The organism is Aestuariibacter sp. A3R04 (genome assembly GCF_018860805.1).
Taxonomy (GTDB): domain Bacteria; phylum Pseudomonadota; class Gammaproteobacteria; order Enterobacterales; family Alteromonadaceae; genus Alteromonas.
Genome location: NZ_JAHKQR010000011.1, coordinates 1031052 through 1146394, shown reverse-complemented (window position 1 = coordinate 1146394; position 115343 = coordinate 1031052). Strand labels below are relative to the sequence as shown.

General features: G+C 46.3%; 98 protein-coding genes and 1 pseudogene (2 of these 99 cut by a window edge). 69 read left to right on the top strand and 30 right to left on the bottom strand.

Annotation, left to right across the window (positions count from 1 at the left end):
- Positions 1–171, bottom strand: the 5' end (the start) of a protein-coding gene (locus KO518_RS14510; RefSeq protein ID WP_216026514.1) for a hypothetical protein. The gene continues 381 nt to the left of window position 1, outside the view; the window shows 171 of its 552 coding nt (coding positions 1–171); its start codon is at positions 169–171; its stop codon lies beyond the left edge, outside the window.
- 379 nt (positions 172–550) lie between these two features.
- Between KO518_RS14510 and KO518_RS14505 the strand changes: the two genes are divergently transcribed.
- The 5 genes from KO518_RS14505 to KO518_RS14485 all read left to right on the top strand — a co-directional run bounded on the left by KO518_RS14505 (position 551) and on the right by KO518_RS14485 (position 6624).
- On the top strand, positions 551–1072 hold the full coding sequence (locus KO518_RS14505) for a hypothetical protein (RefSeq protein ID WP_216026513.1): 522 nt from the start codon (positions 551–553) through the stop codon (positions 1070–1072).
- 684 nt (positions 1073–1756) lie between these two features.
- On the top strand, positions 1757–3256 hold the full coding sequence (gene putP / locus KO518_RS14500; RefSeq protein WP_216026512.1) for a sodium/proline symporter PutP: 1500 nt from the start codon (positions 1757–1759) through the stop codon (positions 3254–3256).
- Positions 3257–3269: 13 nt separating this feature from the next.
- Entirely contained in the window at positions 3270–4379 is a 1110-nt protein-coding gene (gene proB, locus KO518_RS14495; RefSeq protein ID WP_216026511.1) for a glutamate 5-kinase, read from the top strand.
- A complete protein-coding gene (locus tag KO518_RS14490) occupies positions 4376–5623 on the top strand; it encodes a glutamate-5-semialdehyde dehydrogenase (RefSeq protein WP_216026510.1) in 1248 nt (415 codons plus the stop codon). The genes proB and KO518_RS14490 overlap by 4 nt, the downstream gene beginning before the upstream one ends.
- 110 nt (positions 5624–5733) lie before the next feature.
- Positions 5734–6624, top strand: a complete 891-nt coding sequence (locus KO518_RS14485) for a mechanosensitive ion channel family protein (RefSeq protein ID WP_216026509.1) — start codon at positions 5734–5736, stop codon at positions 6622–6624.
- On the opposite strand, the gene KO518_RS14480 is transcribed toward KO518_RS14485, so the two are convergent.
- Positions 6621–7178, bottom strand: coding sequence for an HNH endonuclease (locus KO518_RS14480; protein WP_216026508.1), 558 nt, complete (start codon positions 7176–7178; stop codon positions 6621–6623). The two genes, KO518_RS14485 and KO518_RS14480, sit on opposite strands and share 4 nt — an antisense overlap.
- A gap of 330 nt (positions 7179–7508) precedes the next feature.
- On the opposite strand from KO518_RS14480, the gene pnp reads away from it, so the two are divergent.
- Complete coding sequence (pnp, locus tag KO518_RS14475) at positions 7509–9632, top strand: polyribonucleotide nucleotidyltransferase (protein WP_216026507.1); 2124 nt, start codon at positions 7509–7511, stop codon at positions 9630–9632.
- A 75-nt stretch (positions 9633–9707) separates the two neighbouring features.
- A complete protein-coding gene (locus KO518_RS14470) occupies positions 9708–10001 on the top strand; it encodes a DUF1244 domain-containing protein (protein WP_216026506.1) in 294 nt (97 codons plus the stop codon).
- A gap of 28 nt (positions 10002–10029) precedes the next feature.
- Here KO518_RS14470 and cdd read toward each other — a convergent pair whose 3' ends face one another.
- Positions 10030–10446, bottom strand: a complete 417-nt coding sequence (gene cdd / locus KO518_RS14465) for a cytidine deaminase (protein ID WP_252736131.1) — start codon at positions 10444–10446, stop codon at positions 10030–10032.
- Between the two features lie 170 nt (positions 10447–10616).
- Here cdd and nlpI point away from each other — a divergent pair, with 170 nt between their 5' ends.
- Both nlpI and KO518_RS14455 read left to right on the top strand, forming a co-directional pair.
- Positions 10617–11510: a lipoprotein NlpI gene (gene nlpI / locus KO518_RS14460; protein ID WP_216026504.1), complete on the top strand. Its 894-nt coding sequence runs from the start codon at positions 10617–10619 to the stop codon at positions 11508–11510.
- 7 nt (positions 11511–11517) lie between these two features.
- Positions 11518–13008, top strand: a complete 1491-nt coding sequence (locus tag KO518_RS14455; protein WP_252736130.1) for a tetratricopeptide repeat protein — start codon at positions 11518–11520, stop codon at positions 13006–13008.
- 21 nt (positions 13009–13029) lie between these two features.
- On the opposite strand, the gene cysZ is transcribed toward KO518_RS14455, so the two are convergent.
- Positions 13030–13773, bottom strand: a complete 744-nt coding sequence (cysZ, locus tag KO518_RS14450; protein WP_216026503.1) for a sulfate transporter CysZ — start codon at positions 13771–13773, stop codon at positions 13030–13032.
- Between the two features lie 258 nt (positions 13774–14031).
- On the opposite strand from cysZ, the gene smc reads away from it, so the two are divergent.
- Genes smc through ligA form a run of 3 tightly spaced genes read left to right on the top strand, consistent with a single transcriptional unit; the run spans position 14032 to position 20823 of the window.
- The gene (gene smc, locus KO518_RS14445) at positions 14032–17502 is read left to right on the top strand and encodes a chromosome segregation protein SMC (RefSeq protein ID WP_216026502.1); all 3471 of its coding nucleotides are present in this window, start codon (positions 14032–14034) and stop codon (positions 17500–17502) included.
- Positions 17503–17521: 19 nt separating this feature from the next.
- Complete coding sequence (gene zipA, locus KO518_RS14440; protein ID WP_216026501.1) at positions 17522–18727, top strand: cell division protein ZipA; 1206 nt, start codon at positions 17522–17524, stop codon at positions 18725–18727.
- Between the two features lie 50 nt (positions 18728–18777).
- The gene (ligA, locus tag KO518_RS14435) at positions 18778–20823 is read left to right on the top strand and encodes an NAD-dependent DNA ligase LigA (RefSeq protein WP_216026500.1); all 2046 of its coding nucleotides are present in this window, start codon (positions 18778–18780) and stop codon (positions 20821–20823) included.
- Between the two features lies 1 nt (position 20824).
- Here ligA and KO518_RS14430 read toward each other — a convergent pair whose 3' ends face one another.
- Positions 20825–21361 carry a DUF2062 domain-containing protein gene (locus tag KO518_RS14430; RefSeq protein WP_216026499.1) on the bottom strand — a complete coding sequence of 179 codons (537 nt, stop codon included), beginning with the start codon at positions 21359–21361 and terminating at the stop codon, positions 20825–20827.
- Positions 21354–21518 (bottom strand): hypothetical protein, encoded by a 165-nt coding sequence (locus tag KO518_RS14425; RefSeq protein ID WP_216026498.1) that lies wholly within the window; start codon positions 21516–21518, stop codon positions 21354–21356. The genes KO518_RS14430 and KO518_RS14425 overlap by 8 nt, the downstream gene beginning before the upstream one ends.
- A 148-nt stretch (positions 21519–21666) precedes the next feature.
- On the opposite strand from KO518_RS14425, the gene KO518_RS14420 reads away from it, so the two are divergent.
- From KO518_RS14420 to KO518_RS14390, 7 genes are all read left to right on the top strand, one after another.
- The gene (locus tag KO518_RS14420; RefSeq protein ID WP_216026497.1) at positions 21667–23769 is read left to right on the top strand and encodes a DNA internalization-related competence protein ComEC/Rec2; all 2103 of its coding nucleotides are present in this window, start codon (positions 21667–21669) and stop codon (positions 23767–23769) included.
- A 109-nt stretch (positions 23770–23878) separates the two neighbouring features.
- A complete protein-coding gene (gene msbA, locus KO518_RS14415) occupies positions 23879–25627 on the top strand; it encodes a lipid A export permease/ATP-binding protein MsbA (RefSeq protein WP_216026496.1) in 1749 nt (582 codons plus the stop codon).
- Between the two features lie 2 nt (positions 25628–25629).
- Positions 25630–26631, top strand: coding sequence for a tetraacyldisaccharide 4'-kinase (lpxK, locus tag KO518_RS14410; RefSeq protein ID WP_216026495.1), 1002 nt, complete (start codon positions 25630–25632; stop codon positions 26629–26631).
- 2 nt (positions 26632–26633) lie between these two features.
- On the top strand, positions 26634–26831 hold the full coding sequence (locus KO518_RS14405; protein WP_216026494.1) for a Trm112 family protein: 198 nt from the start codon (positions 26634–26636) through the stop codon (positions 26829–26831).
- Positions 26828–27586, top strand: a complete 759-nt coding sequence (gene kdsB / locus KO518_RS14400; RefSeq protein ID WP_216026493.1) for a 3-deoxy-manno-octulosonate cytidylyltransferase — start codon at positions 26828–26830, stop codon at positions 27584–27586. The genes KO518_RS14405 and kdsB overlap by 4 nt, the downstream gene beginning before the upstream one ends.
- A gap of 31 nt (positions 27587–27617) precedes the next feature.
- The gene (locus tag KO518_RS14395) at positions 27618–28277 is read left to right on the top strand and encodes an SDR family oxidoreductase (RefSeq protein ID WP_216026492.1); all 660 of its coding nucleotides are present in this window, start codon (positions 27618–27620) and stop codon (positions 28275–28277) included.
- 35 nt (positions 28278–28312) lie between these two features.
- Positions 28313–29302 (top strand): kelch repeat-containing protein, encoded by a 990-nt coding sequence (locus KO518_RS14390; RefSeq protein WP_216026491.1) that lies wholly within the window; start codon positions 28313–28315, stop codon positions 29300–29302.
- A gap of 45 nt (positions 29303–29347) precedes the next feature.
- On the opposite strand, the gene rimO is transcribed toward KO518_RS14390, so the two are convergent.
- Complete coding sequence (gene rimO / locus KO518_RS14385; RefSeq protein WP_216026490.1) at positions 29348–30781, bottom strand: 30S ribosomal protein S12 methylthiotransferase RimO; 1434 nt, start codon at positions 30779–30781, stop codon at positions 29348–29350.
- A 205-nt stretch (positions 30782–30986) separates the two neighbouring features.
- Here rimO and KO518_RS14380 point away from each other — a divergent pair, with 205 nt between their 5' ends.
- Entirely contained in the window at positions 30987–31409 is a 423-nt protein-coding gene (locus tag KO518_RS14380; RefSeq protein WP_252736128.1) for a GNAT family N-acetyltransferase, read from the top strand.
- A complete protein-coding gene (locus KO518_RS14375; protein ID WP_216026489.1) occupies positions 31409–31930 on the top strand; it encodes a DUF2919 family protein in 522 nt (173 codons plus the stop codon). The genes KO518_RS14380 and KO518_RS14375 overlap by 1 nt, the downstream gene beginning before the upstream one ends.
- Here the strand turns inward: KO518_RS14375 and KO518_RS14370 are convergent.
- Positions 31899–32306, bottom strand: a complete 408-nt coding sequence (locus KO518_RS14370; protein ID WP_216026488.1) for a hypothetical protein — start codon at positions 32304–32306, stop codon at positions 31899–31901. The genes KO518_RS14375 and KO518_RS14370 overlap by 32 nt on opposite strands.
- Before the next feature lie 63 nt (positions 32307–32369).
- Positions 32370–33152 carry a tRNA cyclic N6-threonylcarbamoyladenosine(37) synthase TcdA gene (gene tcdA, locus KO518_RS14365; RefSeq protein ID WP_216026487.1) on the bottom strand — a complete coding sequence of 261 codons (783 nt, stop codon included), beginning with the start codon at positions 33150–33152 and terminating at the stop codon, positions 32370–32372.
- Positions 33153–33629: 477 nt separating this feature from the next.
- Here tcdA and KO518_RS14360 point away from each other — a divergent pair, with 477 nt between their 5' ends.
- Complete coding sequence (locus KO518_RS14360; RefSeq protein ID WP_216026486.1) at positions 33630–35045, top strand: mannose-1-phosphate guanylyltransferase/mannose-6-phosphate isomerase; 1416 nt, start codon at positions 33630–33632, stop codon at positions 35043–35045.
- Position 35046: 1 nt separating this feature from the next.
- On the top strand, positions 35047–36507 hold the full coding sequence (locus tag KO518_RS14355) for a phosphomannomutase CpsG (RefSeq protein ID WP_216026485.1): 1461 nt from the start codon (positions 35047–35049) through the stop codon (positions 36505–36507).
- A gap of 74 nt (positions 36508–36581) precedes the next feature.
- On the opposite strand, the gene KO518_RS14350 is transcribed toward KO518_RS14355, so the two are convergent.
- The gene (locus tag KO518_RS14350; protein WP_216026484.1) at positions 36582–37004 is read right to left on the bottom strand and encodes a DUF3429 domain-containing protein; all 423 of its coding nucleotides are present in this window, start codon (positions 37002–37004) and stop codon (positions 36582–36584) included.
- A 52-nt stretch (positions 37005–37056) separates the two neighbouring features.
- Positions 37057–38337 (bottom strand): citrate synthase, encoded by a 1281-nt coding sequence (locus KO518_RS14345; RefSeq protein ID WP_216026483.1) that lies wholly within the window; start codon positions 38335–38337, stop codon positions 37057–37059.
- A 665-nt stretch (positions 38338–39002) separates the two neighbouring features.
- On the opposite strand from KO518_RS14345, the gene sdhC reads away from it, so the two are divergent.
- The 12 genes from sdhC to KO518_RS14285 all read left to right on the top strand — a co-directional run bounded on the left by sdhC (position 39003) and on the right by KO518_RS14285 (position 54859).
- Entirely contained in the window at positions 39003–39377 is a 375-nt protein-coding gene (sdhC, locus tag KO518_RS14340) for a succinate dehydrogenase, cytochrome b556 subunit (protein WP_216026482.1), read from the top strand.
- Positions 39371–39718, top strand: a complete 348-nt coding sequence (gene sdhD / locus KO518_RS14335; RefSeq protein ID WP_216026481.1) for a succinate dehydrogenase, hydrophobic membrane anchor protein — start codon at positions 39371–39373, stop codon at positions 39716–39718. Before sdhC ends, sdhD begins: the two co-directional genes overlap by 7 nt.
- 1 nt (position 39719) lies before the next feature.
- Positions 39720–41492: a succinate dehydrogenase flavoprotein subunit gene (gene sdhA, locus KO518_RS14330; protein WP_216026480.1), complete on the top strand. Its 1773-nt coding sequence runs from the start codon at positions 39720–39722 to the stop codon at positions 41490–41492.
- A gap of 14 nt (positions 41493–41506) precedes the next feature.
- A complete protein-coding gene (locus tag KO518_RS14325; protein ID WP_216026479.1) occupies positions 41507–42217 on the top strand; it encodes a succinate dehydrogenase iron-sulfur subunit in 711 nt (236 codons plus the stop codon).
- Between the two features lie 173 nt (positions 42218–42390).
- Positions 42391–45213, top strand: a complete 2823-nt coding sequence (locus KO518_RS14320) for a 2-oxoglutarate dehydrogenase E1 component (RefSeq protein ID WP_216026478.1) — start codon at positions 42391–42393, stop codon at positions 45211–45213.
- Between the two features lie 10 nt (positions 45214–45223).
- Positions 45224–46720, top strand: coding sequence for a 2-oxoglutarate dehydrogenase complex dihydrolipoyllysine-residue succinyltransferase (gene odhB, locus KO518_RS14315; RefSeq protein ID WP_216026477.1), 1497 nt, complete (start codon positions 45224–45226; stop codon positions 46718–46720).
- Between the two features lie 142 nt (positions 46721–46862).
- Positions 46863–48029, top strand: a complete 1167-nt coding sequence (gene sucC, locus KO518_RS14310; RefSeq protein WP_216026476.1) for an ADP-forming succinate--CoA ligase subunit beta — start codon at positions 46863–46865, stop codon at positions 48027–48029.
- A complete protein-coding gene (gene sucD / locus KO518_RS14305; RefSeq protein WP_216026475.1) occupies positions 48029–48901 on the top strand; it encodes a succinate--CoA ligase subunit alpha in 873 nt (290 codons plus the stop codon). The genes sucC and sucD overlap by 1 nt, the downstream gene beginning before the upstream one ends.
- Positions 48902–49027: 126 nt before the next feature.
- The gene (locus KO518_RS14300; RefSeq protein WP_371742334.1) at positions 49028–49534 is read left to right on the top strand and encodes an RNA methyltransferase; all 507 of its coding nucleotides are present in this window, start codon (positions 49028–49030) and stop codon (positions 49532–49534) included.
- Between the two features lie 661 nt (positions 49535–50195).
- Entirely contained in the window at positions 50196–51026 is an 831-nt protein-coding gene (locus KO518_RS14295; protein WP_216026473.1) for a PEP-CTERM/exosortase system-associated acyltransferase, read from the top strand.
- Between the two features lie 669 nt (positions 51027–51695).
- On the top strand, positions 51696–53156 hold the full coding sequence (locus tag KO518_RS14290) for an MFS transporter (RefSeq protein WP_216026472.1): 1461 nt from the start codon (positions 51696–51698) through the stop codon (positions 53154–53156).
- Positions 53156–54859: an alpha-amylase family glycosyl hydrolase gene (locus KO518_RS14285; RefSeq protein WP_252736127.1), complete on the top strand. Its 1704-nt coding sequence runs from the start codon at positions 53156–53158 to the stop codon at positions 54857–54859. The genes KO518_RS14290 and KO518_RS14285 overlap by 1 nt, the downstream gene beginning before the upstream one ends.
- A 32-nt stretch (positions 54860–54891) precedes the next feature.
- Here the strand turns inward: KO518_RS14285 and KO518_RS14280 are convergent, their stop codons facing one another.
- The gene (locus KO518_RS14280; protein ID WP_216026471.1) at positions 54892–55932 is read right to left on the bottom strand and encodes a LacI family DNA-binding transcriptional regulator; all 1041 of its coding nucleotides are present in this window, start codon (positions 55930–55932) and stop codon (positions 54892–54894) included.
- 216 nt (positions 55933–56148) lie between these two features.
- Here KO518_RS14280 and glnS point away from each other — a divergent pair, with 216 nt between their 5' ends.
- Together glnS and KO518_RS14270 are read left to right on the top strand one after the other, a co-directional pair.
- On the top strand, positions 56149–57816 hold the full coding sequence (gene glnS / locus KO518_RS14275) for a glutamine--tRNA ligase (protein ID WP_216026470.1): 1668 nt from the start codon (positions 56149–56151) through the stop codon (positions 57814–57816).
- Between the two features lie 131 nt (positions 57817–57947).
- The gene (locus KO518_RS14270) at positions 57948–58868 is read left to right on the top strand and encodes a sialate O-acetylesterase (protein WP_216026469.1); all 921 of its coding nucleotides are present in this window, start codon (positions 57948–57950) and stop codon (positions 58866–58868) included.
- Positions 58869–58890: 22 nt separating this feature from the next.
- On the opposite strand, the gene KO518_RS14265 is transcribed toward KO518_RS14270, so the two are convergent.
- The gene (locus KO518_RS14265; RefSeq protein WP_216026468.1) at positions 58891–59637 is read right to left on the bottom strand and encodes a YciK family oxidoreductase; all 747 of its coding nucleotides are present in this window, start codon (positions 59635–59637) and stop codon (positions 58891–58893) included.
- Between the two features lie 292 nt (positions 59638–59929).
- Between KO518_RS14265 and KO518_RS14260 the strand changes: the two genes are divergently transcribed.
- The 5 genes from KO518_RS14260 (at position 59930) to KO518_RS14240 (ending at position 65941) form a co-directional block, all read left to right on the top strand.
- A complete protein-coding gene (locus KO518_RS14260) occupies positions 59930–62530 on the top strand; it encodes a VolA/Pla-1 family phospholipase (protein WP_216026467.1) in 2601 nt (866 codons plus the stop codon).
- Positions 62531–62719: 189 nt separating this feature from the next.
- The gene (gene sohB, locus KO518_RS14255; RefSeq protein ID WP_216026466.1) at positions 62720–63748 is read left to right on the top strand and encodes a protease SohB; all 1029 of its coding nucleotides are present in this window, start codon (positions 62720–62722) and stop codon (positions 63746–63748) included.
- A gap of 13 nt (positions 63749–63761) precedes the next feature.
- Positions 63762–64388, top strand: a complete 627-nt coding sequence (locus KO518_RS14250) for a TetR/AcrR family transcriptional regulator (protein ID WP_216026465.1) — start codon at positions 63762–63764, stop codon at positions 64386–64388.
- Between the two features lie 30 nt (positions 64389–64418).
- Complete coding sequence (locus KO518_RS14245) at positions 64419–65183, top strand: Nif3-like dinuclear metal center hexameric protein (RefSeq protein WP_216026464.1); 765 nt, start codon at positions 64419–64421, stop codon at positions 65181–65183.
- Positions 65184–65188: 5 nt separating this feature from the next.
- Positions 65189–65941: a methyltransferase domain-containing protein gene (locus tag KO518_RS14240; RefSeq protein WP_216026463.1), complete on the top strand. Its 753-nt coding sequence runs from the start codon at positions 65189–65191 to the stop codon at positions 65939–65941.
- A gap of 12 nt (positions 65942–65953) precedes the next feature.
- Here the strand turns inward: KO518_RS14240 and KO518_RS14235 are convergent, their stop codons facing one another.
- On the bottom strand, positions 65954–66967 hold the full coding sequence (locus KO518_RS14235; protein ID WP_216026916.1) for a 2-hydroxyacid dehydrogenase: 1014 nt from the start codon (positions 66965–66967) through the stop codon (positions 65954–65956).
- Between the two features lie 138 nt (positions 66968–67105).
- On the opposite strand from KO518_RS14235, the gene KO518_RS14230 reads away from it, so the two are divergent.
- On the top strand, positions 67106–67966 hold the full coding sequence (locus tag KO518_RS14230) for an NAD(P)-dependent oxidoreductase (protein WP_216026462.1): 861 nt from the start codon (positions 67106–67108) through the stop codon (positions 67964–67966).
- Here the strand turns inward: KO518_RS14230 and KO518_RS14225 are convergent.
- Positions 67946–69637: a response regulator gene (locus KO518_RS14225; RefSeq protein ID WP_216026461.1), complete on the bottom strand. Its 1692-nt coding sequence runs from the start codon at positions 69635–69637 to the stop codon at positions 67946–67948. The genes KO518_RS14230 and KO518_RS14225 overlap by 21 nt on opposite strands.
- Positions 69638–69873: 236 nt before the next feature.
- Here KO518_RS14225 and KO518_RS14220 point away from each other — a divergent pair, with 236 nt between their 5' ends.
- From KO518_RS14220 to KO518_RS14215, 3 genes and pseudogenes are all read left to right on the top strand, one after another.
- Positions 69874–70995, top strand: coding sequence for an enoyl-CoA hydratase/isomerase family protein (locus KO518_RS14220; RefSeq protein ID WP_216026460.1), 1122 nt, complete (start codon positions 69874–69876; stop codon positions 70993–70995).
- Positions 70996–71007: 12 nt separating this feature from the next.
- Positions 71008–71178: pseudogene (locus KO518_RS20260) on the top strand (putative RNA methyltransferase); the annotation flags it as partial.
- 84 nt (positions 71179–71262) lie between these two features.
- A complete protein-coding gene (locus KO518_RS14215; RefSeq protein WP_216026459.1) occupies positions 71263–71877 on the top strand; it encodes a methyltransferase domain-containing protein in 615 nt (204 codons plus the stop codon).
- A 47-nt stretch (positions 71878–71924) separates the two neighbouring features.
- Here KO518_RS14215 and KO518_RS14210 read toward each other — a convergent pair whose 3' ends face one another.
- Together KO518_RS14210 and KO518_RS14205 are read right to left on the bottom strand one after the other, a co-directional pair.
- Complete coding sequence (locus KO518_RS14210) at positions 71925–73448, bottom strand: DUF3413 domain-containing protein (RefSeq protein WP_216026458.1); 1524 nt, start codon at positions 73446–73448, stop codon at positions 71925–71927.
- Between the two features lie 9 nt (positions 73449–73457).
- Positions 73458–73673, bottom strand: a complete 216-nt coding sequence (locus tag KO518_RS14205) for a DUF1414 domain-containing protein (protein WP_216026457.1) — start codon at positions 73671–73673, stop codon at positions 73458–73460.
- Positions 73674–73825: 152 nt separating this feature from the next.
- Here KO518_RS14205 and yejK point away from each other — a divergent pair, with 152 nt between their 5' ends.
- From yejK to KO518_RS14190, 3 genes are all read left to right on the top strand, one after another.
- A complete protein-coding gene (gene yejK, locus KO518_RS14200) occupies positions 73826–74896 on the top strand; it encodes a nucleoid-associated protein YejK (protein WP_216026456.1) in 1071 nt (356 codons plus the stop codon).
- Positions 74897–75037: 141 nt separating this feature from the next.
- Complete coding sequence (locus tag KO518_RS14195; protein WP_216026455.1) at positions 75038–75913, top strand: 6-carboxytetrahydropterin synthase; 876 nt, start codon at positions 75038–75040, stop codon at positions 75911–75913.
- The gene (locus tag KO518_RS14190; RefSeq protein ID WP_371742333.1) at positions 75904–76725 is read left to right on the top strand and encodes a M23 family metallopeptidase; all 822 of its coding nucleotides are present in this window, start codon (positions 75904–75906) and stop codon (positions 76723–76725) included. The genes KO518_RS14195 and KO518_RS14190 overlap by 10 nt, the downstream gene beginning before the upstream one ends.
- 33 nt (positions 76726–76758) lie before the next feature.
- On the opposite strand, the gene KO518_RS14185 is transcribed toward KO518_RS14190, so the two are convergent.
- Complete coding sequence (locus KO518_RS14185; protein WP_216026454.1) at positions 76759–78522, bottom strand: M61 family metallopeptidase; 1764 nt, start codon at positions 78520–78522, stop codon at positions 76759–76761.
- A gap of 117 nt (positions 78523–78639) precedes the next feature.
- Here KO518_RS14185 and KO518_RS14180 point away from each other — a divergent pair, with 117 nt between their 5' ends.
- From KO518_RS14180 to KO518_RS14165, 4 genes are all read left to right on the top strand, one after another.
- Positions 78640–79314 carry a PilZ domain-containing protein gene (locus KO518_RS14180; RefSeq protein WP_216026453.1) on the top strand — a complete coding sequence of 225 codons (675 nt, stop codon included), beginning with the start codon at positions 78640–78642 and terminating at the stop codon, positions 79312–79314.
- A 24-nt stretch (positions 79315–79338) separates the two neighbouring features.
- Positions 79339–79800 (top strand): DUF962 domain-containing protein, encoded by a 462-nt coding sequence (locus KO518_RS14175; protein WP_216026452.1) that lies wholly within the window; start codon positions 79339–79341, stop codon positions 79798–79800.
- A 156-nt stretch (positions 79801–79956) separates the two neighbouring features.
- On the top strand, positions 79957–81030 hold the full coding sequence (locus tag KO518_RS14170; RefSeq protein ID WP_216026451.1) for a histidine kinase: 1074 nt from the start codon (positions 79957–79959) through the stop codon (positions 81028–81030).
- A 235-nt stretch (positions 81031–81265) separates the two neighbouring features.
- Positions 81266–82093: a LytTR family DNA-binding domain-containing protein gene (locus KO518_RS14165; protein WP_216026450.1), complete on the top strand. Its 828-nt coding sequence runs from the start codon at positions 81266–81268 to the stop codon at positions 82091–82093.
- Positions 82094–82144: 51 nt separating this feature from the next.
- On the opposite strand, the gene KO518_RS14160 is transcribed toward KO518_RS14165, so the two are convergent.
- On the bottom strand, positions 82145–83143 hold the full coding sequence (locus tag KO518_RS14160) for an ATP-dependent 6-phosphofructokinase (protein WP_216026449.1): 999 nt from the start codon (positions 83141–83143) through the stop codon (positions 82145–82147).
- Between the two features lie 148 nt (positions 83144–83291).
- Between KO518_RS14160 and KO518_RS14155 the strand changes: the two genes are divergently transcribed.
- Entirely contained in the window at positions 83292–84143 is an 852-nt protein-coding gene (locus tag KO518_RS14155) for a DUF6279 family lipoprotein (RefSeq protein ID WP_216026448.1), read from the top strand.
- A gap of 12 nt (positions 84144–84155) precedes the next feature.
- On the opposite strand, the gene KO518_RS14150 is transcribed toward KO518_RS14155, so the two are convergent.
- Positions 84156–85802, bottom strand: coding sequence for a response regulator (locus KO518_RS14150; protein ID WP_216026447.1), 1647 nt, complete (start codon positions 85800–85802; stop codon positions 84156–84158).
- Positions 85803–85897: 95 nt separating this feature from the next.
- On the opposite strand from KO518_RS14150, the gene KO518_RS14145 reads away from it, so the two are divergent.
- The 3 genes from KO518_RS14145 to KO518_RS14135 all read left to right on the top strand — a co-directional run bounded on the left by KO518_RS14145 (position 85898) and on the right by KO518_RS14135 (position 87814).
- Positions 85898–86428 (top strand): VC2046/SO_2500 family protein, encoded by a 531-nt coding sequence (locus KO518_RS14145; RefSeq protein ID WP_216026446.1) that lies wholly within the window; start codon positions 85898–85900, stop codon positions 86426–86428.
- An 84-nt stretch (positions 86429–86512) separates the two neighbouring features.
- Complete coding sequence (locus tag KO518_RS14140) at positions 86513–87535, top strand: rhodanese-related sulfurtransferase (protein ID WP_216026445.1); 1023 nt, start codon at positions 86513–86515, stop codon at positions 87533–87535.
- Between the two features lie 36 nt (positions 87536–87571).
- On the top strand, positions 87572–87814 hold the full coding sequence (locus tag KO518_RS14135) for an EF-hand domain-containing protein (RefSeq protein WP_216026444.1): 243 nt from the start codon (positions 87572–87574) through the stop codon (positions 87812–87814).
- A gap of 34 nt (positions 87815–87848) precedes the next feature.
- On the opposite strand, the gene KO518_RS14130 is transcribed toward KO518_RS14135, so the two are convergent.
- From KO518_RS14130 to KO518_RS14120, 3 genes are all read right to left on the bottom strand, one after another.
- Positions 87849–89180, bottom strand: coding sequence for a DEAD/DEAH box helicase (locus KO518_RS14130; protein ID WP_216026443.1), 1332 nt, complete (start codon positions 89178–89180; stop codon positions 87849–87851).
- A gap of 85 nt (positions 89181–89265) precedes the next feature.
- A complete protein-coding gene (locus KO518_RS14125) occupies positions 89266–89931 on the bottom strand; it encodes a CoA transferase subunit B (RefSeq protein ID WP_216026442.1) in 666 nt (221 codons plus the stop codon).
- Between the two features lie 2 nt (positions 89932–89933).
- Entirely contained in the window at positions 89934–90641 is a 708-nt protein-coding gene (locus KO518_RS14120) for a CoA transferase subunit A (protein ID WP_216026441.1), read from the bottom strand.
- A 105-nt stretch (positions 90642–90746) separates the two neighbouring features.
- On the opposite strand from KO518_RS14120, the gene KO518_RS14115 reads away from it, so the two are divergent.
- A complete protein-coding gene (locus KO518_RS14115) occupies positions 90747–91631 on the top strand; it encodes a LysR family transcriptional regulator (protein WP_216026440.1) in 885 nt (294 codons plus the stop codon).
- Between the two features lie 53 nt (positions 91632–91684).
- Here the strand turns inward: KO518_RS14115 and KO518_RS14110 are convergent, their stop codons facing one another.
- Entirely contained in the window at positions 91685–92446 is a 762-nt protein-coding gene (locus KO518_RS14110) for a hypothetical protein (RefSeq protein ID WP_216026439.1), read from the bottom strand.
- A gap of 79 nt (positions 92447–92525) precedes the next feature.
- Positions 92526–93224, bottom strand: a complete 699-nt coding sequence (locus KO518_RS14105; RefSeq protein WP_216026438.1) for a sensor histidine kinase KdpD — start codon at positions 93222–93224, stop codon at positions 92526–92528.
- Between the two features lie 223 nt (positions 93225–93447).
- Between KO518_RS14105 and cysB the strand changes: the two genes are divergently transcribed.
- Complete coding sequence (gene cysB / locus KO518_RS14100) at positions 93448–94422, top strand: HTH-type transcriptional regulator CysB (RefSeq protein ID WP_216026437.1); 975 nt, start codon at positions 93448–93450, stop codon at positions 94420–94422.
- Between the two features lie 20 nt (positions 94423–94442).
- On the opposite strand, the gene KO518_RS14095 is transcribed toward cysB, so the two are convergent.
- The 3 genes from KO518_RS14095 to pabB all read right to left on the bottom strand — a co-directional run bounded on the left by KO518_RS14095 (position 94443) and on the right by pabB (position 97923).
- A complete protein-coding gene (locus tag KO518_RS14095) occupies positions 94443–95816 on the bottom strand; it encodes an L-serine ammonia-lyase (protein ID WP_216026436.1) in 1374 nt (457 codons plus the stop codon).
- A 150-nt stretch (positions 95817–95966) separates the two neighbouring features.
- On the bottom strand, positions 95967–96539 hold the full coding sequence (locus KO518_RS14090) for a CoA pyrophosphatase (RefSeq protein ID WP_216026435.1): 573 nt from the start codon (positions 96537–96539) through the stop codon (positions 95967–95969).
- Positions 96532–97923 (bottom strand): aminodeoxychorismate synthase component I, encoded by a 1392-nt coding sequence (pabB, locus tag KO518_RS14085; RefSeq protein ID WP_216026434.1) that lies wholly within the window; start codon positions 97921–97923, stop codon positions 96532–96534. The genes KO518_RS14090 and pabB overlap by 8 nt, the downstream gene beginning before the upstream one ends.
- A gap of 145 nt (positions 97924–98068) precedes the next feature.
- Between pabB and KO518_RS14080 the strand changes: the two genes are divergently transcribed.
- Together KO518_RS14080 and rmuC are read left to right on the top strand one after the other, a co-directional pair.
- Positions 98069–99598: a fumarate hydratase gene (locus tag KO518_RS14080; protein ID WP_216026433.1), complete on the top strand. Its 1530-nt coding sequence runs from the start codon at positions 98069–98071 to the stop codon at positions 99596–99598.
- Between the two features lie 101 nt (positions 99599–99699).
- Positions 99700–101154, top strand: coding sequence for a DNA recombination protein RmuC (gene rmuC, locus KO518_RS14075; RefSeq protein ID WP_216026432.1), 1455 nt, complete (start codon positions 99700–99702; stop codon positions 101152–101154).
- 39 nt (positions 101155–101193) lie between these two features.
- Here rmuC and KO518_RS14070 read toward each other — a convergent pair whose 3' ends face one another.
- Entirely contained in the window at positions 101194–102384 is a 1191-nt protein-coding gene (locus KO518_RS14070; protein ID WP_252736125.1) for an NRAMP family divalent metal transporter, read from the bottom strand.
- A gap of 52 nt (positions 102385–102436) precedes the next feature.
- Here KO518_RS14070 and KO518_RS14065 point away from each other — a divergent pair, with 52 nt between their 5' ends.
- Positions 102437–102604 carry a hypothetical protein gene (locus KO518_RS14065; protein WP_216026941.1) on the top strand — a complete coding sequence of 56 codons (168 nt, stop codon included), beginning with the start codon at positions 102437–102439 and terminating at the stop codon, positions 102602–102604.
- 10 nt (positions 102605–102614) lie between these two features.
- Here KO518_RS14065 and KO518_RS20145 read toward each other — a convergent pair whose 3' ends face one another.
- On the bottom strand, positions 102615–106697 hold the full coding sequence (locus KO518_RS20145) for a S8 family serine peptidase (protein ID WP_216026430.1): 4083 nt from the start codon (positions 106695–106697) through the stop codon (positions 102615–102617).
- Positions 106698–107106: 409 nt separating this feature from the next.
- Here KO518_RS20145 and KO518_RS14055 point away from each other — a divergent pair, with 409 nt between their 5' ends.
- From KO518_RS14055 to KO518_RS14025, 7 genes are all read left to right on the top strand, one after another.
- Positions 107107–108294 (top strand): thiamine pyrophosphate-dependent dehydrogenase E1 component subunit alpha, encoded by a 1188-nt coding sequence (locus tag KO518_RS14055; RefSeq protein WP_216026429.1) that lies wholly within the window; start codon positions 107107–107109, stop codon positions 108292–108294.
- Positions 108294–109271, top strand: a complete 978-nt coding sequence (locus tag KO518_RS14050) for an alpha-ketoacid dehydrogenase subunit beta (protein ID WP_216026428.1) — start codon at positions 108294–108296, stop codon at positions 109269–109271. Before KO518_RS14055 ends, KO518_RS14050 begins: the two co-directional genes overlap by 1 nt.
- A gap of 11 nt (positions 109272–109282) precedes the next feature.
- Complete coding sequence (locus tag KO518_RS14045; protein ID WP_216026427.1) at positions 109283–110917, top strand: dihydrolipoyllysine-residue acetyltransferase; 1635 nt, start codon at positions 109283–109285, stop codon at positions 110915–110917.
- 53 nt (positions 110918–110970) lie between these two features.
- Positions 110971–111864, top strand: a complete 894-nt coding sequence (locus tag KO518_RS14040; protein ID WP_252736124.1) for a 23S rRNA (adenine(2030)-N(6))-methyltransferase RlmJ — start codon at positions 110971–110973, stop codon at positions 111862–111864.
- On the top strand, positions 111861–113708 hold the full coding sequence (locus KO518_RS14035) for a serine/threonine protein kinase (RefSeq protein ID WP_216026426.1): 1848 nt from the start codon (positions 111861–111863) through the stop codon (positions 113706–113708). Before KO518_RS14040 ends, KO518_RS14035 begins: the two co-directional genes overlap by 4 nt.
- The gene (locus KO518_RS14030) at positions 113708–114562 is read left to right on the top strand and encodes an acyl-CoA thioesterase II (RefSeq protein ID WP_216026913.1); all 855 of its coding nucleotides are present in this window, start codon (positions 113708–113710) and stop codon (positions 114560–114562) included. The genes KO518_RS14035 and KO518_RS14030 overlap by 1 nt, the downstream gene beginning before the upstream one ends.
- Positions 114563–115005: 443 nt before the next feature.
- Positions 115006–115343, top strand: the beginning of a protein-coding gene (locus KO518_RS14025; RefSeq protein WP_216026912.1) for an alanine--glyoxylate aminotransferase family protein. The gene runs 742 nt beyond the window's last position; the window shows 338 of its 1080 coding nt (coding positions 1–338); it begins with the start codon at positions 115006–115008; its stop codon lies off the right edge, out of view.

Here is a 115343-nt window from a genome sequence, read left to right as displayed (position 1 = left end):
GTCGTCCAAAGGCTTTATTAAGGCGTATTGGCTTTCGGACATGCCAATGCGTTGCACCAGTGTGTCAATAGTTGTCAGTGCATCACGCTCTGATTCGAATACCGCTGCAACCTGGGTATTCGACGCGCCCACCAATCTGTGGATGTCTTTCAAGGTTGCTCTGTTACTCATGTCATTCTCCATTTGTGTTTCTTGCAATTGATAGCGCGCGAAATTATTCGGGCAATCAGTTGTACCTCACTGTTTCGATAACTATTTTCGATAACTATTCAAAGATTATTCCTGCTATAAAAAGATGTTGTATTTCAGTGGGGTAATGATGCAGACAGTCACACGGTAAGAAGATACACACAGTGTAATCCTATGAAGTGTGAAGATTTTTCTTTGTCAGTGAAAAATATTCTCAACACTAGATAGGGCAACGAGGCTGAAAATGACGTTGTTAGCGGTATTTTCTCAAACATAGCTAGAATTACGGGAAACAAACAATTATGGCTTTTTCATTGCATTAAATGACGATGAATGAGCAAAACGGAATACGGACGGTGTTGTGAACGCACAATCAGAAGACCAACATTGCGTTGCTGAAAATGGCGACTGGGAAAACAGTAATATTGGGAGCAGAGCACCGCGGGTAATAATTTTATCCGACAGGCCACTGAGGAATTTGTGCGGTCGATTCAGTGATCAAGGGATGCAGGCCAAACTTATCGATGCAGATTATGCCCTTCGCAATTTGGCTGAGTTTGATGATGTCAGTGCGGTGGTATTCTGTATAGGTGATGAACAACGCACAACTCGAATGTTGGTATTACGCAATTTGCTGAAAAAGTTGGGCGTTATTTTCTACGGCCATCCCCCTGTTGCTAGCGCATATTTAATGCAGCCAGTAACGCGAGCAGATATGCTGTTTGACGTGATTCAATTGTCGCGGTGGTGTAGTTGCAACAACATGCTATGGCTACCTCCCGTTAATCTTGAGTGCCCGACGGTAGGCACAGATGCAGATAACTATGTGTCGCATATTTACCACGCAGTTTTGCGTTGGAATGAGCACACCACGCCTTATTAGCCGTGAGTGATACATGCTTAACAATAGCAAGATGCAAGTGCGGTGTGGAGCAGATTAACAATAAGCGCAACAAAGCTCGTAATGAAAAGTCATCGACTCGGCACTCGCGGATCTGGTTGGTGACAGCTTTTGCAGCAACGATTCTCGCGCATGGGCGTGGGCCCAATATTACCTTCACCCGAAGCTATTCTCAAAGCAGGATCTCAAAACGACCAGATCTGATGTGGTGAATGAAATTCATGGCATTCTAACGCGAGATTGTTCATCTTAATGTGAATCGCTGAGGTTTTAAGCGCTAATTAAGCAAATAATTCTGTCATAAAATAGTAATGTATTAAATCGACATGAAAGGTATTTGACTGACACAAAAACGACCATAAACCTTAATCACTGCGCCTGTATATTAACTTTCCACTGAAGTTTAATAATATAATTGTATGAATAATATGGTTTTATTTTTATTTTAAATCTTTTATTGTATTTTCGGATTCTATTTAACCAGAAAGGGACTAAATGCCAATTAGTTTGAGTATTAATTATTTCATCTTGAATTAAATGGTGGTTTTTGGTTATAATTAGAGCTCAAACTAATTTGTTGATGTTTATCGATTAACGTAGACGTCAATCATATAAAGCGCTTCGAGCGCTTTTTATTTTAACTGAGCAAGGGGTACGCGCAGACGTATGCAAATTGAAAGTTATCTGTCACTGGGCATTTATTTTCTCGCGATGCTGGGTATAGGGTTATTTGCTTACCGGCATTCAACCAGTGATATTTCCGGATACATTTTAGGTGGGCGAAAAGTAAGCCCGCAGGTTACGGCGCTGTCAGCAGGTGCCTCAGATATGAGTGGCTGGATGCTGATGGGGCTACCTGGTGCGATGTTTGTTTCGGGGTTTGACGCCTTGTACATTGCCATTGGTTTGCTGGTTGGTGCATTAGCCAATTACTGGCTTGTGGCGCCAAAGCTTCGGGTGTACACAGAAGTCGCTGATGATTCCCTTACGGTACCGGAGTTCTTCGCCAAGCGATTCGGTAATCCCAATGCACACATTCGCATGGTGTCTGCTGCAATAATTGTGCTCTTTTTTACCTTGTATACATCGGCCGGTCTTGTCGCTGGCGGTAAGTTGTTCGAAAGCGCTTTTGGTGTGCAATACCAATGGGGCCTGGTCATTACGCTGAGTGTGGTCGTTGCTTACACTTTGTTGGGTGGTTTTTTAGCTGTGAGCATGACCGATTTCGTGCAGGGCTGCATTATGTTTGTGGCCTTAGTGTTGGTGCCCGTAGTTGCAATATCCCAATTCCAAAGTACCGGTGAAATGACAGCTGCGGCTTATGAGTCTATTCCCAGTCTCAGTGAGTCGTGGGGAGCGGTGACAACAATTGGATTATTTTCCAGCCTGGCATGGGGGCTCGGTTATTTCGGGCAACCTCATATCATCGTGCGTTTTATGGCGATTCGCTCAGTTAAATCTGTGGCAGTAGCCAGAAACATCGGTATGTCGTGGATGTTCGTCACAATTGTCGGAGCCTTGGGGACAGGCTTTGTCGGGATTGCTTATGCCAACGAATTCGGGTTGGCAGTAGACGATCCCGAAACAATATTTATTATTTTCTCTGAACTGCTGTTTCATCCGTTCATTAGTGGTTTTCTAATGGCCGCTATTTTGGCTGCCATCATGAGCACGATATCGTCACAGTTGCTGGTGTCTGCCAGTTCTCTGACCGAAGATATCTATCGGGTAGTTTCAAAAAAAACGCTGGATGAATCCTCGACCGTGCGAATCGGGCGTTACGGTGTTGCTGGTGTTGCAATTGCTGCTATGGTTCTGGCACTCGATGCCTCAAACACAATTCTATCATTGGTCAGCAATGCGTGGGCTGGTTTCGGTGCCGCATTTGGCCCTCTTGTCCTGTTTTGTCTGTACAAGAAAGATCTTACCGCTAATGCTGCGATGGCGGGCATTGTTAGCGGAGCGGCAACGGTGCTGTTCTGGATATATGCACCGATCCTAGAAAACGGTGCAACGCTGAGCAGCGTTATTTATGAAATTATTCCAGGGTTTGCAGTTAGTACACTAACGCTGTGGCTGGTCTCTGCATTCGGCGAGGCGCCGTCGACTGAAGTTCAGGCGATGTTCAGCGAAGCAAGCCGGGAACTGGCGAATCAACAATCTTAAGGTGAATGTGAATATGAAACGCAAAAATTGGAAACGCATCGTGGTTAAAGTAGGGAGTGCGCTAATATCGCCCAACCGAAAAGGATGCAGCAGCCATTACCTGCTCAGTATTGCACAATTTATTGTTAAGTGTCGTGCAATGGGGACTCAGGTCGTGTTGGTGTCTTCGGGGTCAGTAGCTGCAGGCGCTCATCAGTTTCCCGATGGAGAGCGCTCAGACATTACTATAAAAAAAGCTATGGCGGCGGCCGGACAGACTGAAATGATTGCAACCTGGGACCGACTCTTTGACTTTCCTTCCGCGCAGATTTTGCTAACCCATGCTGACTTGCGGGATAGAGAGCGATACGTCAGCATCAGAGATACTATTTTTAGTCTGCTTGACCATAATATTCTGCCTATCATCAATGAGAATGATACGGTAACCACTGACAAGTTAAAAGTGGGAGACAACGATAACCTTTCTGCCATGGTGGCAGCGGCGGCAGATGCTGATGCACTCATCATCTGTTCGGATGTTGACGGGTTATACGACAAAAACCCGCATACTCACGACGATGCAATTTTGTTGTCATCAGTGGCGAATATTGATCAGTCCATCTACGCGATGGCAGGAGGCGCTGCGAAAGGTGGCGTGGGGACCGGCGGAATGCGCACGAAAATAGAGGCTGCGGAAAAGGCTGTTTCTCATGGCATAGATACATATATTATTAACGGGTTTACCGAACTGTCGTTTAATATGTTACTGAACGGCAAGAATCCGGGAACACATTTTGAAGCCCATGAAAAGCCAATGGCGGAGAATGAGCATTGGATGCGCCATACCACTCGCGCCCAGGGCGAAGTTATCGTGGAAAGCGAGTTTGCGCCAAATTTATCGGATAATGCAGAGTCGTTAACGAGTAAAGAAATTATAGATGTAAAAGGCGAGTTTTCAGTGGGCGATACCATCATAGTGCGGAAGGATGATGGTACCAAACTGGTAAAAGCCCGCTCGAACTATAGCAGTTGTCTGCTTAATTTTATCGCCAATCAGGAGAACGAAGAATTTGCCTCCGAGTTTGAAGAGCAAACTGGGCCGATTATTTCGAAAAAGAATTTAGCAAATTTGGAGAAAGAATGAGTTTAATTACTACCTTAGCAAACGACGCCAAAAAAGCTTCTCAGCGCTTGGCGGTATTGGACACGCAGACAAAAAATGCGGTGCTTAAGGATATGGCTGCGGCTATTCGTAGCAATAAAGAGACAATTAAACAGGTCAATGAAAAAGAGGTTGCTCGGGCAAGAGAAGGGAATCTCGATGCGGCTATGATTGACCGTCTGATCCTGGACGACGCTCGTATAGAAGCCATGGCAGAAGGTATTGAGGTTATCATCAACCTCGACGATCCCGTGGGGCAGGAACGGGTTATCGGAACGCGGCCCAACGGCATTGAAATTAAGAAAATGCGGATACCTTTAGGGGTAGTTTGCATGATTTATGAAGCGCGCCCTAATGTAACTGCTGATGCCGGTGCACTGTGTTTTAAATCCGGCAACGCTGTTATATTGCGAGGTGGTAAAGAAGCGCTCGATTCAAGCTTGGCAATTGCGGGTTTATTACAAAGTGTATTAGAGCAACACGGCCTGCCGAAGGCGCTCATCACTGTGGTGCCAGATCCGGATCGCGCACTAATGCAAGAACTAATGGAACAACGGAAGTTCATTGATGTGATCATTCCCCGTGGTGGTGAGGGACTCATCAATTACGTCACTGAAAATTCAAAAGTTCCCGTTATTCAGCATTTTAAAGGTGTATGTCATTTGTATGTCGACAAAGATGCTGACCTCACCAAAGCAATGAACATATTGTTGAATGGCAAAACTCAACGCACTGGCGTATGTAATGCTTTAGAAGGGCTGATTGTGCATGAAGCTGTTGCAGGAGACTTCATGCCCAAGGTTGCCAGTGCGCTTAAGCAGCACAATGTAACTGTTCATGTAAATGAAAAAGGCGCTGCGTATTTTGTCGATGCCGATGTCATTACAGAAGATGCTTACGGTGAAGAATACCTTGACCTCGAAATTGCCATTCGCGTTGTTGATGATTTCGACGGTGCTATTAGACATATCGCTGACTTTGGGAGCAATCACACAGAAGTCATTTGTACGGAAAATGCTGAAACAGCAGCCCGTTTCCAGCGAGCCGTTGATGCCTCGGTGGTTATGGTTAATGCATCTTCCCGATTTTCTGACGGTAGTCAGCTGGGGCTGGGCGCGGAAATTGGCATTGCCACTACTAAGTTACATGCTTATGGACCAATGGGACTCGAGTCATTGACCGCCGAGAAGTATTTGGTGAATGGTTCAGGCCAAGTCAGAGACTAAAAAACTAATTACTGGTCGGCATTGTGTAAACCATGCTGAATTGAGATACTTAAATGCCGGGCTTTGCCCGGTATTTTTTTTGCAGTAACAGGTACTAAGGTAACTCAGCAATGGCAGACGTAAGCATTGATTTTCAAATGTGGTGGCAATACGGGGTGGATTTTGTTCAAACTCACAAATTGCCTGCTTCAGCGATTGTAGTCGTACTTTTTCTTGCCTTAAAGCGCTTAATTCTGCGAGTACTAAAGAAACGGAGTAAACGCACAGGTGAGGACAGACGCCATTCTATCAATATCATAGAGCAACTGGGTAATGCGATATTGCTTATTCTGCTTATGATGCTATGGGCGTCGGAAATTCAAAGTCTGGCCATTTCAATCGCAGCATTTATGGTTGCAATTGTACTTGCTACTCGGGAGTTCATTCAGTGTTTCATGGGGTTTATTTACTATTTAGGTGCTCGGCCTTTTCGCGTAGGCGACTGGATTCAGATGAACAGTATTCAGGGTGAAGTTGTAGAAATGGATTGGGCGAAGACCGCGTTGCTTGAAGTGGATCCAGAATCGTACAACTATACGGGTAAACACCTGTACATACCGAACAGCCAGTTGGTCACGCAAACGGTGCGAAACCTTAATTTTTTGCGTCGCTATACGTTGCATAGTTTTACCCTTGTTTTGGAACCTGAAGCCAATCCTTATGCATTGTTGGCCCAATTCCGGCAGAAGACTCTGTCACATTGTGAACATTTCCGAGACGTTGCCGATCGCTATAAAAGCCTCATTGAACGGCACATGGACGCAGAATTCATCGATATCGACCCCGATATTGCTATTGAGACCAATCAGTTTGCAAAATTGAAAGTCACCGTTTCCTTGTTTTGTCCCATTGAAGAGGCTCACAGTTTGCAACAGAAAATTTCAGAAGATTGGATGGCCTTGTGGCACGAGGCTATTGCCCTAAACGAATCACGGCGGGGTAAATCACGCATTGAAGATTAACGATTGAGGGGAAGCCATTGTCGTTGTTGGGAGAAATGGCTACTGAGAAAGGCCATTTGGTCTGCCAGGATACGTCGGTTCATGAGATAAAAGCGCTCGTAAATATTGGGTTTGAACGGCACCGCAAGCAGTGGCATTGATGCCTCTTCAGGGGTTCGTGCACCTTTTGCATGATTACATCGGGCACAGGCCGTCGCCACATTTGTCCAGCAATCTCTCCCGCCTCTGGAACGGGGTGTAATATGGTCGCGAGTAAGTTGTGACGGCGAAAACTGATTGCCACAATACAGGCATATATGGTTGTCACGACGAAAGAGAAAACGGTTGTTTAATGCAATTTTTCCCGTCAGGTCGGCCACTTTTCCATCACATGCTATAATGCTGGATAGCGTCAGCGTACTTTGTTTTCCTTGCCGGTTCCAACCACCGTGCAAAACACAGTCAGATTCCCCCAATTCAAACAGTACTTTATTCTGGCAATATAGTTTCGCCGCGCTTTCAGGGTGAATCCATTCCTGAGGCATACCCGCTTTATTCAGCCTTAGCACAAGCATCGCTCTTACCTCCTGAGGGGGACCGTTTCACGGCACACCTGTTGTATCCAATAACAGCAAGCCATCGAGTATCATCTGCTAGTAATCTTGTTTGCTTACACCGTAACCTCAACGCGCTAACTTAAGCATACAACTTTTTGTTGCAAAATGATGAAAAAATCCGCAATTACAAAGTTTTTTCATTGTAAAACAGACATAACAGCAGTGCGTGCATGCGAATTTTATCCCGTACCAGCGTCCATTTGACAATGGCATTAGCCGGCATTCACAGCTATACTAAGCGCCGCGTTTAAAAGCGAAATAAATATCAAAGAACATAAAGGACAAATAGTGACTCCTATTACTCATTCTTTTCAGTATGGTCAGCATACTGTAACACTGGAAACTGGCGTAATTGCCCGTCAGGCTACGGCAGCAGTTATCGCCAGTATGGACGATACCTCTGTGATGGTAACTGTGGTTGGTAAAAAAGAAGCCAAAGCAGACCAGGATTTCTTCCCGTTAACAGTGAATTATCAGGAAAAAACTTATGCGGCTGGTAAAATACCAGGCGGTTTTTTCAAGCGTGAAGGTCGTCCTTCGGAAGGTGAAACACTGATTGCGCGTCTTATCGATCGTCCAATCCGCCCATTATTTCCCGAAGGCTTCTTCAACGAGGTACAGGTTGTTGTAACCGTATTGTCTGCTAACCCAGATATCCCAACTGATGTCATTTCCCTGATTGGTACCTCTGCTGCACTGGCAATTTCAGGTATTCCTTTCAACGGCCCCGTTGGTGCAGCCCGCGTAGGTTATGCAAATGGCGAGTACATTCTCAATACGCGTAATTCCGAGCAAGAAAGCAGTGACTTGGATTTGGTTGTCGCCGGTACGGAAAGTGCGGTATTGATGGTTGAATCTGAAGCAAATATTTTGCCGGAAGATGTGATGTTAGGTGCTGTGATGTTCGGTCATGAGCAGTCACAGACGGTTGTCAGTGCCGTAAAGGCATTCGCTGCTGAAGTCAATACACCAGCGTGGGATTGGGCACCTAAAGCCGAAAATACCGAACTCAAAGCAAAAGTTAAGCAGCTGGCGGAAGCGGGTATGACAGCTGCTTATCAGATTTCTGATAAGCTCGAGCGCAAAGATGCTGTAACGAAAGTAACAGAGGAAGCGTTGGCGAAAATCCTGGAAGATAACCCCGAACAAGATGCCAAAGAAGCGTCAGATCTTCTGCATGATTTGGAAAGCGACGTAGTACGCTCGCGTATTCTGGCGGGTGAACCACGCATTGATGGCCGTGACCCAGCAATGGTGCGCGCATTACACGTTTCAACTGGTATATTGCCAAGGACACACGGTTCAGCTGTTTTTACACGTGGTGAAACGCAGGCATTGGTTGTTGCTACTCTGGGTACCGAACGTGATGCTCAGATGATTGACGAACTTCAGGGCAAGCGTGACAGCAAATTCATGTTGCACTATAACTTCCCTCCGTATTGCGTCGGCGAAACAGGGATGATTGGCTCACCTAAGCGTCGTGAAATTGGTCACGGTCGTTTGGCTAAACGCGGCATTCAGGCTGTTATGCCGTCTGATGAAGAGTTCCCGTATGTCGTACGTGTGGTTTCTGAAATCACAGAATCGAATGGATCTTCATCAATGGCGTCTGTTTGTGGTACGTCTTTGGCATTGATGGATGCTGGTGTTCCCATTAAAGCGTCAGTTGCTGGTATTGCAATGGGTCTAGTAAAGAGTGATGAGAACTTTGTTGTTCTGTCGGATATTCTCGGAGACGAAGATCACCTTGGTGACATGGACTTTAAGGTAGCCGGAACGACTGAAGGTATCACTGCACTGCAGATGGATATCAAAATTGAGGGTATCACCAAAGAAATCATGCAGATTGCGTTGAAGCAGGCTAAAGAAGCTCGTTTGCACATTTTGAGCGTGATGGATCAGGCAATTACCGGTCACCGTGAAGAGTTGAGTGAATTTGCACCGCGTATTTATACAATGAAGATCGATCAGGATAAGATCCGCGATGTAATTGGTAAGGGTGGCGCAATGATTCGTCAAATTACTGAAGAATCTGATACCAATATCGAAATTGAGGATGATGGTACCATAAAGATTTTTGCGACCGAGCGTGCCAAAGCGGATATCGCAATCAGCAAAATCGAAAGTGTTACAGCGGAAATTGAAGTAGGTAAAACTTATCACGGCAAAATCACCCGTATCGTTGACTTCGGTGCGTTTGTGGAAGTACTACCAGGAAAAGAAGGCTTGGTTCACATTTCTCAAATTGCTCACGAGCGCGTTAACAAGGTGTCTGACTACCTTAAAGAAGGTGAAATGGTTGATGTTAAAGTTATGGAAATTGACCGCCAGAACCGCGTACGTTTAAGCATTAAAGAACTGCTTGAAAAGCCTGCTCCGGCAGCAAAAGACGACAGTAAAGACGCGGAGTAATAGCGCAGCAGACATCGTCTGCTACAGGTACTAGTAAAAAGGCGCTTGGCGCCTTTTTTTGTTGGAGAATCACATATGACCGAAGAACAACAAACCAAAATAGAAGCAGCCACGTTCAGACGTTTACTGACGCACTTGGACGAAAACAAAGATGTGCAAAACATCGATCTCATGATCCTGGCGGATTTTTGTCGCAACTGTCTGGCAAAGTGGTATGTCAGCGCGGCAAAGAAAGAAGGCATTGAAATAGATTACGACACTGCGCGCGAAGTCGTGTATAAAATGCCCTACAGTGAGTGGAAAGATAAGCATCAAACGCCGGCAAGTGATGAGCAACTGGCCGCACTTGAGGCCAGAAAGAAAATATGACGCTACTCGGTTCCGCTTGTCCTTGTGGTTATTTAATATTGTCGCTGTTGGGCAGAAATCGAAATGCATGTGGTAGTAAATCACCCACGGTATAAGATTGTATATGCCCTTGTGTGTTCACGAGAATAACAGGGGTGTTGTCTTCGGCAAATTCAGCAATTTTTTGGCGACATCCGCCGCATGGGAAACAGTATTCTTCGGTGGGGCTGGCGATTACCACAGCCGTAATCGTTTTGTGCCCACCGGCTACCATGGCACCTATGGCCGTTGCTTCAGCACATTGGCCCAGGGGATATGCTGCGTTTTCCACGTTACATCCACAAAATATGCTATCATTTTCAGTAAGCACTGCAGCGCCAACCTGAAACCCAGAATAGGGGGCGTGAGCGTTGTACTGGGCTCGTTGGGCCGCTTGCGTTAATTCAGATATTTTTTTAATGTCCATGACGTCTCTTGTGTGATTGGGGGGCTTTACTTTCTTCACTAAATCGGCGAAGGTGACAGCCATATTTGGCTGTGTTTAATGACAGTGTAAAACTCAACCCTAAGCTTAATGTATATTTCCAAGCAGTATTTCGTTGCGACAGTTTCATTGCGAGAGAGTTTATTTTTAACATGCGTATTCTTTTTAGTCTCACCTTTTTTTCCCTTTTTGCCCTTACGTTGTCCGGTTGTGCAAATACTCAGCAAGCCACCAGGAAAGCAGAGATGGGTAATCTGTTGTTGGCAGAGCCCGCACCGGTTAATCCCCGTTCTCAAATGGCGATAGCGCGCTACAATCAAGTTTTGGCAAACACGGCCATACCGGACGAAGACAGAGCAGAATTGTTGTACCAGCGGGGTATGCTCTATGATAGCGTCGGTTTAGCCGGTCTGGCGCAATTCGATTACAGCCAGGCATTGCAACTAAAGCCAAATATGGCTGAAGCCTACAATTCAATGGGCATTCATTTCGTTCAGCAATTGGATTTTATTCAGGCCTACGAAGCGTTTGATTCCACGCTGGATATTGATCCTGAGTATGACTTTGCATTTTTAAATCGCGGCATTGCACTTTATTACGGCGGACGTGCGGACCTTGCCGTGTCCGATCTGGCCGAGTTTCAAGCAAAAGACGAGAGTGACCCTTTCCGAGTCCTATGGGCGTATTTCGCAAAAGCAGAAATAGACGATGTTGAAGCCAAGGCTTACTTGCTGACTGTTAGGCCACAACTGAATGATCAGCACTGGGCGGTGAAATTAGTTGATTTGTTCATGGGCGCAGCCACGGAAACAGAGTTGCTGAACTCTCTTATTGAAGGTATTTCAAGTCAAAAAGCCTTGACCGATAGATTGTGTGAGGCGTACTTTTATTTGGGTAAATATCACAGTGCGAAGGGGAATAAGGGTATTGCCTCCAACTATTTTAAACTGGCTTTGAGTACTAATGTTTATGAATACGTTGAGCATCGTTACGCCCGAATTGAGCTAAACCGCTTGAGACATCCCTCACAAAGCGATAGCGACTGATTATCGTATGCGCGGACTCATTGTGGCGCTGTTAGCCATTTTGCTGATAGGTGCCGATTCGGGGCGTGATACGTCACAATTGCTGAGAAACGCGGAAGAAGCACAGGTTCCAGCACCATTGTTGTGGCTTGCGGCGAAGAATGGCAGTACTCGTGCACAATCTAGGCTTGTTGCTTACGCTAGTCGCGTAGAGTCAGTGTACTGGCTCAATAAATTGGTTACCTTGGACAATGCGGAAGCTGCCTGGGCGCTGTATCACCTCATTGGAGATGATTCAAAAAGCGATCGGCTCATGCAGTTGGCAGCCGTTGGTAATGTGCCTGAAGCACAAATGGAATATGCATTTACCACTGAAGACCCAGAAAAAAGGGAAACGTGGTTACAACGTGCGGCAAATCAGGGGTACTTGCCCGGGCAGGCCGCATTGGCTGATTGGTACCTTCTCAAGGGCGAGCCCGATAAAGCCTTACCCTGGTTTCGGGTTACCGCTAACGATTATCCGCAAAGCGCTTTCCAATATGGTCGTATGTTGTGGGATCGGGGAAAGCGTGACGCCGCCATCAACTGGATAAACAAATCAGCATCACAAGGCCACGTTATGGCTGACAAGGTGAAACGGGTCCTTGCTAAATATCAGCCTACAAGCCCAGATCGCGTGAGTAAAATGTCTCTCCAAAGCAGTCGGTGTTTGCAGCGAATAGGCGTCTTTGCAACGTCTTTGTCAACTATTGTAAAAGCCGACAGCCTGGTGCAGGCCTACAAGAACGATCGCCGTTTGCAATCTATTCCACTGTGCATCGACAAGCCCATTTGGCTCAAACAAAACACGTTGTCGTGTGCCCCTGACTGGCAGGGAGCAGAGCGGCTCGGCTGTGATGTTCGCCCTTTGGCAAAAGCCGTCGAGCGACGCAATTATACTCACGCTGTGATTGTGGCTGAACAGGGAAAAGCCAATGTAAATAACGGTGTTATGTTTCTTGATCTCACCGACGCATATTCAGTGTTTGTACATGAACTTGCGCATTTTGCCGGCTTTGTCGATGAATATGCTCTTGGCGCGCAGGCCGCTGAACGAAATTGTAAAGACACGTCGGTACCGAATTTGATTTTCGATGGTAAGATAACGTATGCGCCCTTGTCTACTTACGATAACTGGCAACAACTCCAGCCTGGTGTTGGAATTTGGCCCGCTCAAACCTGTGCTCGGAGCGATATCACCGCGTATAAGCCTTCCGGTCGTGTTACTTTCTTGGAACACCATGACAGCGGCGAAATTCCACCTATTTACCTCGCCTTGTGGCGACAACAGCTCAGGAGGCCTGAAGCACAACGACCGGTGTATATGAATTTGTTCCAGCGCTTTCAAAAAGCAGGGCAAACCGAGCAGGCAGGTAAGTGGTTAGCAAAGTATGAGACTTTCTTAGCGCCTTCTGGCGCAGTGAAGAGAGAAGAGGATATTTCAAATAGTCTGCCGGCGAATATCAAGGTGGCTCATTGATATTCGCTGGCATTTGTAATATTACTGTTTGCGCAAATCCGGCTTTAGCTGTTCAACCCACATTGCAGTAGCACCACAAATTGCCACGGGCATAACGATAAAGTTAACCAGTGGAATTAACGAAAAAAGACTAACACCTATACCAAAAGAGAGGCTTTTACCTTTGTGAGCTCTTAAATGCTCGCGCATAGTTTTAAACGGTACTTTGTGGTTGTCATAAGGGTAATCACAATACTGAATTGCCATCATCCAAGCGTTAAATAAAAACCACAAAACTTGACCAAATACAGGGATCAGGAAAAACAAAATAAGAAATAACAGTGCCCTGGGCAAGTACCAAGTTAACTTGGCCAACTCACGTCCCAGCATTCGCGGTACATCCTTTACCTGGTCCATTAGACCGTCATCGCCAAGTGCCTGCCCAGTGAGATGCCGTTCCACTTTTTCTGCCAATATACCGTTGAAGGGAGCGGCTATCCAATTTGCCAAGGTACCAAATATAAGTGCAAAAACCAGTAATACGGAGATAACTGCCAAGGGCCAAAGGAAAAAGCTAATAACCCCTCTTAACCAGTCGAGCCAATCGGGGATTAGTTCAATTATCCAGGTAATACCAACGGCAATTTCGCCATAGAGAAAATAGAATGCCACAGAAAACAGCAATAAGTTGACAAGTAAAGGAATAAAAACAAATCGTTTTAACCCTTTTGTAGTAATTAGCTGAAAGCCAGCTAGAAAATAACTAAAACCACTTTTACCAGCCATATATACTCCTGTTGGACCCGGGAAATAGCAACGGGCATAGCCTACCATATTCAAAAGCTTTGAAATAAGTATACTGAGCGGAAAACCCCAGGCGAAATGGCAATTGTTACAACCTGTGAGTTTTGATAGAGTCGTGGGATAACAATAACTTGTCTACAGCGCTTGCGTTTTGGTGAACAACATTATTCACGCCATCGGTTTCTATTTGCATGTCATCGAACAAGCTCAGCGGGTGTTTTTATGCTGGGGGCATAAACTGTGCGACTGAAAAAAATTAAGCTTGCTGGCTTTAAGTCTTTTGTCGACCCTACCACTATTCCGTTCCCGGGAGACATGACAGCCATTGTAGGTCCAAATGGGTGTGGGAAATCCAATGTCATTGACGCCGTGCGTTGGGTGCTAGGCGAAAGTTCAGCCAAAAACCTTCGCGGTGACGCTATGACTGACGTTATTTTCAACGGGTCTTCTGCCAGAAAGCCAGTTGGACAGTGTAGTGTTGAGTTGGTGTTTGACAACGAGTCGAACCGTATTGGCGGCGAGTACGCCATGTACAATGAATTATCAGTAAAGCGATTGGTGACGCGTGACGCACAATCTCATTATTTTCTCAACGGTACTAAATGTCGCAGACGAGATGTAACAGACCTTTTCCTGGGTACTGGGTTGGGCCCGCGTAGTTACGCCATTATTGAACAAGGCATGATTTCACGCCTGATTGAGTCTAAGCCTCAGGAATTAAGGGTCTTTATAGAAGAAGCCGCGGGTATATCGAAATACAAGGAGCGAAGAAGAGAAACCGAAAACCGCATTCGCCACACTCAGGACAACCTCGAACGCTTGGAAGACGTTCGTGGTGAATTGGGCAGACAGTTAGAAAAGCTCCAACGTCAGGCAGCAGCAGCACAGCGCTATAAAGCGCTAAAGGCAACGGAGAGACAGCTTAAAAACGAGTTATCAGCCTTGCGATGGCGTCATCACACTGACCACATTGAAAGTCTCGAAAAAGAACAACGTCAACATCAAAATGAACTGGATGCGCTGTTGGCAAAACAGCGAGGCGATGAAGCTGGTATTGAAGCCTATCGCACAGAGTCCGAGTCTGTTAAAGCTGTTATAGATGATTTGCAGCAGCAGCGATTCACCGTTTCAACACAAATCACGAGACTCGAACAAAATGCGCTTCACAGTCAACAACGGGCAACCCAAATTGACAGTGAACTCGCAGCACTGCATGACAAATCAACCACATTGATAAACGCCATGCGCGAAGGGCAGCAAGCATTGAATAGCGCGGAGCAAAAACTTCGCGTAGCGGAGCCAGAACTCGCGTTACTGGAAGCCTCCATAGAGCAAGCGGTGGATCATGCTGACGCTGCGGAACAAACACTGAGAGAGTTTAGTCTCCACCGGCGGGAGCGCGAGCAGCAGTTGCACAACTTGAAACATCAGGTGCAACGCCTACACGGCGAGATTCAAACCGTTACCAGTATGCAAATGCGGACTACGCAACGCATCGCAGAACTAGATGATGATCTAAACGATGATCAGTACGCAGGTTTAGTGGAACAACACGAGCATCAGCGTGCCGTGGCGTCCATAGCTGCTGAAAAAACACACATAGCAGAGACAGACGTCACCCTCACAGACACATTATTACGAGAAAAACGTCAACTTTTGGAGGAAAAAAATTCTCAGTTAAAAAATAGTGAGAATGATCTGCAGGAGCAACGCTCTTCACTGGCAGCTTTGGTGGCGTTACAAGAATTGGCAGAGGCAGATGCATCCCAATTGCCCGACGGGATCTTAGCATTGTGGCAAGCCATTGAGGTGAAACCTGGCTATGAAACACTAATGGAAAATATGGTTACATGGCTCAATGATCCGGCGGTTGCAAATGAATACACCATTGAAACATTACTTGCCTCGGCTCCCCATCTTCCTTCGGGCCGCAGATTGTTTCCCATGGTTCAGCAATGCAACCCAATAAAGGGAACGTTAGCGGATTGTGTTAAGGGAAGTTATGTTCCTCATTTCTTTAATTTCATCGAAGTAGTCAGTACTTTGAGTGAGGCGGAAGCCCGCTTACCCGACCTGGCCGATGGCGTATCTGTGGCTACCCTTAGCGGAGAATGGCTAAGCCGTGACTGGTTTATTCGGGGGACTGAAGAGGCAGAGGTGCAGGGCGCCATTGCCAGAAAGGCTAAGATAGTGTCGTTAGAAGGGAGTATTGAAATCTTGTCGGAACGGGTATATACCGATTTGCAAGATAGAAATTTTGCCGCAGCTGCGGTTGAACAGGTGGAACGGCAGCTAGAAGAAAAACGGCAGGCTTACGTAAATGCTATTGCCGATAAGCGGGAGCAGGAAAATAAACTTTCGGTATTAGTTTCCCAAATGAACCAGTATCGTCAACGACAACAAAAGTTGGCTGAAGAAAAGCGAAAACAGTGTGAACAACTGGAACGCGAAGAAATACAACTGGCCAGTACCGCTGAACAACTGGAAGTACTCGAAGCTGAGTTAGCAGAAGTACAAGAAGAAGACATTGTCTCTCATCACAAGCGAGAACAACTTGAACGAGAGGCAAGTGAAGCTCGTCAACGTGTGGATCAGGAAAAATCACGCCTTCACCAACTGGCTTTGACGGTTCAACAGCAGCAGAGTCAACGGGAAATGTACCAACAACAGGTAACGCGTAACCAGCAGCAGGCTGCCGAATACGCTGCACGAAAAACAGAATTAGAAAAAGAAAAACAATTACTTAGTCAGCCTTTGGCTATAAATGAAGCGCAACTTCAAGCACTACTGCTTCAACGGGAAGATATTGAGACGAGGCGGATAGAAAAGCAAGACAAGTTAAATGAACTGGAGGCGCTATTGCGTGAGGCTGAGCAAGGTCAGCAAGGCTTACAGACGCAAATCCAGCAACGACAGGCCGTAATTGACGGTATCAAAATCGATATTGAAGGCGCTCGAGTTAGAGCGATGTCCGTGTTAGAGCAGTTGCAGGAGTCGGGCGAATCTCTGAAGGAATTGCTGCCGACACTAGATGAACAGGCCAATGAAAATGAGTGGCAGGCGCAGTTGGATAAAACCTCTGCAGCTATAGCCAGACTCGGCGCAGTAAACCTTGCTGCAGTGGAGGAATACGAGCAACAAGCAGAACGGAAGCAGCACCTGGATATCCAGTTTGAAGACCTTGTTACAGCTCTTGAGACGCTGCAGTCGGCAATTCGAAAAATAGACAAAGAGACGCGCATGCGGTTTTCTTCAACTTTTGACCAGGTAAATGACGGACTTAAACAACTTTTCCCAAAAGTGTTTGGTGGGGGCGCAGCGTACCTTGCACTAACGGATGATGATTTATTGGAAACCGGTGTGACCATCATGGCCCGCCCCCCTGGTAAGAAAAATAGTACAATTCATCTTTTAAGCGGTGGAGAAAAAGCACTAACCGCTTTATCATTGGTATTTGCGATTTTCAGGCTGAATCCCGCGCCATTTTGTCTGTTAGATGAAGTGGATGCGCCGCTGGATGACGCCAACGTCGGAAGATTCTGTAAATTAGTCTCGGAAATGTCTAAGACGGTACAGTTTATATATATCACCCACAATAAGATTGCGATGGAAATGGCAACACATCTTACCGGTGTTACGATGGCAGAGCCAGGCGTATCCAGAATGGTTGCGGTGGATGTGGATGAAGCGATGACCTTCGTAGAATCATAACAAAGGGCGAACCAATTAAATGGATGAATTACGTTTATCACTCCTTATTCTGGGGACTTGTTTTATCGTTGCCGTGCTGGCTCACGGGATCTGGAAAATCAGGAAATCAAAGTCTGCGCCTCAGCGGGAACGAATTGAACCCCGTCAGTGGGACGACAATGACGATGTTTCCGAAGCAGAAAAAACACCATCAGAAGAGCATGACGCGGACAGTGATGGTATGCCAAATTACGACGATCTCGGCTTAGGTCAGGTTCGCGTTGTGTCGACTCCGGCGGTTGAATCCGTCGACAAAATTAATGAGCCCGGAGATGCCCAGTCCGCTCATACCGACAATAATGGTAATAGCGAATTTTCTTCATCAGCGGCGGCGGACGCCGAAGTGGCCCGGACAGAATTATCTGCAGCTAAGCCGGAAAAGCTTTATGGTGCAGTTGTGTCGAACCCAAAACCGCATCTGAAGCCCGCGCATGGGTCTGCCCAAAGTACAGAAATCGCCCAGGATATTCCAGCGCCACCTGAATTCTTGATAAAAAAAGAACGTGATGAAGCCGAAGTGCAGGACACAGAAAGCTTTAGCCTGGATGCCCCCATAAGTGCTCAAGAAATACCGTCACAAACAGAAGAAGGCAAGCGGGCAGGCACAAAGCGAAAATCATCTCAAAGGCGCCGACAGGAGCCAAAGTTTGGCGATGATCAAATGCATATTGACTTTGATACATCTGGAGGCTCTGATGGTCAGGCGACGACAGACGCGCAGACAACCACATCTGCAGGCAGTAATGAAAGCGCTGAACAAGAAGTACTGGTCATTAATGTTCGAGCCGCTGATGATGAGCCGATCTCAGGTGCGGCTTTACTGCCATTGCTATTAACCCTGGGTTTTAAATTTGGCGATCAGGATATATTCCATCGGCATGTGAACGCCAACGGCAAGGGGCCAGTATTATTTAGCTTAGCCAATATGTTCAAACCCGGTGTATTTGATATCGACAACCTGGAAAATTTTTCAACCCAGGGAGTGTCACTATTTATGATCCTGCCCATCGAAGGCGATGCCCATCAGGTATTCAACATGATGCATAACGCTGCGCGGAAAATAGCAGACGAATTCGGCGGGCAGATCCTTGACGGCCGGCGCAGTGTACTAACTAAACAAGGCTTGCAACAGTATATGGAGAAAATCCGCGAATTCGAACGCAAGCGTATGATATCCCGCCGCTGACTACCAGGCTGTGGTATTACCACAGCCGTGCTGACATCTAAGAGTATATTATGTCCACAGAGAATACGTCTCTAGAAACCCGCGTGGCATTGCTTCGCGACACCCTCAATGAGTATAACTATCAATATTACGTAGAAGACGCGCCTACAGTCCCAGATGCGGAATACGATCGTTTGTTTCAGGAATTAAAGCAACTAGAAGCTGCCAATCCTGGTCTTCAGTCACCGGACTCGCCCACTCAAAAGGTGGGCGGTACGCCCTTGTTGTCGTTCGCGCAGGTGGCACACGAAGTGCCTATGTTGTCTTTGGATAACGCCTTTGATGAAGCATCGTTGTACGCTTTCGAAAAGCGTATCAAAGACCGATTGAAGTCTTCTCAGACCCTGACCTTTAGTTGCGAGCCTAAACTCGATGGTCTGGCAGTGAGCATTTTGTACGAAGATGGCATATTGGTGCAGGCGGCTACCCGTGGCGATGGCCAAGTTGGCGAGAATATCACGCAGAATGTAAAAACTATTGGAAACGTGCCACTCAAACTTCGAGGTGACAATATCCCGTCCCGAGTGGAAGTGCGCGGAGAGGTATTCATGCCCAAAGCGGGATTTGAAACGCTCAACGAGCGTCAGCGGGCAAGAGGTGGCAAGGTTTTCGCCAATCCCCGCAATGCCGCTGCTGGCAGTCTGCGTCAGCTGGACAGCCGGATTACCGCCAAAAGGCCGTTAATGTTTTACGCGTATTCCCTCGGGGTTGTGTCACCAGAAAGTTTCCCATTAGCTGGCGCGCACAGTGAAAGGTTGCGTTCGTTAACACGTTGGGGATTGCCTTTGTGCCCAGAAGTGTCCGTGGCCACGGGAGCAGAGGGCTGCCTTGCCTATTACGATCACATTTTGTCGATAAGACAGGATTTGCCTTATGATATTGATGGTGTCGTGTTTAAAGTCGATCCGATTGATTTACAGGATACGTTGGGGTTTGTTGCTCGTGCGCCTCGATGGGCAATAGCACAAAAGTTTCCTGCTCAGGAAGAAATAACCCGCTTAGTTGATGTGGAGTTTCAGGTTGGACGCACAGGGGCTATCACACCCGTGGCAAGACTTGAGCCGGTTTTTGTCGGTGGTGTAACTGTGTCAAACGCCACATTGCACAATCAGGATGAGATCAACCGTTTGGGTGTGCGCATTGGTGACTATGTTACAATACGCCGCGCAGGCGATGTTATTCCTCAGGTTGTGTCCGTTGTTATGGCCAAAAGGCCGGATGATACCCGTGATGTTATTTTCCCCGCATATTGCCCCATATGTGGTTCACACATTGAGAAATCAGAAGCTGAAGCCGTAGCCAGATGTACTGGCGGTTTAGTGTGCGGAGCCCAGCGAAAACAAGCGCTAAAACACTTTGCCTCGCGCAAGGCACTGGATATTGATGGCTTGGGCGATAAACTGGTGGACCAACTCGTGGATGCCGAAATGGTGAAGAGCCCGGCAGATTTTTTCCATTTGAAAGTAAGTGATCTGATTGGCTTAGAGCGAATGGCGGAGAAATCCGCGTCCAATCTGGTAGCGTCGCTGGAGGCGGCGAAGAAGACAACCTTATCGCGGTTTCTCTATGCGCTGGGCATCCGGGAAGTTGGGGAGGCCACCGCAGGTAATCTTGCCAATCACTTTGGTAGCCTGGAAAAATTGCTGACAGCTACCCCTGAAGTACTTCAAAAAGTCGATGATGTTGGTGACGTCGTGGCAAACCACATTTATCATTTCATCAATGAAGCTCACAACCGGGATATTATCACTGCGCTCATTGATGCTGGCGTTCATTGGCCGGATGTGGTGGTGCCTGACAGCGCAGAACTACCTTACGGTGGCCTGACATGCGTATTGACAGGCACTTTGTCTGTAATGTCTCGTAGTGATGCAAAAGCCTTGCTACAACAACTAGGAGCGAAGGTTGCGGGCTCAGTATCAGCAAAAACTGACTTTTTGGTTGCCGGTGAGAAGGCCGGTTCAAAGCTCACTAAAGCGCAGCAGTTAAATATAGAGGTATGGGACGAAGAGAAGTTAATTGCAGAGCTGACCACGCACGGCGTATATAAGCCTTAAATTATCTCCGCTGGGTCGCTCGATTTTCACGGGCGGCCTTGCGCTTATTCCAGGATTTCCTCACTGAAAAACGCCACAGCCAATTTAGGCCGAAATAACCCGCTAGGCCGAAGAACACTGAGCAAATTGCACAGCCGACTAAAAATGCAGGCCCAATAGTACTGATACTTTCAATGATCCATTTCCAACTGAATTGTAGTTCGAAGTGCCGGGTTTCTGTGCCCATAACAGTGGTACCAACTTTATAAGCCGCATAAAAAATGGGTGGCATCGTAAAGGGGTTAGTGATCCACACAGTGGCAACAGAAAGTGGCAGGTTCGCTCTAAATGGAATGGCCGTTGCCGCAGAAAGCCACATTTGAAAGGGAACTGGCCAAAACGCGAAAAATAACCCAATACCAAACGCATTCGATGCCGAACGCCTGTTCAGATGCCAAAGATTCGGTTCATGCAAAACCGTGCCGAAGATCCGTAGTGCTTTATTGCGTTTGATCGTCTCATGGTCGGGTAGAAAGCGTCTGATGAATTTTTTAGGCATATACAGGTTTCACATCAATAAGGCAGAAGCAAAGCGTGTGGCAACATTTACCGGTATTTTTGGCAGCTTTTTGTACAACTGCAATATCGTCCACCTTGTGGCCGGTGTTACCGGAAAGGCGGGAGATGGCGTTTATGGCCGTGGCTACTTTAATCATTTTTTGCCTGTTCTTTTGCCGTCGAAATCACAGTTTTGTACTGAAAATCGGCAAGTTTAGATTTCCTTTCTTCACACCTGATGACCAACTCGGGCTTTCCTTAAAAGGTTGGTGTTTTTTCAGTGGAATACTGGTTGGCATATTATGGATGGCAAGTTTAGGTCATTGGCACTTCGGTTGGCAACCACCGGAAGATAAAATTCAACAAGATGTCATAGTTACGGGGCGAGTAACGGAACTGCAACGCTATGATGATTACCAAATACTCAGTATTAATGTTGACACAATGAACAGCCAGCCCTTTTCCGGGGGGGTCGTTGCACGAGTGAACAATGCCTTTGGTCAATTTACAGTGCATCAACGGCTACGTCTGACACTTGTTGTTAAACCTGCCTCCAGTCTTGTTAATCCCGGTTATGACCGTCGTGCTGTGCTGGTGGCAAAGAAAACCTCACTTAGCGGTTATGTCCCGGCAGACGGTGGGGTGAAAGTATTGTCACCGGCCAGAACGTTGCACCACAAGTTATCTAGCATTTTACATAACGCCGGGTATTCTCGCTGGATGCAGGCGCTGTTTACCGGAAACAGAAATGGGTTAACCAGAGAAGACTGGACATTGTTACAACAGACTGGTACTGCTCACCTGTTCTCTATTTCTGGGTTACACGTGGCTATGGTGTCACTGTGGGCCGCTGTAGTAAGCGCACCAGTAATGGCGTTAATAATTGGGGTTTTGCCTGTAAACTACAACAAGGTAAACCTGTCAGTGACGGTTGCTGTTAGTGTGCTAGTTGCCACAACGCTGTACGCATCTGTTGCCAATTGGCAAATTCCGGTTTTTAGAGCCTGGCTTTGTATTGGCTTGCTTTATGTGTTGGTTATTTTCAAAAAATACTGGACGTGGTATCAGCGCTTTCTTGTTATGCTGGCATGCTGCATAGTTGTTTTTCCCCGATCGGTATATAGCAGCAGTTTGTATTTAAGTGCTGGGGCGGTAATGCTGATTTTGTTAATCCAATGGCGTTTCCCGTTACAGCGTGGCTTATGGTGGGTAAAGGCAATCGGTGTGATGCGCTTACAATGCTTACTTAGTTTGTTGCTCATCCCTTTTACAATTTTATTTTTCGAGCAGGCATCGTGGTTAACATTTCCGGTAAATTTGTTAGCGATTCCCTGGATCTCGGTTGTAGTGCCCATTGGCTTGGCAGGCATGGTTTTGGCGTACTGTGGGCAAAATGCGAACTTGTTTCTCGATATCGCTGATACGGGCCTTATGACGTTAATGTTATGGCTTGAGAACTGTCAGCGATTTATGGTGGTAACCCCGCTTCCGTCGTTGTCATCTACAAGCATTTTTTGTGCTCTGCTGATGCTGCTGTGCTGGTTGTGTCCTGCAGTACCATATCGTTTAGTGTGTTCGCTGATACTCGTTATCCCACTTTTTTCCCATCTGTTACCTCCAAGCGAGAATCGCTGGGTAGTACACGTGTTTGACGTAGGTCACGGTACGGCTACGGTCGTTACACGGGGAGGTCGCGGAGTGGTTATTGACACAGGGCCCTCCTATCTCTATGGCAATGCCTTCGAGCGTGTTGTGTGGCCATCATTGAAAAAAATTGGGGTACGTTACATTGATAAACTTATCATTACCCATGGTGATGATGACCACGCCGGAGGTGCGCAAACGGTGGCATCCATGTTGGTAAACAATAAAAGCAAAAACAATATCATCCGCAATACCAACGGATGTATGAAGGGGGAAACTTTTCACTGGCAAGGGTTGGAATTTGAATTTCTTTGGCCGGATAAACCTGATGTCGCAGACACGAATCACTATTCTTGTGTTGTGCGTGTTACTGATGGTCGACAAAGTGCTTTGTTTACTGGCGACATTGATACCAGTGCAGAATATGCGTTGCTTTATCATCGAGTACCGCTAAATAGCGATGTTTTAATCGTGCCACATCACGGAAGCCGCACCTCGTCTTCACCGGCTTTTATAGATGCAGTGGCACCCAGATATGCCGTATTCACCACCGGATATCGCCATCGATGGGCGTTGCCCCATTCGGAAGTAGAAAGTCGTTATTTACGTCGGGGTATTCAAACGATGCGTTCCGCAGTTCACGGTTATATCAGGTTTAGTTTTTCTCCGCATCAGTTGGAAGTTAGCGATTATGGCACCCGCGAAAAACGCAGGTGGTATGATCCCCGGGTTTTTGGCAAAGCCAATATTGTAGATAGTACTTGAAAGCGGGGGGGTTAACCCATAGCTTACTGAACATGATTCGGTAAGCCGGTGTGTTTTTACTGAATTCCAAGTACAATAGACGAGATCTGTAAATAAGTGACTTTTATACATGCAACAGTCTGACCCATCGGCCAGTAACCAGCGCCGTTTTTTTAGCTACCTTCGGCAATACAAGCTTGTCTTTTTTTTCGCCATATTGGGAATGATTGGCTATTCAGCCTTAGACACCTTTGTTATTTCCAATTTGAAGCCCCTGATTGACGACTCTCTGGGAAACGGCAATAGCGATTTTCTGCGCGTCGCTGCATTGGCCATTGTTCCGCTGTTTATTCTGCGAGGTATATTTAATTTTATGGGGACCTATTCACTTAATTGGATTGGTTCTCAAGTGGTAATGACTATGCGTCAGCAATTGTTCGACAAGTACATTCATTTACCTGTTACCTTTCACGATCAGCAAGCTGTCGGTGCACTTATCAGTAAAGTGACGTACGACACAGAGCAAGTGTCCAAAGCAGCCAGTAAAGCCTTGCTTACTCTGGTCAGGGAAGGGGCGTTTGTGATTGGGCTGCTTGTGGTCATGTTGTACCAGTCGTGGCAATTATCGCTGATTTTTCTCATTATTGGCCCCCTGGTTGCAATTATTGTCTCTTTTGTAAGTAAGCGTTTTAGAAAAGTCAGTCGCAACATTCAGCAGTCTATGGGCAGTGTCACTGCGGCGGTGGAGCAAGCTGTTAAGGGACATAAAGTCATTCTGATGTTCGGCGGTCAGGATTTTGAACGGACGCGCTTTGCAGAAAAAAACAACTTAAACCGACAACAAACCATGAAACTGGCAGTGACGCAAATACTCAGTGTGTCATCTATTCAGGTTATCGCGTCAGTCGCTCTAGCAGTGGTGCTGTTTATGGCGAGTTTACCGTCAGTCATGGAAAACCTTACTGCGGGAACATTCATTAGTGTGGTGTTTTATTTAGTTATGTTGTTAAAACCACTTAAACAACTGACCACGGTAAATAATGAATATCAAAGGGGCATGGCGGCCTGCAGCAGTATTTTTGAAGTGCTGGACGAAGAAATTGAAGTGAATACCGGTACGCGCAAAATACAACGGGCTACAGGGCATATTGCTTTTAATGATGTTACTTTTACGTACCCGGGCAAGGAAAAGCCAGCTCTGCACAATATATCTTTTGAGGCGAAGCCAGGTGAGACTATTGCATTAGTAGGTAAATCCGGCAGTGGCAAGTCAACGATTTCGTCATTGCTCACCCGTTTTTACCTTCCTCAACAGGGTGAAGTAACGTTGGACGGTATTAATATCAATGAGATTGAGCTTCGAGCGTTGCGCAAACAGTTTGCCACCGTTTCTCAGCACGTCACGCTGTTTAATGACACCATTGCGAATAACATAGCCTATGGTGTAACCGCGAAAATATCGCGTGATGAAATCATTGAGGCCGCGTCGATGGCTCACGTGATGGAATTCGTCGATCAGTTGGAAAATGGTCTGGATACTGTTATCGGTGAAAACGGCTTAATGCTCTCGGGTGGTCAGCGCCAACGCATCGCTATCGCCAGGGCCATTCTCGCCAAGGCACCTATTTTGATCCTCGATGAAGCGACATCTGCACTCGATACCGAGTCAGAAAAGCTCATTCAGGATGCCCTTGAAAATCTGCAGGCCTCTTGTACATCGTTGGTGGTGGCTCATCGGCTGTCAACAATCGAAAAGGCAGACCAAATTATCGTTGTGGATCAAGGGCGTATTCTCGAACAAGGGCGTCATGATGCGTTGCTTGCTAAGAAGGGCTATTACGCACAGCTTCATGCGCTTCAGTTTCCTGAACAGGTTTAGTCATGAGTTTGCACAACCTTTGGTATAAGCGCAATCTCCTCGCTTTTTTGCTATGGCCATTGGCGTTGTTGTTTGCTCTCATCAGCGCTGGACGAAGATGGGGCTTTCGCTGCGGTGCACTCAAGACATCGAAACCTGAGGCTGTGGTTATTGTCGTGGGCAATATTTCGGTAGGCGGAAACGGTAAAACACCGGTAGTTATTGCTATTGTCGACTATTTAAAACAAAAAGGGCTGGCGGTAGGTGTTCTGAGTCGTGGTTATGGTGGTAGTCAGCAACATTTTCCCCACCAGGTTAACAGTGAAGACACTGCAGCAGAAGTGGGAGATGAACCGTTTCTCATTGCAAATCGCACGGCTGTGCCCGTGGTCATTGATCCAAAACGGGTACGTGGGGCGAGTTATTTGGCTGACTGTCTCGGGTGTCAGATTATAGTTTGTGATGATGGGCTGCAACACTATGCATTGCGGCGGGATGTCGAACTGGTGGTTATGGATGGTCGCGGTCTGGGCAATGGGCACTTACTTCCCATGGGGCCTTTGCGGGAAGGAAGCTGGCGGCTGCACAAGGTGGATGGCATTGTTACCAATGGTGATGTTACATTTACCTCGTTAACTCGTGCGCCACTGAAGACACCACAATTTCCGATGACACTAGCGGGGGATGTATTGGTCAACGTACAGGACTGCCGCGAAACTCAGCCTGTCTCAAGCATAAATAAAGCCGTCACTGCCATTGCCGGCATTGGTCACCCCCGACGTTTTTTTCAGGCACTAACCCGTATGGGCTTGACACTGAGCAATACCCATAGCTTTGATGATCACCATCGTTTTACCGAGGAGGACATTCCTTCCGGAATGGTGGTTATGACGGAAAAAGACGCCGTAAAGGTTAAGCCATTTGCTCACTCAGATTGCTGGTATCTGCCGGTTTCTGCTGCGCTACCTCAGCGCTTTTACGATTTGATTGACGCGGCGTGCAGCGACGCCCCTGATAAGGAATGACAATGAGTTTAGATGTGAAATTACTGGACGTACTGGCTTGTCCTGTATGTAAAGGAAAACTGACGGTATCAAGAGACAAATCACAATTGTTGTGCCGGTTCGACCGTTTGAGCTTTGCCGTTGAAGCCGGTATTCCTGTGTTAATTGAAGCCCATGCGAAACAGCTTACCTTAGATGAAATGGATGAGTTGCAGCGATGAGATTCACGGTAATTATCCCAGCCAGGTATGGTTCGTCACGCTTTCCCGGTAAACCCTTAGCGGATATTCAGGGTAAACCCATGATCCAGCACACGGTTGAACGCGCTATGGAAGCCGGTGCGGACAATATTATTGTCGCCACCGATGACGATCGCATCGCCAGAGTGGCCACTGCGTTTAGCCGCGTAGTCATGACCAGTGATAAGCACGAATCCGGTACAGAGCGATTGTCTGAAGTTATCCAACGTTGCGAACTGAGTGACGACACATTAGTGGTAAATGTGCAGGGCGATGAACCCTTCGTACCGGCGAACAACATTCGTCAAGTGGCGCAAAATTTAGCAGCCAGAGAGGATGTTGCTATTGCCACTTTGGCAACACCGGTTACTTCGTCCGATGACGTACTAAACCCGAATATTGTCAAGGTAGTGAGAAATGCGCGTAAAGAAGCCTTGTATTTCTCCCGGTCTCCAGTGCCGTTTGAACGGGCAACCATGATGAAAAATCCCGAACACGCTGATCCTAGTTTGTTCCTGCGACATATTGGACTATATGCGTACAACGCGGGGTATGTTACACAATACGTTGCTTATGCTCCCACGGTATTAGAGCGTACAGAGTCGTTAGAGCAATTGCGTGCTCTGTGGTACGGTGACAAAATTCACGTCGATATTGCATCGTCACCACCTCCTGCAGGCGTCGATACGCCCGATGACTTAGCGCGTCTAATAGCGTCGATGCACGTAAATGTATAGTCAACAGCTATTTTTTTAACGGAGGCGATGGATGAATATTGTAGTTACGGGTGGAAATCGCGGTATTGGACTGGCTTTGGTAAAACGCCTTTGTGAGCGAGGAGACAATGTGTATGTGGCGTGTCGCAATAGTGCTGATGAATTGAACGATACGCCAGCAACTGTGATTACCGGTGTGGATGTTTCAAACCCTGACTCGCTTGCTAGTGCCCTTGCGCCTTTGGCGGAAGTAAGAATTGACTGGTTGATTAACAACGCAGGTGTCTTGGGCCAGGAAAGCATTCAGGATTGGGATCCAGCTACCATTGATTATCAGTTCCGCGTGAATGCTCTAGGCCCTTTACTCGTCACTCAGATATTATTGCCTAACATGCAGACAGGCGGAAAGATTGGATTGATAACTAGCAGAATGGGCTCTATGACAGATAATACGTCGGGCGGTTACTATGGCTATCGCATGTCCAAGGCGGCCCTAAACGCCGCTGGTGTTTCTCTCGCTAATGACCTGAAAAATAGAAATATTTTTGTTGCATTATTGCATCCCGGTTTTGTGAAAACTGAAATGGTAAACAACGCAGGTGATGTGGAACCCGACGAGGCCGCTGAAGGCATAATTAAACAATTAGATAAACTCGGCCCGGATACTTCCGGGGGTTTCTACCATGCCAATGGATCAGTCCTGCCGTGGTAAGATCGCTATTACTGTGCATGTGGGCGATTTTCTTCGTGACAGGTTGTGATGCCGAGCGTACGACTTTTAGTGGTGATAAAACATATTACTGGAGTGCAGGTCCGGCATTGCCGGAGCCAGTCCAGGAGATTTACCCAGCAGTTTACGGCGATGCTATATACGTGGTTGGAGGTTTACGGGAAACAGCCCAGGGGTTTACCGTGTCTGATCGGGTATATCGGCTCACTTCACAAAGCGATGAATGGGAGCGGCTTTCTGACTTTCCTGTACCAGTGCATCACGCTATGCTTGTGTCAGCAGAGGGAACGCTTTGGGCATTTGGTGGGTTTACGGGGTCAATTGACGGGCAGTGGAATAATTCGTCGACCGTGTACGCCTACGATCAGAATGCCGACCGTTGGACTAAAGTAGGCTCCATGCCTGTCAAATTGTCAGAGAGTATTTCTGCTGTTATTAACGGCAATGTACATCTGGCAGGCGGCAGAACGACTGATGCCGATAATTATGCCTGGCAGCATCATCTAGACTCGGGTTGGCACGGTGTTTATGATGCAGAAGGCGGCGTGTGGAAAAGTGCAGCAGCGTTACCAACTCCCCGCAACAGTGCTTGTAGTGTGGTTGTTAAGGGGAAATGGCACGTTATTGGCGGACGGGATGTGGAGAATGGCAATACCGGTGCGCACGAGGTGTTTGACCCGGAAACCGACACCTGGCAAGTGGCGAAACCTATGCCCGAAGCACAAGCGGGAATAGGGTGTGTGGTATACCACAATAACATTTACGTGTTTGGCGGCGAGTTTTTTGACAGTGCTCGAGGTGGCGTGTATTACAAGGTGTGGCGCTATGAGATAAACCGCGAGCGATGGCAGGATGTATCTGTGATGCCAGTACCACGTCACGGGCTGGGTGTTGTCACTATGGATGATGCCATTTGGCTTATCGGTGGGGCATCGAAAGCAGGGGCTAAGGAAACCCGTAATACGGTGAGCTTATTTCGTCAGGCCGAACAGCCCGCACGACAGTAAAAAAAGGCTAAAGCGTCGTTGCACCAGTAGCCTTTTTTATCCCGGTCAGGTCGTTTCGTTTTCCTCTGGTTCATCGTCAGCGTGAACGACACCCCATACATCATGTTCGTCTGCATGAATAATTTCAGCCCAAACCCGATCGCCGGGTTTAACATCATAGACACCATTGAGGTGAACGACGCCATCAACTTCCGGTGCATCTGCGTAGGTGCGGCCTACCGCGCCTTCGCTGTCGATACTGTCGATTACAACCAGATACTCTTTGCCAATTCTATTTTTGAGTCGTTGAGCACTAATTTCGCTTTGTACCGCCATAAATCGGGTAAGTCGGTTTTGTTTTACCGCTTCAGGAACGGGGTCGGGTAAGTCGTTTGCTTTTGCGCCTTCAACAGGGCTGTAAGCAAAACAGCCAACGCGATCAAGTTGTGCTTCGCGAATAAACGTCAGCAGCTCTTCAAACTCGTCTTCTGTTTCTCCGGGAAAGCCAACAATAAAAGTAGAGCGAATAATGAGTTCGGGGCAAGCTTTACGCCATGCTTTCACGCGCTCAATTACTCGTTCTGCACTACCTGGGCGTTTCATCAGTTTTAATATGCGTTTGCTGGCATGTTGGAACGGAATATCGAGGTACGGCAATAGTCTGCCTTCATTCATCAGCGGTATGAGATTGTCAACATGGGGGTAGGGATAGACGTAGTGTAACCGCACCCACATATCCATTTCACCCAGCTTCTCACATAATTGCTGCATGTGTGCCTTTACCGGCATCCCGTTCCAGAACCCTGTCCGGTGTTTTATGTCCACACCGTACGCACTGGTATCCTGAGAGATGACTAACAGTTCCTTGACGCCCGCCGCCTGCAGTCGCTTTGCTTCATCCAGAATTTCGCCCACCGGGCGACTGACCAAATCGCCACGCATAGAGGGAATGATGCAGAAAGTACAACGGTGATTACAGCCTTCGGATATTTTTAAATATGCGTAGTGGCGGGGAGTTAATTTTACCCCGTGATCCGGCACTAAATGCTCAAAAGGGTTGTATACCGGTTTTGGAAGGTGGTTGTGAACTTGTTCCACTACGGTTTCGTAAGCATGAGGCCCGGTGATTGCCAGTACGTTGGGATGTACTTCACGTATATCGTCTTCTTTAATACCCAGGCAACCCGTCACGATTACTTTGCCGTTTTCTGCTAGGGCTTCGCCAATGGTGTCGAGGGATTCCTCAACGGCGGAGTCAATAAATCCACAGGTATTTACAATAACCAAGTCCGCATCGTCATAAGTAGGAACAACATCATAACCTTCTGTGCGCAATTGAGTTAAAATACGTTCCGAGTCAACCAGGTTTTTTGGGCAGCCTAAACTGACGAAGCCAATACGGTTTCCAGTAGAAGGCGCATGGTTACGATTATCGTTGAGAGTTTTGACCGGCGTTTCCAGTGTTGTCGTCTGTTTCGGAGTAAAGGTCTTTACCGTCATAGCAATAGGCCGATTATCTGTTTAAAAAAATGGACGCGGATTATACAGTAACTCCACGCACAGCGCAGCAGTAAGTTCCGGTTTTTTGCTTGCTTTAACCAGGTGCATTGGTCGTCTGCCACAATATGGGTTGAAATTATTACTGCGTGAATGCAATAGTAGGCGCCGTCAAGAACGCATACTTGGAAATAATAAGGGACAGAATATGAATTTGTATATAGTAGGCGACACGGGGTTGCCAGTGGAATCTATTTTACCAGTCATCGCAGAATTACGAACAGAGATGTCCGGAGTTTCGCTGGCTGCACAAATTCGTCGTCAGATGGCTTCCGGGTACGAAATGATTGCTGCGCTGGATGATGGTCAGGCGGTGGCTGTTTGCGGATTTACTACCGGGGAAAAGCTGGCTTGGGGGAAACATATTTACATTGATGATTTAGTGACTGTTTCGCATTATCAGGGGCAGGGAGCGGGAAAGTTGCTGCTGGATACGGTGATAGATTTGGCAAAAGAAAGGGGGTGTCAGTCGGTACATCTGGATTCTGGTGTGCAGCGGTTTGACGCGCACCGCTTCTACTTAAGAAATGGGTTCTTTATATCGAGCCATCATTTTGCTTTGACGTTGTAATGGTCAAATTGCTACTCCCCCTTCATTGCTATGATGAGGCAGGCCGAATAAAACCGCCAAGGTGGCTATTGGTATTATTGGTGTTGTTGTGTAGTGATTGGATTATCCTGATTTTTTCTTTGGCGAGCATGGGGCAAACCTCTCAATTGCTGGGTATATTGTATCCGGATAAAAGTCAATTTGGGTTGCGTCTGGTCGCGACCATTCCCTTGCTGTTAGCAGTGTTAATGCTCTCAAACAGAGAGCGGTTTTGGAAGCGTCATTGGTATAGCTGGCGATTTTTGTGTTGTGGGTGTATTCTGACAGGCATAGCGCTTAGCGCAATAATTCAGATTGTGGCGCTAGAACACGACGATTGGGCGTTTCATTTCACACCGGGGTGCTTTCTGTTGCTCAATCTCTTGACCATCGTATGCATTTTCAACAGTCGCCATTTGCGTCTCATGCTCAATGACTGGCGGCGACCTACCGACGCCAGTGATGGAGTTGCTACTGCTGACGTTGCTTCAAAGCCTGATTAAAATATTCGGCAACGCTGATATTGCTGTCATTAACCAGCCTTTCATAGCAGATCCCCGCAAACGCATATGAACGCTCGCCCACATCCAGGACCACGAAAGGTGCATCTGGGTTAGATTCATCATATCGCCACTGGCCTCCAGCAATATTGCGATAACACTCGCCAATGTATGCACCGTAAACATTACAGATCGTAAATACGGCAGAATCTTCCAACGCACTGTCGTGGTACTTATCCAAAAACGACAGAAGTATATCGTCGATTAATGGAACGCTGTTGGCTTCTCCATTTAACTCAATATTGAACTCTTCCTGTGCAGTCTTGATAGCGTCGGCCGCACATTCTGTCATCAGTGTAGCCAATTCAGATTGTTGCATGCATTTCTCCTTTTCGGGGTATTGTGCGCGTTATTCATCGCCGTGTCTATGTGGGTCCGCTATTTAAGTGGGTCTCGACGTGATACGATTGATAACACCCGCAGCGGCATACATGCCAAAGGTTGCGGTTACGGTAACGACTGCCCCAAAGCCGCCTGCACAGTCAAGCCGTGTACCGCCTTCAAGGGCCGATTTATTAAAGCTTACGCTGCCATTGGGCTGAGGGTAGCGAAGTTGTTCTGTTGAATACACACATTCCACACCAAAGCGGCGTTTGGGATTCTTACTAAATCCGTAAAATCGTCGTAAATCACTGCGTACTTTTGCCGCCAGAGGATCTTGAATCGTTTTGGCTAGATCGCCTTTTTTGATACATGTTGGATCAATTTGTCCGCCTGCACCACCCAACGTAATTACGTGTATTTTATTGCGTTTACAATGGGCAATAATCGCTGCTTTTGCCTTTACACTGTCAGTTGCTTCAATGACGCTGTGCATGTCAGTGGTAAGTAGATCCCGCACATTGTCTGAAGTAATAAAATCTTCAATAGCATTGACTTTACACTCGGGATTGATCAAGTTGATGCGTTCTGCCAGTACTGCTACTTTTGGTTTGCCTACAGTGTTGTCTAAGGCGTGAATTTGTCGGTTGATATTGGTGGTACACACATCATCCAAATCAATAAGCGTAATGTTACCTACTCCCGAGCGAGCAAGTGCTTCTGCGCTCCAGGAGCCCACGCCGCCGACACCGATTACGCAAACGTGACTGTTGGCAAGAACCGCTAAACCGGCTTCGCCGTAAAGGCGTTCAATTCCCCCAAAACGTTGCTTTTTATTCGTCATGCTCTGTCGTTTACCTCATATACTCTGGGGCTATGGCTAGAAATCGTTTATTCTACCCCATTCGATACAGACTTGTAGTGCAGGGCAGACGATTTTATTCACATATCTTTCTTTTAATCATCAAACTGATACACGTTAATGTACATTTCTTTGTCACTGCGGAAAGCTGTTTTGACCATGAAGGAGGACACACGAATATGGGTATTGGTATGGTGACTGGCAGACTAATATTGCCATGATAAACCCAACGCAACTTGTTCCCGTGGATTCAGCGCAGGATTAAGACAGTCCTCACAAAAGAAAACAGGTGTTGCTTGGGTTTCATTTTCACACGCGCTTTACTTCTTTGTTTTATTTTGATGAAAACAGTGCTCAATTGCTTTATTTATCACTTTTGCGATTGAACCTGTAACCCGGCTTTTATACTATTGAAAGAAGTAGGGATAAATAAACGTCACCACACAAACAGGAATGTAAATGAAACCAGTTATTTTAGCAGGTGGTTCTGGAAGTCGGCTGTGGCCAAAGTCCAGAGCTGCACTTCCAAAACAGTTTCTCGCTCTCACTTCTGAGCAAACCATGTTGCAGGAAACTGTGGCCCGGCTAAAAGGGACTGATTCAGAAGGGCCCATATTCATCTGTAACGATGCACACCGTTTCTTGGTGGCAGAGCAATTGCGTGTACAACATATTAATCACGACGGTATTTTACTTGAGCCTGTAGGGCGGAACACAGCTCCGGCGATTGCTTTGGCTGCATTGCATGCGACAAAAAATGGCGAAGATCCCGTCTTACTGGTTCTGGCTGCAGACCACCTCATCAAGGATACAGTCTCGTTCCATCAAGCAATTGAGAAGGCTGAGGTACTGGCTAGATCCGGTGCATTGGTGACCTTCGGGATTGTTCCTGACCAACCGCACACCGGGTACGGATATATTAAGGCGGGAGAAACCAAAGGAGACGGTTTTGACGTCGCGGAGTTTGTAGAAAAGCCCGATTACACCACCGCGGAAGGGTATGTTGCTTCAGGAAAATATTTCTGGAATAGCGGTATGTTCATGTTTAGAGCGAGTCGTTATCTTGAAGAGTTGGAAAAATTCAATCCAGAGATTTTGTCAGTGTGCCGTAGTGCAATTGAAACGGAATCTAATGATTTGGATTTTATTCGTGTTGATGCTGACATATTTGCGACTTGCCCGAATGATTCCATTGACTACGCGGTAATGGAAAAGACTCAGAATGCCGCAATGGTGCCTCTTGACGCCGGTTGGTCAGATGTTGGAAGCTGGTCATCTCTTTGGGAAACAGCAGAGAAAGATACACGTGGCAATGTGATCATTGGCGATGCTATTCTGGAAGGTGTTAACAACAGTTATGTCAATGCCGAAGAGCGATTGATATCGGTGATCGGTTTAGACAATGTTGTTGTGGTGGAAACCAAAGATGCAATTATGGTTGCTCACAAAGACAAAGTGCAAGATATCAAAAATGTCGTAAACCGGCTTAAAGCTGAAAAACGTCCAGAGTTTGAATACCATCGAGAAGTTTTCCGCCCTTGGGGCAGCTACGATGCGATTGATTCGGGTCATCGTTTTCAGGTTAAGCGCATAAAAGTAAAACCTGGTGAGCAGTTGTCGGTTCAAATGCACCACCATCGCGCAGAGCACTGGGTTGTGGTTGCAGGTACGGCTAAAGTGACCATTGGAACAGACACGTTACTGGTTACTGAAAACGAATCAACTTACATACCAATCGGCCAAGTTCACTCACTGGAGAATCCGGGAAAAATTCCCCTTGAACTCATTGAAGTGCAATCAGGTACGTATTTAGGTGAAGACGACATTGTCCGTTTTTCAGATCGCTACGGAAGAACTAAGAGCGCAGATAAATAATATGACACAACCGATTACTTGTTTTAAAGCGTATGACATTCGCGGTGAATTGAACAGCCAGTTATCTGAATCTGTGGCCTATCGTATTGGGCGAGCGTTTGCCCAAGAACTTGCGGCAAAAACAGTGGTAGTGGGTGGTGATGTTCGTTTAACATCTGCCCCTTTAAAACTGGCGTTGAGTGCGGGGTTAATTGACGGTGGAGCTAAGGTCATAGATTTGGGTATGACCGGCACCGAAGAAATTTATTTTGCTACCAAGCACTTGGGCGTAGATGGTGGGATAGAGGTAACAGCCAGTCACAACCCGATCAACTACAATGGCATGAAGCTGGTAAAAGCGGGCTCAGTACCCATAAGTGGTGATACAGGATTAAATGCAATAAAAGTCGCTGCAGAAGCTTTGCCTGAAAATGAAGTTTCGGCTCGTCTGGCGTTTTATTGTGAAGGTGCAAGTATTGAAGATGAGGCGTTTTTCAACGGACACGCACATGTGTCTGAATTGGTTTTGAAAGCGTCTGAACGGTATGTTAAAAAAGATTGTCTTGCCGACTATGTCGAACACATTGTTTCATACATTGATCTGGCAAAGCTAAAGCCCATGAAGCTGGTGGTAAATGCCGGAAATGGCGCAGCCGGGAAAGTCCTTGATGCTATCGAGAAACTGTTTGTCGAGCGCGGTGTGCCGGTGGAATTCGTTAAGATAAACCATCATCCGGATGGCACTTTTCCCAATGGCATACCGAACCCGTTGTTGCCCGAAAATCGCGCCGATACAGCTAATGCAGTGGTAGAAAATGGCGCTGATTTCGGTATTGCGTGGGATGGGGATTTCGACCGTTGCTTCTTGTTTGACGCTAATGGTGAGTTCATTGAAGGGTACTACATTGTTGGTCTGCTGGCGCAGGCTTTTATTGAGAAAGAAGCAAAAGCTAAGATTATCTACGATCCACGTGTGTACTGGAATACAGAAGATATTGTTGCTCGGGCGGATGGCATTCCAGTAAAGAGCAAAACGGGTCATGCATTTATTAAAGAGCGTATGCGAAAAGAAGACGCTGTTTACGGTGGTGAAATGAGTGCTCATCATTATTTCCGTGATTTTGCTTATTGTGATTCTGGGATGATCCCTTGGTTATTGGTCGCAGAACTGCTTTGTGTTCAAGGGAAGTCTCTGGCAGAAATGGTACATGCCCGCATTCAGGCGTTTCCTTCTTCAGGGGAAATAAACAGCCTGTTGAAAGATGCTGACGCGGCTCTGGCGAGAATTCAGGCGAACTATGAGTCTCAGGCAAAGGTAATAGACGATACCGACGGTATTGGCTATGAATTTGATAACTGGCGATTTAATCTTAGAAAATCGAATACAGAACCAGTTATTCGCCTCAATGTGGAGTCGAGAGGCGATATCGCGTTGATGGAAGCTAAAACTGAAGAGTTACTCAGTATTATACGTGCCGAATAGCGGTGAATAAGTTATGTGAGCTAAACAAAACCCCGTCAATAAAACGGGGTTTTCTATTGCATAATAAAGTGCGGTTAATCCAACAGAAATATTAGCCAAGCGTGACACAACACGACAATAGTAGTAAGTCCCATCCTGAGCGTGATGTATGAGACAATCGCTTCTTTGGATAGCACCAGGCTTTTTTTGTCGTATACCAACACGGCAAGGTAGCTTAGAGATAGCACGCCCAGTACTCTGTAATCGCCAGAGAATACCAGACAAAGCCAGCCCACTATTGTGGGTAACATAGCAATGTAAATCTGTTTGTCGAATGCGTTTTTTTGTAAAGCGTCCCACCAGTAGATCCCACCAAAAAATGACAGTAAGACCGCAGAGTATTGAATGAAATAGCGGGCACTTTCTCCGATAGAAAGCAAACCTAGTGATGCCAGCAAAGGCAGTGCGAAAAACGGAAATAATCCGAAAACACCGAGTAGAACGACAGAGTAGGGCATGATGATCTCCAAAAAAATAGCGCCCTGAGGCGCTATTTTATGATGTTTCAGGTTATTTTTCGAGTGGTGAAAATTTTCTCTTATTATACCCTGTATACATTTGACGTGGACGGCCGATCTTCTGTTTTGGATCACTCATCATTTCATGCCAGTGAGAAATCCAGCCCACAGTGCGGGATAAGGCAAAGATACAGGTAAACATATTTGTGGGAATACCAATTGCCTTAAGAATGATGCCAGAGTAGAAGTCAACGTTTGGAAATAGTTTCTTCTCTGCAAAGTAGGGGTCATTCAGAGCAATTTTTTCGAGTTCCATTGCGACATCAAGTAATGGATCCTGAACGTTTAGCTCTGCAAGTACTTCGTGGCAACTTTCTCGCATAACGGTTGCTCGTGGGTCATAGTTTTTGTAAACACGGTGACCGAAACCCATCAGTCGGAATGGATCGCTTTTGTCTTTAGCACGCTCAATGAATTCGGGAATGCGATCGACACTGCCGATTTCTTCAAGCATGTTAAGACACGCTTCATTAGCGCCGCCGTGAGCAGGCCCCCATAGCGATGCGACACCTGCAGCTATGCAAGCATAGGGGTTCGCCCCTGAAGAACCAGCCAATCTTACGGTAGACGTAGAGGCGTTTTGTTCGTGATCTGCGTGCAACGTGAAGATACGATCCATCGCCCGCTCAACCGCCGGACTGATTTTGTAATTTTCTGCAGGAACAGAGAACATCATATTTAAGAAGTTACCCGCGTAACTCAAATCGTTACGGGGATATACAAACGGTTGACCAACGTTGTATTTATAGCACATAGCAACCAGTGTAGGCATCTTCGCAATTAAGCGATGTGCACTGCGCTTACGCGCTTCAGGATCAGTAACATCCAAATCGCTGTGGTAGAAGGATGACATTGCACCAACAGTACCACACAACATTGCCATTGGGTGAGCATCGTTGCGGAAACCGTGGAAGAACATGTTGATCTGTTCGTGAACCATTGTGTGACGAGTAATAGTCGCGCTAAACTCTTTATATTCGTCTTTGTTAGGTGCTTCACCGTTGAGAAGCATGTAACAAACTTCTAGGTAGGAGGCGTCGCGTGCAAGCTCTTCTATTGGGTAACCGCGATGTAACAAAACACCTTTTGTGCCGTCGATATAGGTAATGGCTGACTCACAAGAACCCGTAGCCATAAAACCTGGGTCGAAAGTAAAATAGCCGTGAGCTCCTAATGAACGTACATCAATTACATCTTGACCCTCGGTTCCGGATAAAATCGGTAGTTCGATTTCTTTGTCTCCGGCTTTCAGAATGGCCTTCTGATCTGCCATAAATGCTCTCCTCAGAATGTTTCTTTGGCAACATGCCCAACGTAGAAACGTCTTCGATGTTAGAAAAAAGTGGCGTAGTTTTACTTTAAAATGCAGTGAAAAGTCAATTTAATTGCAAAATTGTATAATTCTTATTCCAACATATTAAAAAGATAATTCAATACCTATTACAACTACTCCAGTGTGATATTTAAAACGCAAATAGTCTATTACAACTATTGTTAGTTAACTTTAATAAAATTTATAGACTAGAAAATCGTACTTAAATCAGGATATAAACCACGTATTACAATCGTTTCATCTGCCTTTCGAAAAAAGCGGTGTTGGTGTAATATCAGTGGTGTGTAGTGTTCTGCGCAGTTCAGTGTAGCAAAGCCGCGGGCGCATTTTGTATTCTGGGTATTACTATGTGAAACAATGTTGAAAAGGTATACGACTAAAGTCTTAATACAGTACAAAAAATTGTAATTGTACAATGCGCTGGATATACTCAGTGCGCTTAATAAAACTCGATGATACTCTTGTAAATTAGGCGTTAAATTACTTCACAAATTGTTAACAACTCAGTGGATGAGGCTATTAACAGGTAAAACAACTGAATTACTATGTCAGGACATAAAAACAACAAGTAATTCTAATCCCTACGGATCAAACAGGCATTAATTGTGAAAAAGCAAAGACCAGTAAATTTAGACCTCCAAACTATTAAATTTCCCCCTTCTGCTGTTTCTTCAATTCTCCATCGCGTAACCGGCGTCGCCATGTTTTTTGCACTTCTTTTCGTGATATGGGCGTGGGCAGTTTCTGTCTCTTCAGCTCAGGGTTTCGCAGATGTGCAGGTAATCATGGATGGAGTAATTGGAAAGTTGGTTGCCCTTGGCACCGCTTCAGCACTGACTTATCACATTCTAGGCGGCATTCGCCATGTAATTATGGACATGGGTCATTGGGAAGAACTTGAGTCTGGCAATAACAGTGCAAAAGCTATCATCGCATTGTGGGTTGTGCTGACTATCGTTATTGGAGTCGCGTTATGGTAACAAATCAAGCGAGTATAAAACGCAATGGCGTACAAGACTTTGTCACGCTGCGCACCACAGCAGCTGTAATCACAGCATTTTCTTTTTTCATGGCATGGTTTTTTATAACAACTGATGAGCTTACATTTGTCGTATGGCGCGGGTTGTTTGCTGGTCTTGGCATGAAAGTTTTCACCTTTGCTACTTTGGTATCCATCATGTTTCATGTGCGTGTGGGATTATGGCAAGTACTGACAGACTACGTTAAATCAGCGGGTCTGCGTTCAGTTATTCAGTTTGTGCTGAACATAACTGCGTTCGTTTACGTTGCCGTTGGTCTGTTTGTTTTGTGGAGTATTTGATATGAGTCTACCAGTACATGAATTTGACGCTGTAGTTATTGGCGCCGGCGGTGCAGGTATGCGTGCTGCACTACAAATATCTCAGTCGGGCAAGTCCTGCGCGCTGTTATCCAAAGTATTTCCTACACGCTCTCATACTGTGTCAGCACAGGGCGGTATTACTGTGGCACTGGGCAATTCCCATGAAGATAACTGGGAATGGCATATGTATGACACTGTGAAGGGTTCTGATTACATTGGCGATCAGGATGCTATCGAATATATGTGTAAAACCGGCCCTGAAGCCATCATTGAAATGGAAAACATGGGGTTGCCTTTTTCTCGGTTTGAGAACGGTAAAATTTACCAACGTCCATTTGGTGGACAGTCCAGAAACTTCGGTGGAGAGCAGGGGGCACGCACAGCTGCAGCTGCAGACCGAACGGGTCACGCGTTGTTGCACCTGCTCTATCAGCAAAATGTAAAAAATAAAACCAAAGTGTTCTCAGAGTGGTACGCACTGGATTTAGTGAAAAACCAGGATGGCGATGTTGTGGGTTGTACAGCCATTGATATCGAAACTGGTGAAGTAGTTTATTTCAAATCCCGTGCTGTGGTTTTGGCGACGGGTGGAGCAGGACGTATTTTTGCTTCTACCACCAATGCACACATCAACACTGGTGACGGTGTTGGCATGGCACTGCGAGCAGGTGTGGCGGTTCAAGATATGGAAATGTGGCAGTTCCACCCAACGGGTATCGCAGGAGCGGGTACGTTGGTCACAGAAGGCTGTCGTGGTGAAGGGGGTTACCTCCTGAACAAAGACGGTGAACGTTTTATGGAACGGTACGCCCCCAATGCTAAAGATTTAGCCGGTCGTGATGTCGTCGCCCGTTCGATGATGACGGAGATTCGCGAAGGCAGAGGATGTGAAGGCCCCTGGGGTACACACATTAAGTTGAAGCTCGATCACTTAGGTAAAGAAGTACTAGAATCTCGTTTACCTGGTATTCTGGAGCTTTCCCGTACATTTGCTCACGTTGATCCGGTCAAAGAACCGATTCCGGTTATTCCGACTTGCCATTACATGATGGGCGGTATTCCTACGAATGTGGATGGTCAGTGTCTAACCGTTGATGAAAACGGTAATGACAAAGTGGTTAACGGATTATTCGCCTGCGGTGAAATCGCCTGCGTATCTGTGCACGGCGCGAATCGTCTTGGCGGTAACTCATTGCTTGACCTGGTGGTATTTGGTCGTGCTACAGGGCTTCATCTCGGCGAAAAACTGTCTGAGGTTGCGCCGACAAGAGACGCGTCTGAATCAGACCTCGATGCAGCAATGTCGCGCTTTAATCGCTGGGAGAGTTCAGAGAAAGGCAAGGGTGAAGACCCGGTTCAAATTAAGAAAGATTTGCAAGAATGCATGCAGCTTAACTTCTCGGTATTCCGTGAAGGCGATGCTATGGCTGAAGGCCTTGAGCAACTTAAAGAAATCAGAGAGCGTCTCAAACATGCTCGCCTCGATGACAAGAGTGCTGACTTCAACACCCAACGCATTGAGTGCTTGGAGCTGGACAACCTTATGGAGACCGCTTTCAGTACAGCAGTGGCTGCGAATTTCCGTACTGAAAGCCGTGGTGCGCACAGTCGTTTCGACTTCCCTGATCGCGATGATGAGAACTGGTTATGTCACAGTATCTACAATCCGGCCACAGAAAGTATGTTGAAACGCGACGTCAATATGGCGCCGAAGTTACGGGAAGCATTCCCGCCTAAAGTGCGTTCGTATTAAGAGAGGCAAGTATCATGCAATTAAATTTTTCAGTATATCGTTACAACCCCGAGGTTGATGACGCGCCTAAAATGCAAGACTATACGCTGGAAGTAGAAGAAGGGCGGGATATGATGGTGCTGGATGCATTGCTCCAGTTGAAAGAGCAGGACCCGACCTTGTCTTTCCGTCGTTCTTGCCGGGAAGGGGTATGTGGCTCTGACGGTATGAACATGAACGGCAAAAACGGTTTGGCGTGTATTACGCCGCTGTCTGCACTGGGCAAAGGTAAAATTGTTATTAGACCGCTGCCCGGTTTACCGGTAGTGCGCGATCTAGTCGTAGACATGACGCAGTTCTACAACCAGTATGAAAAAATCAAGCCGTTTCTCATCAATGACAGTAAGCAACCGCCAGCTCGTGAACACTTGCAGTCACCAGAAGATCGCGCCAAGTTGGATGGTCTTTACGAATGTATATTGTGCGCGTGTTGTTCAACGTCTTGTCCATCGTTCTGGTGGAATCCTGATAAGTTCATTGGACCTGCGGGTCTGTTACACGCCTATCGCTTTCTTATCGATAGCCGTGATACAGCAACCGAAGAGCGACTTAACGACCTTGATGATGCATTCAGCGTCTTCCGCTGCCACGGTATCATGAACTGTGTCAGTGTTTGTCCTAAGGGACTAAACCCAACAAAAGCGATTGGACAGATTAAGTCTATGCTTTTACAACGGGCTGTTTAGTACAAATTTCTGACTCTTTTTAAGAGGCATAGATTGTATTTCACTGAATGGCCATCCGTTAGGGGTGGCTATTTTTTTATATATACGGCATAAACGGTTGGTTCTTATGAAAATAACCGCCATAATATAACTCCGTATTTAAAAGTTTTTCCTAAACGTAGCAAGGCACAATAATGCAAGAAAGCGTGATGAAAGCGTGGTGGGATTCCTCGCATATGGCGGGCGCCAACGCTGCCTATGTGGAAGAGCTGTACGAAATGTACATCGACGATCCACAAAGCGTTTCTGATTCTTGGCGACAGGTCTTCGACACCCTACCGAAGGTCGATGGCGTTGAATTGGAAACAAACCATACGTCAATTAAGAACCAATTCAGGCAGTTAGCGGCTCTTGGTCCAACTGCAAGGATGGCGTCAGGTGTATCAAAAGAGGGCGGTTCGCCGTCTGATGAGCGCCAGGTAAAGGTATTGCAACTCATTAATGCTTACCGTTTCCGTGGCCACCAGAATGCCAATCTTGATCCTCTTGGCTTGTGGAAGCAGCCAAAGGCACGGGATTTGGATCTTTCACACCACAGCTTGACTGATGCTGACCTCGATGTGAACTTTAACGTGGGCTCATATGCCATCGGTAAAGATACTATGTCACTGGGAGAGCTCTACAAGTCACTAAATCGCACATATTGTGGTTCAGTGGGTGCAGAATATATGCATATCACTGACACGGAGCAAAAGCGCTGGCTGCAACAGCGCATTGAATCCGTAGAAGCACGGCCTCAGATCTCGAAAGAGCAGAAAATTGCCATTCTCAAAGGCCTTACTGCTGCTGATGGCATGGAGAAATACCTGGGCGCCAAGTTCCCGGGTGCAAAGCGATTTTCTCTTGAAGGTGGTGACGCACTAATTCCAATGCTAAAAGGTTTAATCACCGAAGCGGGTACTGCAGGCACCAAAGAAGTTGTTATTGGTATGGCACACCGTGGTCGTCTTAATGTGCTTGTTAATGTTTTGGGAAAAAATCCGTCAGTGCTGTTTGATGAGTTTTCCGGTAAGCACGACAATTCACTGGGATCCGGTGACGTAAAATATCACGCGGGCTTTTCTTCCGATTTTGCTACTCCGGGTGGCAATGTTCACTTGGCGCTTGCGTTTAACCCTTCCCACCTTGAGATTGTTAATCCAGTAGTCATGGGCTCCGTACGCGCGCGTATTGACCGCCGTAACGATGATTTTGGAAAAGTGTTACCCATTACTATTCACGGCGATTCTGCCATTGCGGGTCAGGGTGTAGTTCAAGAAACGTTTAACATGTCCCAAACCCGTGGTTTCGCTGTGGGTGGTACGGTGCGTATTGTGATTAACAACCAGGTTGGTTTTACGACCTCCAAAACTGAAGATACCCGTTCTACGCAATACTGTACTGATATTGCGAAGATGGTTCAGGCACCTATCTTCCACGTTAATTCCGATGACCCGGAAGCCGTCTTGTTTGTTACCAACCTTGCCCTTGAGTATCGCAATAAGTTTAAAAAAGATGTTGTGATTGACCTGGTGTGTTATCGCCGTCATGGTCACAATGAATCTGACGAACCAAATGCAACTCAGCCTTTGATGTATCAAAAAATTAAAAAGCACCCAGTTCCGCGTCAGATTTATGCAGACCAATTAGTTGCCGAAGGGTCAATTGAACAACGCGACGCTGACAAGATGCTTGAAGAGTATCGGTCGGCTCTTGATCACGGCGCTTGTGTGGTGGAAGAATGGCGTCCAATGACTGAGCACTCCGTTGACTGGACTCCATACATTGGCCACGATTGGGATGTGCCTTACGACGGTAGTATCTCGGTTGAAAAGCTCAAGGCGCTGGGTGAAGCAATAAGCAGCTACCCGGAAGAGTTCAAATTGCACTCCCGTGTGAATAAGGTCTATCAGGATCGCAAAGCCATGGCCGCCGGTGAAAAACCGCTGGATTGGGGTATGGCTGAAAACCTTGCCTATGCGTCTATTGTCGACGGCGGTCACAATATTCGAATGACTGGGCAGGACTCTGGTCGTGGTACTTTTTTCCACCGTCACGCGGTATTGCACAACCAAACTGACGCCAATACCTTTATGCCGTTGCAAAATATTCGTGACGGACAAGGTGAAATAGAAATATACGATTCCGTTTTGTCAGAAGAAGCTGTGATGGCATTTGAATATGGCTTCGCTACCGCGGAGCCAAGTTGTCTGACAATTTGGGAAGCGCAGTTTGGTGATTTTGCCAACGGAGCACAGGTAGTATTCGACCAGTTCCTCAGTTCTGGTGAAGCAAAATGGGGTCGCCTGTGTGGCCTTACTGTGTTGTTGCCGCACGGATATGAAGGTCAAGGCCCTGAGCACAGTTCAGCTCGTCTTGAACGCTTCTTGCAAATGTGTGCTGACCACAACTGGCAAGTGTGCGTACCGTCAACACCTGCACAGGTATTCAACATGATTCGCCGTCAGGTGATTCGCCCCATGCGCAAACCCTTGATCGTGATGTCACCGAAATCACTTCTGCGTCACCCGCTAGCGGTTTCTTCGCTGGAAGATCTGTCTGAAGGTGTGTTTAAGAATGTGATTGGTGAAATCGACGATTTAGATGCAGCTAAAGTGAAGCGTGTAGTGATGTGTTCCGGCAAGGTATACTACGACTTGCTCGACCAACGCCGTAAGAATGAACAGGATGACGTTGCTATTATCCGCCTCGAACAACTGTATCCCTTCCCACAGGAAGAATGTGCCAAAATTGTAGCGCAATACAGCCACGTGAAGGATTGGGTATGGTGCCAGGAAGAGCCACAAAACCAAGGCGCTTGGTACAACAGTCAGCATCACTTTTGGCAAGCCATTCCCGATGGCGCAAAATTATCATATGCGGGGCGTGAAGCGTCGGCTTCTCCTGCTGTAGGCTATTTATCCGTACACAACCAGCAACAGAAAGCACTGGTTGAAGACGCACTCACGATTAAATAAAGGAACAGAGATGACCATTGAGATAAAAGTTCCGGTTCTGCCCGAATCAGTTGCCGATGCCACTATTGCAACTTGGCATGTTAAGGCCGGTGACACTGTAAAACGCGATCAAAACCTTGTAGATATTGAAACTGACAAGGTTGTACTTGAAGTTGTCGCACCTGCAGATGGTGTAATCGGTGAGATTCTAAATGAAGAAGGCGCCACCGTACTGGGTGAACAGGTTATTGCAAAATTGAACGATGGCGATGTCGCGCCAGCAGCGGGAAAACCTGCGGACAAACCCGCTGAATCAAAAGCAGATGCTCCTGCCGCCGCGTCTGGCAAAATCAGCGAAGTAAAAGTGCCGGTATTACCAGAATCTGTTGCTGATGCAACAATTGCTACATGGCATGTTGCTGTGGGTGAGGCGGTAAGTCGCGATCAAAACCTTGTCGATATCGAAACAGATAAAGTTGTGCTTGAAGTTGTGGCTCCTGCAGATGGCTCTCTGTCCGAAATCCTGGCTGAAGAAGGTGCCACTGTCACCGCAGAAGAAGTCATTGCAAAATTCGTCGAAGGCGCGTCAAGCTCTGCATCTGCCGCGCCAGCCACGGTGTCTGAAGACAGCGATGACAGCGATGCACTTAGCCCTTCTGTACGTCGCCTGCTGGCAGAAAAAGGTGTAGATGCATCTAAAGTGAAAGGTTCAGGTAAAAACGGTCGCATAACCAAAGAAGACGTTGAGCAATATCTCAAGAGTGGTAGTGACGCCAAGCCGGCTTCAGCTGCGAAGCCCCAGGCAGACGCTAACCTGCCTGCAGGTGAGCGTACTGAAAAACGCGTTCCTATGACACGCCTGCGCAAAACCATCGCAAACCGCCTGCTTGAAGCTAAAAATTCAACCGCCATGTTGACCACGTTTAACGAAGTTAACATGAAGCCAATCATGGATCTGCGCAAGCAATATCAGGACAGTTTTGAAAAACGTCACGGTATTCGTCTTGGCTTCATGTCTTTTTACGTGAAGGCCGTTACTGAAGCATTGAAACGCTTCCCAGAAGTGAACGCTTCTATTGATGGTGATGACATTTGTTATCACAACTATTTCGACATCTCTATTGCAGTATCTACCCCTCGTGGTTTGGTTACTCCAGTTCTTAAAGATACGGATAACCTGGGCATGGCAGGTATCGAAAAAGGCATTAAAGAACTCGCACTCAAGGGGCGTGATGGCAAATTGTCCATGGCGGAACTTCAGGGTGGGAACTTCACTATCACCAACGGTGGTGTGTTTGGTTCATTGATGTCTACGCCTATCATCAACCCACCACAAAGTGCTATTCTCGGCATGCACAAAATCCAGGATCGGCCTATGGCGGTAAATGGAAAAGTAGAAATTCTTCCTATGATGTACCTAGCCCTCTCCTATGACCATCGGATTGTTGATGGCAAAGAATCAGTTGGCTTCTTGGTGACCGTGAAGGAAATGTTGGAAGACCCAACACGTCTGTTATTGGACGTTTAAGCTTTTTTGTAATTGTGTGCAGGTAAACACTCATTGCGACTGTTTACCTGTGCACCTGGTCAGTCTTTAAGTAAACAAGGCTGATATATTAATCAAGTCGCGTGTGCGGCTTTTGTCTTACTAAAAATCGGATAGAAACACCATGAATTTGCATGAATACCAAGGTAAGCAGCTATTCAAAGAATACGGCTTGCCAGTTTCTGAAGGATACGCATCAGATACACCCGAAGGTGCAGTAGAAGCAGCCGATCGCATCGGCGGTGATGAGTGGGTAGTAAAATGTCAGGTACATGCTGGCGGTCGCGGTAAAGCGGGCGGCGTTAAGCTTGTAAAAGACAAAGAAGACATTCGTGCTTTTGCTGAAAAATGGCTGGGCAAAAATTTGGTGACTTTCCAGACTGACGAAAAAGGTCAGCCTGTTAGCAAGATCTTGGTTGAATCTTGCACTGATATCGCGAATGAATTGTACTTAGGTGCAGTTGTTGATCGCGGTACCCGTCGCGTTGTTTTCATGGCATCTACAGAAGGTGGTGTTGAAATTGAAACTGTCGCTGAGGAAACGCCTGAAAAAATCCTGAAAGCTGAAATTGACCCTATTGTTGGTCCTCAGCCTTATCAAGCTCGTGAAATGGCATTTAAACTGGGTCTGGAAGGTGTTCAAGTTAAGCAGTTCACTCAGATTTTCCTCGGTTTAGCGAAGATGTTTGAAGACTTGGATCTCGCGCTTATTGAAATTAACCCGCTGGTTATCAAAACAGATGGCAACCTGCACTGCCTTGACGCCAAATTAGGCGTAGACGGCAACGCACTGTATCGTCAGAAGAAAGTTAAAGAGATGCACGATCCTTCGCAGGAAGATGCCCGTGAAGCACACGCTGCCTCTTTCGAGCTAAACTACGTTGCTCTTGACGGTAACGTTGGCTGTATGGTTAACGGTGCAGGTCTGGCTATGGGTACCATGGACATTGTAAACCTGCATGGCGGTAAACCTGCAAACTTCCTCGATGTTGGTGGTGGTGCGACTAAAGAGCGCGTTGCAGAAGCGTTCAAAATCATTCTGTCTGACAGTAATGTAAAAGCAGTATTGGTTAATATCTTTGGCGGTATCGTACGCTGTGACATGATCGCAGAAGGTATTATCGGCGCGGTTAAGGAAGTGGGTGTAGAAGTGCCAGTGGTTGTTCGCCTTGAAGGTACAAATGCTGGGCTGGGCCGCGAAGTACTCGCTAATTCTGGTCTGGATATCATTGCTGCTGAATCTCTGACTGATGCAGCGCAGAAAGTGGTTGCTGCTGCGGAGGGCAAATAATGTCAGTTTTAATCAATAAAGACACAAAAGTTATCTGCCAGGGTTTCACTGGTGGTCAGGGTACCTTTCACTCTGAACAAGCGATTGCCTACGGTACTCAAATGGTTGGCGGTGTAACGCCAGGCAAAGGCGGTACAGAACACCTTGGTTTACCCGTTTTTAACACCGTTCGCGAAGCCGTAGAAACAACAGGCGCTACTGCCTCTGTAATCTATGTTCCTGCTCCGTTCTGTAAAGATTCTATCGTTGAAGCAGTCGATGCTGGCATTGAACTCGTTGTTTGTATCACCGAAGGTATTCCTACATTGGATATGCTTTACGTGAAAGAATACGTGAACGCCAAAGGCGCCCGTATGATTGGCCCTAACTGCCCGGGTGTGATTACGCCTGGAGAGTGTAAAATTGGTATTATGCCTGGCCACATTCACAAGCCGGGTAAAGTTGGTATTGTGTCACGTTCTGGTACGCTTACATACGAAGCGGTTAAACAAACCACTGACGAAGGTTTCGGCCAGTCTACTTGTGTTGGTATTGGTGGTGATCCTATCCCAGGTTCTAACTTTATTGACATCCTGAAAATGTTCCAGGACGACCCTCAAACTGAAGCCATCGTAATGATTGGTGAAATAGGTGGTACTGCCGAAGAAGAAGCGGCTGCGTTCATCAAAGAAAACGTAACCAAGCCTGTTGTTTCTTACATTGCAGGTGTTACAGCACCTCCTGGTAAGCGTATGGGTCACGCCGGTGCAATTATCGCAGGTGGTAAAGGTACTGCTGACGATAAATTTGCTGCGCTGGAAGCCGCAGGTGTTAAAACAGTGCGTTCTCTGGCTGATATCGGCAAAGCACTGCGCGAACAAACAGGTTGGTAATTTCTCCTGATTAATAAAAAGCCCGCATTGATGCGGGCTTTTTTTTGCTTATAGCCTTTGTATCCAAGTGTATTGGCGACACAACGCTAATTTGCCATAATGTCCGTTTTTTATAAGGGGCCTTGTGTGAAAGAACGGGTGAGTGTTGGGTTAGTAAACCCAAAAAACGCGGGTAACGTGGCGAGTGTATTGCGCGCAGTAGGGTGTTTTAATGCGTCAAGTGTGTTCTATACCGGTCAACGGTATAATCATGCAAAAGATTTCCATGCCGACACCAAAGCCATGCATAAAATCATTCCAACGGTAAGTGTAGAAAATTTGCGCCATGTGCGACCACAAGGTGCTCGTGTGGTGGTGGTTGAACTTGTTGAAAATGCTATTCCATTACCTGATTACACTCATTGTGAAAATTCCTTTTACATTTTCGGCCCCGAAGACGGTTCGGTGCCCGCAGATGTACTGTCTTGGGCTGATGATGTCATATACATACCAACTAAAGGTTGTTTAAATTTAGCCGCTACGGTGAATGTTGTTTTGTATGATCGCCTGTCAAAGGGTGAATTCGAGCGGGGTAATGCACTGATAAAAGGTTCGAGAGACACCAATAATCGAGCGAAAGTGACTGGAAAGTGAGTATTCTTTTCAAATAACAACAGTGTCGCAACTTGGGTACGCTTTACTTTTGTTTAAGACTGGAGTGTCAGAATATTTTACGATCTTAGTCTGGGATCGCCCCCCGTGTTTTGAACAGGAAAATTATCTCACCTTAAAAACATCTGGACAGACCAGATGTGCCTACTAGCCAAACACACAATACACTGTTGTGTAACATTACTTAATGTGTCTTACTAAACTCACAAAGCACAATTAAAACAGAAGTTTAATCGTCTTTATTATTCTATCAACTTAAATATTTTTCCTTTATAACGACAACATAATTTAAAGGATCACATTTAAAAAAGTGTACAAGTAAACTTTTGTCGAACATCTTGTGAAAGTGGTCTAATAATTGATAGGTATATGTTGTAATAATAAACGCGTATAAAAGAGTTCTTGAATCGCAATCTGCGTGAAGTTTCGTTTTTGGTTCGCAGATCCCATTTCTGTCTAACTTCAATCGTTCTCACTTGCTTAAACCTGGCGCTCAGGTGGTTAGATTGCGACTGTTTGCAGTGGAAGCATATAAATTAGACTCTAAAAAAACAAAACTATTTGAAAATCGTTGGGAGTCAAAGTGAAACGTCGCTTGTTAAACGCTTTTAAAAAAGTGCATCAAGTTCCGGGGGTCAAACAGATGGTTAGACCGTTGGTTCGCCGACAGATGAATAAAGCTATTGATGCCGCTGCCGCACATTTTTTTGAACACTTTACCCTGGTAGTTGCCAGAGATGAAAAAGAACAAAGGACATGTTTTAAAACCCGTCATCAGGTGTATTGTGAGGAGATGGGGTATGAAGAAGTTCGCCAAACCAAAATGGAATTTGATGAGTTTGATGAATACGCTATCAGTTGTTATATCAAACACAAAGCTTCTGGTGATTGCGCGGGGACGATTCGGGTGGTAATGCCACAACACAATGGGCAAATGCTGCCAATTGAGCAAAATTGTCCGGACGCGATTCGCATTGATGAAAATAGCCCTAAACGCTACGCCCGCCACGCAGTTTGTGAAATATCTCGATTAGCGATCCCCAAACGCTTTCGACGCCGACAGTCTGATAGAAATCTTTCTCCGGTGACAGGTAAGGCGTTGGACAAGAGCTTTAACAGAAAAAACCGAAGCAGGAACTTTCCTTATCTTACGCTAGCACTGTACTTTTTTGCTGCTACCATTTGTGTACTCAGGGATGTAGAAAACGTTTACGTAATGATGGAACCCAAACTTGCCAGAAGTCTCCGAATGCTGGGTATTGAGTTTAACCAGATCGGCGGTGTTATCGAGTATCACGGTGAGCGAGCCGCTTATCGCTTGTCACCTGAAGAGTTCTTCCAGCAGATTTCCCCATCACTTCATCGTTTTTATCATAAAATTGCCAAGGAACTCGAAGCAATTCCGAACTTCGGATCGTTTCGTCCCAAGCCTTCTTCACTTGTTTCAAAAGATCAGAAGACCCGCGCAGCATAACGCTGTAATCGATATGTGTGTTGTTTCTTAAACCCGAGCCTGTATGCTCGGGTTTTTACTTGGCGAGTGAAGGGCGCCCTGACACAAACACAATTTTGTGGCATCTCCTCTGCGCAGTACATGCGTTCAGCATAATGTTGACCTAGTTTGCGCTTTGCACGGTGGTTGGGCAAAGATTAGCCTAAAAGTGTCAGTAATTTTTACACATATAAAATTGTGTCTGTAACTTGGGTTATTCTCAAAGAATTAGTGACTGCGATGCAATGGGTATCGGGCAATAATCTTAAAAATCTACTGGTTTGCAAAACTTTAGTGCAGCTGTGACACAATGACAGTGCAAAAAAATTGTACGTGCTTTACTAGCTAATCTTACTGCGACGTAAGAGAAGTCGAGTACTGTAACCAACGTCAATTAAATTGAGCTTTACTTGCCTATCACAGAGATCGTTGTGGTATCCGCGCTATTAGCCTGCTGTCATTTTGAGTCTGCTAACGTGAATACGTATGCAGGGGATTGGCTAAAGGAAGGCCAGTGAGTACTATGCAAGATAATTAACGTAATGTTAACAGTTGCGGTATGGCAACGATAGGAAGCTGCCGCTAAATCATGTTGTAATACACAAAACAACGTATTCATCCTAATTCATAGAAAAATAACAAGAGACATTTATGCAACAATCCCAGCCCAAGCTTCAGTTTTGGCAAATCTGGAATGTCAGTTTTGGTTTTCTCGGTGTCCAGTTTGGTTTTGCACTACAAAATGCGAATGTCAGTAGGATCCTGTCGGATCTCGGCGCAGATTTACACTCACTGTCTCTGTTTTGGTTAGTTGCACCAATTATGGGGCTAATCATTCAGCCTATTGTTGGATCTGCATCGGACAGAACATGGAATCGATTTGGACGCCGTCGCCCGTTTATACTTGTTGGCGCTATTGCTGCTGCATTGGGTATGTTACTTATGCCCAATGCGCCCTTATTCGTTACTGTAATGGCCCCAATGGTGTTTGGTGCTGTGATGCTGGCATTGATGGATGCCTCGTTCAATGTATGTTTTCAGCCTTTCCGTTCGCTGGTGTCTGATATGGTTCCGGCTTCCCAGCGCAATATTGGCTATGGTGTTCAGTCGTTCCTCATTAATATTGGCGCCGTGATTGGCTCATTGCTGCCGTTTGTTCTGACCAACGTAGTTGGGCTCGACAATACAGCTTCCTTAGGGGAAGTTGCGCCATCAGTGGTGTGGGCATTCTATCTTGGTGCCACGGTGTTATTAGGTTCAGTCATGTGGACAGTGTTGAGAACGAAAGAGTATGCTCCCGGGGACTATGCTCGCTATAAGGGGCTGGAAACAGAGTCAATAACCGAAGCAAAGTCTCAGAAACAAGGCGTTTTGGCACTGTTACTGGCAATGCCTAGCACTATGAAACAACTTGCTGTTGTACAGTTTTTCTCGTGGTTTGCCCTGTACATAATGTGGGTCTATACCATGCCAGCTATTGCTCAGCATATCTGGGGTATAGAAAAACAATGGTTCGATCCAGATTACATTGCTCTGGTCGGCGATGTGCCTGCTAATATCACTGCAGCAAAAGGGGCTGCCGGTGATTGGGTGGGGATTTTGTTTGCGGCTTACAGCGTCTTCGCTGCCATTTTTTCTATTTTTCTCGCTCGCCTTGCTGATGTGTTTGGCCGCAAAGCTGTTTACGCTTCTTCATTAGTGTTTGGTGGCGTGGGCTACATAAGTTTTCTGATTTTACAAGATTTTGAACAAGTGCATGTCAATCTGCTTATCACAGAAATTACAGTACCGCAGGGAGCGGTAAACCTCATATTCCCCATGATGGGTGTAGGCATAGCCTGGGCTGCTATTCTGGCATTGCCGTATGCCATGCTTGCCGGCGCCTTGCCTGCCTCGAAAACCGGTGTTTACATGGGAATATTCAATTTTACTGTTGCCGTTCCTCAAATTATTGCAGGTGTTAGCGCTGGCTGGATAGTGAGTTCACTGTTTGCTAACGACGCGATAAAAATTATTCTGGTAGCGGGTATTTCAATGCTCTGTGGAGCTATTGCCGTGGCGTTTGTAAAAGAAGAGCCATCGGTAATTTCTAGCCCGAAAAAGGAGGCCTGATGATGCATGCTATATCGCGCTCTGCTACTTCAATTCTGTTAGTTTCTTTGGCAATAAGTGGATGTGAGCCTACGACGCCACTTTCGTCGATGCCTTCTGATGAAAGTGAACAGCTTGTTCTGATTGAAGGCACCAGTGAGCCTTTTACCAGAGAAGCCGTGTACTTTGTTATGACAGACCGTTTTGTAGACGGTGATAAAAGCAATAACTATGAAAACCAAGGCGCAGAACATCCAACGTGGCGATTGCCACTTCACGGGCCAGATGGGCAGACCGCTTTTGTGGGATATATGGGGGGTGATCTCAAGGGTATTGTAAATAACATCGACTATATCAAAGATATGGGCTTTTCTGCTATTTGGACTACTCCTGTCGTGGACAATCCTGATCAGGCATTTACTGGCAGCGAACCCATTGGATTTGGGGGACAATTTAAAGATGGCGGCAAAAGCGGTTATCACGGTTATTGGGCGACAAATTTCTATCAGCCAGATGAACATTTAGTGAGTGTTGATCTCACTGTGAAAGATTATACTGACGCTCTGCATAAGGCGGGTATGAAAGCGGTATTCGATATTGTCGCTAATCACGGGTCTCTAAGTTTTTCTATGCCTGCTGACCAGCCCGGATTTGGTGAGATCTATGATAAAGATGGCAAGCTCGTGGCAGACCACAATAACTTACATCCAACAGCGCTGGATACGTCAGAACCTTTACAGGCATTCTTTCATCCATTTCCGGACCTGGTTGAGCTTTCCAATCTCAATGAGGACAATCCGGACGTACAGGATTACCTTATAAACTCTTACTTGTATTGGATTGAACAGGGGGCAGATGCGTTTCGCATTGATACTATACGGCACGTGTCCCATCACTTTTGGCGCGTAATGTCCGATCGCATTCGTGCTGCCCATCCTGGATTCTACATGTTTGGCGAGAGTTTTCAGTACGATGCTAATTTTATTGCTCAGCATACGTTACCGAAAAATGGTGGAATAAGTGTGCTTGATTTCCCCATGCAGAAAGCCATGGTGTCTGTCTTCGGTAAAGATGACAAAGATTATGAGGCATTAGAAGAAACGTTGTTTTTAACCCATGGGCCATACAATAACCCCTATGATCTGGCTACTTTTTATGACAACCACGACATGCCGAGAATGGATGCAACTGACAATGGATTTATTGATGCGCATAACTGGCTTTTTACTACCAGGGGGATTCCGGTGGTATATCAGGGATCTGAAATTGGATTTATGCGTGGAACGGCGGAACACAGTGGCAATCGAAATTATCTGGGACAGGAAAATATTGATAAGGCCCCCGAACACGACATTTATCAGGCATTAAGGGCAATTGCGAGGGTTCGCCAGACAACCCCGGCCTTGCAAAGTGGGTTGCAATATATGCTTACGATAAAAGGGCATCGCGCAGCCTTTTATCGCGTATTACAAAATCACAAAGTACAACAAACAGCTCTCGTATTGTTAAACAAGGGGGATCAAGCAACTACCTTCACTATTGCTCAGCATGTGCAAGCAGGGCAGTGGGTTGAGCAACTCAGTGGGAACACTCTGACGATCTCTTCCCAAGATTCATTGGAGGCGACAGTTGCTCCTCATTCAGCGCAAGTTTGGGTTAGGGAAGGCGAGATAGACGACAAGGCATTCCTGTCAGCACTTATTAGACAAATGGAGTATCAATAGATATCGACACGGGGCTTTGTGCCCCGTTAACCCTACATCTTACCACGGATGTTGCAGCCACAAGATTGGCGAATAATCAGTTCCGCGGGCATGAGATAATCACTTACGGTTTGTTTGTTAATGGCCTTTAGCAGTGACTCTACTAATAATTCCCCTGCTAGACGGGTGTTTTGTTGGACCGTAGTCAGTGCCGGTGTTGTGTAGCCTGAAATAGTAATATTGTCGTACCCTGTTACGGCAATATCTTCGGGAACGAGGAGTTTTTCCTCACGTAAAGCTTGCAATACGCCAGTGGCAATGAGATCTGAGGCGCACACTACCACATCAGGATGGTGTTTTTCTGCCAGTAGTGTTTTCATGGCCTGGTAGCCAGCTTGCTCAGTGGAAATGGCATCCAGCTGCCTAAGGTGGCCATGCACAAGATTTGCTTCCTTTAGCGCCTGTTGGCAGCCTTGAAAGCGAGCATAAAATTCTGGAGCATGTCCGCCGGCGTCACCCACAAAGGCAAAACGTTTGTGACCAATGTCGATCAAATGTCGGGTGAGGTCGAAGCCGCCTTGAAAGTTGTCACAGCCAATTGAAATGCCCGGGTGCTCTGTATCGGGGGCTCCCCATCTTACAAAATGCGTCCCCTGTGCTTCCAGTTGTGCTAGTTTGTCACGGTATTCGGTGTAGTTGCCGTAACCGAGCAGTATAATACCGTCTGCTTTTTTAGAATCTTCGTATTCAGCGTGCCAGTCGTCTTCCAAATGTTGAAAGGACACTAATAAATCAAAGCCTGCTGCGGCGCATGCTCGGGTGATACTTCCCAACATATTCAGGAAAAACGGGTTGATCATTGAGTCATCTGATGTGGGATCTTCGAATAAAAGCAGGGCTATAGTATTGCTCTTTTGTTTACGCAGATTGCTGGCGTTCTTGTCAACTTTGTAATTGAGTTCACGGGCAATTCGCTGTACTTTTTCCCGAGTTTCAAGATTGACCAATGGACTGTTATTCAATGCCCGGGACACGGTAGATTGGGAAACACCAGCTATGTGCGCAATATCAAAGGATGTAGCTTTATCTTTCATTTCATCAACTTAAAGAAGCAGTGCAATAAACACTTTAGGTGTCAGAATAGCACAGTTTTATGTTTTAGCAGACAAGGGAAAACGGATAAATGTGATGAAAGCGGTTTCTTTATATTCAATTGATAAGGGCGAAGGCAATTAATCATAGTGGCTAAACCAGTCACGGGGTATAATGTGCCTTTGAGCAAAATTTTTAATTTTAAGGGGAATGTCAGAATGGCGGAGACGGAACATCATCCGACCAACTTTATCCGGCAAATCATCGAAAAAGATCTTGCAGCGGGTGTACACGACGCAATTAAGACGCGGTTTCCACCAGAGCCAAATGGTTTCCTGCACATTGGTCATGCCAAGTCTATTTGTCTGAACTTCGGCATTGCCCGTGATTATCAGGGAACGTGCAACCTGCGATTTGATGATACCAACCCAGTAAAAGAAGATATCGCGTATGTCAACGCAATCAAAGAAGATGTAAGCTGGCTTGGCTTTGACTGGGAGGGTGACGCCCGCTATTCGTCAGACTACTTTGATCAACTCCACGGATATGCGATGGAGCTGATTGATAAAGGTTTGGCCTATGTTGATTTTTCCGATCAAGAGACAATGCGCGAAATGCGCGGAACGCTCACCGAACCTGGAAAGAACAGTCCGTATCGCGATACATCTCCTGAAACAAACCGAGCTGAGTTTGAAAAAATGACAGCCGGTGAATACGCGGAAGGCGTATGTTCGCTCAGAGCGAAAATCGACATGGCTTCGCCATTTATGTGTTTGCGGGACCCTGTGATTTACCGGGTAAAATTTGCCCATCATCACCAAACGGGAGACAAATGGTGCGTTTACCCAATGTACGATTTTACCCACTGTATTTCTGACGCCATTGAAGGTATAACCCATTCATTGTGCACTCTTGAGTTTCAGGATAATCGCCGGTTGTATGATTGGGTCATTGAGAACATTTCCATAGCATGTACACCGCGTCAGTACGAATTCTCCAGATTGAACCTCGAATACACGGTATTGAGTAAACGCAGACTGATCCAACTGGTGGAAGAAGGTCACGTCGATGGTTGGGATGATCCGCGTATGCCCACTATAGCCGGGCTTCGCAGACGAGGTTATACCCCTGCCTCAGTGAGAGAGTTTTGTAAACGCATCGGTGTGACCAAAATGGACAACATGGTCGAAATGGGTATGCTGGAAGCTTGTATCCGTGATGATTTGAACGTAAATGCGCCACGAGCTATGGCAGTGCTAAACCCAGTTAGGCTCGTTATCGAAAACTATCCTGAGGGACAATCCGAGGAATTGATTGCGCCGAACCATCCCAATGACGCAAGTATGGGAGAACGTACTTTGCCATTTAGTGGTGAGGTGTGGATTGAAGCGGACGATTTCAGAGAGTCAGCAAATAAAAAGTTCAAACGTTTAGTTTTGGGTAAAGAAGTTCGCTTGAGAAATGCTTATGTTGTTAAGGCCGAACGAGTGGACAAAGATGCTGAAGGTAACATTACTACCATCTACTGTACCTATGACGCAGACACATTAGGTAAAGACCCCGCTGATGGCAGAAAGGTAAAAGGTGTGATTCACTGGGTAGATGCTAACGCTGGCGAAGCGGCACAATTTCGCTTGTACGACCGGTTATTTACGGTACCTAACCCGGCCGGTGAAGACAACTTTACTGACACTATTAATCCCGCGTCTTTGGAAGTCAAACACGGTTTTGTTGAGCCAAATCTTGACGTCAATCCTCAAGCAGGTGGATGGCAGTTCGAACGAACGGGATATTTCTGTCTGGATACCAGCGCAGGACCACAGAATAAGGTGTTCAATCGCACTGTTGGTTTGCGTGATACCTGGGCTAAAATGGGCGAGGCGTAACCGCCTCTAGCCTGGATAAAAAGCCGCGCCGAGCGCGGTTTTTTATTGTTCGCAAGGTGGGAATGTAAGTCGTCCTTGCAACGTTGACTTCAAGCACATTAGTATATTCCTTGGCCAACCGAGGATAATTCATGTTGAAGAGAAAGAAAGTACACCGTGCAATTTTTACCTTTTTGTTAGCCGTTACAAGTCTCGTCTGTCACGCGAAAACCTTTGACGTATATTTCTTGGGCGGACAATCGAACATGGAAGGGTACGGGTATTCTAAAACCCTAGAGCCTCTGTTAAGGGAGCCGTCTTCAGAAATATACCTTTTTACGGGCAACCCTGCTAATGATGATGACCGAAGGGGCGGGGCCGGTGTGTGGGCGCCGCTGCAGCCTGGTACAGGTGTGGGTTTTAAGTCCAATGGGCGAGTAAGTTTGTACAGCGATCGATTTGGTCCAGAGGTATCATTCGGGCACACTATTGATCATCTAAGTGAAAACCGACATATCGCTATTATTAAATATGCAAAGGGTGGTTCGGGCCTGGCTGAAAACACAGGACATGGCAGTTGGGATCCGTACTACAATAAAAAACAAGGTATAAATCAGTTCGATCACTTCCTTACAACGGTCAGACAGGCATTCGAAGAACAGGATATTGATTTAGATGGTGAGCTAGATACGCTGTTGCCAGCGGGTATTGTATGGATGCAGGGCGAAGCAGACGCATCGGCTGGTAAAAAAGTAGCTATGGCTTACGAAAAAAATCTAATGCAGATGATGAAGCTTATCAAGGCGGCACTAAGGAATGACAGCATCCCCGTTATTATTGGTAAAATAACCGATTCCGGGGTGGACAACAGTAGCAATAAAATGCCCTACATCGATGAAATTCATCGCGCTCAAAAAGCATTTGTTGATAACGACATCTGTGCAGCTTATGTCACGGTGTTGGAAGACGAGCCGCACATTGCCGACGGTTGGCACTACACGTCCAAAAGCTATGTTAAACTAGGGGAAGCATTCGCTCAGGCGATGTGGTCGTTAAAAACCACATGCCCATAATGATCTGTTTAGCGGCCAGCAGTTATTTGGGCTGACAATCAAGGGTTTGACCATTGACCTTACTGCTGTCTTCGCCCATAAGATATAAATACAGTGGCATGATATCAGCTGGCGTTTTTAAAGATTTCGGGTCTTCAGCAGGGTAAGCGCTGGCGCGCATATTGGTACGGGTCGCTCCAGGGTTGATGCAGTTAAATCTTACTCCACGATTTTCATATTCACAGGCAAGTACTTGCATCATGCCTTCAGTAGCAAACTTTGACACACTGTAAGTTCCCCAAAACGCTCTTCCTTTGCGGCCAACGCTGGACGTCGTAAAAATCACCGAGGCCTGTTTTGCGCGTTCAAGAGCAGGAAGTAAAGCCTGAGTCATAAAAGCAGCGGCATTGACGTTGATTTGCATGACATCCAGCCATTCGGTATCGGGAATATCTTTAAACACACTTAGATGTCCAAGCATAGAGGCATTGTGCAGCAGACCATCTAAAGCACCAAACTGATCGATAATACTCTGGGCCATATCCTGATAATTTCTCAATGTAGCGCCTTTTAAATCCAATGGGACTATCGCGGGTTGCGCGCCTCCGGCACTGACAATTGCGTCATAAATCTGTTCCAGTTTTTTGACGGTTTTTCCCAACAGTATACAGGTAGCGCCGTGGGCCGCGTATGTTTTGGCTGCTTGTGCGCCTATGCCGTCACCTGCACCTGTGATGAGTATGGTTTTATTGACGAGTAAGTTGGCTGGTGCTTGATAGGGATGTGACATTTGCGGTTTTCCTTGCAGCAATAAGACGGAAAATAGATAAAAGGAATGGCGATCATACTTGTGATTATTAGTTTGTAAACTATTGTCGTAGAGCGACAGTTAGAAAAAAATTAATTTACGAAAAGTTAACAAACCTTTGCAAATTTGCAATAAAGCCAATAATATTAAGCTATATACAACTGGTCATACTTGTTTAATTTTTGTATTCCTGCCCATTAACGGGCCAATTATTAGACGTATCTGAATGGTCTTTACCAGACAATAACAACAAAGCATTAGTAAGGGAGATAAAATGAGAAAACTCTTTATTAGTACCAGCGTTGCCCTGGCGCTCGGTTTATCGGGTTGCGGTGGCTCCAATGAAACAATGGATGATATACAAGCGGACACACCTGTTCAAACGCCCTTCTCCCGTATTGTATTCGACCCGGCAGAAGGTAATTTGAATGTACCTAACGACCTTCTTATGTTACCGGGAGATGACGGTTTTTTTGACTACACTATCAACATTCCAGTAGACGACCCGACAGATTTTACCGACCCTCAAAATGCGCTTAATGTGTTGGATGGCTGGTCTACGCAACAACCGTTTGTTATCGACGTCGATACGCCTAGCGGCGTTTCATTAGATGCCTCTACATTGTCTGCCGGAGTGTTGCTATTTGAAGCAACGCTTGGTCTTGACCAAAGTGATCCTGATTGTGCCAGTGCCGAAATTCCATCCTCTGGTTGCAAAGTCGGTGATCAACTACAGTACGGTGTTGATTATGTACTAACATTAGTTGATGACGACACCATTTCTGTGGTGCCGCTAAAGCCACTTAAACCTGCTTCCGGCTATATGTTAGTAATGACCACTGACCTTAAAGATAGCAGTGGGAAAGGTGTCAGAGGCTCCAGTTCGTGGGAGCTAGCCCGCCAGGACATTAACACAGCACCTTTGAGTTCGGATTCTCAGCTCTTGTTACAAGGCTTGGTAAACTCCCTCGTTGCCCCGATTACAGCATTGGGTTACGAGCGTGAGGACATTTCATACGTTTCAGCATTTACCACACAAAGTACTGATGTATCGTTACAATCAATTAAAAAATTGATGGTAGCAGAATATGCGGCTCGCGCGGCTGCCGGTGACCCGACCGCTGCCCAGGCACTTCCCGTGGTCACAGTTTCAGATGCCAGTGGAGCAAGTAATGCTATGGAAGCGCTCGGGTTAGTGAGCGATACAACGTTGACCGGTGCGGTTCAACTTGGTATTGCCAGTCTGCCAGATGAATTAAGTGCCTTTGCTCCTACAATTCAGGCAACCCTTGAAGCAGGTGGTTTTGATAGCTTAAAAACCTGCGCAGGGCTGACCGCTACTGCGAGGGGGGACCTGGCGGCCAATTGGGGGGCGTTAAATGATTTTGCTGTTGGTGTTTCCACAGGTATCCTTGCTCAGGCCGGGCCGTTCTGTGCAGCCCAGCGTTTCGAAGGCAATATAACTTTACCCTATTATCTAGCATCACCTTCTGAGGAAAATCCCTCAGCGCCGAAGAGCGAATTTTGGGAAGCTGCCTGTGACAGCGGCATAATCTTAGGCGCATTACCCGCAGAAACACTGGCTGCTGCAACGCCTGGACCCAATGCGGAACTGTGCAGTCAACTCGGTTTAGCAGATTTGCGCATTGGCGGTCAAATGATCGATAGTAAGCGCAATATAACCAAATTTAATCCGATACCCGAAGTTAAGAGTGTGCAAGACCTCGACGTACAGATAACCATTCCGGATCCATCCGTCGCCGCATTGCTGGGCAGAACCATAGCACAACCCGATGCGGGCTGGCCGGTGGCTATATTGATGCACGGTATTACCAGTAAGAAAGAAGATATGCTTGCAATAACGGGTGCCTTGTCTCTGGCTGGCATTGCCACTGTTTCGATCGATCATCCATTACATGGCAGTCGTGGCTTTGATGTCGACATGGACGGCGTAGACGATATTAATGCGACATCGGTATCTGCAACAGATTACATGAATCTCCAGGTTCTGCCTGTTGCCCGTGACAATGTTCGTCAGAGCGTGTCCGATTTACTCGGCTTAAGACTAGGCCTGAACGTAATCAATGATCAATCAACGCGAATGGCAGCCGACTTTGATATGAGTCGCGTTTATTTTATGGGTGTATCATTGGGCGCTATTACTGGCGTAGATTTCAATGCCGTGGCCAATAGTTCAATGGGGGGCGAACTAGCTGTCCTTGATAGTTTGTATACTGTTCAGGCTGCATCTTTGGAGTCACCGGGTGGCGGTTTGGCGCAATTCTTAATTGAATCACCGACCTTTGGCCCATTGATAAAAGGCTTGTTACTTTCTCAAGCATCAGAAGAATTCCAAACTCTTCTGGTACAACTTTACGACACCACTGAAGTAACACAAGCGCAATTGGTTGCGGCAGTGGATGCGTTTTATGCCAATGCCACAGAAGAACAACTGGCAACAGTGCAGGCGGTTTTTAATGAATTTGCGTTTGCTGCTCAGTCGGTCCTAGACGCTGCCGATGCAAATAATTACGGAGCACTGCTGGGAAGTAATACTGCGGTGCATATGATGACGGTTGTTGGGGACGGTGGAGAAACCAACCTGCCGGATCAGGTTATTCCGGTAACCACGGGTATTCCATTGTCCGGTCAGCAGTCTTTAGCGGGCATTATCGGGCTGGAGCAAGTAAGCACCACCACAACGGGTGATGATGTGTCCGGGCTGGTGTTGTTTACAGAAGGAGCCCACGCGTCGAGTCTCAACCCAGCTGCTAGTCAGGCTACCACCACGGAAATGCAAACGCAGGTTGCATCCTTCTTGTCTTCCGGTGCTACTGTATTACCAGTCACCAATACGGGCGTGGTGAAGAATTAAACATATCGGGTGGAAAAGGCCGGGCATTCCGGCCTTTTTTGTGTCTGCACTGTGGTGCGGTGTCGTCAGTACACACAAACACTGGTAGTATAAGCCGGTTTAAACAACGCTGGGGGAAATCTATGATAATAGCTCGTCCTTGGCGTACTCATTGGGTGATGCCCAAAGCGACATAATCAGGAGAGTAATTTGGAGTTTATTTACGATTACGGGCTGTTTCTTGCGAAAGCTATTACCCTTGTCATTGCATTGGTTGTTGTGCTTGTAGCAGTCGTTGGCGTAGCCAGCAGACAAAAACCTGGTAAAGGGCAACTTGAAATTGTGTCCATTACTGAGCAACTGAACGAAGTGAAACATTATGCACACTCAGTTTTGCTCGATAAAGCTGCGCAAAAAATGCTGGCAAAGGAACAAAAGAAAGAAGCGAAGCAGAAAAAACGAGATATAAAAGACCACGCCGATGAGACTAAGTCGCGTTTGTTCGTTGTGGATTTCGTAGGCTCTATGGATGCTCATGAAGTTGACCGTTTACGGGAAGAAATCACTGCCATCCTCAGTATCGCTGCCCCTCAGGATGAAGTATTGGTGCGTCTGGAAAGTGGCGGCGGCGTAGTTCATGGATACGGCCTGGCAGCATCTCAGTTACAAAGAATAAAGGAAAAAGGGCTGAAGCTTACGATCGCAGTTGATAAAGTCGCTGCAAGTGGGGGCTACATGATGGCTTGTGTTGCAGATCATCTGTTATCTGCGCGTTTTGCCTACATCGGCTCAATTGGCGTGTTGGCTCAGATCCCCAATGTGCACAAGTTGCTAAAGAAGCACGATGTTGATTTTGAACAACACACGGCAGGTGACTACAAACGTACACTTACTGTATTTGGAGAAAACACCGAAGAAGGTCGAGAGAAATTTAAACAGGACTTGCAGAGCATTCACAAGCAATTTAAAGACTGGGTGCAATCTCAGCGAGAGAAACTCAATATCGACCAGGTGGCGACAGGCGAAGTTTGGCTTGGAAGTGAAGCCTTGGAAAAAGGACTGGTAGATGAATTGATGACCTCTGATGATTATATTATGTCTCACCATCCTGCCCGTGAGATCTATGCTGTGAAATACAGTACAAAGAAAAACATGGCTGAGAAATTGGGCATATCGGTTTCAACGGCCGTTGAGCGCAGCGTTACCGGCCTTTTATCTAAAGCGCGATTCTGGTTTTGATGTCCTGGTAGTTATGGCAAAAGAAACAAAAATTCGAATACTCGACGCCGCGGAAGTGCTGTTCGCAGAGCAGGGGTATGCGCAAACATCTATGCGAAATATTACCGCCAGAGCTGATGTCAACCTGGCCTCTGTGAATTATCATTTCGGTAGCAAGAAGAACTTGATTCAGCATGTTCTTAAGCGCTACTTTGATGTACTAATGCCACAAATTGACAGTGTTATTGCGGAACTTCCTGCTCAACGTGGTGCCATCGGTGTGGAAACCGTATTGTTATCCCTGGTTCCGCCAATGATGACATTGTCTGAACTCAGGCCTAACGGAACAGAACGTTTTGTGCAGTTGTTAGGGCGAGGCTATACGGAAACACAGGGCCATTTACGACGTTTCATTATGACGGGGTATGGCGCGACCGTCGTCAGGTTGATGGACGCGATTCACTGTTGCTTGCCCGACATCGCCGATGATGAACTGTTCTGGCGTACCCATTTCGCGATGGGAAGTTTCGTGTTTTCCATGGCCTCAAGTCAGGCACTCACCGAAATTGCAGAAGCAGACTTCGATCAACAGGTATCAATTAAAGATGTGATCCTGCACATGGTACCATTCATGGCCAACGGAATTGCAGGCTCACGCTAATTAGACAATTTACTCGCTCAGGTTATCGCTATGTCCATTTGTAGAAATACACTTATCAACTACCTCGCAGGCGAACTAAAATCTGCGGACATTCAGGATTATGCACCCAACGGTCTGCAAGTAGAGGGCAATAAAGAGGTATCCCGTGTTGTCACTGGAGTGACAGCTTCGCAGGCCCTTATAGATAGCGCAGTGGAATTAAATGCAGACACGATCCTGGTTCATCACGGCTATTTTTGGAAAGGTGAAAATCCAACAATTACTGGCATTAAAGGACAAAGAATACGCACGTTACTGCAGAACAATATTAATTTGCTGGCTTACCATTTACCTGTTGATGTTCATCCTCAGTGGGGAAATAATGTTCAACTTGGCACATTGTTGGGGTTGCAACAACTGACTCCATTATCAGGCGTGAAACCAACGGGTATTATTTATACTGGTAAGCTCGCCGCGGAAACCCAAGCCATTCACTTTGCTAGTCATATAGAAAAGGCACTTAATCGCGAGGTTGTTCACGTACCTCATGAAGGCAGCGAAACCATTTCAACGGTTGCTTGGTGCACTGGCGGCGGGCAAGGTTACATCGAAAAAGCTGCGGAACAGGGTTTTGATGCTTTCATCAGTGGTGAGATTTCTGAACAAACCACACACATTGCCCGGGAAGCCGGTATTCACTATATCGCTGCAGGTCATCATGCTACGGAGCGCTATGGTATAAAAGCATTAGGTGAGCATCTTGCGGCGTCGATGGGTCTGGATGTTACCTTTGTAGACATTGACAATCCGGCGTAATTGGCATGAAAGCAACAGATCAATACTTCGATGGTATTGCCGAAAAATTTGCGCGCAATATCTACGGCACTACTAAGGGGCGACTTCGTCATCTGTTATTACTTGAAGTACTAACGCCTTATTTAGACAATAGAACGCCCATGAAAGTAGCCGACATCGGTGGCGGCACTGGTATCATGAGTAAGGCCATCGCCGATTTTGGGCATTGCGTCCACTTATTCGATGCCTCAGAAGACATTCTCAGTCTAGCCCAGGAGTTTGTCAGTGACGATGAGAATATTCAGGTGTTTCTTGCCAATATCCAACATATAGAAAATTTATCGACGTATGATTTCGTGGTATGCCATGCGGTTTTGGAATGGTTAGCAGCACCGTTAGATACGCTTGCCGGGATTTACCATAAAATGAAGCCAGGCGCACGCTTAAGCCTGAGTTTCTTTAATAAGGACGCCGCTCTTTTTGGCAACGCCCTTTATGGAAACTTTGATTATATTGCCAAAGGAATGAAAGTGAAAAATCAGGTGCGGTTAAACCCCAACAACCCACTGAGCCCGCAAATCGTTTTGTCGAGTGCCCGTGATATGGGTTTTGACGTTGAGCGAATCAGTGGCATACGCTGTTTTCACGATTACATGAAAGAAAAACAACTTTCTGACGAACAGTTTTCGCAACTCCTTGCTCTTGAAAAAAACTACATGGAAGCGGAGCCCTACTGTTGGTTGGGAAAATATATGCACTTTATGCTTAAAAAAATATAAGTAATTAAGTAGTTACGATGGTACGGCTTTTGGTGGCAGTACTAAAAACGAGTTTGTTGTGGCTTCGTCGTTATGCCAAGCGCTTATATTACTTAAGGTTGTGGAGCTAATTTGTGACAAGGCTTCCTGAGTGAAAAATCCCTGGTGTCCCGTTATGAGTACATTGTGAAACGTCGCCAGGCGTTCGAATATATCGTCTTGAATAATCTCGCAGGAATGGTCTTTAAAGAACAATTCAGATTCCATCTCATATACATCCAATCCAAGATATCCGATTTTGTGTGATTTAAGACCATTAATAAGGGCGTGGGTATCAGTCAATCCACCACGAGATGTATTGATGAGCATAACCCCATTTTTCATTTTGTTAATTGTTTCGTCGTTAATGAGGTGATAACTGTCTTTATTTAGAGGACAATGCAAACTGATAATATCCGATTGTGACAGCAGAGTATCTAAGTCCGTATAGCGAGCGCCTGATTTTTGTAGAAGCTTGTCAGGATAAGGGTCTACACAGAGCACGTGACAACCAAAGCCCATGAGGATCCGCGCCGTTGCTCTGCCTATATGTCCGGTGCCTATTATACCCACGGTTTTTCCTGCCATATTAAACCCCAGCAAACCATTTAAATTGAAGTTTCCGTCTTTTACTCGGTTGTATGCTTTGTGCATTTTACGATTGAGGGTAAGCATGAGAGCAACTGCGTGTTCAGCAACTGCTTCCGGCCCGTACGCCGGTACGTGAGAAACCGCAACACCGAGGCGTTTAGCCGCGTCTAAATCTACGTTGTTATAGCCGGCACAGCGAAGGGCTATATGGTAAACACCACTCTCAGCGAGTTTTGCGATAACGTCAGCGTTTACATCGTCATTGACAAAGACGCAGATGACATCGAGGTTGTCACATAGTGATACTGTCTTTGTGTTAAGTGCGACGGGAAAGTACTGGATTTCCAGTGTGTCATCTGCCTCTGCGCTGATGGCTTTTTCCTCGTAAGGCTGAGCACTAAAGACACCGAGTTTTATAGCCATGTAGGGGATCCTTAAAGTAATAGAAAGTGCGAATGCCATTTACGACACTGTTTTGCGTGGAAATATTGACACCGCAATAACGCTGAATTTGTTATCATGAGACTACCTTAACCTTTCTTCTTTGAGAATATAATGTCAGTAAAAAAAGTCACTTTTCTCGGGCTCGGTGTAATGGGTTATCCCATGGCCGGTCACCTTAAAAAAGCCGGTTATGACGTGGTGGCGTATAACCGCACAAAACAAAAAGCAGTTGCATGGCAGGAGGAGTTTGGCGGCGATATTGAGGAGGATGTCTGTGCTGCAGTAGAAGGCGCTGATGTAGTATTCATGTGTGTGGGCAACGACAACGACGTGCAAGATGTGGCAAGTAAGGCTATCAGTGCCATGCCGGAAAACGCCATACTCGTTGATCACACTACCGCATCAGCAGAGCTTGCCAGAGCACTTCACGAGCAGTGCAGCGCCAGGTGCCTCGGCTTTTTGGATGCGCCAGTGTCGGGCGGCCAGGCCGGCGCGGAAAAGGGCGAACTCACCATTATGGTAGGTGGCGACGAACCTACATTTGAAAAAGTCAAATCCGTTATGGACGCTTACGCGAGACACAGTCAACGATTAGGCGATGCCGGGAGTGGTCAGTTGGCGAAAATGATGAATCAAATCTGTATCGCCGGTATCGTACAAGGTTTGTCTGAAGCTTTACACTTTGGGCAAAAAGCCGGGTTAGACTGCACTGCCGTGGTAGATGTTATTTCCAAAGGTGCCGCGCAATCATGGCAGATGGACAATAGGGCCGCGACCATGTTAGCAGGTAAATACGATTATGGTTTTGCCGTGGACTGGATGAGAAAAGATCTCGCTATTGCTTTGGATGAAGCGAGAAAAAATGGTGCCACACTGTCACTGACTGCACTGGTTGATCAATACTATGCGGATGTACAAAAATCAGGTGGTGGCAGATGGGATACTTCCAGTTTACTGACCCGTCTGCACTGAATCTGGCTCTGAGGCAACAGCAGGCGCTGATTCACCTGGCCCACTGTCTAATGTGGCTTTAGCGAGAAAATAATCGCTATCTTTTTCTGCTTGTAATCGAAGCTGTCGCAACCGTTTGTGGTTACTTTCACTGTCTGCATTGTGAGAAAGCCGCTGCAATAAGAAAGCAACGGTGTACGTTCGGTATGCTGGATGGCGGCTTTCCAGCATGCACTGCAGCAAGTTGAGTCCGAATGCATGGATGTGAGGAGACATCTGATATGCTTGATAGAAATAATACATTGCGCGAACATAGTCTTTGGCGATAAACATGCGCATACCTGTGTCGTTTAGTTCAAGGGCCCGCTCTTCTTGCATTCCCATTGCTTTTTCTGTTGTGGTGAGAACACTTTCATTTGACGTTTGCGCAGACATATCGTCGTCAAACTGGTTTTTTTCGTGAGCCATTGCCAATAGCTCTTTGGCTTTCTCCGTGTTACCAAGGACGTTGTGGGTTTTCGCCGCAACAATGAGAGTAGAGGCGTCGGTGCGAAGCAGGGCATCCATGTGATCTTGAGACAGGTACTGCTGTGCTTTGTCGTAATCTCCCTCCAATGAAGCAACGTAGGCGAGCATATAGTCTTTTTTCTGTGTTTGCTGATGATCGCCCTGATTGCGTCCGGCTATGCCAATGAGTTTTTTTGATTGTTGCAGACTCTCAGCTCTGTTGGTGTGCGGTTGCTCTTCTGCAATAGACAGATAAAACTCGGCAAGCTCGAACGTGAAGTCGTTGAAGCGATCTCTGGCTGAACGGTTGTAATCTCTTTTTTTCTGCAGTAGATCAATACCCTCAATGATTTTTTCTTGTTTCTGGTAGGTGAGTGATTTAAGTCGCGTGGCTGGCACACTTAATTCACTTGTCTTTATGTGGTCAAGATAAAATTCGGCCTGAGACCAGGCTTGTTGCTCAAAAGAGAGGCAAGCAAGCCATTCGAAAGCTTTGTCTCTGGCCAAACCGTTGTTGAGTAGATCGGTAAGGGCGGTTTTACAGTCGGACCAATTCCCCGCTAAGTACTCACATTTAATTTTTCCCCACTGCGCCCACAACACTTTTTCGGAAACGACGAGTACTGATTCATAAATTGCTTTGGCTTCTTTTATCCTGCCGCTTTGAAACAATATTCTGGCGTGCAGTTTTTGCACATCATTTTTTAACTTAGGCGGTATTTTGCGGGTACTCACCGTAGCCACAAGACTCAAGGCCCCTTTGAGATTGTCATTGTCCAGGGCATGCAACACTTTGGATACAAATCGTCGATAGGTTAGGTAGTGTTCAATGCCTCTGGTCAGTGATGCAATACTATAGGGTTTGATTAGGAGCAAATCGGGCTGTGTATCAATGATTTGTCCGATGGTTTGAGGAAGCCTGTCGGCGGTAATAAATACAATGCCCGTGCTTGGACGAATAAACTGACTTTGCCGTAACTGATGTATCCATTCAACCCCGTTTTTCCCTTCACCAAGGTGGAAATCCATAATGATCAATTCGAAATTTTGCCGTTTGAGTGCCGATTTGAGCTCCGGCCCATTGCTGAAACTACTGATCGTAAAAAGTCCCATGGGCAGCAGGTGACTGCGAATAGAAGAACGGGCTGTGGCGTTGTCCTCTACAATTGCCAGTCGATAAGACATGATGTTCACCGTAATAAACGAATTGAGCATAGACGTGTAAGAACGTCCGGTGTTTAGACGAACTGGGGATTGTACTCCCAAAGCAATCCGGTCAATAGTAATACATATCATCATAACAGTGGTTTAGCATTTCGTCAGGTAAGATTTACAACAGGCAGGGAGATATATCGCTATTGACGTTTACGTAAAGTAAATGGTCCTTTATGGTTAATAAAAACGCGAGAAAAGAGAACCTGATGACAGCCAGTAATGAAGATAAGGTCATTGTCACCGAACATGCTACCGCGTGTGGTGCTTGTTTCGGCCAGTTAACTCTCAATAAGCCAAAGGCGTTGAATGCGCTTGATCTAGAAATGGCTACCACTATGCTCAAAGTGCTACAGCAATGGCAGGACAGGCAGGATCTCCTGTTTGTAGTGATTGACGCTGTCGGTCAACGCGCTTTTTGTGCAGGGGGAGATATCGTTTCCATGTATCGCGCTATGGTGGATCAATGTGAAGGGACACCTGAATTTATTCGCCAATTTTTTACCAAAGAATACGAGTTAGACTTTTCTCTGCACACGTACCCCAAACCCATCGTTGTTTTTGCCGACGGTATTGTTATGGGAGGCGGCATGGGGCTACTAGCCGGTGCGAGTCACAGAGTGGTTACAGAAAATACTACAATGGCCATGCCCGAGATTACTATTGGCTTATTTCCCGATGTTGGAGCCAGTTATTTCTTGCCCCGTTTACCGGGAAATGCGGGACTTTTCCTCGGCTTAACTGCTGCAAAACTCAATGGCGTAGAAGCTTGCTATTTGTCGCTGGCCGATCACATGGTAGCGAGTGCGAGTAAAGAAACACTGTTGCAGAATTGGAAGAATACCGCGTGGGAAATACCTATAACTGACGTGCTTACTGCCACGGTATCTGCATTGAGCAATAATAGGGGGCAGGAAAATCGCGTCGTCCGCTGGCAACCTGCCATAGAAACAGTTTGCGACGGTACCACAGTGAGTGAGGTTGTCAGCCGCATCGGTAAAATAGACAGTGGTGGTGATCAGTGGTTCGACACTGCCAGACATTCGCTTTTTTCAGGTTCAGCCATTAGCGCAGCGATTTTCTTTGAGCAATACAACAGAGGCAAGCATCTTGACCTTGCTGCTTGTTTTCGCATGGAGTTAGATATGGCGTGCCGATGTGCTGAGTATGGTGAACTCCAGGAAGGAATAAGGGCATTACTTATCGACAAGGACAACCGTCCGGCGTGGCGGTTTAACCGTGTCGAAGATGTTCCTGAACAACTTGTTGCTTACTTTTTTGATTCTCCCTGGCGGCAAACAGAGCATCCATTGGCAGGGCTTTCACAATAGAGTCGTGGCTTTATGCCAGGCTATTTGCTACATTTTCGCATTTTGACGGGGGAAATAAAAATGTGGCTATGTCCGCTGTGTGGGGAAGGTCTAAACAGCAACAGCGCGCCTTGGCGATGCTCGAACGGTCACAGTTTCGACATGTCCAGACGTGGGTATGTTAATTTGCTTCCCGTCCACAAAAAAGCGAGCAAAGCCCCGGGCGATAACAAATCCATGATCAGTGCTCGTCGATGCTTTCATGCAAATTGCGGGTTTGCTCCTCTGATGGATAGAATCGCGCAACTGGCAGTTTCCCTCGCGCCGGAAGGCGACGTAATGCTTTACGATGCAGGGTGTGGAGAAGGCGCTTATTTGGCGTTTGTTCGCGAGGCGATGGTGAGCACGAGAAGAAGCGTAAAGGCGGCAGGCAGTGACATTTCGAAAGTCGCCATTGATTTTGCGGCTAAACAAGTTACTGCTGCACAGTTTGTTGTTGCCAGCAGTTTTGACTTGCCAGTTGCAAGTGACACCGCAGATATTATCTTGCAGATATTTGCACCCGGAGATGATACAGAGTTGTGTCGAATACTCAGAAATGACGGAACTGTTATTCACGTGGCCCCGGGCGAAAACCATTTGCTCAGCCTAAAACAGGTAGCATATGACATCCCCAGGCCCCATGCGTTGCCACCTGATCGCCGAAACGGATTAAAGCTGTTGTCTCGGGAGCGGTTGCAATTTACATTGGAACTTGTATCCGTCGAACACGCCATGGCACTGATTAACATGACGCCTTTTACCTGGCGGTTCAGTGAAGCCCAAAAACAATCACTTGCCCAGGAGCTTAATGAGGCCGAAGGGGATTTTGTTATATCAGTGTGGAAAAAAGCAGATAAATAGCCGCATCACACCGCGCCTGATGTACGCGGTGTGAACACAGTCAGCCGTTAATGACTATCGGAAAAATGGGTTAAATGCTTAATAGCCCGACTCAGCAGATCCACATTTAACGGGTCGTTACTGCGCTTTTGCGTAGTTGAATTGGTGATTTCATAATTCCCATTGCTAAGTACTTCAATGATATTGTCACCTTGTGCAACGATAACTTTTTCTCCAGATGTACTTACAAGCCAGTTGCGAGTTGGCGCGAGTAGGTTTTGCCCTGTAGCGTAAAAGTTAGTTGGTGCGTGGCAACCCAACGCATTCAATACCGTTGGCGCTAAATCTTCGGTACTTGCTAATCCGGCTCTAAGATCCAGTGTTGTCAGCAGACTGCCTTTACGGGTAGCTGGTTCAGCACCAAAACCCGTGGCAATGATTATATCGCCATTGGCGATGACATCCTGCGTGAGAAAAGTGCTTATTTTCTTCGCTGGTAAAAAGGCAATATGTAAGCCAGGGTGAGTATTAGTCATTGGTTGTCGATATGCATCCAGCATGCTGGAAGGCAAATCGTCGTCGACATGCATAGATACCGGCATACCTAAACCAACCGGTAAGGCGAGTAAAACGGGGCGTTTGTTTTCCAGTGTGCCCTGGTATATCTCCGGCACGCCAAACAGGGTCGTCATTATCAAGCCTTCAAGTGAAGAGGCTGTTGTGAGGTAATTGTCGATGGTTCGCAAATCAAACTGAGGCAGTGCTCCGAGTTCTGCGTCATCTGTTTGTACCACCAGTGTGAGCGTTCTATTGCTCTCAATATTGCAATAAACCGGTTCTGTGGGGTAAATAATGCGGTGAATTTCCGGGTCAAATTGTAGTTGTTTGCGCTCCTGATAAGTATCAAGGTCAAGCAGGCCGTAACGGGACATGGTGGTCTTCGCGGTGGCAGGATACGAAAGGGGAAACATATTGTCCTGTTTGATAATGGGCTGATATAGCTCCGCATCCGCCCATACGTGAATTGCGTGACTGGCGACAAAACAAGTGAGGAAAAAGCTGGTTACCGGTGTGCCAATTCGATATTGCTGTAATTTGTCAACGCGTTTCCATATAGCATTGGCTAATACCAACTGGAAACCAAACCAAACTAAAAATAGCAGAAGTAAATATAGCCATTGCTGAGCGTCGAAACGGCTTATTTGGGTTTGTGCTTCATTGCGCACTAAATCAGCAGAGCTGAAACTCAAATGAAAACCGGTTTTATTAAACAAAAGCGCGTCGAATGCCATAAGCGCTAGCCCCAGGGCCGCAATGAATGAACCGGCAACTTTAATTACCCGTGTCCGAGTGGCCAAATAGCAAAGTGGCAAAACAAAAATAACAAAACCGGAAAAGGTCATAAAACCAATATGACCAAACCAGTTAAATATCATGTAAATATTGCCCAGAAGTGTGTCCGGAGATGGGGAGGAAAAAATAAATACTGATGCGATGACCATTGCGATGGCGATATTGGCCAGCGCAAACCAGTGCCCCCAGTTAACTAAGCGCGTTACCCGTTGGCGTCGGGGAGATTCGGCTAAAATCATAAATCCGACTTATCCGTTAATACTTTTTACCAACACTGAAGCGAATTGCTCAGCTATTGCTTTGCGATTGTTTGCATCAACCTGCGTATTGAGAATATGGGTAACGACGTTACCTAACACCATGAGTTGCAGGTCTCGATTTGCATTGTTTTCTTCCAAGGTAAAAATCACCTTATTCATTAAGGCTTCGAATTCGGTATCTGAATAACGGCTTTGCTGGGGCATTATAACGCCTTTTTTACTGACTTCTTTATTAAAAAAAGAATGGTTTTTAATTTTAAATGATTATAATCGTTGTAAGTCTGATAACAATCATTCATTCACAAATCCTTCGATTCTGCTGTAAATTCTCAACCTGACAGGACCATACGCTTACTATGAGTGCACTGATTCACCATTTTGTCGTTCACCGACTCGTTGTCAACGATGACGGTAAACTCAACTTGATCCCGCGGAATAATTGTTTAGCAGTGACGCCTGAAATTGAGTCACTTGCCCACCAAATCAACCACAGCTTCAATAGTAAGCCGGGAAAAGGGGTTGGGCATTTCTCAGAAGAAAGTAACCAAACGGAACAGGAAGGAGAGCCTAACAATGAGGCGTTTCGGACTGCGCTACGTGACTATACTCGGGCGCAAGACGAAAAAGTCGATGATCTTGAAGCACGATTTCACCAATTTACCCTCACGTCTTCGGATAGATTAATCAAGGCGCTAGCCGACACAGGGACTGTTGAGACGGGCTTTCTTATTTTTTGCCAGTACGAGTTTTTGGCTACTCAGTATCTGATGATAACCTTGCTGAACACCCGCTCTCATGTGGAAGTTAACCAAGCACTAGAATTAACCGCGCGTGAGCACTTGGATTTGGCCAGGATGCAACTTGCCGTTCGGATCGACCTGACCCAACTAGCCGTTCAGCCTGAGCAAAAACGTTATATCAGCTTTATAAAGGGTCGGATGGGTAGAAAAGTCTCAGATTTTTTTATGGACTTTATTGGCTGTGAAGAGTTAGTGGATGTGAAGCAACAGAACAGACAATTGGTCGCCAGTGTCGATGCCTATCTCGCCAGCGAAAATCTCAACAGAGAGGAACAGCATCAGCACCGCGAAGAAGTGAAATCGTACTTTAAAGAAAAAATAGACAGTGGCGAGAGTGTTTCAATCACCGAACTGTCGGGACGATTGTCCACTGAAGCTGACGAGCAACACAACTTTGCAGCGTTTCTGCAGTCACAGGAAGCGACGCTAGAGGAATCCATACAACCGGATCCGGCGGCGTTGCGTCAGTTGGCAAAGTTTACCGGTCAGGGAGGCGGTGTATCGTTGAGCTTTGAACGAAAACTACTCGGAGACAGGGTTCACTACGATCCTGCCACTGATACACTGACAATAAAAGGTTTACCCCCTAATTTAAAAGACCAGCTAGTCAGACAATCTGGCACTTAACTGGGTTAACGTTTTGCCCTGAGCAAATGGTCAATTTTTTATGGCATATGGTATACAATACACAGGGTGAGCAAAAACCCATCCATTATTTTTGAAATGCGCCGAAAACATGATTTTCGGCTAACGGTACTAAGGCGTTAAATGCAATTATTTGTCAATGATCTTACTGTCATGGATTTTTCCTATCTATGCCCAAAACGGGGAATGGTAGGAGAGAGCTGGATTGTGGATGTTATTTTATCCGGTGACCTCAATGACGAGAGCATGATCCAGGACTTCGGTAAGGTAAAGAAGAATCTTAAGCGATTGATTGATGATTATGTTGATCACAAGCTACTGATACCAGCAGACTATGGCAGCGTAGAAATTGTACACCTAGGCGATGAAGAAATGGTTGACGTGGCATTTCATTGTATCGACGGACGTCTATTTCAATTGTACAGTCCTGCAGAGGCTTATGCCTTTATTTACGGTGAATCGGTAACCATGGACTCTGTGGGCCGATATCTCAAAGAAGTGATAGCCACTCATTTGCCAGAAAACGTGGATAACCTGCTGCTTAATCTGCGCACTGAAGTGATTGAAAGCCCCTATTACCACTATACTCATGGCCTCAAGAAGCACGACGGTAACTGTCAGCGTATCGCCCACGGTCATCGCTCCCGTATCGATGTGTTTCACAATGGCGATATAAATCCTGCGCGGCAGCGATACTGGGCGTCACGCTGGCAAGATATTTATATTGCATCAAGGGAAGACAGTATTGACGTTGCACAACGAAAAGCCAGTGGTAGCGTGCCTCAGGATAGACCATACGCTTGCTATGCCTATGAGGCATCCCAAGGTTATTTTGAAATTACTTTGCCTGAAGATAGCTGCGAGGTTATCACCACAGATTCCACAGTGGAATGTCTTGCTGAATATATTTACAAGCAGGAAAAGCTGGCCAGCCCGGAGGCGGAAATAAAAGTACTGGCCTATGAAGGTGTTGGTAAAGGAGCCCTGATGTGCGATTAGCCGCCATTGTCTTTTTGTTGGTCGCTGCAATATTTTCACCCCGGGACGCACACGCCTCGAATGCTGGAGACCTCGTATTGAACGGGCAGTTTACCCAGGGCAGTCTTTTTCGCGGTCAGGTACCTCCGGATACTCAAGTCAGGTTAGACGGAAAGCTTTTGCAAATTAATTCTCAAGGTAAATTTGTATTTGGTTTTGCCCGCGAAGCTGCGTTAAAACACACATTAACGTGGACATTGGCAGACGGAAGTGAGCATCAACGGGAAATTACTCTGAGTAAACGAGACTATCAGATTCAACGTATAGACGGATTGAAACCCTCTATGGTGTCCCCGCCATCTTCAGTGCTCAAACGCATACGGGATGATAGTGTTCGCGTTGCAAATGCTCGTGCAGGTGTGAGGGATTTCGATGGTGTGTTTACTGGTTTCATCTGGCCGGCAGAAGGCCCAATTACAGGCGTTTATGGCAGCCAGCGTGTATTAAATGGCACACCAAAAACGCCACACTACGGAGTAGATGTCGGAGCGCCCACCGGCACGTCAGTGGTGTCGCCTGCACCGGGCAAAGTTACCCTAGCAAGTGATCTTTACTATAGCGGCAATACGATTATTGTAGACCATGGAATGGGTGCCTTTTCTACCTTCCTGCATTTAAATAGTATGGCGGTTTCTGTGGGTGACGAACTGTCACAAGGGCAAAAAATTGGAGAAATTGGCGCCACAGGAAGAGCAACCGGTCCACACCTGGACTGGCGATTAAACCTGGGCAAAATGCGTCTTGACCCGGCATTACTCGTTCCACGGAGATAGTGTCATCTGCCCCATTTTTAAGGGGCAGATATGTCAGTTGTGTAACCACGCACTAAACGCTGCTTTGTCCTCAATGGTGAAGTAACACGCATCTTGTTGCTCTTGTGTTACCGGTAAGTGTAACAATAGTACCCTACCATCTCTGACAATCGTGAGTTCAACTTCTGACGCGTCAGTCTGATTCAGTAGGCGTTGTAACAGGACATCGGTAACAACCCAACCATTTAAAGCAATAATTTTGTCATTCACTTGTAACCCGGCTGCACTGGCTGCACCACCTTCAAAAACAACTTGCACGGTTACACCGGTATCTGCGTTTTTTACCATGGCGCCCAGCGGGTGTTTCTGATAGGCCGCCGTAGGTGGTTGGCCCCCGCGATCAGACAAGCTGTTTTTGGGCCTGGTGTGCAGACTGATACCAATATCACCAACCCATTCAGCAAGAGGTACATCCTCGGTACCATAGACAACGCGGCCCAGGTAGTCACTGACATCAATACCAAAACTTTGCTGACAAACCCTTTCAATAACATCGTCGGGCGTTCCTGTCTCATTAGCTCCATACTGACGCCACAATTGTTGCATTAGCGTGTCCAACGAGACTTTACCTTGAGATTTTCTGCGTAGTAATAGGTCAAGCCCAAAGGCAATAATGCCGCCTTTGGTATAGTAACTGACAATACTATTCGGCGCGCTGGCATCCTGTTTATAGAATTTTGTCCACGCATCAAAACTGGATTCTGCCACGGATTGTTTAAACCGGCCTTTACTCACCTGTAAACGGGTGAGGTTCTGCGCCACAATTTCGAGGTATTTTTCTGGTGAAATAAGTCCTTTGCGGGCCAGTGTTACATCGTCGTAAAAACTGGTGAAGCCTTCGTAAATCCACAATTGCCTTGTGTACACTTCTGCAGCCAAATTTGGTTTCAACATCACTTCTGGGCGCAGTCGTTTAACGTGCCATGTATGGAAGAGTTCATGGCAACACAAACTTAAAAAAGTAATGTATTGATCGGTTTTAGCTCCGCCTTCCCGTTTCAGTGGTAAATCAAAGCGGGGATAGAGTAGTGCCGTTGAGTGTTTGTGCTCCAAACCGCCAAAGCCTGTGTCGCTAAGCAGGGTTATAAACAAATAGCGCTTTACTGGCGGTGGACCGGGAAAAAGAGAGAGGTGGTGTTCGCAAATCGGCACCATATCCTCGCATATACGGCGAGTGTTAACGGGTGTTGTACCACTGTAGACGAAAGAAAACTCTATGCCCTGAACGGTTGTGCTGTCGTGCACACATTGCCCCATGAAAATGGGGTGGTCAATCAACTCAGCATAGTTTTCACAATAATAATTACCTTGACCTGTTGGCATGCTGGTGTGAATTGACCAGTCGCGCGTTGCATCGGACAGTGAAATGGAAACTTTGCAAGGGGAGTCTTTGAGTTCTGCTACTGATAAAAATACACTGGTACCGTTTACAAAACCATACTCGTCACAGAGGTAAGCAGCGCGGACGGATAGATCAAATGCGTATACGGTGTAATCGACGACGAGAGCACGTTGTCGAGCGTCTACTTGCCACGTTTGCTTGTCGAGTTTTTGAACGTTAACGGTTTCACCATCGACGGTTGTTACTTTTAAGGTAATGATGTTTTTGGCAAAGTCACGAACCATGTAACTGCCTGGGATCCAACTTGGTAAAGTCAGGGTTAGTACCTGTTGCTCACCAGCAGGAATTGCGAGGCGCAAGGAGAAGAGGTGGTCAGCACGGGACTGCACCGAAAGGGTATAATGCAAACAAGTCATTAAAAATCCAAAATTACAACTCAGGTTGATTATCATGCCTGAGAACAAGGATTTTGTCAGCATGGCTAATTGTGGTTATATTGAAGCCATGAGTAGTCACTACAAGAGCATAACCCTATGACCCAAAAGGACGTGCAGAGGTTGTCCAAGACGGATGTTGATATTTTGACGCGCTTATCCCCAGGCACACTGGTAGATTTACAAATTGATACACCCACAGCGCCTCAGCGGCTAAAAACCTATTATGTGGGTACAGATATCCCCAACGGGTTTATTTTTCAGGTGCCCAACACGCATAAGTGGGCCAATATTCGGGATCAACTCGTGGCCGGAAACAACGTAGTGGTGCGGTTCGTTATCGAAGGGGCTGTAGGGCAGGTTATTGCCTTCAAAGTGCCGATTCTAAAGTGCTTTTCCAAACCGATCAGTATTCTTATCACCGGGTTTCCTGACACTATTCAAACCCTGGGGTTGCGCTCAGAACAACGGGCCCAGCCGGGTATTCCTGTCATGGTGAAAATGGAAGAGAAAGAGACTCCTGATACAAAAGGATTGATCCTCGATGTATCCAAAACTGGCTGCAAACTGGCAATTCCGGTCGATGAAGCCAAGAGTGTTCTTGAAATTAACAAAAATATAACATTGGGATGTACATTGGACGGCGAGGACATTAGTATTGCTTGTATGGTGAAAAATGTGTCGCAAGATAAAGGGTATCACTTCTATGGCATACAGTTCGCCATAGAGCAGCCTGCCGTGGAGAGAGTAATCGAGCGTCATATTTTGGCATAAAAATAATAATAGCGGAGCGTACGAATGCGTGAAATAGAACGTCTACTTAATTTGTATAGTGAAAGTCATCAGAACCGGGTCAACGTCGCTATTCATGCGATTGCCGTTCCAGCAATTTATTTGGTTACGCTAGGCCTGTTTTGGAGTATTCCGTTACCTGAATTTATTGCACAAACCGATGTTACCTGGGCACACATAGCAGTGCTGCCTGCTCTTTATTATTACTTTATGCTATCTGGTGTGATCGGTGCGGCAATGACATTACTGACGATAGTGTGTTTTTTAATTATCGAAACGGTGGCTGTAACATCGGTTCCGGTATGGCAGTTTAGTTTAGTTTTGTTTGTCTTTATGTGGGTTTTACAGTTTGTTGGCCACAAAATTGAAGGGAAAAAACCCTCGTTTTTGGATGATCTGCGATTTCTTCTCATTGGACCGGCGTGGTGGTGGACACACTGGCTAAAACGAATGCACATAGGGTATTAATTATTCGTCATACCCGGGCAACGCCGTGGTTTCCCTATGACGCTTGGCGAACTGTTCACGCAGTGCGACCAGGCGTCTTGCCTATACGACCAAGCTAAGAGCGCGTGTATACTTTATGCGTATAATATAATTCCGCTTTGAAATTACGGTAGAAATGTGAGTCGTTGGCAACAGCTTTTTGAAAGTAATGAACGATTATTCTGGGCACTTCACAGTGCTGGATGGGCTGGTTTTGCGCTGGTTTATTACATTGGTTCATTTTTACATGATGTGCGCCCAATATGGGTTTTCATCATTCTTCTCAATGCCTACGCGGGGTGGTTATTAACTATTCCTCTCCGGTTTGTCTTTCGTTGGGCGCGAAAACTATCACCGTTGAAAATGATAGTGACAGTGGTCCTTGCCTGTTATTTAGTCGCATTGGTCTGGGCTGTTGTGAAAAACGTCAACTACTGGGAAATTTACAAACACGGCTACCGCCCTGATGCATGGTACTTATATTTTACGAATACAATCAATTCACTCATTATGGTTGGGTGTTGGAGTGGGCTGTATTTCGGCATAAAAAACTTTCAGATGCTACAAAAAGAAAAGCAGAATGCGTTAAAAGCCAGTACCATGGCGCACCAAGCGCACATAAAAATGTTGCGCTATCAGCTCAATCCCCATTTCTTATTTAACACGCTTAATGCTATCTCCACGCTTATATTGCTCAAGGAAAACGACAATGCTGAAACTATGGTTTCGCGTTTGAGCGATTTCCTGCGCTATTCGTTAGATAATGATCCCATAAAGCGCGTAACCCTCGGGGAAGAAGTTAAAGTATTGAGGTTATATCTTGAAATAGAAAAGGTACGCTTTGACGATCGGCTGGATGTTATATGGGAAATTGATCCAAACTGTGAATCGGCGCTAGTACCAAGTATGATTCTGCAGCCGCTCATAGAAAATGCCATTAAGCACGCCATTTCAAAAATGGAAAATGGCGGGCAAATCGCCATCACCGCCAAAACATTCGGCAATGATCTGTTAATTGATGTTGCTGACAACGGCCCTGGTGCAGATATAAAGGACGGTCAACTTAAGCGAGAAAACGGCGTAGGCCTGGTAAATATCAGAGAGCGTTTGCAATCGCTGTATCAGCGCAACTTCGCATTTTCTGTTGAGCACAATCATCCATCTGGCGTGCGTGTGAGACTGCGGCTGCCCTACGACGTTAAAGATAGTTAAGTCACCTGCTGTGCGGCAGGTTTGATGGAAATATTGTGTATTTACGTTGTAAAACGAAAAAAGCACCCGATATTATGAAAGGAATTCGAAGGCAGTACGGTCATCATGTAAGGTGGAGTAAGTGTATTGCCTTTTCGCGTTGAGTGAAAAAAAGACGGAAGCGATATTGCTCTAATGACGTGTTCCCGGTTTTCTCCTCAGCATTTGTATAGAACAATGAAAAACAGGCTCTAGTATGAGTGAGCAAAAAATAAGAACAGTGGTCGTTGATGATGAACCATTAGCGAGAAAAGGCCTTCGAGCTCGTCTTGAGCGCCATGGCGATATTGACATTATTGCAGAGTGTCAAAACGGCCTGGATGCGGTGAGTACGATTTCCAAAAACAGACCCGATCTTGTTTTCCTCGACATTCAAATGCCGGGGTTGAACGGTTTTCAGGTTATTCATAAGCTGCGAGAGCTAAACCAGCCTATTCCCATGATCATATTTGTCACGGCATACGACAGCTACGCAATAAAAGCTTTTGATATTCACGCCCTGGACTATTTGCTTAAACCCGCAGACGACGCTCGTCTAAGGGAAGCACTTGATAAAGTACGGGAGTATTTCACCACTCAACATCAGGATGAACAATCCCGCAAATTGGTTAATCTGGTCGCTGAACTCACCGGTGACGATTGTGAAGAAATTTTGCGAAAATTGGCTAGCGGTGAAACCATTGAAACAAATCCGTATCCGGAGGTCTTAGCGATAAAGGATGGTTCTGAAGTGACTCGTGTTGCCGTTCAGGATATCCAGTGGATAGACGCTGCGGGGGACTACATGTGTGTGCATGCCCTGGACGGCATGCACATCATGCGGAAAACCATGAAAGAACTTGAGCGGGAACTCAATCCTCAGTGGTTTGTTCGCGTACATCGTTCGGCCATCGCAAATATTCGTTTTGTCAAAAAGCTGGTCAGTCATATTAGTGGTGAATATCATTTAATATTGCAAAATGACACAGAATTAAAAGTGAGTCGTAGCCATCGCGACAAAGTGAAAGCCGCCATGAAAATGTAGAAAAAGCCGGCGAAAAACCGGCTTTTTTGACTTTTTTACAAGGAAATGTTGTTACGCGTAACGGTTGTTGATAAGCATTTTAAGTGTACTAACGGTGCAATTATCCAAGGGCTTTTGTTCTGCCCAAGTATCGGGAAGGCATACCTCTACAGGGTTGCCATTTTTTTCACCTACCATGATTAGGTTGGCAGATGTGCCAATTAAGGTGGCGGCATGTGCGCCGAGTTTCAACGCCAATAAGCGATCTTGTGATACCGGCGAGCCGCCACGCTGAACGTGCCCTAAGATAACAGGGCGTACATCAGTATCGGTTTTCGCTTCCAACTGGGATACGAGACGATTGATACCACCAGGCCATAGATTTTCAGTCAGTACAATGATGTAGCTTACGTTTCCGCGTTGCTCTCTTTTTTCGCTTAACTGCGACAGAATATCCTGTAACGTTGTCTCTTCGCTTTCGAAAAGTTCGGGTAAGATAACGTAGTCTGAGGCAGAAGCCAGGGCACCATTCATAGCGAGAAAACCAGCGTGTCTGCCCATCACTTCAACTAAAAATATGCGCTCGAATGCGTCTGCCGTGTCTCTAACTTTATCGATAGATTGAACCGCAGTTTCGATAGCGGTAAAATAACCGATAGTTGCATCTGTGCCATTGATATCGTTGTCGATAGTGCCGGGTAAACCCAGAATCTGTCCCGACCAAAACTTAGCGAGATGCGCGGCTCCCCGAAAGGATCCATCTCCACCGATGACAATAAGAGTATCAATATCTAGCCATCTGAGGTTTTCAGCCGCTTTTTTTGCCCCATCGTTGGTCTTAAAAGCTTCACATCGGGCGCTGTGTAAAATTGTGCCGCCCCGTTGCGTCAAATTGTGCACCATAGAACTGTCCAATGCTTGATATTCCTGGTTCAACAAACCATTGTAGCCATGCTTGTAACCAACAATACTGTGGCCCTCTCTTTCGCACGCCAAAACAATAGCGCGTATACAGGCGTTCATTCCTGGCGCATCACCACCGGACGTTAATACTGCGACTTTCTTCGACACGAAATAACCTTATCTGCTTGAAGTGGTTTGCAGGGTATTGTAGAGAATATATCGGCCATAAAACAACTTTTTACATATTGTTACTTGTTCATCCGAACCATTATCGCCGTTTAAACTCAAAACAACGACAACAAAAGGGAGCCTTATTATGAAGTATGCTATCGCGGTGATTATTATCATGTTTATATCAGGGTGTAGCAATAAACTGGCATATAACAATATCGACTGGTTAGTATATTGGTACATGGATGACTACGTCGAACTCAACGAGAAACAAGAGGCGGTATTTGATGCCAAGCTACGGCGTTGGATTGACTGGCACCGCAGCAAGGAACTACCGCGTTATACTGCGCATTTAAGGGCCTTGAGAAACGATCTCAGAAGCGAATCACTCAGTGTTAAAACCTTACTAAAGCACTATGATCAAGCATCAGAGCACTGGCAACGTTTGCGCAATGAGATCACGCCTCAACTCGCTGTTATCGCTGCCGATCTCAGTGACGAACAGGTGATTCATTTGTTTGCAGCACTTGAGTCTGATAACAAGGAAAAACGTGAAGTGCTTGCTAAGAGGGTTGGCCTTACTGATGAGGAAAAAATGGAAGCGCGGGTGGAAGATCTCATTGAGAATATGGAAGAACGCATCGGTCGGTTAACTGCAGAGCAAGTTGCCATTGTAAACCGTTATGCGCCTAGATTTACTTCTTCTTCGCAGCTTTGGTTAGATTACCGAACGGATCTGCAACAACGGGCACGACGGCTGTTTATCAGCCGCAAGACTGATCCACAGTTTATTAGCAAACTTACCGGGTTACTGCTCGATCCCGAACAGTACCGTTCAGATACACTAATAGATGTATGGCACCACAACCGTGAGACTCATGCGATGATGGCCGCAGAGATTGCCGCGACACTCACCGCTACGCAGCGCAATAAAGCAGACAAAATGCTAACCAGGCTCATTGATGATTTCGCTGCGTTACAACAAGACAACAAATAATATGCCACTGCGCTATGCAGCTATCCCTGTGATGGAGACTAACTCGGTTTTAAGTGCCTCGTATTTTTGTTGATGTTCCGGTTTCATAGATGTATTTGCCAACAGATTTGTTAAACGGCGGCAATCGGCTTTGAGTGACAACTGTTGTTTATTGTCGCCTGATAGCAGTTTGACAATACACTGAAGTTGATTCAGGGCTACACCTGTGCTTACGGGCGAGAATTTTAGTGCCATTTCAAATGACGTGTACGCCTTGCGATACTCGCCTTGTTGATAGTGATGAATGCCTTCGCGGTTGTGCTGGATATACTGGAGGCGTTTATCGTTAACTCGTATCCTACAGGTTTCAATTCGTTCGGCGTCATCATCCCGTAACTTAATGCCGGCTTTCTGTAATCGGTCATGCAGTTCTTCTGCTTCTTCATAGTCGCCCAACGAATACATTACCGTAAGACTATCAGGGGCATAATCTGCAGGATATTTCTCGTACTTGTGGGCGATAGCATTTTGACTGTCCACCAGCGCTCGCTTGGCTTCTACGAGTTTACCATCAAGGCTGAAAATTCTTGCATAGGTGAGTTGTTCATAGATGACCAAATCAAATTCATCATTATGGCGGGATAAGTATTCATCTGCTCTACCGCGCTGTATTGCTAACGTCACTTCCTGCTGATAGCGGTTTTTGATTTTCCTATCGTCAGTGTGCTCTGCTACATCCAGTAAACTTCTAATATAGGCGCACCAGTAGGTTGCATGTTGTTGTTGTGTTTTTCGGCACAACCGCCAAATGGCGAGCGCGCTATCGCTGGCCAATTCATAGTCGTGGTGTTCACGGGCAATCCGGCAGGCAATGTGGTGGCGGGTAACCGAATAGGGTGATATTTTTATGGCGAAGCGTATGTGTTCCAGTGCTTCTTGTCCACGACCTTTTTTTGCCAAACACTGTGCTAGTACGTCATAGGCATCCGCGCTAAAGCGGTTACTTTCTATTACCTGATTTGCAAGGCGTTCGGCGTTGTCTATGTTGCCCATTTTTAGTTGATTTTGTGCTTTGGCCAGCGCCACCCAAGACACTGAACGATTAGACTCAAATGCGTTTAGTAGTGACTCAGCTTCAATGAATTCACTGCGCTGCCAGTGTAATTCCACCAGAATTTTTGTGAGCGAGCCCTTGTATTGATTGTCGCTCTTATACAAAGCTCTTGCCTTGCTGAATGCGCGGTTAAAGTCGTCGTCAAAAAGCGCCTGATGCACAGGTAATAGGGCTTGTCGTTTGTGCCACGCTCTGTTGAGTCGCGATTTTATTTGTGCTTGAGAAAATGGCTTAATGAGATAGTCGTCGGGTCCGCGATCGAGTGAACCCAATACAACAGGCCGTGTGCTGTCTGCACTGATCAGCATAAATATAGCGTCGGGTTTGAGATATTTTTGTGTTCTAAGAGTATCGATAAGCTCAAAACCATTTTTTTTATCGACACCCAAGTGCAAGTCGCAAATAATGATGTCGAACTTCCGCTTTCTACACAAAGACAGGGCCTGTTCAGCCGACGGTTTAGTAACGACTTCAGTTGCTCCCATGCCGTGTAAAAGCCCTCTTAACAAGAGCAGAAACGGGCGTTGATCTTCCACAATCAAAACGCGCTTATCTGCGTATTTCATGTGAAACTGGCTCCTCGAGGTAGACTTTAGGCCAATGATCGGCGGCTATGCCGTAAATGGCAAGTATTAAAAATAGTACCTGAGTGACTAATGGTATGCCAAAACTTGCCGATACGATAACTATGAAAGATGGTACCGACATTACCCAGACTATTCATTCCGTTTTAAGCCAAGATCTTGAGTGGTCAGGCACAGTAGTGCGTGCTACTAGCCATCGTGCGCTCTTCTCACTATACATGGCGATGCAAAGCCAGCCCGGCAAAGAAGCATTGCGTGTGCCTCCGGATCCTGACGATGACAAAGTCACTGACAGTGATTATCCCCAACGGCTCAATTATTACCCCCGGCCAAGTTTGGAGGCAGACAGGGAACATTACCACGCATTGAAAGTGTCTTCAGAATTGGTAAGTAAAAGCCATCTTCGCGCTCTGTCACTGTGGCAAATCATGCACCCTGATCCGTTGAGTCACAAAAACGACTGTTTCGCTATTCCCCCTGAAGTAAGAGCAAATTGTAGCCTGGCCACCCGGCAAAAGCTGAACGCAAATGCTGCTCCGAAAATAAGTAAAGACGTGACATTGTTAGCGGATGTTGTCACGGGTTCCCGAACACTACTAACAGCTTGATTTGGCAATCAGGCTGTCTTTTGGTATATTGCGCGCCGCAATTTGCACTGGTTTTACGTTCCAATTAGCAAAGGTGAACACAACATGTCTCAATATATCGTTTGCGCGATGTACAAATTTGTCGCGCTTGAAAACTATGTCGCCATGCGGGCGCCACTAACTGAAAAAATGGTGTCTCTGGGTATTAAGGGTACGCTCCTGCTCGCCGAAGAAGGTATTAACGGTACGGTGTCTGGTTCCAGAGAAGCTATCGATGGCCTGCTTGAATACCTTAACAGCGACCCGAGAATTAATCCTATTTCTTTTAAAGAGTCTCTACACGAAACGCAGCCTTTCTATCGTACGAAAGTAAAATTGAAAAAAGAAATTGTCACCATGGGTGTCGAAGGTATAGATCCTCGTCATACTGTGGGGACTTACGTCAAACCACAAGACTGGAATGCACTGATTAGTGATCCTGACGTCCTGGTCATTGACACGCGAAATGACTATGAAATTGAGATCGGTACGTTTAAGCATGCGGTTGATCCAAAAACAAAAACTTTCCGTGAGTTTCCCGACTATGTGAAAGAGAACATGGACCCCAAAAAACACAAAAAGGTGGCCATGTTTTGCACCGGTGGGATTCGCTGTGAAAAATCTACGGCTTATCTTAAAGAGCAGGGATTTGATGAGGTTTATCACCTGGAAGGGGGGATTCTTCAGTATTTGCAGGATGTGCCAAAAGAGACTTCATTGTGGGAAGGTGACTGTTTTGTTTTTGATAATCGCGTTGCGGTTAATCACGATTTGGAAAAAAGTCATTATGACGCGTGTTACGCATGTCGGTTGCCCATTACAGAAGCCGATAAGCAATCAGATAAGTATGAGCCGGGTGTAAGTTGTCCCCGTTGTTACGGCACTCATAGCGAGGAACAGCTTGCGCGCTTCCGGGAACGGGAAAAACAGGTACAACTGGCTAAAGCCAGAGCTGAAGAGCACGTTGGTACCGAAGCCCGGCTGGCGATGGAAAAGCGACGTCAGGAAAAAGCACAAGCTCAGCGAGCCCGGGCTCTTGCCGCTAAACAAAACGCCCCTGCAGTAGACACTGATACCGTTGAACGTTAAACTGGCTTTCTAAGTCGTAGAGAGTAGGAAAAATCAGTGAGTACGCAATTATCTGAAGAAAAAATCGCTGAAATAAAAAAAGATTTTAGCTTTTTCGATCAAGACGGTAACGGTCAGATCGATTTGCCAGAATTTATCGAGTTACTGACTGTGCTGTCGCCCAAAACAAAGGCGAGTCATGTTCAGGAAGGGTTTAAACTCATTGATAGTAATAATGACGGTTATATTGATTTCGACGAATTTCTTACTTGGTGGCAAGAAGCCTGGTGGGAATATTAGCAGTTAGAAAAGAGCGGGCAGAGCCCGCTCTTTTTTATTCCTCTTCGTCATCTAGTGATAAGTTTCTTTTTCGCTTCACAATTGGCATATTACCCGCTTCTTGGCCTTGCATAGTATTTACCCGTTTTTTCTTTGTCGCTGGGCTTGAAGTAGTGTGTTTGCGATGTTGCCTTTGTTTCTCCGCGCCGCTTTGTTGTTCTGCTATTGGCCGTTGTTTACCTTTGAACTTCGCCGGAAATTTCTCATTGGATTCGCATTCAAGAGGGTAGTTTACATGGGCTTTAATATTCAGGTAGCTCGTCCAGTCCCGTGGACCCACGAATGATAAGGCAACGCCCTTGTCACCAGCGCGACCGGTTCGACCTATGCGGTGAATATATTCATCTGCCTGTTTTGGTAAATCAAAGTTAATGACCAGCCCTACTTTGCGCAAATCAAGGCCACGAGAGGCAAGATCTGTAGTAACTAATACGCTGTGCTGACCGCGACTGAAATTATTCATGATAGCGGCGCGCGTGTTTTGTGGCAAATCGCCACGCAAAGCAATGGCATCTAATTTCGCTTCGTTTAACAGTGTTGCAATGCGATCGGTATCTTCCCGAGTGGCGGTAAAAACAACAGCTTGATTGTAGTCGAAACTCGCTAGTAGCCCACTCACCATGCGGTCTTTGTGGCCAACGTCATCTGCATAATACAAGGTTTGACTAATATCCTGATGAGCTTCTGTAGCGTCGCCAACAGCCACCCGTACCGGCGCTTTCAACAGACTTTTTGTCAGGTGTTGTAATGCAATGTTATCCAATGTGGCGGAAAATAACATCGTTTGACGCTTGCGGTGATCGGCAAAGCGGTTAATAAGATTAAGTTGATCTGCGAAGCCTAAATCCATCATGCGGTCGGCTTCATCGAAAATGAGTAGTTCGAGGCCGTTGATGAAAAAAGATTTGTCTTCGAGATGGTCCGCTATACGGCCGGCGGTACCCACAATTACATGGGGATTTTTTCTCAGTGCCTTGGTTTGATCGTTATAATTCTCTCCACCGACGATAAGCGCACATTGAATACCTAAACCTGTGCCTAAACTCCGTAATTCAGAATATACCTGCTTGGCGAGTTCTCGTGTAGGGGCGAGGATTAATGCTCTTGGATCTTGTCGACTGAGCGCCTTCGTTGTCATTAGCCGGTGAACCAATGGGATCAAAAAAGCAAAGGTTTTTCCCGAACCTGTTTTTGACGATGCCATGATATCTTTGCCTTGCATAGCAGGCAAAATGGTTTTTTCCTGGATCTCAGTCAGGGTCTCTAACCCCTTTTCACTCAGGCGTTTTATAATTTTATGATGGACGGGAAGATCAACAATAAGCAAAGGGAAACCTCTTCAGTAACAATAGGGATATTATCCACGAATGCTTAAGGAAGTGAAAGCACAGGGGAGCAAAACTCCCCGTAATTCACTGGCTGCTAACGCTCATTTCGGGAATATCACCATCGGTCACCAGAGCACCGGCAGTTTTGTTGCGAATTTCTTCAATGCTAACGCCCGGTGCGCGCTCTTTTAGATGAAATGCCCCGTCTTTAACTTCCAACACAGCTAAATCGGTAATAATGCGGGTAATGCAGTTTACGCCGGTAAGTGGAAGTGTACATGCCTCCAGTAGTTTCGAATTACCGTGTTTATCTGCATGAGTCATAGTAACAATAATATTCTTTGCGCCTGCCACAAGATCCATGGCACCGCCCATGCCCTTCACCAGTTTACCGGGAATCATCCAACTAGCGATGTTGCCGTTTACGTCTACCTCAAACGCGCCCAGTACGGTGAAGTCTACGTGACCGCCACGGATCATAGCAAAACTCTCGGCGGAGCTAAAAATGGATGCGCCGGTAATGGCTGTCACCGTTTCTTTACCCGCGTTGATCATATCAGCGTCAACTTCCTCCTCGGTAGGATAGCGACCCATGCCCAGCAACCCGTTTTCAGACTGCAGCATAACGTCAATACCATCTGGCACAAAATTGGCTGCCAGGGTTGGAATGCCAATGCCAAGGTTTACATAGTCACCATCTTTAAACTCTTGCGACACGCGCATTGCTATTTGTTCTCGGGTAAGTGCCATGATTATGCCTCCTGTTTCGCAGTCACTTTGCGCTCAATTCGCTTCTCGAAAGTGCCCTTAATGATACGGTTGACGTAAATACCAGGGGTATGGATAGTTGCGGGATCTAACGTGCCCGGCTCTACAATTTCTTCTACTTCGACAACTGTAATCTTACCGGCGGTGGCCACCATGGGATTAAAATTCTGAGCTGTATGACGATAGATACAGTTCCCATATCGGTCCGCTTTCCATGCTTTTACAATGGCGAAATCACCGGTTATAGATTCTTCAAGAATGTAAGGGCGTCCACCAAACTCCTTTACTTCTTTTCCTTCACCGACGGGAGTACCGTATCCGGTCGCTGTATAGAAAGCAGGTATACCAGCACCACCGGCGCGAAGCTTTTCCGCCAGTGTACCTTGTGGCGTGAGTTCTACTTCTAGTTCGCCACTTAGCAATTGCTTTTCAAATAAGGCATTTTCACCCACGTAAGAGGAGACCATTTTTTTGATCTGACGGTCTTCTAACAAAATACCCAGACCGAATCCGTCTACACCACAATTATTTGATACAACAGTAAGACCCCGAACACCGGTTTTTTTTATCTGTGAAATAAGTCCTTCGGGAATACCACACAAACCAAAACCGCCTGCAACGATGGTCATGTTGTCTGAGAGACCCTCCATCGCCGCTTCATAGCTGGTCACAACTTTATCGAAACCTGCCATTTGCTTCTCCTATCTGATGAGTTATTCGACAATAAGAGTATCGGTTAGGGATAAAATTTTGTAAAATTGATTTTATATCATTATTAATAAATTTATTTAAATAGTATGGCTATTTCTTACCGAAATATGCAGGCCTTTGTTTGTGTTGCTGAATCGGCAACATTTGCAGAGGCTGCTGAAAAACTCCACCTTACACAACCGGCGTTGTCCAGTGCCATTAAAAAGATGGAAGAGCAACTCGGGGGTAAGTTGTTCAGTCGCAGTACTCGCAGAGTATCGTTGACACCGGAAGGGGAAACGTTATTTCCCACTGCTAAACGGCTATTAAATGACTGGGATGAAGCCTTTCAGGATATGCAAAACCTGTTTGCTATGAATCAGGGGAAACTGACGATTGCTGCTATGCCGTCTTTCGCAGAAAGCTGTTTGCCGGGTATATTGAAGCGCTTTCACGGAATGCATCCCAACATTCGGCTGCGCGTACTAGATGTTGTCATGGAGGCAACTATTACTTCAGTATTAAGTGGTGAAGCAGAAATCGGCTTTACATTCGAGCCGGAACTAAAAGATGGCCTGATTTATCACCCGTTGTTTGTGGATGACTTTATTGCTGTTGTTTATCCTGAACATTCGCTGGCACAAGAGGCAGAAGTTAGTTTACAAGCGGTATTATCCTATCCGTTCGTAGCTATGAATCGAGGATCGGCAGTCCGACGCTGGACAGAGGAAGCTGCAGAGGGAAGAGGGGCGTTAAATATCGTAACTGAAACTGGTCAGTTAGGTTCGGTAGGGCAGTTTATCGCTCAGGGTATGGGGGTCTCAGTGGTGCCCGAGTTGTGTCGGGCTCAAATGAAGAGCAAGGGGCTTGTATGCTTACCGCTCAAGGAAAAACCCCTATCTAAATCCGTAGGACTCATCCAGCATACGAGAGGGAGTTTGTCTGTGGCGGCAGATGCTTTCTGGAAACACTGTGCAGCTACCTTTAGCTAAACCCTATTAGCCCATTGTTGCTCAAGCTGTATGATTAACGTCACAATGTACTGTTACCACTTTTTCTTGGGCGCAAACAATTCGTCAAGTTCATCACGCTCTTCTTCCTGTCGTCTCGCACGGTCTTCTGCATTCGCGTTCTTTAAATCGTCCTGAATGGTTTTCAGCCATTCTTTTAGTGTGCTGGCACGACTTAAAATATAGTCATCAGGTTGCGTTTGATTGTCCAGTGCCGTGATCGCTTTTTCAAAATACTGGCGGGCGGATCCAAGCATATTCGATTGCAGCGCACTTCTTCCCCGTTTTACCAGTGTTTCTACATTTACCTTTAACTGCAGACGTTCAAGGTTTTTGTCTTCTTCCGCAAAAGTACGGGCATCTATTTTCCCTTTGCTGTGTTCAGACCGAAGTAAAACCCGTAGCTTCTTTACTCCCTGAATATATTGAATAATGAGTTTATCATTGTCTGGCAGTGAAAATTCTCCCTGTGGGTTTGGATCTGCTGCCGCAGCATTGGAATGGCTATTTTCTGCATCTGCAATTCGTTGTTTTATGTCAGCTGATCCTGCGCCTAATTCTGCTTGTGCTTTTAACGCACCGAGGACCCGAGTATGCAGTATTTGCATTAACCGAGGTGACACGGGCATGTTCGCGCAGGCCATAATTACATTTTCTGTTTCATCCACAATGGCCCGGAATTTTGCAAGTTCCGTTCTGCGTTCAGCTTCTTGTTTCGCGCGGTGTTGTTGCCAGCCATTGATGACAATCGCCATCACTACAAGCAACACAATGAGTATAATTATTATGGTAAACATGCAAAAGCTTCCAAATTGGTCCTGTTATACTGGTCTTTTCGATCAGTATAAAGAATTTATCGTCTTTAATCGTTAGATCTTAAGGCAATTTCATTTCGAAAACACTACCACCTAGGGCACCGCCGTTGGTGAGTGAAATAGTACCTTTTTCTGTTTCTGTGTCATGGGCCCGAACAATTAATCGCGCGAAGTATAAGCCCAGCCCTGTGCGCCCTTGACTGACGTGAAATGTGGATAATGCTTCGTCAGACCGGGACAACATGGATTCGGGATACCCCGGACCATCGTCTTCGATGCGTATTACTAAGCGGTTATTTTCAATAAACCCGCCAAGGGTTATTTGTGACGTACCATATCGCATTGCGTTAATAAGAACATCGTTAACCAACAGGAAAATCAATTCCTTGTCTAAATACCAGCTCAGTGCACTGTCTACTGTTACCGTAACACAGAGATTTTTCTGTTCCATGTAAAGCCGGACAGAAGACATAACATCTTCGAACAGTTCATCGACAAAACACTCATCAACGGTAATAGGTAACGTATCAAGTTCGGTGCGATAAAGAGACAGAATTTGCATCAAACTAGTATTTAAGCGCGTCGCCTCATAATGCACACTGGCAACCTGTTCCCTAGCCTCTGTATTTTCTACTCCGACGGTTTCGTTCAGTGTTTCAATAGATTGAATTAGTAAACACAGTGAGTTTTTCATGTCATGGACTGCTGCTGCTAAAACAGAAGAGAAATCAATGGTCTGTTCGACATTTTGTATTGACATAAAACCTCGCTACTACCTGAGTAAACCGTTGGAAAACGGGAACTACAACCGGGCGATTAGGCCGTAAACACGAGCATATCAGGCTATAAATGCGGTTCCTAATTCACGTTTAGCACGTCATTATTAAATACTATAACAAAATGCACTATAGCAATAATCCGCGCTTTTAGTTATAACGTTACCTCAGAAATGATAACGTTCCAGTCGGTGAGGGACACCACAGATGAAATTACAGCAGCTTCGCTACATCGTAGAAGTCCAGAACAACAACCTCAATGTATCTGCTACCGCTGAAAGCTTGTATACATCTCAGCCGGGTATTAGTAAGCAAGTAAGAATGCTCGAAGATGAACTGGGGGTACAGATTTTTGGTCGAAGTGGCAAGCACCTTACCCACGTAACAGACGCAGGGGCAGATGTTATTAACATTGCCCGGCAGATATTGTCCAAAGTCGAAAGCATTAAATCTGTGGCCCGGGAGCACACGTTGCCAGACCAGGGAAAACTGAATATTGCGACGACTCATACGCAAGCGCGTTATGCACTGCCTGACGTAATTAAAGGATTCATGAACAAGTATCCTAAAGTTTCCCTGCACATGCATCAGGGTACGCCATCACAAATTTCAGATTTAGCGGCAAAAGGCGAAGCAGATTTTGCCATCGCCACCGAAGCACTGCATTTGTACAACGACCTCGTTATGTTGCCCTGTTACCACTGGAATAGAAGTGTGATTGTAAATAAAGATCACCCGTTGTCTAAAAAGGGCACCATCGATATTGCTGATATCGCCGAATACCCATTGGTAACTTATGTATTTGGCTTTACCGGCCGCTCCGAACTCGACCAAGCGTTTGAACGTGCCGGCCTGACACCCAAAATTGTTTTCACAGCGACGGATGCGGATGTGATTAAAACCTATGTGCGTTTAGGTGTCGGGATTGGCGTAATTGCGTCTATGGCGGTCAGTGAAGAACTTGACGACGATTTGGTGAAAATTGACGCCTCACATTTATTCGATTACAGCACAACGAAAATCGGTTTTCGCAAAGGTTCATTTTTGCGAACATACATGTTCGATTTTATTGAGCGCTTTGCTCCACATCTGACCAAAGACAAAGTGGAGAAAGCCATGATGCTGAAGAACAATGACGAAGTAGAAAAAATGTTCAGAGGCATTACCTTACCCGTGAAGTAACCCGCGCCGACGTGCAGGCGTTAACACTCGATTATATTCACAGCCAAACCGCCCCGTGCGGTTTCTTTGTATTTGGTTTTCATGTCGTTGCCGGTGTCTCGCATGGTCTTTATTACTTTGTCTAATGAAACCTTGTGTTCTCCGGATCCTCGCAACGCCAAACGGCTTGCATTAATCGCTTTGATCGCGCCCATGGCATTTCGCTCGATACACGGCACTTGCACTAAGCCACCCACAGGGTCGCATGTAAGCCCCAAATTGTGTTCCATGCCAATTTCTGCTGCATTTTCTACAGAAGCTACGGTACCCCCCATAATCTCTGCCAATGCGCCAGCAGCCATTGAACACGCGACACCTACTTCGCCCTGACAACCCACTTCAGCACCGGAGATTGAAGCATTCTCTTTATAAAGAATACCAATTGCGCCGGCGGTGAGCAGAAATCGGGCAGCGGTTTCTTCATCAACGGGACGAATAAATTTGTCGAAATAGGCGAGTACCGCGGGAATGATGCCAGCTGCGCCATTAGTGGGTGCGGTGACAACCCGCCCACCCGCGGCATTTTCTTCATTTACTGCAAGTGCAAAAAGATTTACCCAATCCATGGTTTGCATTGGATCTGCGGAACGTTCTGACTGTAATCTGCGATATAAACCCGGCGCACGCCTCACAACTTTCAGGCCCCCAGGCAAAATACCTTCACTTTCGATTCCTCGATCAATGCAGGCTTTCATGGTAAGCCATATGGCGAACAGTTTTTGTTTTACGTCAGCTGCCGGCCGTAACACACTCTCATTTTTCAGCATGAGTGAGCTGATACGCAGTCCGTTCGCGTCGCATTGCTGGCAAAGTTGTTCCGCGGTTTTAAATGGATAAGGAAAACTTGTCTGCGTGTTTAGCGCCAGGGTTTTGGCTTTATCAAAGTCTTCGTCTTTGATTATGAAGCCCCCGCCGATGCTGTAATAGGTTTGCGCTTTCAGCAACGCTTCGTACTTGTCATAGGCATAAAATGTCAATGCGTTAGCGTGTTTGGGCAAAGTCTTACGGCGGTGGAAGACTATGGCGTTTTTATTGGGGAAAAAAACCGGATGCTGACCGTTAAGTTTGAGGCATTGTTGCTTTTCTACATCCGAAAGCATGCCATCAATGCTCTCAACATCAATAGATTCTGGCAACTCACCCAATAAGCCCAAAATTACAGCTTTACCTGTGCCGTGGCCTTTCCCCGTTTGACCTAGTGAACCAAAAAGTTCAACCCGAACACTGCTGATGCGTTCAATGATATCGGTAGTAGCGAGCTCACTGGCAAATTCGGCCCCTGCGCGCATAGGACCGACAGTATGTGAGCTAGAAGGGCCAATGCCAACACTGAACATATCAAAAACACTGATCATAAACTTTTTCTACTCATCGTCATTTCATTAATTCACTGTAATGATCTTGCCTAGTTCGCTACCGAACTACAATAAAGAAAAGCTAATATCCAAATAAGTAAACCTAATGAATTGTAAAGTCTGCGTTGCACAGACTTGCGCGCGAAAGCACTATGGGTACAGATGATGAGACAGGTTTCGCAAAATGGCGGCAGTCGCACCCCAAATCATCCGTTGCTTCCAGGGCACAAAATAAATGGGAAAGTGTTTTTGCTCCCGTTGGGCATAATGAATTAAGTGTTTTTTGCGATCCACTAGTGTGCGTAAGGGTACTTCGAAGACATCAGCAACTTCGTTTTCATCGACCCGCAGCCGTTGTCCGGGGGCAACAAAACCGATCACCGGTGTCATACTATAGCCACTAATTGTCCTGTAGGGGGGCAGTGTGCCCACAATATCCACGTAAGATGGATCAAGGCCAATTTCTTCTTCGGTTTCCCGCAATGCAGTAGCAACCAGATCAGTATCCTGGGGTTCTTTTGCCCCGCCGGGAAAACTCACCTGGCCTGGATGATGCCGTAGATGTTTAGCACGTTGTGTAAGCAAGACGTCTAACTTTTCACCGTAATCTACCAGTGGAATAAGCACAGCGGCTTGCCTACCACAGTCTTTTAGCGGGTAGTCGGCTTCGTATTTCACGTTGCGTATGTGATGAAAACGCGCATTGAATTCGGTTCTAGTCAACACCTTTCTCCAGTACAGGTAAAATACGGGACACTTTATCCAGTGTTTCCTGATACTCTTCTGTGGCTACAGAATCGATAACGATGCCGCCGCCAGCCCAGCAATGAAGATAACCATTTTCAGCTAAAAGTGTACGAATGAGAATACTGGAATCCATGTCTTGTCGAAGACCGAGGTAGAATATTGACCCGCAGTACACGTTTCGTCGGTGAGGCTCAAGTTCGTCGATGATTTCCATGGCGCGTATTTTTGGTGCGCCGGTAATGGACCCTCCGGGAAATGCACCGGCCAATAAAGCCATGGCTGAGGACGAAGGTTTGAGTTTACCAACCACCGTACTTACCATATGATGCACTGCTTTGTAGCTTTCAAGAGCAAACAAAGACGGAACGTCTACTGAGCCAGGCAAACAATGTTTACTTAAATCATTGCGTAGCAAGTCGACAATCATCAGGTTTTCGGCGCGGTCTTTTTCTGCAGATAACAGCGCTTTGGCACTGTTTTCGTCATCGCGCTTGTTTTTATACCGCGGACGAGTGCCTTTTATTGGTTTGGTCTCAACAATGCCGCCTTTCACCGACAAAAAGCGTTCTGGAGAGATACTCATAACCGTGGCGTTGGGCAAACGCAAAAATGCAGAAAAGGGCGCCCGGTTCGCTTGTCGCAACGCTTGGTAAGCTGAAAATTCTGAGCCCTCATACTCGGCGGTAAATCGCTGAGCCAGGTTTACCTGGTAACAATCTCCAGCCTGCAAATACTGTCGGATTCGTGTCAGTGCCGTTAGATAGTTGTGCTGAGTTAAATTAGATTTCCATTCGCTGCAAAGACGAAAAGGTGCTCGTCGACCGGGCATCTGTTGCAGTGAAAAGACTGGATGTTGGCTCAGTTTACAGGCGTAAATAATCCCGCGTTGCTTATCTTCAATAAGCGATTGTTCGTAAATGCCTACGGCAAAATCAGGGCAGAGGTAATTGCCCTTTGCTCTGTTGGGAAGAGCTTCGTAATATCGACCCGTATCGTATCCTGCAAGCCCGGCAGCCCCGATGAGGAAGGGCAGGGCGTCTACATCTGTCTGGGGCAAATCATGAACAATATTCGTCGAACCCAGACGGCGCTCTACTTCTCGGTGTACTGTGGTAAACGGGTCGGCCAACGCCGGTTGGACTTCGCCAGTCTTGGTGTTGGTAATAGTTACTTTACCTTGCCTGGCTTCAATTACGGTGACTGGGTCCCAAACGGCGATACTAAAACGCCCGGCGTCTGACTCCGCAGAGTCAAAGAGGGTTGCATAAGGTTTTGAGGACAGTTGAACAAACAATTCTGTCAGTGATAACGATGTTGGCAGTATTGTTATTTCAAGCACTGCCGGACGTGATGACGACATAAAGTAACTCTGATTTCGCTAAACATTTTCACAGGGATCACCACCATCGTTGCAGAGTGAAATCGTGGTGCACGGTGCAAAGATGCGCTAGTATACGCTTTTTCCATTCCCTTACACCACAAAGGCTATAAGAAAAGAGGACGCCATGACCGTTATCCGTCAACAAGACTTCATCGATAGCATTGAAGATGCTTTGCAATTCATTTCTTACTATCACCCGCTGGACTATGTCAAGGCTGTTGAGCAGGCTTACCTGAGAGAGAAAAGTCAGGCAGCAAAAGACGCGATGGCACAGATCCTGATAAATTCAAGGATGTCCGCTGAAGGTAAGCGCCCCCTGTGCCAGGATACGGGTATTGTAACTTGTTTTGTGAAAATTGGTATGGGTGTGACCTGGGACAAAACCGATCTCACCGTGCAACAGATGGTCGATGAAGGTACCCGCCGTGCTTACACCAACCCAGATAATCCATTACGAGCGTCAATTGTTGAAGACCCTGCCGGTGCCAGAAAGAATACTAAAGACAACACGCCATCAGTTGTTCATATTGATATGGTCCCCGGTGACAAAATTGAAGTGATGATCGCCGCTAAAGGTGGCGGTTCAGAAAACAAATCAAAAATGGTAATGCTCAACCCTTCTGATGACATTGTTGAGTGGGTGGTTAAAACTTTGCCAACCATGGGGGCGGGCTGGTGTCCGCCAGGAATGCTAGGCTTGGGCATTGGTGGTACGGCTGAAAAAGCGGCAGTGCTGGCAAAAGAAAGTTTGATGGATCCTGTTGATATTCAAGAGCTTATTGAACGCGGGCCCCAAACCACAGACGAAAAACTTCGCGTAGAGATTTTTAACGCGGTCAATAAGCTCGGTATTGGTGCTCAGGGATTGGGCGGTCTAACTACCGTAGTGGATGTTAAAATTAAATCTGTTGCTACTCATGCTGCGTCTAAACCTGTAGCGATGATCCCCAATTGTGCTGCTACCCGTCACGCTCATTTTTATCTGGACGGTTCGGGCCCAGCTGACCTAAAAGCACCGAAATTAGAAGAATGGCCTGAAGTTACCTGGGAAGTATCAAAAAACACCCGTCGCGTGAATATGGACGAGGTAACTGCAGAAGAAATTCAAACTTGGAAAGTAGGTGAAACGGTCTTGTTATCAGGTAAAATGCTTACCGGTCGTGATGCCGCGCACAAGCGTATTCAAACTATGCTTGAAAATGGAGAAGGACTGCCTGACGGTGTGGATCTTACTGGTAAATTTATTTATTACGTTGGTCCTGTTGATGCCGTTGGCGATGAAGTGGTTGGTCCGGCCGGCCCAACGACGGCTACCCGTATGGACAAATTTACTGACATGATGCTTGAGAAAACTGGTATCGCCGGCATGATAGGCAAAGCTGAACGGGGGCCTGCTACCGTAGAGTCAATTGCCAAGCACAAATCTGTGTATCTGATGGCGGTGGGTGGAGCAGCCTATCTCGTTTCCAAAGCCATCAAAAAAGCCCGTGTAGTGGCCTTTGAAGATTTGGGAATGGAAGCCATTTATGAGTTTGAAGTTGAAGATATGCCCGTTACCGTCGCGGTAGACAGTACCGGTGCTAACGCCCACCAAACTGGTCCTGCCATATGGAAAGCTAAGATAGCCGAATTGGACGCAGAATTGTCTAAATAACCGTACGCAGAGATATACGAATACGAAAAACGGGTACACAGTAGTACCCGTTTTTTTTGGGTTTTGGCACAATAGGTTTACAACAACAACGAGATGACTTCATGACGGCGCTATTTTTGTCACCCATTGGTCTGGGTCTATTGATCACAACGTTTTTATCACTGCTTTGTGCTCTGGCATGTTTATTTAAATGTAAACAAATCAGAGCGCATAGTACGTTTATTCAGCAACAGCATGAAATCGCACTGCAAGACAGTCATCGTGATTTACTGGCTGCCCGGGACGAGCTTGAAGACTACCGGGAGAGATTGCTCCACAATCAGGGGCAATTGGGAGAGCTAAGTCAAAAAGCCAGCCAGCTAAGTCACTTGCAGCGCGATTACAATGAATTAAAGCAGGAATTTCGAGACCAACAGGGGGCATATTCAACCCTCATGGCAAATCACGAAGCGTTAACAGTACAACTGAATGAAGTCAAAAAAGCCAACGAAGAAAAGATCGCACTGCTTGAAGATGCTGAAAAACGTCTGCAAGGACAATTTGAAAATCTGGCTAACAAAATTTTCGAGCAAAAAAGCGAGACTTTTAGCAAACTGAACCAGACTGGTATATCCGCAGTTCTAGAGCCTCTCAAGCTGCAAATTGACACCTTCAGAAAGCAAATAAGTGAGCAGCACAGTAGAGAAGGCCAGGAGAGAGCGTCGCTTAAAACTGAAATACTGTCATTAAAAGAACTCAATAAGCAAATTACAGAAGAAGCAGCTGCCCTTACCCGTGCGCTTAAAGGTGATAACAAACAACAGGGGAACTGGGGGGAAGTGGTGTTAGACCGCATTTTGCAGCAATCGGGATTACGGGAAGGCCATGAATACGATACGCAAACCGCTGTGAAAGACGATAAAGGCAAACGACAAATGCCAGACGTGGTTGTCCATTTACCTAATAGTAAAGACGTGATTATCGATGCAAAAGTAAGTTTGCGCGCCTATGAGCAATTTTTCAACGCCGCGGATGATAGTGAACGGGAACGATTGCTTAAAGACCATGTCTTATCTCTTAAACAACATATTAAAGGTTTGGGGCAAAAGCGCTATCAGGATTTAAAAGACTTACAAACCCTTGATTATGTTTTGATGTTTGTACCGGTTGAGCCGGCATTTTTACTAGCGGTACAAGAGGCGCCTGAGTTAGTGTCCTTCGCTCTGGACAACAACATCATGCTCGTAAGTCCGACTAATCTTTTGGTGGCCCTTAAAACCATTAACAATATCTGGCAATACGAGTACCAACATCAAAATGCCCAGCAAATTGCTGAACATGCCGCCAAGCTGTACGATAAATTTGTGGGTTTTGTGACTGATTTGGACAAAGTGGGCAAGGGGTTAGCGTCTACCCAAAAACAATTTGAGCAGGCAATGAACAAGCTCTCTGAGGGCCGTGGAAACTTGGTTAGACAGGTAGAGCACTTTAAAACTCTGGGCGTACAGCCAGGCAAAAAGATGCCTGTTGAATTCAATGAGAACGTTGGTAATCTAGGTGAGCGAGATCCTGTGTAACATTGTAATATGATTACCTGTGCAATTCTTACTACCGTCTTACAACAACCATTTCCAGTAGAGAAATAGCCCAAGAAAGCCGAATAAATATACGAGCCCAAAGTAACTGAGTGCGTTTAACCACGGCCTGGGTGAAAGGGCACTATTGAGTTTTACAGTATTCACCAGTTTGTGATTGAGAAAGGCAAATACCGGCGTCGTAACAAAGGCAAGGGTCATGGCAAACGCAAGCATGGCGAGCAGTGCGGTCTTGAAAAACAAAACAATGATAAAGCTACAAGTCGCGACAGCTAATAGTGTGATAACGAACAGCTTCTCCGGTATGTCACGTTGTCCCTTAAGTAACACCAGTGCTTCAGCCACCGCTCGTGAATATCCGTCATAAACAGTCAGTGCAGAACCAAAAATACACAGAAACGCGATGATGGCAATCAACCACCTGGCCCACTCACCTATTGTATCGGCATACATACTCACTAGTTGCTTTGAAAAGCCGATGCCACCTGACGCAAGGGATTCACCATTGCCGTGCAATACCAGTGCACCTAATGCAAGAAATACCAGTGCCAGTAACATGGTGGCGAGATACCCGAGATTAAAATCAAAAAGGGCAGATTGTGCGGTGACTTGTTTTTCTTCTCTTTGTTGCTTTAACCACAGCGATGTAATTCCTGAGATCTCGATGGGCGCGGGCATCCAGCCCATGGTGACGACCAAAAAGCCCACCGTAGCCATCGTCCACGGCGAAGGGGAAACGTAATCGGGTGGAGCAACTGCGCCATTTTGCCAAGCAACGACCGCTGCTGAGACCGTGGCGACAACCAAGGTGATCATGATGATTTTGGCGACTTTATCAAGTGCGGAATAATGGCCTGCAATAAGAATAAATAAAATGGCACTGAGCACCAGTGTACTCAACACTGGAATGGCCAATTGAAAGGGAAAAAAATAGCCCAGTAAACTGGCGGCAAACATGAGAAGGGCGGCTGCGTTTACCACAGACGCTAATGCGTTTAGTGCCAAAGCCAGCAACAAATAGCCCTTTCCCAGTACGAGATAGCCATGCTGTAATGTTTCGCCGGTACTCATTGTGTAGGAAACACCGGCGCGGAAAAAAGGGTATTTTAATACGTTAACCAGAAAAACGAGCAAAACGAGTTGCCAGCCAAATTGCGCGCCAGCCTGGGTTGATGCTACCAAGTGGCTCCCGCCAATTGCAGCAGTAGCCATAAGAATTCCGGGGCCTAACTTTTTGAGTAAGGTGCGAAGGGGGGGGGTACTAATGGACAAATCCGGCGCCAACGTTTTCTCTAAATACAGGTATCTGAATATTAAGAACTATAGTGTACATCAATATCGCAATGAACATAGTGAAAGTGAGAAAAAGACCGGTAAAAAAGATTACCGGTTTGATGAAAAACCCACTGGTCGCAATCTTTCTTTCGAATAACGTCCAAGTTTTACGTCGCTCCCTTTTTAAGCGTACGCCACCATATTACAGGCAGTACCAGCAGCACAAATACGCTCATGCTGCCGCCGCCACTACTTTTTTGTGGGGCTCTGACAGACACTGATACTGTGTCGGTTACCGTGTTTGTGCCATCAGTTACCGATACGACAAAAGACACATTGCTGCCAGCATCAGTAAGTTGTGATTGCGTACTGAACACGGAGCCCGAAACACCGTTTATCGCAAAAGTCAGTGGATCTTCTTCGGCATCGGTCGCAGACGCTCGCACCGTAATGGTATTGCCCGCTATCACAGACGAAGGAGCTGAGACGCTTAATACCGGGGGTTGATTGTTCGCCAGTGTTACTACCACGTCCGCACTGCCGGTATTACCACCGGGATCCGTTACCGTCACGGTTACTGTGTTTTGTGTACCTGGGCTGCTTGATGGCGCGGAAATGATCACGGTTTCGCTTTGCGCATTGACAAGATTCAACCCACTTCCAGAGGTTTGTGTCCACTGATAAGACACATTGTCGTTATTGGGGTCATATACTTCGGCCGTAATGGAAATCTGACCACCAACTGCCAGAGTTGCCGTAGCGGAGTTTGCTCCGGCAATGGTGACAACAGGCGCGCCATCTACTTGAACGCCATCAAAAACAGCCGTTAGTTCTGGTTGCCCGCCGGGAATATTCGTTACGTCTGAGGTTGCTTGTATCGATATGGGACCAATGTGCGCAGTATCTTCTACAACGGCGCTGAATGACAGTGTCGCACTCGATGACGAACTCGCGTCTGTGGTATCGTTGCTCGGCACATTGACCTGCCATGTGATTGCATTGTCCTGTATCGTGCCACCGTTGCTTATAGTGGTTGGGAGCACATTGAGAGTCTCTGGTACAGGCAAGGTTATGTCATAGTTGCGGTCTTCTGCAGTCAGATTCTCGAGAATATTCACATCGAAGGTTAGACTGTTGCCCCGGTTTACACGAGCACTGCCCGGTGACGATAGACTGACGTCATTGTCTTCACGGCTCACTATAACGTGGGTAACACCTATATTGCTGTCAGATGAGAGATCACTACCCAATGAGAAGGCGCCAAAATATCGATCGCCAACTGCAGCGAAACCGAGATCCCAGATGATGCGCAAGTCAAAAGCGGTCATTGCACCACTAGTTTGTGGCCCTTCCACCAATAAGTTGCCCTCGTCTTCTTCATCTACGACAACGTATTCCAAGGTATAGTTGTCAGCAGAGGAATCCGATCCCTCGAAATTATGCACAATAACAAACCAGGTACCCGGTTGTGGTGCGAGTTGATCTACTTCTTCATCGGCATAAACAGATGTACTTTCCTGGCGTATTTCACTTTCCTGTGGGAGGCCGTCACCATTGCTATCGTATGCCAGATAGAGATCGAGATCGTCGGCGTCTGCCAGGCGGGTTGCCGCATATAAACGCAAGGCATTATCCGGTACATTCAGGGAAGTGATTGACAGCGCAGAAATGTCGTCAAACAGATCGTTAGGTGTAGCATCTGCCAACAGGGAAGGGCGTAACAAGGTGGATTTGGTAAGACCGTAGGACGCGTAGTTAAACGCCTTAATTTCAACAGAAAGTAAGTCCTTAAGCAGGCGACTATCGCCATCCCGGTGGGTTTCGAATTCAACAAATTGAGGTATGGTGCCATTGGACGCATATACTGCAATGGGTATGTGTAAATCAGGGGAACTTTGACTCGTAAAACGCGACTCCCCAAAGGCCCAGTGATAATTTTGGACGCCGGTTGCATCAATGGTAAACGTCAGTTGCTGTGATTGCCCTTCTGTTAGCGAAAATTGTGAAGGCGACACATTAATGCTCAGTCCAGATGTGATTGCAGAAGTCGTGACATTCCATGAGCCGGATTTTACCGCAGTAATGGTTCTTGTCCACGAACACGTACCTGCGCAATTATCATCGACGACGGCGGGTATATTAAGCGATCGAGGCTCTCCTCCATTGCGGGGGTTAGCGGCTTCGTAATTTGTATATGTCTCGTTCATCACAAAACCGGCCTGGGTTGCCAGGTTGACTTGGATTCTCCCCGCTCCCATGGCAAACCAATCCGCTGCTGTTTGACCATCTTCAAGCTGAACATCTGTGACGGCGGTTAACATGAGAGCCGAACGAATGTGGTCTGGTGTCCAATTGGGGTGATCCTGTTTCAATAATAGTGAAGCCCCAGCCACATGCGGGCTGGCCATAGACGTACCTGACGAATAGGCGTAGTCAGCAGGTGCCGGACCAGTTTCGTCATGTCCGTAGTGCTCATCTGCCCATGCTGAGTATATATTGACACCTGGTGCAGACAGCATAGGTGTGAGGGTACTAACGGAGCCGTTTGGTCCGCGGGATGAAAAATCAGCGATGTTGTCTGCTTTGTCATCGTCAGTTTCTACAGAAAGGATACCGGCAGAAATAGTGGCTCGGTGATTATTTCCATCTGCTAACCAACGTTTAAGGGTATCACCGTCATCAGCATTAATGTGGATACCCGGGACCACATAGGCATCGTTGGCTAAAAAAGAGTCTCCGCCTTGAATATTAGCAAGGATATAACCTCCCGCGCCGCCCTGGGCCACGTTTACGGCTTTTTGAATACGCGCAATAGTTCCCCTGTCACACACGACGATTTCGCCGCGAAAAGTATTGGCTGGAAAAGGTTCAAGACACTGGCCCGGATCACCATTAGGATCATTGCGATTAACGTAATCACCAGCGTAGACTACTTCAGCTTCGATAGCACCTGAATTACTGTTTCCCTTAATAGTTGCTGGCGTAAATGTCCCACCGGAAAAATCAGAAATAGATTTCTCATAAACGATGTTGGTTCCATGGCTAGTAGCAGCGACCGAGGTTAGCCAAGGGGCATGTTTGTCTGTCGTACTCATCGCGGGACCATCGTTTCCGGCTGAGTGAGCAAGTAAAATACCTGCGTTGTGAGCATTTAACCATGCGCGGTTTAACGCTGTGTCCCAGGGAAACTCTCCACCGGAAATGGAAAAGTTCACAACATCAACAATATTGGTATCGATGATATCTTCTATCGCCTGAAGCATCACTGATTCCAGGCATCCGCTATAGGTGTCTTCGTCTTCACCGGGTTGGCAAACCTGATAACTGATAATGTTTGCGTGTGGGGCGACGCCAGAGAATGTATCAAATATAAAGCCGGTTTCTACACCGTTACTTTCGGTCTGTTCATAGTCGGGGACGACTTCCGGCACATTGTAAAGCACATTACCCGCAGCGGTGGCAGCCACGTGGGAGCCATGACCATTGTAGTCTTCGCCATTTCTGGGCAAATCAGCGGGAAAAATATCACTATCAGAATACGCACTTAAAATAGCCGGGTAACTGTAAACGCCAATGAGTTTGTCGTTGCACAGCGAGGGAAAACCGCCGGCACAATCACCTAAATAGGTTCCCGAGCCCAATGGGTTGATGTGGTTGTATCCGTCGTCGCCAACATCTGCAAATGAAGGATGATCGGTATTAATACCAGTATCGAGGATAGCAATAACGGTTCCTTCTCCTTGAACCTCAGTAGCGGAATTAGATTCGCTGCCATTCCAAATATAAGGTGCGCCAACAGTTGCAGGTCCCACATAGGTGTTGAGGCGATAGCGCTTGTCTTTTTTAACCGATTTCACCCCCTCGGTGGTAAGCAGTGCTTTGGCTTGCTCGGCACTCAATTTCACAGCGAAGCCATTAAACGCTAATTGGTAATCTGCAATGGGGGGGGCAATAGGCTCTGCACTGCTTTGATTGCGAATCCATTGTTGCCTTTTGCGAAGGTATTCCCGGTATTTTAAGACCGCGGGGTTGTTAGTATTAAGCCGCTTTTTTCCACGAGTGGCATGTGTGGCAACATAACCAGATATATCTCCTTGATAATTAACTACGGGCTGCTCCTGGAGCTCTACAATATATACTTCCTGTTTAACGTTATCTTTGCTCAGGTTTGCAGATGCCGTGCTGGTCATCGCTGTCGTTACGCTCAGGCCAAGCGCACAAGAAACGGCAAAGGCGATCATTTTTTTCATTCTAGTATCCCATTCATGTGCGAGGTCCCGTCAGTCTCCAGCTTATATTAAAATGAGCGCTATACGGCGTACAGCCACAGGTTTTTCTGACATTCATTATTTCATTATAGGTTGAGGTGCTGAACAAATTGTGAATGCCAGTGATTCATGATGATAAAAGACCTGCTAAACATAAAAAATCTTTCCCATTGCGCATTACGAACCAATTCGTTAAATGATTAGCACATTTAAATTAAATCAATGTTAAATGTGTAGGACAATAATTTCGATATCACTCAAACTTGGTGATATCTATCCTTACTACGTTTGTTACCAACTCGCAATAAGCAAGGTCTTTGCAACTGGAAAGCTTTAGCATGGATTTTACATTCAACACGTCTGTGGCGAATACTACTGAAGGATACAAAACGTGAAAGACAGAAACCATCTTGCCCGAGTGAGAGTAACTCACAAGGTAAATATTATTGAGAATGGTCTCGTTGACATTCCCATGTTGCAAATCCTGTCTGCAGAAGGTGTTGTCCACGACGACAGCACAGCGCCTGTATTGGAAAAAGAAAAAGCGCAACGCATTTTGGAGGTTATGCAGTTTACCCGGATCCTCGATGAGCGTATGGTTGCGGCACAACGCCAAGGACGCATTAGTTTCTATCTGGCTTCCACCGGTGAAGAGGCGGCCACTGTAGCCAGCGCTGCTGCACTATTTGACAAAGATATGATCATGTCGCAATACCGTGAACAGGGAGCGTTAGCCTGGCGGGGATATCGTACTGAACAATTTATGAACCAGATGTTCAGCAACAAACTCGATCCTAATAAAGGGCGACAAATGCCCATTCACTATGGCGACAAAGCACTTGGATTCATGACAATTTCATCCCCCTTGGGTACGCAAATTCCACAGGCCGCGGGTTTTGCTTATGGACAGAAAATGGCTAACGAATCCGCGGTAACTATGTGCTACTTCGGTGAAGGCGCGGCCTCTGAAGGGGATTTTCACGCTGGGCTGAACATGGCTGCGGTATTGGGTTGCCCGGTAATTTTTTTCTGTAGAAACAATGGTTACGCTATTTCAACACCTGCAGAAGAGCAATTTGCCGGTGATGGTATAGCTTCACGAGGCATAGGCTATGGTGTTAAAACCATTCGTGTAGATGGCAACGATCCATTGGCGGTTTATGCTGCTACACAGAAAGCCAGACAACTTGCTCTGGACACCCTGCAACCTGTATTAATTGAAGCCATGACATATCGCCTGGCTGCGCACTCTACCTCCGATGATCCCAGTGGGTATCGTTCCAAAAAAGAAGAAGAAACATGGCAACAAAGAGACCCTGTATTGCGTTACACCCGGTGGTTAGATAGTCAGGGTTGGTTAGATAAAGACAGTATCGAAAAGAAGCAACAGACGATGCGGGAAGACGTATTAGCGGCATTGAAAACCGCAGAAAAGGTAGAAATAAATCCTGTGGATGATTTGGTTACTGATGTGTTTGATCACGTTCCTTGGCATCTCAAAGAGCAACTAGATGGTCTGAAGCGCCATATCAAGCAGTATCCTCAGATGTATCCGAAAACGTCAGGGAGTGTGAAGTAATGGCACAAATGAATCTTCTTCAGGCGGTGAACAATGCGCTAATTACTGCGATGATACAAAACGACAAGGTATTGGTGCTGGGCGAAGACGTCGGCCATTTTGGAGGTGTGTTTCGGGCAACCAGTCATTTACAGGAAAAGTTTGGCAAGGGCCGGTGCTTTAATACTCCGCTTACTGAGCAGGGAATTATTGGTTTTGCCAACGGTCTCGCGGCACAGGGAGCCTTTCCCGTGGCAGAAATCCAATTCGCTGATTATATATTTCCAGCATTCGATCAAATCGTCAATGAAACAGCTAAATTTCGCTACCGTTCGGGAGGCCAATTCAGTTGCGGCACTCTGACTATTCGTACGCCCTATGGAGGGGGAATTGCTGGTGGGCATTACCACAGCCAGTCTCCGGAAGCCTTTTTTGCACATTGCCCGGGCCTTCGCATTGTGGTACCGCGTAACCCTTATCAGGCAAAGGGGTTGCTGTTAGCCTCGATTAGAGACGATAACCCTGTGTTGTTTATGGAGCCTAAGCGTCTTTACCGTGCTTCGGTATGTGATGTTCCTGAAGATGACTATGAACTCCCCTTGGGCAAGGCCGATATTGTTCAAGAAGGCGAAGACATAACCTTGGTGGGTTGGGGAGCACAAGTTGAAATATTGCAAAGGGCTTCAGAACGCGCACTGGAAGAAGGGATAACGTGTGAAATCATTGATTTGCGCAGTATTGCGCCTTGGGATGCAGAAACAGTGATTGAGTCAGTGATGAAAACCAACAGACTGCTAATAAACCACGAGGCGCCCATGACCGGCGGCTTTGCTGCAGAAATAGCTACGACTATTCAAGATAAGTGTTTTCTGTACCTTGAAGCGCCCATCGCCAGGGTTTGTGGTTTGGATACGCCCTTTCCGTTGGCACATGAAAAGGAATATATGCCAGACGAAACGAAAACCTATGAAGCGATTATCCGCACAATGCATTATTAAGGGGTTAGATAATGATTACAGATTTTATTTTACCCGATATTGGAGAGGGCATTGTTGAATGTGAACTCTTAGCGTGGCTGGTAGCCGAGGGGGAACTAATAGAAGAAGACCAACCTGTAGCTGAAGTAATGACGGACAAAGCAACGGTACAAATTCCGGCAATGTACAGTGGTGTGGTCAAGCAATTGTTTTATAAGCCAGGGGATATTGCAAAAGTCCACGCCCCGCTATTTAGTATGGAACTGTCTGGTGCAATGACCACAACGCAGGAAAAATCTGCTCATAACAATGACAGTCAACCGGTCGTCCCCACAGCAGAAAAGCAGGATAATGACACAAACAACGCGCTGTCAGTTGAGGATTTCCTTTTACCGGATATTGGTGAAGGTATTGTTGAATGCGAGATTGTCAAATGGCACGTAGAAGAGGGTGAACAGATAGAAGAAGATGCGGTAGTCGTGGAAGTGATGACGGACAAAGCGGTAGTGGAAATACCAGCGAAGCACGCAGGGGTGGTTGTCAAACGCTACTATCAACAAGGGGAAGTGGCGGCAGTTCACAAACCTCTGTTTTCCATTGCCGCCAGTGATAGTTCCATTGCAGATCATGTGACGCAAGATAAAAAAAGTGACGGTCAGTCTTGTGATATTGCTTGCGATAAACAAGTTCAAAACAGTAGTCAGCTAAGTCATGGTGGCAGTGAAGGTCAGTTTGAACCCGTTTATATTCGACCTGGTAAAACAATGGCTAGCCCCGCTGTACGTCGTATGGCCAGGGAACAAGGGGTCGTCTTGTCAGATATTGTAGGCACTGGTAAAAAAGGGCGGGTGTTGAAAGCAGATGTTGCCGCAGCAATAGAATTAAGAGTAGGGAGTGACACACATGACGAAGTCAAAACCGCACACCTTCCGAAAAAGCCAATCAGCCAAAAAAACACAGGAGTGGGGCGCACTGTAAAAGTGAAAGGTATCCAGGCTGCCATGGCTCGTCAAATGGTGGCCTCAGCTAAAACTATTCCCCATTTTACCGTTAGTGATGAATTGCAAATGGATGCGCTCATGTCCTTGCGGAAAAAACTAAAACCAGCGTTTGAAAAGCGGGATGTAAAACTCAGCTTTATGCCGTTTTTTATTAAATCTCTTTCCCTTGCGCTTACCGAGTTTCCAATTGTCAATGCCCAGCTTAGCGATGATGGCACTGCTCTACAATACTTCTCGGATCACAATATTGGTTTTGCCGTGGACAGTAAAATGGGATTGCTGGTACCTAATATCAAACGGGTACAGGATTTATCATTGCTTGATATCGCCATTGAACTACAAACATTGATTGGTTTAGCGCGTGAAGGGAAATTGCCTGGCGAAAGCCTTAAGGGAGGAACCATTTCTATTTCCAATATTGGTGTATTGGGTGGAATAACAGCCACACCGGTCATCAATATGCCTGAAGCCGCGATTGTTGCATTGGGTAAAACGCAAAAACTACCGCGCTTTAGCACTGATGGCAGCGTGATTGCGCAGCATATCATGCACGTAAACTGGTCTGCAGATCACCGTTTTATAGACGGCGCCACCATGGTCAGGTTTAACAACAGGTGGATGGAATATCTGCACGAACCGGACAAAATGCTAATGTTTCTAAAGTAAGTACGATTTGGAGGCCAATGGGCCTCTGTTCGTTATCATGTTGGCGCGTTACAATGGTTCACATCAATTTGTCTTTATATGAGTTTTGTGTGCTTAGCTATCTACACGCCTTTCACGCTGGAAATCACGCTGATGTAATTAAACATTTGTGTTGGCTCGGTGTTATTAATTATCTGAAGAAAAAAGAAAAGCCCTTCACGGTTTACGATACTCATGCAGGGGCAGGGTGTTATGCCCTAACGGGCGAACAAATGCAGAAAAACCGAGAGTTTGAGACAGGGTTTGTTCCCTTGGCGGGAATTAATCCGCAATCGTCTCTCCTTAGCGGCTACCTTGACGCGATGACGCCTCACTGGGAAAATTTGCAATATGCCGGTTCTCCACTTCTCGCGGCGAACGCATTGCGGGCTCAGGACAATGCGCATTTTATGGAACTTCATCCGACTGAATCTGAAGTACTTACTCAAGTGATTCGCGGCGTGGCCAAAGGTAATACCCATGTACATCACAGGGATGGGCTAGAAGGCGTAATTGCCCTCACGCCGCCGAGCGCGAAACGGGGGGCAATATTGATAGATCCCCCCTACGAGCGCCTGAACGAATACGAGGCAATTCCCACTACTATCCGAAAAATTTTGCAGCGGTGGGCGGCGGCACAAATTGTACTTTGGTATCCGTTACTATCCGGTCGGGCCGGCCGTAAAGCGGGAGCAAGCGAAGCAATGGTTAGTGGTTTATCCAATGTTGGAAAAACCTCATTTACGGCAGAATTACGCGTTGCTGACAAACATCTCGATACTGGTATGTACGGCTCTGGTGTAATGGTCATTAATCCTCCCTGGCAACTCGATGCACAACTACACGAAGCGCTTGACGAAGTGAGCAAGCATCTAGGCCCGAGCGTCAGCAGTACGATTAACTGGGTCAAAAAAGAATCCAACTCATGAGTAGTCCCCGTGGTTTAAAGCATTTTTACATTCCCGACGATCAGTCGGTCTATTTGCTTTCTCATGAAGATGCGCAAAAACTGCGGGATTGGGTGGAGTTGTGTAAGAAACAACTGGAGTCACTGGGCTTTAGTGCCATTACGCTTATTGGCAAAGGGGCTTTTGGCTTTGTTTTTGGGGGGATTTCGCCGGACAACGAATCTCTCGTCTTCAAATTTTCCAGAGTCAATTTACCTCAACATGTTCAAGACCGGCTTGAAGAAGAAGCCTTTATGCTTTCTCAAGTCGCGCACCCTTATGTACCGGGCCTGCGTGAATTCCAGTTGGTAGGAAAACAGGCCATTCTGGTAATGATGAGGGCCAAAGGGCAGGATCTCGAGAGAGTTAGTCTCGACAACGGGCCGTTACCAGCGCGTATCATCGTTAAAATTGCCGTACAAATAGGTGAGGTGTTGCTGAGTTTACGGCGCTGTGGCGATGGTCATAGCAAGCCAGTGGTTCACGGTGACATAAAGCCTTCTAATCTCGTATGGGACCCAGCGTTAGAGCAGGTTGCTCTCATCGACTGGGGGTCTTCTGTGTTTGCACAGTTAGACAGCGATGGACAAAGCGTTGAAAATAATGTCATGGATTTAATGTCAGGCGATCTGCAACAGACAAATGCGCGTCTTGGAGACGTATATTTTATTGGTGACGAGCAACTTAACGGAGCATTGTCGTCACCGCGATTTGACGAGCAAGGACTGGCAAGTACCCTCTATGCGCTTGCTTCGGGGCAATCCAGTCGTTTTGGTAGGAAAGTCATTACGCCATCCTCTTTGGGGCTTCCTAAAATGTTGGCAAGTATTCTTTCTTATATGCTTGATGATGATCCTATCCGTCAGCGTCTCGGTGGCGATTATTTCTTCAATCACCTGCACGTGTTGAAGCAAATTGTTTTCGCTTCGGACCAGCCACCAGACTATACGGCCATGATCCCTACGTGGCTTGCCTGCGAGCCAGAAGACATTGAAACTGTGGTGTATAGCTCTCGCAAGTCTTTTTTACGGGAAATATCAACAGATGCCCTTGGCGCACTTAAATACATTAACGATGCGCAATTTGACCGCTATTACAAAAATTATCTGCAAGGCATGGGAGAGACGGAAAAGGGTTTTGTTGCCGCAGTATCACGTCTTGGGAAATATCCGGTAGTCGGCGGCATTGCCATTCGCTGGATGCCTGACGGTATTTACGTTGATTCAAGTTTAAACTTACATGATAAATCCAAGAAAGCGGCCTTTGAGCAGGCGGTAAATAATGTTATTACCCTGGCAAGAGCGATTCATCGAAAGGGCATATTTAAGTGTTGTCTGTTCAATGCAAAAGATACGTTACATCTGGAGAGAGACGCTCCAGATGTACCATTTATTCCGACAACCAGCTGTGTTATCCCCTTTGAATTGTCAAAGTTGCCCCTATCTTCTGATAGTAGTCGAATTCATTCTTATTTTGAAGATGGTGATGACCCTGATGAGTTGTTAAAATTGCCAGACACCATGATGGCCATTTTAAAGCAATTAAACGCTATTCATCACACTGGTTGCGTCATTTTTGAAGCGCTGCCACGTCACCTTAAAATTCACAGTTATTATAAGTTATTGGATCACGACAAAAAGGAAGAGTTCACCGCACTGTTAGGGCAGCTTGTTGAAGCGGTGCCTGACATCGACGGTTTGGGCATTTCAGGATTTATGAAATTGCCATATAAAGACACCCGGTATTTCGAACACCGGGCACAACTTCCGGAAAAATACTACCCCCGGAATCCTAAATTAGTATTTACAGAGACGACAAACGAATGATGAGCGAAGTAAAACTTGCTTCCCTGATGGAACTTGAAACCATTGAGTATGGCATTTATCGCGCCCAAAGCTGGGACCTGGGTTTTCGAGCACTGTTTGGTGGACAGGTTTTGGGGCAGGCTTTGACAGCGGCATATAAGACAGTAGAGACCGGGCGGTTTGCTCATTCGTTCCACTCGTATTTTTTATTGCCTGGTGATGCAAAAAAACAGGTCGTTTACGATGTTGAGGTCGTGCGTGACGGCAATAGTTTTTGTACTCGTCGTGTAAAAGCCGTCCAGGACGGTCGTACAATTTTTTATATGACAGCTTCCTTTCAGCGGGAAGAGCAGGGCATGGAGCATCAGTTTGCCACTATGCCCGACGTGCTACCACCAGAGAAAGTGACATCTGATATTACCTTTTATGAAGCCAATTTTGATAAGTTGGCCCGCCCTATGCGCGAAGCACTTAGTTATCATCGGCCTGTCGACATCAGGACTATCGATGCCGTGAATGCCTTTTCAGCTAAAAAGCGTGACCCTCAAAGATACATTTGGTTACGGGCACGAGAAACCATGTCGGGAAGTGAAACATTGAATCAGGCCGCACTAGCTTATGCATCTGATTATCATTTTCTCAGTACTTCGTTGCAGCCCCACGGTGTTTCAGTATCTGACAGGGATCTTAGAATTGCTACCATTGACCATGCTATGTGGTTTCACAAACCGGTGAATTTTAACGAGTGGTTACTGTATGTTACAGAAAGCCCGTTTAGTGGTAACGCCCGGGGAATTGTAAAGGGGCAGATTTTTAATCAGCGGGGAGAATTGATTGCTTCCACTATGCAGGAAGGACTTATGCGTAAAGTGTAAACTCAGGTGACTCAGAATAAAAAATGCCCAGAACTTTCGTTCCGGGCTTAGGGGAATGGCTCATTGCTGAGCCGTGCGCTAACTATTAAAAGGGAGAGGTTACCCGTTAAATATTTCACTGGGATCCATACTATAGATCAAAACCGCTCACTTTATAAACAAAAAATAGTGGGAAAGTACAAAAACTTCCTCAAGTATCTTTATTTTACCACCGCTGAATAAAAATCATAGGGTTAATTCCGATCAAGCTGTGATCATATATGTCAGTATACACCCTCATAAAATATATGTAGCCGAAAGTAGCCATTCATATTAGTTATAGTGGTCATGGTACGATTGTACCGTCTGCGACAGGGTGCCACAATGATACTACCCTTTGACAGGCAAGACAGGAATTCGATATGACTCTACCAGCTTCTTTTATTCCCCCGGAGCGCACTCTAATGGGGCCGGGCCCTTCAGATGTGCCCCCGCGAGTACTCAATGCCTTAGGGCGCTCCACCTTAGGACATTTGGATCCACTATTCATCGACCTTATGGATGAAACCAAATCACTGCTGCAATACGCCTTTAAAACGGAAAACCCATTAACCATGCCCATCTCTGCGCCAGGTTCAGCTGGTATGGAAGCTTGTTTTGTGAATCTCGTTGAGCCTGGCGATAAAGTGGTGGTTTGTATTAACGGTGTGTTTGGCCGTCGCATGGTTGAAAATGTAACCCGTTGTGGCGGTCGGGCTGTAGTCGTTGAAAATCAATGGGGTACACAAACTGATCTCAACGC

What these genes read in the sequence shown, in the direction of transcription:
- KO518_RS14115 (WP_216026440.1), top strand. Translation starts at nt 90,747, where the DNA reads ATGGCTATTTCTTACCGAAATATGCAGGCCTTTGTTTGTGTTGCTGAA.
- KO518_RS14405 (WP_216026494.1), top strand. Translation starts at nt 26,634, where the DNA reads ATGAGTTTAGATGTGAAATTACTGGACGTACTGGCTTGTCCTGTATGT.
- KO518_RS14050 (WP_216026428.1), top strand. Translation starts at nt 108,294, where the DNA reads ATGGCACAAATGAATCTTCTTCAGGCGGTGAACAATGCGCTAATTACT.
- KO518_RS14040 (WP_252736124.1), top strand. Translation starts at nt 110,971, where the DNA reads ATGGTTCACATCAATTTGTCTTTATATGAGTTTTGTGTGCTTAGCTAT.
- KO518_RS14195 (WP_216026455.1), top strand. Translation starts at nt 75,038, where the DNA reads ATGCAATTATTTGTCAATGATCTTACTGTCATGGATTTTTCCTATCTA.
- KO518_RS14205 (WP_216026457.1), bottom strand. Translation starts at nt 73,673, where the DNA reads ATGCCCCAGCAAAGCCGTTATTCAGATACCGAATTCGAAGCCTTAATG.
- kdsB (WP_216026493.1), top strand. Translation starts at nt 26,828, where the DNA reads ATGAGATTCACGGTAATTATCCCAGCCAGGTATGGTTCGTCACGCTTT.
- sdhA (WP_216026480.1), top strand. Translation starts at nt 39,720, where the DNA reads ATGAGTCTACCAGTACATGAATTTGACGCTGTAGTTATTGGCGCCGGC.
- KO518_RS14420 (WP_216026497.1), top strand. Translation starts at nt 21,667, where the DNA reads ATGGCAAGTTTAGGTCATTGGCACTTCGGTTGGCAACCACCGGAAGAT.
- msbA (WP_216026496.1), top strand. Translation starts at nt 23,879, where the DNA reads ATGCAACAGTCTGACCCATCGGCCAGTAACCAGCGCCGTTTTTTTAGC.
- nlpI (WP_216026504.1), top strand. Translation starts at nt 10,617, where the DNA reads ATGCGTATTCTTTTTAGTCTCACCTTTTTTTCCCTTTTTGCCCTTACG.
- KO518_RS14185 (WP_216026454.1), bottom strand. Translation starts at nt 78,522, where the DNA reads ATGACTTGTTTGCATTATACCCTTTCGGTGCAGTCCCGTGCTGACCAC.
- KO518_RS14150 (WP_216026447.1), bottom strand. Translation starts at nt 85,802, where the DNA reads ATGAAATACGCAGATAAGCGCGTTTTGATTGTGGAAGATCAACGCCCG.
- tcdA (WP_216026487.1), bottom strand. Translation starts at nt 33,152, where the DNA reads ATGACGAATAAAAAGCAACGTTTTGGGGGAATTGAACGCCTTTACGGC.
- putP (WP_216026512.1), top strand. Translation starts at nt 1,757, where the DNA reads ATGCAAATTGAAAGTTATCTGTCACTGGGCATTTATTTTCTCGCGATG.
- cdd (WP_252736131.1), bottom strand. Translation starts at nt 10,446, where the DNA reads ATGGACATTAAAAAAATATCTGAATTAACGCAAGCGGCCCAACGAGCC.
- odhB (WP_216026477.1), top strand. Translation starts at nt 45,224, where the DNA reads ATGACCATTGAGATAAAAGTTCCGGTTCTGCCCGAATCAGTTGCCGAT.
- KO518_RS14095 (WP_216026436.1), bottom strand. Translation starts at nt 95,816, where the DNA reads ATGATCAGTGTTTTTGATATGTTCAGTGTTGGCATTGGCCCTTCTAGC.
- KO518_RS14360 (WP_216026486.1), top strand. Translation starts at nt 33,630, where the DNA reads ATGAAACCAGTTATTTTAGCAGGTGGTTCTGGAAGTCGGCTGTGGCCA.
- KO518_RS14480 (WP_216026508.1), bottom strand. Translation starts at nt 7,178, where the DNA reads ATGCTTGTGCTAAGGCTGAATAAAGCGGGTATGCCTCAGGAATGGATT.
- KO518_RS14225 (WP_216026461.1), bottom strand. Translation starts at nt 69,637, where the DNA reads ATGTCTTATCGACTGGCAATTGTAGAGGACAACGCCACAGCCCGTTCT.
- KO518_RS14145 (WP_216026446.1), top strand. Translation starts at nt 85,898, where the DNA reads ATGCCAAAACTTGCCGATACGATAACTATGAAAGATGGTACCGACATT.
- KO518_RS14325 (WP_216026479.1), top strand. Translation starts at nt 41,507, where the DNA reads ATGCAATTAAATTTTTCAGTATATCGTTACAACCCCGAGGTTGATGAC.
- KO518_RS14280 (WP_216026471.1), bottom strand. Translation starts at nt 55,932, where the DNA reads ATGAAAGATAAAGCTACATCCTTTGATATTGCGCACATAGCTGGTGTT.
- KO518_RS14375 (WP_216026489.1), top strand. Translation starts at nt 31,409, where the DNA reads ATGGTCAAATTGCTACTCCCCCTTCATTGCTATGATGAGGCAGGCCGA.
- KO518_RS14270 (WP_216026469.1), top strand. Translation starts at nt 57,948, where the DNA reads ATGTTGAAGAGAAAGAAAGTACACCGTGCAATTTTTACCTTTTTGTTA.
- KO518_RS14425 (WP_216026498.1), bottom strand. Translation starts at nt 21,518, where the DNA reads ATGATTAAAGTAGCCACGGCCATAAACGCCATCTCCCGCCTTTCCGGT.
- ligA (WP_216026500.1), top strand. Translation starts at nt 18,778, where the DNA reads ATGTCCACAGAGAATACGTCTCTAGAAACCCGCGTGGCATTGCTTCGC.
- KO518_RS14240 (WP_216026463.1), top strand. Translation starts at nt 65,189, where the DNA reads ATGAAAGCAACAGATCAATACTTCGATGGTATTGCCGAAAAATTTGCG.
- KO518_RS14230 (WP_216026462.1), top strand. Translation starts at nt 67,106, where the DNA reads ATGTCAGTAAAAAAAGTCACTTTTCTCGGGCTCGGTGTAATGGGTTAT.
- KO518_RS14220 (WP_216026460.1), top strand. Translation starts at nt 69,874, where the DNA reads ATGACAGCCAGTAATGAAGATAAGGTCATTGTCACCGAACATGCTACC.
- KO518_RS14105 (WP_216026438.1), bottom strand. Translation starts at nt 93,224, where the DNA reads ATGTCAATACAAAATGTCGAACAGACCATTGATTTCTCTTCTGTTTTA.
- KO518_RS14350 (WP_216026484.1), bottom strand. Translation starts at nt 37,004, where the DNA reads ATGCCCTACTCTGTCGTTCTACTCGGTGTTTTCGGATTATTTCCGTTT.
- KO518_RS14370 (WP_216026488.1), bottom strand. Translation starts at nt 32,306, where the DNA reads ATGCAACAATCTGAATTGGCTACACTGATGACAGAATGTGCGGCCGAC.
- KO518_RS14250 (WP_216026465.1), top strand. Translation starts at nt 63,762, where the DNA reads ATGGCAAAAGAAACAAAAATTCGAATACTCGACGCCGCGGAAGTGCTG.
- KO518_RS14355 (WP_216026485.1), top strand. Translation starts at nt 35,047, where the DNA reads ATGACACAACCGATTACTTGTTTTAAAGCGTATGACATTCGCGGTGAA.
- KO518_RS14215 (WP_216026459.1), top strand. Translation starts at nt 71,263, where the DNA reads ATGGATAGAATCGCGCAACTGGCAGTTTCCCTCGCGCCGGAAGGCGAC.
- KO518_RS14380 (WP_252736128.1), top strand. Translation starts at nt 30,987, where the DNA reads ATGAATTTGTATATAGTAGGCGACACGGGGTTGCCAGTGGAATCTATT.
- KO518_RS14210 (WP_216026458.1), bottom strand. Translation starts at nt 73,448, where the DNA reads ATGATTTTAGCCGAATCTCCCCGACGCCAACGGGTAACGCGCTTAGTT.
- KO518_RS14265 (WP_216026468.1), bottom strand. Translation starts at nt 59,637, where the DNA reads ATGTCACATCCCTATCAAGCACCAGCCAACTTACTCGTCAATAAAACC.
- KO518_RS14120 (WP_216026441.1), bottom strand. Translation starts at nt 90,641, where the DNA reads ATGGCAGGTTTCGATAAAGTTGTGACCAGCTATGAAGCGGCGATGGAG.
- proB (WP_216026511.1), top strand. Translation starts at nt 3,270, where the DNA reads ATGAAACGCAAAAATTGGAAACGCATCGTGGTTAAAGTAGGGAGTGCG.
- KO518_RS14065 (WP_216026941.1), top strand. Translation starts at nt 102,437, where the DNA reads ATGGACAAATCCGGCGCCAACGTTTTCTCTAAATACAGGTATCTGAAT.
- KO518_RS14125 (WP_216026442.1), bottom strand. Translation starts at nt 89,931, where the DNA reads ATGGCACTTACCCGAGAACAAATAGCAATGCGCGTGTCGCAAGAGTTT.
- KO518_RS14395 (WP_216026492.1), top strand. Translation starts at nt 27,618, where the DNA reads ATGAATATTGTAGTTACGGGTGGAAATCGCGGTATTGGACTGGCTTTG.
- KO518_RS14345 (WP_216026483.1), bottom strand. Translation starts at nt 38,337, where the DNA reads ATGGCAGATCAGAAGGCCATTCTGAAAGCCGGAGACAAAGAAATCGAA.
- KO518_RS14110 (WP_216026439.1), bottom strand. Translation starts at nt 92,446, where the DNA reads ATGTTTACCATAATAATTATACTCATTGTGTTGCTTGTAGTGATGGCG.
- KO518_RS14455 (WP_252736130.1), top strand. Translation starts at nt 11,518, where the DNA reads ATGCGCGGACTCATTGTGGCGCTGTTAGCCATTTTGCTGATAGGTGCC.
- KO518_RS14430 (WP_216026499.1), bottom strand. Translation starts at nt 21,361, where the DNA reads ATGCCTAAAAAATTCATCAGACGCTTTCTACCCGACCATGAGACGATC.
- pabB (WP_216026434.1), bottom strand. Translation starts at nt 97,923, where the DNA reads ATGTCGTCATCACGTCCGGCAGTGCTTGAAATAACAATACTGCCAACA.
- rmuC (WP_216026432.1), top strand. Translation starts at nt 99,700, where the DNA reads ATGACGGCGCTATTTTTGTCACCCATTGGTCTGGGTCTATTGATCACA.
- lpxK (WP_216026495.1), top strand. Translation starts at nt 25,630, where the DNA reads ATGAGTTTGCACAACCTTTGGTATAAGCGCAATCTCCTCGCTTTTTTG.
- KO518_RS14165 (WP_216026450.1), top strand. Translation starts at nt 81,266, where the DNA reads ATGAGTGAGCAAAAAATAAGAACAGTGGTCGTTGATGATGAACCATTA.
- KO518_RS14295 (WP_216026473.1), top strand. Translation starts at nt 50,196, where the DNA reads ATGGTTAGACCGTTGGTTCGCCGACAGATGAATAAAGCTATTGATGCC.
- KO518_RS14290 (WP_216026472.1), top strand. Translation starts at nt 51,696, where the DNA reads ATGCAACAATCCCAGCCCAAGCTTCAGTTTTGGCAAATCTGGAATGTC.
- KO518_RS14030 (WP_216026913.1), top strand. Translation starts at nt 113,708, where the DNA reads ATGAGCGAAGTAAAACTTGCTTCCCTGATGGAACTTGAAACCATTGAG.
- KO518_RS14080 (WP_216026433.1), top strand. Translation starts at nt 98,069, where the DNA reads ATGACCGTTATCCGTCAACAAGACTTCATCGATAGCATTGAAGATGCT.
- KO518_RS14320 (WP_216026478.1), top strand. Translation starts at nt 42,391, where the DNA reads ATGCAAGAAAGCGTGATGAAAGCGTGGTGGGATTCCTCGCATATGGCG.
- KO518_RS14035 (WP_216026426.1), top strand. Translation starts at nt 111,861, where the DNA reads ATGAGTAGTCCCCGTGGTTTAAAGCATTTTTACATTCCCGACGATCAG.
- KO518_RS20145 (WP_216026430.1), bottom strand. Translation starts at nt 106,697, where the DNA reads ATGAAAAAAATGATCGCCTTTGCCGTTTCTTGTGCGCTTGGCCTGAGC.
- KO518_RS14155 (WP_216026448.1), top strand. Translation starts at nt 83,292, where the DNA reads ATGAAGTATGCTATCGCGGTGATTATTATCATGTTTATATCAGGGTGT.
- KO518_RS14260 (WP_216026467.1), top strand. Translation starts at nt 59,930, where the DNA reads ATGAGAAAACTCTTTATTAGTACCAGCGTTGCCCTGGCGCTCGGTTTA.
- KO518_RS14485 (WP_216026509.1), top strand. Translation starts at nt 5,734, where the DNA reads ATGGCAGACGTAAGCATTGATTTTCAAATGTGGTGGCAATACGGGGTG.
- KO518_RS14285 (WP_252736127.1), top strand. Translation starts at nt 53,156, where the DNA reads ATGATGCATGCTATATCGCGCTCTGCTACTTCAATTCTGTTAGTTTCT.
- zipA (WP_216026501.1), top strand. Translation starts at nt 17,522, where the DNA reads ATGGATGAATTACGTTTATCACTCCTTATTCTGGGGACTTGTTTTATC.
- KO518_RS14180 (WP_216026453.1), top strand. Translation starts at nt 78,640, where the DNA reads ATGACCCAAAAGGACGTGCAGAGGTTGTCCAAGACGGATGTTGATATT.
- glnS (WP_216026470.1), top strand. Translation starts at nt 56,149, where the DNA reads ATGGCGGAGACGGAACATCATCCGACCAACTTTATCCGGCAAATCATC.
- sucC (WP_216026476.1), top strand. Translation starts at nt 46,863, where the DNA reads ATGAATTTGCATGAATACCAAGGTAAGCAGCTATTCAAAGAATACGGC.
- yejK (WP_216026456.1), top strand. Translation starts at nt 73,826, where the DNA reads ATGAGTGCACTGATTCACCATTTTGTCGTTCACCGACTCGTTGTCAAC.
- rimO (WP_216026490.1), bottom strand. Translation starts at nt 30,781, where the DNA reads ATGACGGTAAAGACCTTTACTCCGAAACAGACGACAACACTGGAAACG.
- sdhD (WP_216026481.1), top strand. Translation starts at nt 39,371, where the DNA reads ATGGTAACAAATCAAGCGAGTATAAAACGCAATGGCGTACAAGACTTT.
- KO518_RS14470 (WP_216026506.1), top strand. Translation starts at nt 9,708, where the DNA reads ATGACCGAAGAACAACAAACCAAAATAGAAGCAGCCACGTTCAGACGT.
- KO518_RS14070 (WP_252736125.1), bottom strand. Translation starts at nt 102,384, where the DNA reads ATGGCTACTGCTGCAATTGGCGGGAGCCACTTGGTAGCATCAACCCAG.
- cysZ (WP_216026503.1), bottom strand. Translation starts at nt 13,773, where the DNA reads ATGGCTGGTAAAAGTGGTTTTAGTTATTTTCTAGCTGGCTTTCAGCTA.
- cysB (WP_216026437.1), top strand. Translation starts at nt 93,448, where the DNA reads ATGAAATTACAGCAGCTTCGCTACATCGTAGAAGTCCAGAACAACAAC.
- sucD (WP_216026475.1), top strand. Translation starts at nt 48,029, where the DNA reads ATGTCAGTTTTAATCAATAAAGACACAAAAGTTATCTGCCAGGGTTTC.
- KO518_RS14175 (WP_216026452.1), top strand. Translation starts at nt 79,339, where the DNA reads ATGCGTGAAATAGAACGTCTACTTAATTTGTATAGTGAAAGTCATCAG.
- KO518_RS14490 (WP_216026510.1), top strand. Translation starts at nt 4,376, where the DNA reads ATGAGTTTAATTACTACCTTAGCAAACGACGCCAAAAAAGCTTCTCAG.
- KO518_RS14245 (WP_216026464.1), top strand. Translation starts at nt 64,419, where the DNA reads ATGTCCATTTGTAGAAATACACTTATCAACTACCTCGCAGGCGAACTA.
- KO518_RS14045 (WP_216026427.1), top strand. Translation starts at nt 109,283, where the DNA reads ATGATTACAGATTTTATTTTACCCGATATTGGAGAGGGCATTGTTGAA.
- KO518_RS14140 (WP_216026445.1), top strand. Translation starts at nt 86,513, where the DNA reads ATGTCTCAATATATCGTTTGCGCGATGTACAAATTTGTCGCGCTTGAA.